113 protein-coding genes and 4 pseudogenes (2 of these 117 only partly in view) are annotated in these 111,304 nt (G+C 63.5%); 68 read left to right on the forward strand and 49 right to left on the reverse strand.

What is annotated here, in order from left to right:
* Positions 1-879: the 5' portion of a DNA repair protein NreA gene (nreA, locus tag BLR35_RS12020; protein ID WP_090382111.1), read on the reverse strand. The gene continues 423 nt to the left of window position 1, outside the view; the window shows 879 of its 1,302 coding nt (coding positions 1-879); the start codon lies at positions 877-879; its stop codon lies off the left edge, out of view.
* 100 nt (positions 880-979) lie between these two features.
* Here nreA and BLR35_RS12025 point away from each other — a divergent pair, with 100 nt between their 5' ends.
* From BLR35_RS12025 to BLR35_RS12040, 4 genes are all read left to right on the forward strand, one after another.
* Positions 980-2,827: a cation:proton antiporter domain-containing protein gene (locus tag BLR35_RS12025; protein ID WP_090382114.1), complete on the forward strand. Its 1,848-nt coding sequence runs from the start codon at positions 980-982 to the stop codon at positions 2,825-2,827.
* 364 nt (positions 2,828-3,191) lie between these two features.
* On the forward strand, positions 3,192-3,758 hold the full coding sequence (locus BLR35_RS12030) for a DoxX family protein (RefSeq protein ID WP_090382116.1): 567 nt from the start codon (positions 3,192-3,194) through the stop codon (positions 3,756-3,758).
* A gap of 144 nt (positions 3,759-3,902) precedes the next feature.
* A complete protein-coding gene (locus BLR35_RS12035; protein WP_090382119.1) occupies positions 3,903-4,082 on the forward strand; it encodes an HVO_2753 family zinc finger protein in 180 nt (59 codons plus the stop codon).
* Positions 4,083-4,090: 8 nt separating this feature from the next.
* The gene (locus BLR35_RS12040) at positions 4,091-4,357 is read left to right on the forward strand and encodes an elongation factor 1-beta (protein WP_090382122.1); all 267 of its coding nucleotides are present in this window, start codon (positions 4,091-4,093) and stop codon (positions 4,355-4,357) included.
* A 138-nt stretch (positions 4,358-4,495) separates the two neighbouring features.
* Here the strand turns inward: BLR35_RS12040 and BLR35_RS12045 are convergent, their stop codons facing one another.
* From BLR35_RS12045 to BLR35_RS12055, 3 genes are all read right to left on the reverse strand, one after another.
* On the reverse strand, positions 4,496-5,944 hold the full coding sequence (locus BLR35_RS12045; RefSeq protein ID WP_449289332.1) for a tripartite tricarboxylate transporter permease: 1,449 nt from the start codon (positions 5,942-5,944) through the stop codon (positions 4,496-4,498).
* 50 nt (positions 5,945-5,994) lie between these two features.
* A complete protein-coding gene (locus BLR35_RS12050) occupies positions 5,995-6,744 on the reverse strand; it encodes a tripartite tricarboxylate transporter TctB family protein (protein WP_090382126.1) in 750 nt (249 codons plus the stop codon).
* A gap of 90 nt (positions 6,745-6,834) precedes the next feature.
* On the reverse strand, positions 6,835-7,866 hold the full coding sequence (locus BLR35_RS12055; protein WP_090382129.1) for a Bug family tripartite tricarboxylate transporter substrate binding protein: 1,032 nt from the start codon (positions 7,864-7,866) through the stop codon (positions 6,835-6,837).
* 273 nt (positions 7,867-8,139) lie between these two features.
* Here BLR35_RS12055 and BLR35_RS12060 point away from each other — a divergent pair, with 273 nt between their 5' ends.
* Positions 8,140-9,417: an MFS transporter gene (locus BLR35_RS12060; RefSeq protein ID WP_090382131.1), complete on the forward strand. Its 1,278-nt coding sequence runs from the start codon at positions 8,140-8,142 to the stop codon at positions 9,415-9,417.
* Between the two features lie 7 nt (positions 9,418-9,424).
* On the opposite strand, the gene BLR35_RS12065 is transcribed toward BLR35_RS12060, so the two are convergent.
* From BLR35_RS12065 to BLR35_RS12080, 4 genes are all read right to left on the reverse strand, one after another.
* The gene (locus BLR35_RS12065; protein ID WP_090382134.1) at positions 9,425-9,868 is read right to left on the reverse strand and encodes a hypothetical protein; all 444 of its coding nucleotides are present in this window, start codon (positions 9,866-9,868) and stop codon (positions 9,425-9,427) included.
* Between the two features lie 51 nt (positions 9,869-9,919).
* The gene (locus BLR35_RS12070; protein WP_090382136.1) at positions 9,920-10,603 is read right to left on the reverse strand and encodes an MBL fold metallo-hydrolase; all 684 of its coding nucleotides are present in this window, start codon (positions 10,601-10,603) and stop codon (positions 9,920-9,922) included.
* A gap of 103 nt (positions 10,604-10,706) precedes the next feature.
* Complete coding sequence (locus BLR35_RS12075) at positions 10,707-11,036, reverse strand: hypothetical protein (RefSeq protein ID WP_090382139.1); 330 nt, start codon at positions 11,034-11,036, stop codon at positions 10,707-10,709.
* Positions 11,037-11,144: 108 nt separating this feature from the next.
* Positions 11,145-12,308, reverse strand: a complete 1,164-nt coding sequence (locus BLR35_RS12080; RefSeq protein ID WP_090382141.1) for a cystathionine gamma-synthase — start codon at positions 12,306-12,308, stop codon at positions 11,145-11,147.
* Positions 12,309-12,439: 131 nt separating this feature from the next.
* On the opposite strand from BLR35_RS12080, the gene BLR35_RS12085 reads away from it, so the two are divergent.
* From BLR35_RS12085 to BLR35_RS12125, 9 genes are all read left to right on the forward strand, one after another.
* Entirely contained in the window at positions 12,440-12,748 is a 309-nt protein-coding gene (locus BLR35_RS12085) for a 50S ribosomal protein L21e (RefSeq protein ID WP_090382143.1), read from the forward strand.
* Positions 12,749-12,760: 12 nt separating this feature from the next.
* The gene (locus BLR35_RS12090; RefSeq protein ID WP_090382146.1) at positions 12,761-13,117 is read left to right on the forward strand and encodes an RNA polymerase Rpb4 family protein; all 357 of its coding nucleotides are present in this window, start codon (positions 12,761-12,763) and stop codon (positions 13,115-13,117) included.
* Between the two features lie 187 nt (positions 13,118-13,304).
* Positions 13,305-13,898 (forward strand): DUF655 domain-containing protein, encoded by a 594-nt coding sequence (locus BLR35_RS12095; protein WP_090382148.1) that lies wholly within the window; start codon positions 13,305-13,307, stop codon positions 13,896-13,898.
* 127 nt (positions 13,899-14,025) lie between these two features.
* On the forward strand, positions 14,026-14,376 hold the full coding sequence (locus BLR35_RS12100; RefSeq protein ID WP_090382151.1) for an ArsR/SmtB family transcription factor: 351 nt from the start codon (positions 14,026-14,028) through the stop codon (positions 14,374-14,376).
* The gene (locus BLR35_RS12105) at positions 14,376-14,672 is read left to right on the forward strand and encodes a DUF7521 family protein (RefSeq protein ID WP_090382153.1); all 297 of its coding nucleotides are present in this window, start codon (positions 14,376-14,378) and stop codon (positions 14,670-14,672) included. Before BLR35_RS12100 ends, BLR35_RS12105 begins: the two co-directional genes overlap by 1 nt.
* A 56-nt stretch (positions 14,673-14,728) precedes the next feature.
* Positions 14,729-15,574 carry a 16S ribosomal RNA methyltransferase A gene (locus BLR35_RS12110; protein WP_090382155.1) on the forward strand — a complete coding sequence of 282 codons (846 nt, stop codon included), beginning with the start codon at positions 14,729-14,731 and terminating at the stop codon, positions 15,572-15,574.
* Positions 15,575-15,640: 66 nt separating this feature from the next.
* A complete protein-coding gene (locus tag BLR35_RS12115) occupies positions 15,641-16,759 on the forward strand; it encodes a mechanosensitive ion channel family protein (RefSeq protein ID WP_090382158.1) in 1,119 nt (372 codons plus the stop codon).
* Entirely contained in the window at positions 16,759-17,331 is a 573-nt protein-coding gene (locus tag BLR35_RS12120) for a HemK2/MTQ2 family protein methyltransferase (RefSeq protein ID WP_090382161.1), read from the forward strand. The genes BLR35_RS12115 and BLR35_RS12120 overlap by 1 nt, the downstream gene beginning before the upstream one ends.
* Before the next feature lie 40 nt (positions 17,332-17,371).
* The gene (locus tag BLR35_RS12125; RefSeq protein ID WP_090382164.1) at positions 17,372-18,580 is read left to right on the forward strand and encodes an outer membrane protein assembly factor BamB family protein; all 1,209 of its coding nucleotides are present in this window, start codon (positions 17,372-17,374) and stop codon (positions 18,578-18,580) included.
* A 21-nt stretch (positions 18,581-18,601) separates the two neighbouring features.
* Here BLR35_RS12125 and BLR35_RS12130 read toward each other — a convergent pair whose 3' ends face one another.
* Positions 18,602-18,808, reverse strand: coding sequence for a hypothetical protein (locus BLR35_RS12130; protein ID WP_090382166.1), 207 nt, complete (start codon positions 18,806-18,808; stop codon positions 18,602-18,604).
* 42 nt (positions 18,809-18,850) lie between these two features.
* Positions 18,851-19,978 carry a M48 family metallopeptidase gene (locus BLR35_RS12135; RefSeq protein WP_090382167.1) on the reverse strand — a complete coding sequence of 376 codons (1,128 nt, stop codon included), beginning with the start codon at positions 19,976-19,978 and terminating at the stop codon, positions 18,851-18,853.
* Between the two features lie 162 nt (positions 19,979-20,140).
* Here BLR35_RS12135 and BLR35_RS12140 point away from each other — a divergent pair, with 162 nt between their 5' ends.
* Genes BLR35_RS12140 through BLR35_RS12155 form a run of 4 tightly spaced genes read left to right on the forward strand, consistent with a single transcriptional unit; the run spans position 20,141 to position 24,308 of the window.
* A complete protein-coding gene (locus tag BLR35_RS12140) occupies positions 20,141-21,142 on the forward strand; it encodes a 5-methyltetrahydropteroyltriglutamate--homocysteine methyltransferase (protein ID WP_090382171.1) in 1,002 nt (333 codons plus the stop codon).
* Positions 21,139-22,209, forward strand: coding sequence for a methionine synthase (locus tag BLR35_RS12145; RefSeq protein WP_090382173.1), 1,071 nt, complete (start codon positions 21,139-21,141; stop codon positions 22,207-22,209). The genes BLR35_RS12140 and BLR35_RS12145 overlap by 4 nt, the downstream gene beginning before the upstream one ends.
* A 55-nt stretch (positions 22,210-22,264) precedes the next feature.
* Positions 22,265-23,299, forward strand: coding sequence for a DUF7972 family membrane protein (locus BLR35_RS12150; protein WP_090382176.1), 1,035 nt, complete (start codon positions 22,265-22,267; stop codon positions 23,297-23,299).
* Between the two features lie 55 nt (positions 23,300-23,354).
* A complete protein-coding gene (locus tag BLR35_RS12155) occupies positions 23,355-24,308 on the forward strand; it encodes a carbohydrate kinase family protein (RefSeq protein ID WP_090382178.1) in 954 nt (317 codons plus the stop codon).
* Here the strand turns inward: BLR35_RS12155 and BLR35_RS12160 are convergent, their stop codons facing one another.
* Entirely contained in the window at positions 24,309-25,127 is an 819-nt protein-coding gene (locus BLR35_RS12160; RefSeq protein WP_090382181.1) for a DUF8054 domain-containing protein, read from the reverse strand.
* Positions 25,128-25,373: 246 nt separating this feature from the next.
* On the opposite strand from BLR35_RS12160, the gene BLR35_RS12165 reads away from it, so the two are divergent.
* From BLR35_RS12165 to BLR35_RS12205, 9 genes are all read left to right on the forward strand, one after another.
* Entirely contained in the window at positions 25,374-26,450 is a 1,077-nt protein-coding gene (locus BLR35_RS12165; protein ID WP_090382183.1) for a TrmB family transcriptional regulator, read from the forward strand.
* 171 nt (positions 26,451-26,621) lie between these two features.
* Positions 26,622-28,088, forward strand: a complete 1,467-nt coding sequence (locus BLR35_RS12170; protein ID WP_090382185.1) for a substrate-binding domain-containing protein — start codon at positions 26,622-26,624, stop codon at positions 28,086-28,088.
* 2 nt (positions 28,089-28,090) lie between these two features.
* Entirely contained in the window at positions 28,091-29,104 is a 1,014-nt protein-coding gene (locus BLR35_RS12175; RefSeq protein ID WP_090382188.1) for a carbohydrate ABC transporter permease, read from the forward strand.
* A 1-nt stretch (position 29,105) separates the two neighbouring features.
* On the forward strand, positions 29,106-30,113 hold the full coding sequence (locus BLR35_RS12180) for a carbohydrate ABC transporter permease (protein ID WP_090382191.1): 1,008 nt from the start codon (positions 29,106-29,108) through the stop codon (positions 30,111-30,113).
* A 2-nt stretch (positions 30,114-30,115) separates the two neighbouring features.
* A complete protein-coding gene (locus BLR35_RS12185; RefSeq protein ID WP_090382194.1) occupies positions 30,116-31,336 on the forward strand; it encodes an ABC transporter ATP-binding protein in 1,221 nt (406 codons plus the stop codon).
* Positions 31,329-31,544 carry a DUF8005 family protein gene (locus BLR35_RS12190; RefSeq protein ID WP_090382196.1) on the forward strand — a complete coding sequence of 72 codons (216 nt, stop codon included), beginning with the start codon at positions 31,329-31,331 and terminating at the stop codon, positions 31,542-31,544. The genes BLR35_RS12185 and BLR35_RS12190 overlap by 8 nt, the downstream gene beginning before the upstream one ends.
* A 138-nt stretch (positions 31,545-31,682) precedes the next feature.
* Positions 31,683-32,777: a Gfo/Idh/MocA family protein gene (locus tag BLR35_RS12195; protein WP_090382198.1), complete on the forward strand. Its 1,095-nt coding sequence runs from the start codon at positions 31,683-31,685 to the stop codon at positions 32,775-32,777.
* A gap of 109 nt (positions 32,778-32,886) precedes the next feature.
* Positions 32,887-33,855 carry a sugar phosphate isomerase/epimerase family protein gene (locus BLR35_RS12200; protein WP_090382201.1) on the forward strand — a complete coding sequence of 323 codons (969 nt, stop codon included), beginning with the start codon at positions 32,887-32,889 and terminating at the stop codon, positions 33,853-33,855.
* Positions 33,856-33,888: 33 nt separating this feature from the next.
* Positions 33,889-35,013 (forward strand): Gfo/Idh/MocA family protein, encoded by a 1,125-nt coding sequence (locus BLR35_RS12205; RefSeq protein ID WP_090382204.1) that lies wholly within the window; start codon positions 33,889-33,891, stop codon positions 35,011-35,013.
* Position 35,014: 1 nt separating this feature from the next.
* Here the strand turns inward: BLR35_RS12205 and BLR35_RS12210 are convergent, their stop codons facing one another.
* Positions 35,015-35,263: a hypothetical protein gene (locus tag BLR35_RS12210; protein ID WP_090382206.1), complete on the reverse strand. Its 249-nt coding sequence runs from the start codon at positions 35,261-35,263 to the stop codon at positions 35,015-35,017.
* A gap of 344 nt (positions 35,264-35,607) precedes the next feature.
* On the opposite strand from BLR35_RS12210, the gene BLR35_RS12215 reads away from it, so the two are divergent.
* Positions 35,608-36,585, forward strand: a complete 978-nt coding sequence (locus tag BLR35_RS12215) for a hypothetical protein (RefSeq protein WP_090382209.1) — start codon at positions 35,608-35,610, stop codon at positions 36,583-36,585.
* 3 nt (positions 36,586-36,588) lie between these two features.
* The gene (locus BLR35_RS12220; RefSeq protein WP_090382212.1) at positions 36,589-37,482 is read left to right on the forward strand and encodes a hypothetical protein; all 894 of its coding nucleotides are present in this window, start codon (positions 36,589-36,591) and stop codon (positions 37,480-37,482) included.
* 1 nt (position 37,483) lies between these two features.
* Here the strand turns inward: BLR35_RS12220 and BLR35_RS12225 are convergent, their stop codons facing one another.
* Positions 37,484-38,176: a DUF1405 domain-containing protein gene (locus tag BLR35_RS12225; RefSeq protein ID WP_090382215.1), complete on the reverse strand. Its 693-nt coding sequence runs from the start codon at positions 38,174-38,176 to the stop codon at positions 37,484-37,486.
* A gap of 158 nt (positions 38,177-38,334) precedes the next feature.
* Here BLR35_RS12225 and pdxS point away from each other — a divergent pair, with 158 nt between their 5' ends.
* Both pdxS and BLR35_RS12235 read left to right on the forward strand, forming a co-directional pair.
* Positions 38,335-39,249 carry a pyridoxal 5'-phosphate synthase lyase subunit PdxS gene (gene pdxS, locus BLR35_RS12230; protein WP_090382218.1) on the forward strand — a complete coding sequence of 305 codons (915 nt, stop codon included), beginning with the start codon at positions 38,335-38,337 and terminating at the stop codon, positions 39,247-39,249.
* Between the two features lie 50 nt (positions 39,250-39,299).
* Entirely contained in the window at positions 39,300-40,064 is a 765-nt protein-coding gene (locus BLR35_RS12235; protein WP_090382220.1) for a hypothetical protein, read from the forward strand.
* Positions 40,065-40,069: 5 nt separating this feature from the next.
* Here BLR35_RS12235 and BLR35_RS12240 read toward each other — a convergent pair whose 3' ends face one another.
* The 4 genes from BLR35_RS12240 to BLR35_RS12255 all read right to left on the reverse strand — a co-directional run bounded on the left by BLR35_RS12240 (position 40,070) and on the right by BLR35_RS12255 (position 44,699).
* On the reverse strand, positions 40,070-40,405 hold the full coding sequence (locus BLR35_RS12240; RefSeq protein WP_090382223.1) for a hypothetical protein: 336 nt from the start codon (positions 40,403-40,405) through the stop codon (positions 40,070-40,072).
* On the reverse strand, positions 40,406-41,287 hold the full coding sequence (locus tag BLR35_RS12245) for a homoserine kinase (protein ID WP_090382225.1): 882 nt from the start codon (positions 41,285-41,287) through the stop codon (positions 40,406-40,408).
* Between the two features lie 103 nt (positions 41,288-41,390).
* A complete protein-coding gene (locus BLR35_RS12250) occupies positions 41,391-43,904 on the reverse strand; it encodes a methyl-accepting chemotaxis protein (RefSeq protein ID WP_090382229.1) in 2,514 nt (837 codons plus the stop codon).
* Between the two features lie 159 nt (positions 43,905-44,063).
* Positions 44,064-44,699 (reverse strand): DUF6149 family protein, encoded by a 636-nt coding sequence (locus tag BLR35_RS12255; protein ID WP_090382230.1) that lies wholly within the window; start codon positions 44,697-44,699, stop codon positions 44,064-44,066.
* 172 nt (positions 44,700-44,871) lie between these two features.
* Between BLR35_RS12255 and BLR35_RS12260 the strand changes: the two genes are divergently transcribed.
* Positions 44,872-46,110: an NAD(P)/FAD-dependent oxidoreductase gene (locus BLR35_RS12260; RefSeq protein ID WP_090382234.1), complete on the forward strand. Its 1,239-nt coding sequence runs from the start codon at positions 44,872-44,874 to the stop codon at positions 46,108-46,110.
* A 111-nt stretch (positions 46,111-46,221) separates the two neighbouring features.
* Here the strand turns inward: BLR35_RS12260 and BLR35_RS12265 are convergent, their stop codons facing one another.
* Positions 46,222-46,638: a universal stress protein gene (locus BLR35_RS12265; RefSeq protein WP_090382236.1), complete on the reverse strand. Its 417-nt coding sequence runs from the start codon at positions 46,636-46,638 to the stop codon at positions 46,222-46,224.
* 127 nt (positions 46,639-46,765) lie between these two features.
* Between BLR35_RS12265 and nrfD the strand changes: the two genes are divergently transcribed.
* The gene (gene nrfD, locus BLR35_RS12270; RefSeq protein WP_090382238.1) at positions 46,766-48,100 is read left to right on the forward strand and encodes an NrfD/PsrC family molybdoenzyme membrane anchor subunit; all 1,335 of its coding nucleotides are present in this window, start codon (positions 46,766-46,768) and stop codon (positions 48,098-48,100) included.
* Positions 48,101-48,272: 172 nt separating this feature from the next.
* Here the strand turns inward: nrfD and BLR35_RS12275 are convergent, their stop codons facing one another.
* The 3 genes from BLR35_RS12275 to BLR35_RS20705 all read right to left on the reverse strand — a co-directional run bounded on the left by BLR35_RS12275 (position 48,273) and on the right by BLR35_RS20705 (position 49,911).
* A complete protein-coding gene (locus tag BLR35_RS12275) occupies positions 48,273-48,815 on the reverse strand; it encodes a putative phosphothreonine lyase domain-containing protein (protein WP_090382240.1) in 543 nt (180 codons plus the stop codon).
* Positions 48,816-49,078: 263 nt separating this feature from the next.
* Positions 49,079-49,756, reverse strand: a complete 678-nt coding sequence (locus BLR35_RS12280; RefSeq protein ID WP_090382242.1) for a triose-phosphate isomerase — start codon at positions 49,754-49,756, stop codon at positions 49,079-49,081.
* Between the two features lie 5 nt (positions 49,757-49,761).
* Positions 49,762-49,911, reverse strand: a complete 150-nt coding sequence (locus tag BLR35_RS20705) for a DUF7557 family protein (protein WP_170831022.1) — start codon at positions 49,909-49,911, stop codon at positions 49,762-49,764.
* A 116-nt stretch (positions 49,912-50,027) separates the two neighbouring features.
* Between BLR35_RS20705 and BLR35_RS12285 the strand changes: the two genes are divergently transcribed.
* Positions 50,028-51,131, forward strand: coding sequence for an aminotransferase class V-fold PLP-dependent enzyme (locus BLR35_RS12285; protein ID WP_090382244.1), 1,104 nt, complete (start codon positions 50,028-50,030; stop codon positions 51,129-51,131).
* Positions 51,132-51,140: 9 nt separating this feature from the next.
* On the opposite strand, the gene BLR35_RS12290 is transcribed toward BLR35_RS12285, so the two are convergent.
* Positions 51,141-51,668, reverse strand: coding sequence for a hypothetical protein (locus tag BLR35_RS12290; protein WP_090382246.1), 528 nt, complete (start codon positions 51,666-51,668; stop codon positions 51,141-51,143).
* A gap of 175 nt (positions 51,669-51,843) precedes the next feature.
* Between BLR35_RS12290 and uvrA the strand changes: the two genes are divergently transcribed.
* The 12 genes from uvrA to BLR35_RS12350 all read left to right on the forward strand — a co-directional run bounded on the left by uvrA (position 51,844) and on the right by BLR35_RS12350 (position 62,901).
* Positions 51,844-54,807 (forward strand): excinuclease ABC subunit UvrA, encoded by a 2,964-nt coding sequence (uvrA, locus tag BLR35_RS12295; protein WP_090382248.1) that lies wholly within the window; start codon positions 51,844-51,846, stop codon positions 54,805-54,807.
* A gap of 64 nt (positions 54,808-54,871) precedes the next feature.
* Complete coding sequence (locus BLR35_RS12300) at positions 54,872-55,282, forward strand: DUF7994 family protein (protein ID WP_090382251.1); 411 nt, start codon at positions 54,872-54,874, stop codon at positions 55,280-55,282.
* 48 nt (positions 55,283-55,330) lie between these two features.
* Positions 55,331-56,332, forward strand: coding sequence for a WD40/YVTN/BNR-like repeat-containing protein (locus tag BLR35_RS12305; protein WP_090382253.1), 1,002 nt, complete (start codon positions 55,331-55,333; stop codon positions 56,330-56,332).
* A gap of 63 nt (positions 56,333-56,395) precedes the next feature.
* Positions 56,396-56,785, forward strand: coding sequence for an ArsR/SmtB family transcription factor (locus BLR35_RS12310; protein WP_090382256.1), 390 nt, complete (start codon positions 56,396-56,398; stop codon positions 56,783-56,785).
* A gap of 101 nt (positions 56,786-56,886) precedes the next feature.
* Positions 56,887-57,342 (forward strand): RidA family protein, encoded by a 456-nt coding sequence (locus BLR35_RS12315; RefSeq protein ID WP_090382258.1) that lies wholly within the window; start codon positions 56,887-56,889, stop codon positions 57,340-57,342.
* Positions 57,343-57,417: 75 nt separating this feature from the next.
* On the forward strand, positions 57,418-58,590 hold the full coding sequence (arsB, locus tag BLR35_RS12320; RefSeq protein WP_090382261.1) for an ACR3 family arsenite efflux transporter: 1,173 nt from the start codon (positions 57,418-57,420) through the stop codon (positions 58,588-58,590).
* 6 nt (positions 58,591-58,596) lie between these two features.
* Positions 58,597-59,499 (forward strand): universal stress protein, encoded by a 903-nt coding sequence (locus BLR35_RS12325; RefSeq protein WP_090382263.1) that lies wholly within the window; start codon positions 58,597-58,599, stop codon positions 59,497-59,499.
* Between the two features lie 106 nt (positions 59,500-59,605).
* Positions 59,606-59,938 (forward strand): 30S ribosomal protein S24e, encoded by a 333-nt coding sequence (locus tag BLR35_RS12330; RefSeq protein ID WP_090382266.1) that lies wholly within the window; start codon positions 59,606-59,608, stop codon positions 59,936-59,938.
* Complete coding sequence (locus BLR35_RS12335) at positions 59,939-60,073, forward strand: 30S ribosomal protein S27ae (protein ID WP_090382270.1); 135 nt, start codon at positions 59,939-59,941, stop codon at positions 60,071-60,073.
* A gap of 116 nt (positions 60,074-60,189) precedes the next feature.
* Complete coding sequence (locus BLR35_RS12340; protein ID WP_090382272.1) at positions 60,190-61,815, forward strand: bifunctional N(6)-L-threonylcarbamoyladenine synthase/serine/threonine protein kinase; 1,626 nt, start codon at positions 60,190-60,192, stop codon at positions 61,813-61,815.
* A 48-nt stretch (positions 61,816-61,863) separates the two neighbouring features.
* Positions 61,864-62,496, forward strand: a complete 633-nt coding sequence (pcp, locus tag BLR35_RS12345; protein ID WP_090382275.1) for a pyroglutamyl-peptidase I — start codon at positions 61,864-61,866, stop codon at positions 62,494-62,496.
* A gap of 120 nt (positions 62,497-62,616) precedes the next feature.
* Complete coding sequence (locus BLR35_RS12350) at positions 62,617-62,901, forward strand: DUF5808 domain-containing protein (protein WP_090382277.1); 285 nt, start codon at positions 62,617-62,619, stop codon at positions 62,899-62,901.
* 5 nt (positions 62,902-62,906) lie between these two features.
* On the opposite strand, the gene BLR35_RS12355 is transcribed toward BLR35_RS12350, so the two are convergent.
* Both BLR35_RS12355 and BLR35_RS12360 read right to left on the reverse strand, forming a co-directional pair.
* Positions 62,907-63,989, reverse strand: a complete 1,083-nt coding sequence (locus BLR35_RS12355; protein ID WP_090382280.1) for a Gfo/Idh/MocA family protein — start codon at positions 63,987-63,989, stop codon at positions 62,907-62,909.
* Positions 63,990-64,052: 63 nt separating this feature from the next.
* Complete coding sequence (locus BLR35_RS12360; protein WP_090382282.1) at positions 64,053-65,714, reverse strand: NADH-quinone oxidoreductase subunit D; 1,662 nt, start codon at positions 65,712-65,714, stop codon at positions 64,053-64,055.
* 86 nt (positions 65,715-65,800) lie between these two features.
* On the opposite strand from BLR35_RS12360, the gene BLR35_RS12365 reads away from it, so the two are divergent.
* The 3 genes from BLR35_RS12365 to rdgB all read left to right on the forward strand — a co-directional run bounded on the left by BLR35_RS12365 (position 65,801) and on the right by rdgB (position 68,318).
* Positions 65,801-66,469, forward strand: coding sequence for a helix-turn-helix domain-containing protein (locus BLR35_RS12365; RefSeq protein WP_090382286.1), 669 nt, complete (start codon positions 65,801-65,803; stop codon positions 66,467-66,469).
* Between the two features lie 79 nt (positions 66,470-66,548).
* The gene (locus tag BLR35_RS12370) at positions 66,549-67,715 is read left to right on the forward strand and encodes a zinc-dependent alcohol dehydrogenase (protein WP_090382974.1); all 1,167 of its coding nucleotides are present in this window, start codon (positions 66,549-66,551) and stop codon (positions 67,713-67,715) included.
* Between the two features lie 54 nt (positions 67,716-67,769).
* A complete protein-coding gene (gene rdgB / locus BLR35_RS12375) occupies positions 67,770-68,318 on the forward strand; it encodes an RdgB/HAM1 family non-canonical purine NTP pyrophosphatase (RefSeq protein WP_090382288.1) in 549 nt (182 codons plus the stop codon).
* 26 nt (positions 68,319-68,344) lie between these two features.
* Here the strand turns inward: rdgB and BLR35_RS12380 are convergent, their stop codons facing one another.
* The 6 genes from BLR35_RS12380 to BLR35_RS12405 form a co-directional block, all read right to left on the reverse strand.
* Positions 68,345-69,055 carry a class I SAM-dependent methyltransferase gene (locus tag BLR35_RS12380; RefSeq protein WP_090382291.1) on the reverse strand — a complete coding sequence of 237 codons (711 nt, stop codon included), beginning with the start codon at positions 69,053-69,055 and terminating at the stop codon, positions 68,345-68,347.
* A gap of 341 nt (positions 69,056-69,396) precedes the next feature.
* A complete protein-coding gene (locus tag BLR35_RS12385) occupies positions 69,397-70,647 on the reverse strand; it encodes an RNA-guided endonuclease InsQ/TnpB family protein (protein ID WP_090382293.1) in 1,251 nt (416 codons plus the stop codon).
* A 38-nt stretch (positions 70,648-70,685) separates the two neighbouring features.
* Positions 70,686-71,375 carry a hypothetical protein gene (locus BLR35_RS12390; protein ID WP_090382295.1) on the reverse strand — a complete coding sequence of 230 codons (690 nt, stop codon included), beginning with the start codon at positions 71,373-71,375 and terminating at the stop codon, positions 70,686-70,688.
* Positions 71,376-71,442: 67 nt separating this feature from the next.
* On the reverse strand, positions 71,443-71,952 hold the full coding sequence (locus BLR35_RS12395) for a DUF7384 family protein (RefSeq protein ID WP_090382298.1): 510 nt from the start codon (positions 71,950-71,952) through the stop codon (positions 71,443-71,445).
* Positions 71,953-72,048: 96 nt separating this feature from the next.
* Positions 72,049-72,360, reverse strand: coding sequence for a bacteriophage holin (locus BLR35_RS12400; protein ID WP_170831023.1), 312 nt, complete (start codon positions 72,358-72,360; stop codon positions 72,049-72,051).
* A 43-nt stretch (positions 72,361-72,403) separates the two neighbouring features.
* Positions 72,404-73,507 carry a putative sulfate/molybdate transporter gene (locus BLR35_RS12405; protein WP_090382300.1) on the reverse strand — a complete coding sequence of 368 codons (1,104 nt, stop codon included), beginning with the start codon at positions 73,505-73,507 and terminating at the stop codon, positions 72,404-72,406.
* 155 nt (positions 73,508-73,662) lie between these two features.
* Between BLR35_RS12405 and BLR35_RS12415 the strand changes: the two genes are divergently transcribed.
* Together BLR35_RS12415 and BLR35_RS12420 are read left to right on the forward strand one after the other, a co-directional pair.
* Positions 73,663-74,682: an AIR synthase family protein gene (locus BLR35_RS12415; protein WP_090382305.1), complete on the forward strand. Its 1,020-nt coding sequence runs from the start codon at positions 73,663-73,665 to the stop codon at positions 74,680-74,682.
* Between the two features lie 169 nt (positions 74,683-74,851).
* Entirely contained in the window at positions 74,852-75,460 is a 609-nt protein-coding gene (locus BLR35_RS12420; RefSeq protein WP_090382308.1) for a nitrous oxide reductase accessory protein NosL, read from the forward strand.
* Here BLR35_RS12420 and BLR35_RS12425 read toward each other — a convergent pair whose 3' ends face one another.
* Together BLR35_RS12425 and BLR35_RS12430 are read right to left on the reverse strand one after the other, a co-directional pair.
* Entirely contained in the window at positions 75,461-76,291 is an 831-nt protein-coding gene (locus BLR35_RS12425) for a sulfite exporter TauE/SafE family protein (protein WP_090382310.1), read from the reverse strand.
* A complete protein-coding gene (locus BLR35_RS12430; RefSeq protein WP_090382312.1) occupies positions 76,291-76,965 on the reverse strand; it encodes an SCO family protein in 675 nt (224 codons plus the stop codon). Before BLR35_RS12430 ends, BLR35_RS12425 begins: the two co-directional genes overlap by 1 nt.
* A gap of 137 nt (positions 76,966-77,102) precedes the next feature.
* On the opposite strand from BLR35_RS12430, the gene BLR35_RS12435 reads away from it, so the two are divergent.
* Positions 77,103-77,693: a nitrous oxide reductase accessory protein NosL gene (locus BLR35_RS12435; RefSeq protein ID WP_090382314.1), complete on the forward strand. Its 591-nt coding sequence runs from the start codon at positions 77,103-77,105 to the stop codon at positions 77,691-77,693.
* On the opposite strand, the gene BLR35_RS21250 is transcribed toward BLR35_RS12435, so the two are convergent.
* Positions 77,690-78,127, reverse strand: coding sequence for a TOBE domain-containing protein (locus BLR35_RS21250; RefSeq protein ID WP_394328365.1), 438 nt, complete (start codon positions 78,125-78,127; stop codon positions 77,690-77,692). The genes BLR35_RS12435 and BLR35_RS21250 overlap by 4 nt on opposite strands.
* A gap of 523 nt (positions 78,128-78,650) precedes the next feature.
* Between BLR35_RS21250 and BLR35_RS20305 the strand changes: the two genes are divergently transcribed.
* Positions 78,651-79,238, forward strand: a complete 588-nt coding sequence (locus tag BLR35_RS20305; RefSeq protein ID WP_139169284.1) for a hypothetical protein — start codon at positions 78,651-78,653, stop codon at positions 79,236-79,238.
* 133 nt (positions 79,239-79,371) lie between these two features.
* Here the strand turns inward: BLR35_RS20305 and BLR35_RS12445 are convergent, their stop codons facing one another.
* From BLR35_RS12445 to BLR35_RS12455, 3 genes are read right to left on the reverse strand one after another with little or no spacing between them, the layout of a single operon-like run.
* Positions 79,372-80,226 carry an ABC transporter permease gene (locus BLR35_RS12445; protein ID WP_090382319.1) on the reverse strand — a complete coding sequence of 285 codons (855 nt, stop codon included), beginning with the start codon at positions 80,224-80,226 and terminating at the stop codon, positions 79,372-79,374.
* Position 80,227: 1 nt separating this feature from the next.
* Entirely contained in the window at positions 80,228-81,004 is a 777-nt protein-coding gene (locus BLR35_RS12450) for an ABC transporter ATP-binding protein (RefSeq protein WP_090382321.1), read from the reverse strand.
* Positions 81,001-82,929 (reverse strand): NosD domain-containing protein, encoded by a 1,929-nt coding sequence (locus BLR35_RS12455; protein WP_090382324.1) that lies wholly within the window; start codon positions 82,927-82,929, stop codon positions 81,001-81,003. The genes BLR35_RS12450 and BLR35_RS12455 overlap by 4 nt, the downstream gene beginning before the upstream one ends.
* Before the next feature lie 148 nt (positions 82,930-83,077).
* On the opposite strand from BLR35_RS12455, the pseudogene thiD reads away from it, so the two are divergent.
* Positions 83,078-83,872, forward strand: a pseudogene (thiD, locus tag BLR35_RS12460) (bifunctional hydroxymethylpyrimidine kinase/phosphomethylpyrimidine kinase); the annotation flags it as partial.
* Between the two features lie 6 nt (positions 83,873-83,878).
* Here the strand turns inward: thiD and BLR35_RS12465 are convergent.
* Complete coding sequence (locus BLR35_RS12465) at positions 83,879-85,069, reverse strand: outer membrane protein assembly factor BamB family protein (protein ID WP_090382328.1); 1,191 nt, start codon at positions 85,067-85,069, stop codon at positions 83,879-83,881.
* Positions 85,070-85,129: 60 nt separating this feature from the next.
* On the opposite strand from BLR35_RS12465, the gene BLR35_RS12470 reads away from it, so the two are divergent.
* From BLR35_RS12470 to BLR35_RS12480, 3 genes are all read left to right on the forward strand, one after another.
* The gene (locus tag BLR35_RS12470) at positions 85,130-85,459 is read left to right on the forward strand and encodes a tRNA-binding protein (protein WP_090382331.1); all 330 of its coding nucleotides are present in this window, start codon (positions 85,130-85,132) and stop codon (positions 85,457-85,459) included.
* Between the two features lie 76 nt (positions 85,460-85,535).
* Complete coding sequence (locus BLR35_RS12475; protein WP_090382332.1) at positions 85,536-86,957, forward strand: APC family permease; 1,422 nt, start codon at positions 85,536-85,538, stop codon at positions 86,955-86,957.
* Entirely contained in the window at positions 86,954-87,670 is a 717-nt protein-coding gene (locus tag BLR35_RS12480; protein WP_090382335.1) for a universal stress protein, read from the forward strand. Before BLR35_RS12475 ends, BLR35_RS12480 begins: the two co-directional genes overlap by 4 nt.
* Positions 87,671-87,700: 30 nt before the next feature.
* Here BLR35_RS12480 and BLR35_RS12485 read toward each other — a convergent pair whose 3' ends face one another.
* The 3 genes and pseudogenes from BLR35_RS12485 to BLR35_RS12495 form a co-directional block, all read right to left on the reverse strand.
* Entirely contained in the window at positions 87,701-88,054 is a 354-nt protein-coding gene (locus BLR35_RS12485; RefSeq protein ID WP_090382337.1) for a DUF7344 domain-containing protein, read from the reverse strand.
* Positions 88,055-88,146: 92 nt separating this feature from the next.
* Positions 88,147-88,815 (reverse strand): annotated as a pseudogene (locus tag BLR35_RS12490) (helix-turn-helix domain-containing protein).
* A 193-nt stretch (positions 88,816-89,008) separates the two neighbouring features.
* Positions 89,009-89,782 (reverse strand): universal stress protein, encoded by a 774-nt coding sequence (locus BLR35_RS12495; protein WP_090382340.1) that lies wholly within the window; start codon positions 89,780-89,782, stop codon positions 89,009-89,011.
* Between the two features lie 108 nt (positions 89,783-89,890).
* Here BLR35_RS12495 and mutS point away from each other — a divergent pair, with 108 nt between their 5' ends.
* Positions 89,891-92,530, forward strand: a complete 2,640-nt coding sequence (mutS, locus tag BLR35_RS12500; RefSeq protein ID WP_090382342.1) for a DNA mismatch repair protein MutS — start codon at positions 89,891-89,893, stop codon at positions 92,528-92,530.
* A 42-nt stretch (positions 92,531-92,572) separates the two neighbouring features.
* On the opposite strand, the pseudogene BLR35_RS12505 reads toward mutS, so the two are convergent.
* A pseudogene (locus BLR35_RS12505) lies at positions 92,573-92,870 on the reverse strand (transposase); the annotation flags it as partial.
* Positions 92,871-92,907: 37 nt separating this feature from the next.
* On the opposite strand from BLR35_RS12505, the gene BLR35_RS20310 reads away from it, so the two are divergent.
* Together BLR35_RS20310 and BLR35_RS12510 are read left to right on the forward strand one after the other, a co-directional pair.
* Positions 92,908-93,294: a hypothetical protein gene (locus BLR35_RS20310; RefSeq protein WP_139169285.1), complete on the forward strand. Its 387-nt coding sequence runs from the start codon at positions 92,908-92,910 to the stop codon at positions 93,292-93,294.
* Positions 93,295-93,690: 396 nt separating this feature from the next.
* Positions 93,691-94,725, forward strand: coding sequence for a PfkB family carbohydrate kinase (locus BLR35_RS12510; protein ID WP_090382344.1), 1,035 nt, complete (start codon positions 93,691-93,693; stop codon positions 94,723-94,725).
* A gap of 28 nt (positions 94,726-94,753) precedes the next feature.
* On the opposite strand, the gene BLR35_RS12515 is transcribed toward BLR35_RS12510, so the two are convergent.
* Positions 94,754-95,203 (reverse strand): OsmC family protein, encoded by a 450-nt coding sequence (locus tag BLR35_RS12515; RefSeq protein WP_090382977.1) that lies wholly within the window; start codon positions 95,201-95,203, stop codon positions 94,754-94,756.
* A 253-nt stretch (positions 95,204-95,456) separates the two neighbouring features.
* Between BLR35_RS12515 and BLR35_RS12520 the strand changes: the two genes are divergently transcribed.
* Positions 95,457-96,254: an SDR family NAD(P)-dependent oxidoreductase gene (locus BLR35_RS12520; RefSeq protein WP_090382347.1), complete on the forward strand. Its 798-nt coding sequence runs from the start codon at positions 95,457-95,459 to the stop codon at positions 96,252-96,254.
* Between the two features lie 6 nt (positions 96,255-96,260).
* Here BLR35_RS12520 and BLR35_RS12525 read toward each other — a convergent pair whose 3' ends face one another.
* On the reverse strand, positions 96,261-98,942 hold the full coding sequence (locus tag BLR35_RS12525; protein WP_090382349.1) for a PAS domain S-box protein: 2,682 nt from the start codon (positions 98,940-98,942) through the stop codon (positions 96,261-96,263).
* 70 nt (positions 98,943-99,012) lie between these two features.
* The gene (locus BLR35_RS12530) at positions 99,013-99,672 is read right to left on the reverse strand and encodes a hypothetical protein (protein ID WP_090382352.1); all 660 of its coding nucleotides are present in this window, start codon (positions 99,670-99,672) and stop codon (positions 99,013-99,015) included.
* Positions 99,673-99,925: 253 nt separating this feature from the next.
* Between BLR35_RS12530 and BLR35_RS12535 the strand changes: the two genes are divergently transcribed.
* The 5 genes from BLR35_RS12535 to BLR35_RS12555 all read left to right on the forward strand — a co-directional run bounded on the left by BLR35_RS12535 (position 99,926) and on the right by BLR35_RS12555 (position 104,285).
* On the forward strand, positions 99,926-100,264 hold the full coding sequence (locus BLR35_RS12535; protein WP_090382354.1) for a DUF8106 domain-containing protein: 339 nt from the start codon (positions 99,926-99,928) through the stop codon (positions 100,262-100,264).
* 89 nt (positions 100,265-100,353) lie between these two features.
* Positions 100,354-102,486, forward strand: a complete 2,133-nt coding sequence (rqcH, locus tag BLR35_RS12540; protein ID WP_090382357.1) for a ribosome rescue protein RqcH — start codon at positions 100,354-100,356, stop codon at positions 102,484-102,486.
* Between the two features lie 92 nt (positions 102,487-102,578).
* Positions 102,579-102,986, forward strand: coding sequence for a hypothetical protein (locus BLR35_RS12545; RefSeq protein ID WP_244510237.1), 408 nt, complete (start codon positions 102,579-102,581; stop codon positions 102,984-102,986).
* 82 nt (positions 102,987-103,068) lie between these two features.
* Positions 103,069-103,569 (forward strand): hypothetical protein, encoded by a 501-nt coding sequence (locus tag BLR35_RS12550; protein WP_090382362.1) that lies wholly within the window; start codon positions 103,069-103,071, stop codon positions 103,567-103,569.
* 107 nt (positions 103,570-103,676) lie between these two features.
* On the forward strand, positions 103,677-104,285 hold the full coding sequence (locus BLR35_RS12555; RefSeq protein ID WP_090382980.1) for a trimeric intracellular cation channel family protein: 609 nt from the start codon (positions 103,677-103,679) through the stop codon (positions 104,283-104,285).
* A 132-nt stretch (positions 104,286-104,417) separates the two neighbouring features.
* On the opposite strand, the pseudogene BLR35_RS20995 reads toward BLR35_RS12555, so the two are convergent.
* A pseudogene (locus BLR35_RS20995) lies at positions 104,418-104,882 on the reverse strand (IS1595 family transposase); the annotation flags it as partial.
* Positions 104,883-105,023: 141 nt separating this feature from the next.
* Between BLR35_RS20995 and BLR35_RS20315 the strand changes: the two are divergent.
* Positions 105,024-105,554: a hypothetical protein gene (locus BLR35_RS20315; RefSeq protein WP_139169286.1), complete on the forward strand. Its 531-nt coding sequence runs from the start codon at positions 105,024-105,026 to the stop codon at positions 105,552-105,554.
* Between the two features lie 44 nt (positions 105,555-105,598).
* Here BLR35_RS20315 and BLR35_RS20320 read toward each other — a convergent pair whose 3' ends face one another.
* The 3 genes from BLR35_RS20320 to BLR35_RS12565 all read right to left on the reverse strand — a co-directional run bounded on the left by BLR35_RS20320 (position 105,599) and on the right by BLR35_RS12565 (position 110,282).
* On the reverse strand, positions 105,599-106,636 hold the full coding sequence (locus tag BLR35_RS20320) for a hypothetical protein (RefSeq protein ID WP_139169287.1): 1,038 nt from the start codon (positions 106,634-106,636) through the stop codon (positions 105,599-105,601).
* Positions 106,637-107,290: 654 nt separating this feature from the next.
* Positions 107,291-108,388: an ABC transporter ATP-binding protein gene (locus BLR35_RS12560; RefSeq protein ID WP_090382365.1), complete on the reverse strand. Its 1,098-nt coding sequence runs from the start codon at positions 108,386-108,388 to the stop codon at positions 107,291-107,293.
* Positions 108,378-110,282 carry an ABC transporter permease gene (locus BLR35_RS12565; protein WP_090382368.1) on the reverse strand — a complete coding sequence of 635 codons (1,905 nt, stop codon included), beginning with the start codon at positions 110,280-110,282 and terminating at the stop codon, positions 108,378-108,380. Before BLR35_RS12565 ends, BLR35_RS12560 begins: the two co-directional genes overlap by 11 nt.
* Before the next feature lie 114 nt (positions 110,283-110,396).
* On the opposite strand from BLR35_RS12565, the gene BLR35_RS12570 reads away from it, so the two are divergent.
* On the forward strand, positions 110,397-110,711 hold the full coding sequence (locus BLR35_RS12570; protein WP_090382982.1) for a thiamine-binding protein: 315 nt from the start codon (positions 110,397-110,399) through the stop codon (positions 110,709-110,711).
* Positions 110,712-110,873: 162 nt separating this feature from the next.
* Here BLR35_RS12570 and BLR35_RS12575 read toward each other — a convergent pair whose 3' ends face one another.
* Positions 110,874-111,304: the 3' end of a thiamine ABC transporter substrate-binding protein gene (locus tag BLR35_RS12575; protein WP_090382372.1), read on the reverse strand. The gene runs 676 nt beyond the window's last position; 431 of the gene's 1,107 nt are visible here — the last part of the coding sequence; its start codon lies off the right edge, out of view — the gene reads right to left on this strand; it ends in the stop codon at positions 110,874-110,876.

The following is a 111,304-nucleotide window of genomic DNA, read 5'->3' on the forward strand; positions in this document are numbered from 1 at the left end:
CTCCCAGCTACCGGGCGCGAGGACGACCCAGTAGCGGTTGCCCATGTATTCGTTGGCCCAGACCTGGACCTCGTCGATACTCGGTTCGTTGCGGATGCTGCCCCGGAGGAACTGGCCGATGGTGTCGTCGACGGCGGTGATCGACCATCGCGTCGGGACGAGTCGGCGCTGTTCGGTCTCGCCCAGCGCGCCCGCCGAGAGGATGGAGTTGATGTCGTAGACGTCGAAACCCCGCCGGTAGAGGTAGGTCATCGCGCCCTGGGCCTGCCAGTCGTCGTCTTCGAGAGTCTTCTTGACCGGCTTCGGGACGTAGGGGTTCTCTCGCAGTTCGGCGTTACGGGCGTTCGCGCGCGGACCGCGAGGCGTCGCGACGTCGGTCCCTGCGTCCAGTCCGAGGTCGGGTGTGTCGTCGAGTCCGATCTCGAGGTCGACTGGCCGATCCGCGATCGCGACCTCGCGCTGGACGCCGACGAACCCGTCCCATGCGTCGTGAACCGACGGCGTGAGCCGGCTCGCGATCGACGGGGAGTCGACGTTCGCACGCTTGTTGGAGTTCAGCAGGCTCGTCCGGCGCTGGAGGACGTCGTCGATCGCGTACCCCTGCTGGTACCAGTTGCCGTCGGTAACGTACTCCTCGGCGTCGTCCTCGTCGCCGACGGGCGAGAGCAGACCGATGGGGATGTCGGGATAGTTCGAGCGCCCGACGAAGATAGAAGGCGAGGTCGAACCGACGAGCGTGTCGCCGGAGAGGGCGTCGTCGAACCGCCGCTCGAACTCCTCTAGATGGTCCGTGATCTCGTAGGACTTCTCCTTGGCGAGGCGGCGGCGCTTTGCCTCCTCGTCGGGCTCCAAGTCCTCGATGTACTCGTCGAGGCGCATTCATCGGATATTGGTTAGGGGCGGGTTTGAATCTTGAGCTTCCGCTGAACCAGACAGGTATGGTGGCCGTTACTTATGATCAGGCCGTTGAAGACGGACTGTGGACGTCCTTCCCGTCGTCATCGGCATCCTCGCGTTAGGGATCGCCGCCCAGGTGCTCGCCAAGCGCCTTCGCATTCCCAGCGTCCTCTTTCTGATCATCATCGGCGTTCTGGTCGGCCCGGAAGGACTGGGGTTCGTGACGATCGAGACGTTCGGCGACGGCCTCTCGACCGTCGTCGGACTCAGCGTCGCGATCATCATCTTCGACGGTGCCTTCCACCTCCGGCGAGAGAAACTCGAGCGAGCGCCACAGGCCGTCCGCAGACTGACCACGATCGGCGCGGCGATCGCGTTCGTCGGCACGGCGATCGCTGCCAGGATCTTCCTCGGGACCGACTGGGGGATCGCCCTGTTGATCGCCTCGCTGTTGATCGCGACCGGCCCGACGGTGATCACGCCGATCCTCGAGGTCGTCACGGTCCGGGATCACGTGGAGGCGGCACTCGAAGCGGAGGGTATCTTCAACGACGTCACCGCGGCGGTGCTCGCGATCGTCATCTTCGAGGCCGTCGTCGTCGGCGACGCACCGGAACTGATTCCGACCGGATTCCTCCAGCGGCTGACCGCCGGTATCGGCATCGGCGTCGTCGTCGCGGCCGCAGTCTGGTACCTGCTGGTCCGGGTGAAGCCGCCGGCCGGCGACGCGCCACAGATGGCACGGCTCATCACGTTGACCGGAGCGCTCGTCTCCTTCGGGCTGGCGGAGTCCGTGTTTCCCGAGACAGGTGTTGCCGCCGCCGCGACGACCGGAATCGTGCTCGGCAACCTCGATCTCCCCCACCGCGAGGAGATCCTCGCGTTCAACCGCGACCTGACGCTGGTCGTGCTCGCGTTCGTGTTCATCTCGCTCGCCGCGCTGATCGACTTCGACTCGCTGTTCGGGCTCGGAACGGGCGGCATCGCCGTCGTCGTGGCCGTCACCCTGTTCGTCCGTCCCGTCCTCGTCGCGCTGTCGGCGACCGACCGCCAGTTCAGTCGCGAAGAACGGCTCTTCCTCTCCTTCGTCGGTCCTCGCGGGATCATCCCCGCGTCCGTCGCGACGCTATTTGCGATCCAGCTCGAGGCCGCAGGCCAGTTCGAGGCCGCGCGGACGCTCGCGGGGACGGTCTTTCTCGTCATCTTCCTCACGGTCGTTCTACAGGCGGGCTTTGCCCGCCAGATTGCGGAGTACTTCGAGGTGATACCCATGCCAGCGATCATCGTCGGCGGCGGTCGGATCGGCCGGGCGCTCGCCACGCGACTGGAGAAACGGGGCGAAAACGTCGTTCTCGTCGACGAAGACGACGAAATGGTCGAACGGCTCCGGCGGGACGGATACACTGCCGTCGCCGGAGACGGGACGAGTCCGGAGACGCTGCGCGAGGCGGACATCGAGCGAGCGCGGATCGTCGTGGCGACGACGGCCGACGACGACGCCAACCTGCTGATCTCGCAACTCGCCCGAACCACGTTCGACGTCGAGACGGTCGTCGCCCGGGTGAACGACCCCGGCAACGTCGACGCCTTCGAGACGCTCGGCGTCCGCGCGATCGACGTCGCGAGCGCGACCGCGTGGTCGATCGACAACGAGATCGAACGGCCCGCACTCGCCCACTGGATGACGGAACTCGGCGAGGGCCACGACGCCCAGGAGATCACAGTCACCGCAACGGACCTCGTCGGATCGACGATCGCACAACTGGACGCGGAGATTCCGGACGGCGTCATCGTCGCAGTCATCGCCCGCGACGGCGAAACGTACGTTCCCGAAGCCGATACGGTGCTCGAAGACGGAGACAAAGTGACGTTTCTCGGGCGTGAGTCGGCAGTCAGGAAGGCAGTACGACGGTTCCATCCCCACGATTGACGAATGAACACGTGGGCGCCGGGAGGGCGTCCACGAGTATCCGGATGTCAGAGGCACGGCCCCACCGACGTTCGGGCACTCCATCGAACTCGGCCGTTGGGCCGCATGGCTTCGTTCCACGCCGGTAATAAAATACGTACAAGTGGATTTTCTCGTTCGGAAAACACACCTTCGCTTCTGAAGCTACTCGAGAAGCGAGGGTCGTTCGGCCAGCGGCCCGAAAACGGGCCGGAGAGCGGTCGGAAGGCGTTCGATCGAGATCGAACTGTCTTTACGGAGAAACCCCGTTTCCCGCCGAACAGGAATCCACGACGGTGTATAAGCCCGTTTCTCGCCTATCTGTAGCTGTAAGAGGTGACATACTATGTCCACCACAACTCGAAACCGGCTCGAGAGCCGCTTCGGTGGGGTTACACTCACTGGCGAACCGCACGCGTTGAGTGCGTGGTTCGTGGTCGCCCTGCGATTCGTCATGGGCGGCATGATGCTGTTCGCGGGACTGGGGAAGTTCGCGTTCGTCAGCGGTGAGGCGTTCGACGCGAGCGGCTTTCTGGTCCACGGCGTCGATCCAGCGAGCCCGGTCAGCGGGCTCTACGCTGCGATGGCGGGCAACGCCGCGTTGCTCGAGGTCATCAACGTGATCGTTCCGGTCACGCAGGTGCTGATCGGCGTCGCGCTGATCGCTGGCGCGTTCGTCCGCCTGGCCGCACTGGGCGGAGCCATGCAGATGGGCCTGTTCTACCTCGGCGGCTGGGAAGGCCAGTGGCTCGCGCTGTTCGACTCGACGCTGATCTACGCCGTCGTGTTCCTCGCGCTGGGCGCGTTCGCCGCGGGCCGCATCGCGGGACTCGACCGCTACATCGAGCAGACCGAGGTCGGCGGGCAGCCGCTACTCGAGCGCTACCCCAAACTCCGGTACCTGCTCGGATAGTACAGCGCCGTCCGCACAGCACCCGTTTTCGTTTTTCGACGCGTCCTCGAGACGTGTCTCGGTTCCGTCCATCGCCGAGCGACGAGCCCAGCGGGAAGCCGGCGAAAGACAACCGTTAAAAACGGCGGGCGGGAAGGGGTGGGTATGAGTACGACGAACGACCGAGGGACTGGATCCTGCGTCTCCTGTGGGATCAACATCGCGGGAACGAACGCCGCGTCGTTCAAGTGTCCCGACTGTGGCCAGCGGATCTTCCGCTGTGCCAAGTGTCGCAAGCAGAGCAACCTCTACGAGTGTCCCGACTGCGGGTTCACCGGCCCCTAATTACCGCCATGGGAAAAGTAGCTGCCAAAATCAAGGTCATGCCGAACAGCCCCGAAATCGACCTCGACGCGCTCCAGGAGCGTCTCGAGAGCGCCCTCCCCGAGGGTGCGAAGATCAACGGCGTCGAGCGCGAGGAAGTCGCGTTCGGCCTCACCGCACTCTACCCGACCGTGATCGTCCCTGACGGCGCGGGCGGCACGGAGACCGTCGAGGAGAACTTCTCGGAAGTCGAGGGCGTCGAGAGCGTCGGCGTCGAGAACGTCGGCCGTATCTGATCGGTCGCGTCACATCACCGTATTTTCACCGTTCGCAAGACGACGAGAGCGGGAGGTCCGTTCTTTCTCGACGTGCCGAGCCATCTCTCGAAGTCGATACCGTTCGATACCGCTGCCGGAAAACAAAGTCGACGACGATCAGGTACGGAGCCACTCGAGTCCGCGCTTGACGAACGGGCCGAACAGGACCGCACAGATCGCGAGCACGAGCAGTGGTGAGAACCAGCCGTACTGGATCGGGTCGACGAATATCGCCCACGAACCGCCGGAGATCTCGAGCGAGGTGTGGAGGTTCCGTTCGGCGATGTTTCCGAGGACGACGCCGAGGACGAACGCAATCACGGAGTAGTTGTACCGGACCATGTAGAACCCGATCACGCCGAAGACGACGATCGTCACCACGTCGATCGCGTTGGCGTCGAGTGCGTACGTTCCGAGGAACGAGAGGACGACGACGATCGGGATGATGTAGTCCGTGTCGAGCCGGGTCAACAGCCCGAGTCTGGTGATCAGTGTGAGACCGACGAGCAGGATCACGACGTTCCCGACGAGCAAGGCGAGCAACATCGCGTAAGTCAGTGCGAGTTCGCCTGCCGGGTCGAACATGCTCTGGCCGGGATTGAGGCCGTGCATGAGTAGACCGCCGATGAGGACGGCCGTCGAGGAACTACCCGGAATCCCGAACGAGATGGCGGGCACGAGCGAGCCAGCGACGGTCCCGTTGTTCGACGCCTCGGAGGCGACGACGCCGGTCTCGTTCCCGGAGCCGAACGAATTGGGATCGTCGGAACTCCGGACGGCCTCCGAGTAGGCGACGAAGTTCGAGACGGTCGCGCCGGCACCGGGGATCGAGCCGACGATCATCCCGATGAATCCGGACTTGACGACCGTAATCGGGCGCTTGACGGTCTCGACGACTCCTTCGACGACGCCACCACCGATTCGGACTGGGCCGTTGGCGATACCTCCCTCCTGACCCGCGAGTTTCATCATCTCGGCGATCGCGAACAGGCCGATGAGGACCGCGACGAAGTTGATCCCGTCGTACAGCAGCATCGAGTCCGTATACCGGTTGTCGAGACTCATCGGCGCGGTACCGATCGTCGTCACGAGCAGGCCCGCCGCACCGGCGAGCAGCCCTTTCGCGATCGAGCCGCGAGTGACGACCGTGATCATCGCCAGTCCGAGGACGGCGATCAGGAACCGCTCGGGGGTTCCAACCGCCAGTACCAGATCGATCAGGAACGGCGAGAACAGCAACAGGGCAGTGATCGTGAACGCGCCCGCGATCGTCGATGCCGTCGCGGAGATCGACAGCGCCGTCGCTGCCCGCCCCTCCTTCGACATCGGGTAGCCGTCGAACATCGTCGCCGCCGACGACGAGACCCCCGGTGTGTTGATGAGGATCGCCGCGATCGATCCACCGTACATCGCGCCGCTGTAGATGCCGACCAGCAGGACGATCCCGTTCGTCTCCCCGAGCGGGAGCGTCAGCGGGAGGACGATCGCCATCCCCAGCGGCGGTCCGAGGCCGGGGAGTGCGCCGACGACGATGCCGATCAGGACGCCCACGATCACCCACACCATCGTCTCGAGAGTAAACAGCGTATCGAAGGCGGCGATCAGCGTTTCGACGGTCACGCACTGATCACCGCGTCAGGGACGGCCGCCAGTGAAATCGGTAGTTCCGGCAGGACGGGCACCGGGAACCGCCACCCAGTGTACCAGCCGACCGCGATTTCGGGGGAAACGACGAGGAAGAACGCGTAGGCGATCCCGAAGCTCACTCCGGCCAGTGCGAGCGTCTCGTACCACCGCATCCGCGCCCACAGCGCGTAGAGCGCGACGAAGATCGGCGTCGCGTACAGCATTCCGATCGTGAACGTGAGCGCGACGTACACCACACAGAGGGCGCTGGTGACGGCCGGCCCTCGTGGATCGTCGATCTCGTAGGTGTAGGTCGCGGACGACGTCTCGGTCGTCGCGTCGCCGCTCGAGTCGGCTGCGTCGTCGATTTCGACGTCGTCCGCTCGCTCTTCGCTCGAGCGGTCGGCGTCGTCCTCGCCGAGCACCTGCATCGGTTCGGCGACGATCGATCGAACCGGAGCCGGGAGGTAGTTGCGCGCGAGCAACAGCGCGGAGAAGACGACCGTCGTGCCCGCAGTCAGTCGCGGGAACGTCGCTGCGTCCGAACTGAACTCGTTCGCGCCGTGGTACATGTACGCGCCCGCGACGAGGAAAAACAGCAACAGGACGTGTTCCATCGTCGGTCGCTCGCGGAAGACGACCTCGCCCGCGTCGCCGAGCGTCCGCGAGAGAGCACGGGCTCCGTCGGCGAGTGCGTCGATGCCGCCCCGGAAGGCGCGTGGAAGGTTCGTGTCTGGCATCGGATGTTTTCGGTCTCGGCCTCGCTTATTGTCTCACGTGAGTACAGAACTGGGGACGAACAGTGTAGTCGTCCCGGCGCTGTAGTGGTGTTATTCGTCCTCTTCCTCGATCTGCTGCTGGAACGCCTCGAAGTCGACGTTGTCCTCGAGGGCGTCGACTGCACCATCGAGGTCGGCTTCGGCCTCGTCGAGGCCGCGGAACTCGACGATGTTGCCGGTCTCGTCCTGCCACTCCTCGGTTTCCTCGTGGGTAGCAGCGTACTCGATGGCGTCCGCGAGTTCCTGGCGGACGTCCTCGGGCGTTCCCGGCGGCGCGATCTGAGTCAGTCGGAACTCGGAGATGTAGGCCAGACTGTCGCCGTAGTCGGTGATCTGGTCGATTTCGGGGAACGCGTCGAACTCGGTGTCGGCGAGGTTCACGACCGCGCTGACGTCGTTACCGTCGACGATGTCGGCCGCGGAGGTGTTCGTCGCGATGCCGGCCGGCACCTCGTCGGAGAGAACCGCCTCGTTGACCTCGCCACCGCCGTCGTAGGAGACCGCGTTCTCCCATTCGAGTCCGTAGTCGTCGCGAAGCAGGTGCGAGATGGCGTGGCTGTCGTGGCCGACGCCCTGGTGAGCGAAGTTCTCGAGGTCGCCGTTCTGGTAGGCGTCACGCAGGTCCGCGTAGTCGTCGATGTCGTGCTCGTCGTTGACGATGATCGTGTAGCCGAAGATCCCGGAGATGGCGATCGGTTCGAAGTCAGTCGGCTCCCAGTCGGTGTCCTCGAGTCGCCACGCGAACTGCCAGCTCGGAGTGTTGGCGGTCCCAAACGTGTAGCCGTCACCGTCCTGGCCGTGGAGCCACTCGACGCCACGGAGACTGGCTGCACCCGGACGGTTGTCGATCTCGATAGACTGGCCGAGTTCCGCTTCCGCGAGCGGGGCGAGCTGGCGTGCGTACGCATCCGTTCCGCCACCTTCCGACCACGGAATCATCCACGTTACCGAGTCGGTCGGGAAGTCGTCGCCAGCGTCACCACCGGCCCCGCCCGTCTCTCCGTCGTCGAGGCAGCCAGCGAGTCCAGCGAGCGAAATTCCAGCCGTTGCACCCATTCCCTTCAGCACGTCTCGTCGATCCATGCTTCCCCGTACCCACTGGACCAGTGATAAGGGTAGCATCCTGTGCAATAGTTACAGGTATCTATTACAGAAATGAAAAATGATGGTGTTTACTGCCAGTATTTTGCGTGATGTTGTGTATCGGGGGAGCCAATTACATGGCTCGAGATGCCTGACCGCGACGGAACCCGTCGAGGACAATACGGCAAACGCGTAACCCAACAAAACCCTTACTGTGACCTGTCGAAAACCCTGTCGCACGTGAATTTGCTTCCGGATACCACGAACCGCCGCGTGAACCTGTTTTCCGATCCCACGAAACGCCGCTGGATCGCGTGGGGAGCACTCGCCACCGTCTTCCTGCTTGTCAACCTGTATCGACTCTCGACGGGTGTGCTCTCGGAGCGGCTGACGGAAGACTTCGGAACGACGGCTGCACAGCTAGGGACGCTTCACGCCGCGTTTTTCTTCATCTACGCGATCGTCCAGATTCCGACCGGCGCACTGGCCGACCGGGTCGGCCCTCGCCACGTCGGGACGGCGGGCGCGCTCGTCCTCAGCATCGGCGCCGTCGGCTTCGCGCTCAGCGAAAGCTATCTCGCGGCGTTTCTCTCTCGAGCGATCATCGGTCTCGGTAGCGGCGTCATCTTCATCTCCATTCTCCGGTTCTGTGCGAACTGGTATCGGACCGACGAGTTCGCGACGATGACCGGGCTCACCGGAAGCGTCGCCGGACTCGGTGCGATCGTCGCGACGACGCCGCTTGCCGTCACCGTCGGTGCGATCGGCTGGCGATCGACGATGATCGGACTGGCCGCCATTGGCTTCCTCGCCGGAGGATCGGTCTACGTCTTCGCTCGTAGTTCACCGGCAGACGCCGGACTCGAGCCCATCGATGGCGTCCCCGAACAGCCGTCGGTGACGCTCGCGGAGACGACGGACTACCTGCGGACGCTCGCGACCGACGTAGAACAGTGGCTGCTCTCGATGGTCTTCTTCGCCGGCAACGGAGCGATGTTGACCCTGCTCGGACTGTGGGGCGTTCCGTATCTCGTCGTCGTGTACGGGCTGGACGTGACGACGGCGTCCTACTACACGTTGCTCGGCTCCGTCGGGATGCTCGTCGGGCCGCCGGCGATCGGGTGGATCTCCGACCGGCTGAATCGACGGCTTCTACCGATGACGGTAGGGCTCGGGCTGTACGCACTCGCTCTCGCCGTCGTTCCGATCTTTGGACAGCCACCGCTTCCCGTCGTCGCCGCGTCGTATCTCTGCTGTGGGATTCTCGTCGGCGCTTCGATGCTGTCGCTCACGACGGTCAAAGACCGGTATCCCGCCGACGCCAGCGGCGTCGCGACGGCAACCGTGAACACGGCTGGGTTCGTCGGCGCGACGATCCTGCCAGCGATCATGGGCGTCGTCCTCGATGCCTACCAGACGGGCGATACCGTCGGCGGCACCGTCGTCTACACCGAGTTCGGATACCGGATCGCGTTCGGTATCCTCGCCGGTGCCGTCGCCATCGCGTTTTGCTGTTCGCTGTGGCTGTTCGTACGGGATCGGACGGTATAGTTGAGAACTAGTAGTCCGGCTGCTTCTCCGGATCCGCACCCAGATTCGCTTCCGAAACGATCTGCGCGCCGGGATCGGAGAGTTCGACGGTGACGTCCTCGGGAACGACCTTGCTGATCTCGTCGACGTTACCGGCCAGTACCGTCAGGATGTCGTCAGGGTTCGCGTACAGCAACATCGTCCCGTCCTGGCCCTCCGCGACGAGTTGCGTGTCGTTCAGGACGACCTGATCGTTCTGGATCGTCGCCGCGACGACCGGCAGCGCCGCCGGCTTCCCCTTCTCGTCGTCCCGAACCTTCCGAATGTGAACCGCCTCGAGGTCGAGGACGTCCTTGTGTTCTTTGACGCGCTCGGCGCAGGCGACCATGTCCTGTAGCAGCGCCGATTTTTGCTCTCCTGCCTCGTGGTCGCCGTCGAGACAGTGCTGGCAGACGCGAAGCTCGAGTCGCATTACTCGCTCGTTATCGACGGAGACCGATGAGCGTTCCGTTTCCGGCACCGGCTACGACTGGCGCTCGTAAATCTCGCGAATCTGCTCGCTCCCACGGTCGACGTAGCCACCGTGGTAACAGACGGTATGTTCGATCTCGAGGTCGGCGAGCCTCCCGACCGACTCGAGGGCGCGATCCATGTCGGGAGTGAACTCGCGTTTCGGACCCGACAGCGGCTCCTCGCCGTCGGCTACGAGCGCGTCGCCGGCGAGCAACAGCCCACTCTCGGGGAAGTACAACGATACGTGCCCGGGCGCGTGGCCGGGCGTCGCGACGATCTCCATCGGCCCCGCGAGCGTCGGGATACGAACGCCATCGGCGAGTTCGAGGTCGACGTCGACGGGCGGATAGCGATCTCCGTCGCCTTTGATCGGATCGCGCTCGCCCGTGATGTACGGTGCTTCCTCGCGGTGGGTGGCGACGACCGCGTCCGTGTGCTCGAGCAACTCCGCCAGCCCGCCCGCGTGATCGCCGTCGTGGTGGGTCAACACGACCAGCCAGATATCCTCGAGTTCGTGCTCGAGGCTCCGGAGGTGCGTGCGAAGGGAGTCGACGACGCCTTCGGGACCGACGTCGATCAGGACGAGTCCGCGGTCGGTCTCGACGACCGCGGGCGTGATCGTCAGTTCGCGACCACCGTACTCGACGGTGATCGGGAGCGCGTGAAGGCCGGGATCGTCGGCGCTGTTCGACATAGCTGGTCGTTCGTCGGGAGCGACGAAAACGCTTCGAGGTGGAATCGCTCGAGTTCCGATTCCACAGTAGGTCGGCGATCGATCGACACGAGCGGGTCCGCGATCAGAACTTCGGTGGCCAGTGTTTGATCAGTACGATCGCGGCGCTTCCGTAGAAAGAGACGAGAGTGACTGCACCGATCGGCGATAATCGAAAGACGGTGTAGGGTCCGACGAGGAGCAAGGCGAGGAGACCGCCCCCGACCTGTAGTACGACACCGAACGCCGTCAACTCCGCTTCGCGTAATTGAAAGATGTTCTCGTATCTGAACGCGAGTTCGGGATCGACGAGGCTCAGGCCGCAGAGTCCACCGATGATCAACCAGACGGGAACGAAGACGAATTCGATGGGATGCCAGGAGATCCAGAGCACAACGACGTTTATCGAGATCATGTGAGAAACACGACAATAAGGACTCAAATAATTTAGGGTAATAGAAGGGCAAAGAGACTGACCGTCCGAGACCACTCCCAGCAATCGAGGTTCGAACCGGAGGACGCCCTACTCGAGCCCCTGCTCGAACGCTTGCTTCAGATCGCCGATCAGGTCGTCGACGTGCTCGATGCCGACCGAGACCCGGATCAAGCTATCCTTCAACCCGGCCTCGAGGCGCTCTTCGCGCGGAATCGCGGCGTGGGTCATCGGTGCGGGCTGTTCGATCAGGCTCTCGACGCCGCCGAGACTCTCCGCGAGGGTGAAGACCTCGGTCGAGGAGACGACCTCGCTTGCCTCCTCGAGGCTGGCATCGAGTTCGAAACTGAGCATGCCACCGAAGTCTCGCATCTGCTCGCTGGCGATTTCGTGACCGGGATGGGACGCGAGGCCGGGGTAGTAGACCCGCTCGACGTCGGGGTTGTCCTCGAGCCACGACGCGATGGCGCTGGCGTTCTTGCAGTGGCGGTCCATCCGGACGGGCAGGGTCTTGGTCCCCCGGAGAACGAGGAAGCTCTCGAAGGGACCGGGCGTCGCGCCCACGGAGTTCTGGTAGAAGCCGAACTCCTCGTCGAGTTCCTCGTCGTTGGTCAGGAGCGCGCCGCCGACCACGTCGGAGTGGCCGCCGAGGTACTTCGTCAGCGAGTGCGAGACGATATCGGCACCGAGATCGAGCGGGTTCTGGAGGTACGGCGTCGCAAACGTGTTGTCGATGGCACAGAGCGCGTCGTGGTCGTGGGCGATCTCCGCCGCGCCCTCGATGTCGACGATCGACATCAGCGGGTTGGTCGGCGTCTCGAGCCACAGCAATTCCGTGTTCTCCTGGAACGCCGACTCGATCGCCTCGAGATCGGTCATATCGACGAAGCTAAACTCGAGGTCGTAGTCCTCGTAGACCTGCGTGAAGATGCGGTGGGTGCCGCCGTAGACGTCGTTGCCGGTGACGACGTGGTCGCCGGACTCCAGCAGGTTGAGCACGGTGTTGATCGAGGCCATCCCCGAGGCGAACGCGCGGCCGTACTCGGCGTTCTCGAGGCTGGCGAGGTTCTCCTCGAGGTCGGTCCGGGTCGGGTTTCCGGTCCGGGAGTACTCATAGCCCCGATGTTCGCCGGGGGCGTCCTGTTCGTACGTCGAGTTGGCGTGGATGGGCGTCATCAGCGCGCCCGTCTCCTCGTCGGGTTCCTGTCCGGCGTGAATCGAGCGGGTTTCGATCCGGAACTGGTCGTCGTCCATGCGTGGGCCGACGGGTCGGAGGTAGGTTACGTTTGTCTTCTGTCCCGCCGGGCGAACTCGCGCGCCACGAACTCCCTCCGTCGCGGAACGTGCGTTTTATAACCGTCACCAAGTAAGAGGGGCGTACGACTATGCCGAACTCTAATGGCCCTCGTCAGGGAACCCGGAACAAACTCTCGAACGATCCCCGAGAACGCGGGGCATCGCCGCCACAGCGTGCGATTCAGGAGTACGAGGAGGGCGAGAAGGTCCACCTCAAGATCGACCCGAGTATCCACAAGGGTCGCTTCCACCCGCGCTTCGACGGTCGAACCGGCGAAGTCGTCGGTAAACAGGGCGACGCGTTCAAGGTACAGATTAACGACGGCGGCAAGGACAAGACGCTGATCGTCGCCGCAGCCCACATGCGCGCCCAGGAACGCGCCGAAGACCGCGTCTAAACAGCTCCCAGCATGACGATCTTCAAAGAGATCGTCGACGAGGAGTTCCTCACGGTCTCGGAAACGAAGGAACTGCTCGCCGACATCGAGGCCGAACGCGCACTGGACGAGGACCGCGAGCTCCCCTACGAACTCGCTCGAGCGATCGAACACGTCAACCGGTTCACCGCCCTCGAGCCCGAGGAAGCCCAGCAGCTCGTCGACGACCTCCAGGAGCTGGAGAAAGTCGACGAGGCGACGGCGTACAAGATCGCCAACCTCCTCCCGCGCAACCGGGACGAGCTTCGATCGGTGTACGCACAGCAACGGTACTCGCTGTCGGGGGACGAACTCGACGATATTCTCAACGTCGTCGCGAAGTACGCCTGATACGGTCTGCTGTCGTCAATTCCCGCCGATCGCCGACCCGGGCTGGCGATCGACGGGAAACAGTTACAGCAGATCGTATGCCGTCGGTTCCTTCGCTTCGATCGTCTGGTACCGCATCGAATGCGTTCGACCGTCCGTAGTCGAGCGGGCCGATTCTTTAAGTACGCCGTCCCCATATCTACAGGCAATGAGCGAAGCCGACAGCGATGGGACGGACGACGACGTTCGACGCGCGGTGGTACTGGACTATCTCGCCCACGGCCTGTCGGACGACGGACGACCACAGTACGAGAAGTCCCCCGCCGGGTACGCCCTCGGTATCGAGGACTTCACGCTGTATCAGGTCGCGTTCGACGAGGACGAACGGCTCACCATCGGGAGCGAGGTCGTCGTCGGACCACGCGACGAACGCGACGTCGTGACCGAGTGCAACGCCGTCGAGTACGAGGACCTCTCCTCGGGGGCGAAGTCCGAACTCGAGTACGTCGTTCAGGACCTGGTCGAGGAGAACGAACAGCGGTTCGTCGACTTCTACAACGACGCCCAGCCGATCACGCTGCGACTCCACCAGTTGAATCTGCTCCCGGGGATCGGCAAGAAACTGCGCAACAGCATCCTCGACGAACGCAAGCGCAAACCCTTCGAGAGCTTCGAAGAGCTCTCGGAACGCGTCTCCGGACTGCACGACCCCGACGAAGTCCTCGTCGAACGCATTCTCGAGGAACTCCAGGAAGACGACCTGAAGTATCAGACGTTCGTCGGCCGCGAACAGGGTCAGTAACGTCATTTTCGACGCCTTCGCCGCGCGAGAACGTCCCACCGACAGTGACTCGTCTCGCCTGCCCGCCATTCCCTGGGCCAGCGAACGCACGTCACGTTTTATTTCCAACCAGTCGGTACGATTGTGCGTGGTCGACGACTGTGATCCCGCTGACGTGTTCGCCCTCCTCGACGACGAGTACGCGCGCTCGATCCTCGCGGCCACGAGTCAAAGAACCATGACAGCGACGGAACTCAGCGACCAGTGTGAGATGTCCCTCTCGACGGTCTACCGTCGAACGGACTCGCTCGAGGAGTGCGGTCTCCTCGAAGCCAGTACCGAGATCGATCCCGAGGGGAACCACACGACGGTCTACAGCGCCCGGTTGCAACGACTGACGATCGAACTCGAGGACGGAACCTACGACGTGCGCCTCGCGGCTGGGTCGGTCACTCGAGAGTACGCCGACGCCTTCACCGACCTCTGGGAGGGACTGTGATGTTCGGAATTCCACCCGAGACCGCGACGAGTCTTACGTCGACGATCGTCCTCCTCCAGATCGCTGTCGGGCTGGTGATCACAGCGCTCGCGGCAGTTGGCTACCGGCGGAACCGGAGCCAGCCGATGTTGTTTCTCGCAGTCGGTATCGCACTGCTCACGTTCGTCTCGGCAGTGTTCACGATCGCGGTCGCCCGGACGGGATCGGTCGCCATGACGCCGCTCGTCGGCCAGCTGACGGAGTTCGTCGGCCTCCTGTTCGTGCTCTACTCGATCGTCCTGGCGCGCAGGCAGTGAGTCGGCGACGGCCTCGAGACGGTGCGTTTACACCCGCCGACCCCCAACCGCCGGCAATGAGAGACCCCGACGCGTTGATCGCCCGGGCTGGCGTCCGCGGCGATCCGGATCGCGACCAGCACTTCCTCGTCGACGACCGCGTTCTCGATCGGCTTCCTACCTACCTCGAGGAAGTGGACGCCGACAGCAGCCACCTGCTCGAGATCGGCGGCGGAACGGGCGCGCTGACGGACCGACTACTCGCGCTCGCGGGCGAGAACGGCGAGGTAACGGTCGTCGAACGCGACCGCGACCTCGCAGCGTTCCTCCGCGAGGAGTTCGCGGACGCGATCGACGCCGGCCGGCTGACCGTGATCGAGGGCGACGCCCTCGAGGTCGACCTGCCCGACTTCACCGCCTCCATCTCGAACCTTCCCTACGGCGTCTCGAGTGAGATTTCCTTCCGGCTGTTGCCCGAGGGGAAGCCGCTCGTGTTGATGTTCCAGCAGGAGTTCGCCGAACGGATGGTGGCAGAGCCTGGCACCTCGGAGTACGGCCGGCTGTCGGTCTCGACCCAGCACTACGCCGACGCGGAACTCGTCGAAACGATCCCGAAGGAGGCGTTCTCGCCGCCGCCGGCCGTCGAGAGCGCGGTCGTTCGACTGCGTCCTCGCGACCCCGAATACGAGGTCGCAAACGAGGAGTTCTTCCTGCGGTTCGTGAAGGCGCTGTTCACCCAGCGCCGAAAGACGATCCGGAACGCCATCCGGAACACGGCCCACATCTCCGGGCTGGCCGAACCCGAGGCAGTCGTCGACGCCGCGGACGAGGAAATTCTCCGCAAACGGGCGGACGCGATGGCACCCGCGGAGTTCGCTGCACTGGCTGAACTGGCACTCGAGGAAAGCGGCCTCGAGGAGTAATCGACGTCGTCGCCGACCAACGAATACTCAAAGCTCGACCGTCGACAGCTTCCAGAGACCGACGTTATGTCAGGAATACTGGCCGGGCTCGACTGGCTCTCGAGTACCGTCGAGACGCCACGACAGCAGGTCGCCGTGACCGTCGCCGCGGTCGGGTTCTTGCTGTCCGTCCTGCTTTCGTACCGGCGGATCCAGCACTGGCTCTCCGAACGGACCAGACCGCTGTACGCCGACGTGCTCTCGTTTACGTTGCTCGCGGGCACCTGTCTGCTCAGCCTGGCCGTCGTCCTCGGTGTGTGGGACCTGACCGGGGACATCCAGCAGCAGTTTTCCGAACTCGGACTCGGTGAGGACGTTGTTGCGCGAGCGATCATCTCCTTTATCCTGATCGTCGCGACGTCCATCGTCGTCCGATTCCTCAAACGGGTACTCGAGGAGGTACTCGGTTCGGCGTCGGCGGTCACCGCCCACCAGCGGGAGGTAACCCACCGGATCGTGCAGGTCATCGTCTGGTCGCTGTCGCTGGTCGTCGTCCTCGGCGTCTGGATCGACGACCTGGGTGGCCTCCTCGTCGGCGCCGGTTTCCTCGGAATCGTCGTCGGTATGGCCGCCAGACAGACCCTCGGGACGGTCCTGGCGGGCTTCGTGTTGATGTTCGCCCGGCCGTTCGAGATCGGCGACTGGATCGTCGTCGAGGACGAGGAAGGGGTCGTCACCGACATCTCGATCGTCAACACGCGACTCCGGTCGTTCGACGGCGAGTACATCATGATCCCCAACGACGTCATCTCCTCGAGCATGATCACCAACCGATCGAAACAGGGTCGCATTCGCGTCGATATCGACGTCGGCGTCGACTACGATGCGGACGTCGAGCGCGTCTCGGCGCTCGTGGAGTCGGTGCTCGAGGACCTCGAGTACGCACTCGAGGCACCGTCGCCACAGGTCGTCTCCAAGGAGTTCGATGACTCGGCGGTCGTCCTCGGTGCCCGGTTCTGGATCGACAACCCGAGTTCGGCACGCCGCTGGGAGGCGCGGACGGCGGCGATAAACGCGATCAAGCGGGAGTTCGACGCGAACGGAATCGACGTTCCGTACCCACAGCGAGAACTGTCGAACCGAGGCGAAACCGACGTACGGATCGGGGACCCAGAGGAACGTATGACACCACCGGAGGAGAAGTAATGGGGCTCCGAGAGCAACGCGACGTCGAAACCGACGTCTACCAGCCGGCAGAGGACTCACAGCTACTGGCCAGCGCCGCCAGCGACCGAATCGCGGGCGACGAACTCGTCCTCGAGGTCGGCACCGGGTCGGGCTACGTCGCCCACACGGTCGCCGAGGAGACCGGTGCCCGCGTGATCGCCTCGGACCTGAACCCCCACGCAGTCCGCCAGGCTCGCGACGAGGGCCTCGAGACGGTTCGTGCGGACCTCGTTTCCCCCTTTGCCGACGGGACGTTCGACGCCGTTCTCTTCAACCCGCCGTACCTGCCGACCGACCCCGACAACGAGTGGGACGACTGGATGGAACGCGCTCTCTCGGGCGGCGAGGACGGCCGGGAAGTGATCGATCCGTTCCTCGAGCGCGTCGGGCGCGTACTCGCTCCCGATGGCGTCGTCTACCTGCTGGTCAGCAGCCTGACGGGGGTCGACGAAGTCGTCGAGCGGGCTGGTGAGGAAGGGTTCAGTGCGGTCGCCGTCGCCGACGAGTCGTTCCCGTTCGAGACGCTGACGGTGCTCGAGTTGTGTCGGTGAACGGAAGATACTTTTTGGAACGTCTAGAACAGATGAAGAGATGCCCTCCACTCGACGGAATCTCCTGGCTAGCGTCGTTGCCGGGAGCGCCGCTATTGCGGGATGTATAACTGGCGAACAGGCACAGTCGCCGACGCCGGACGAACCCCCACCGTCGGGCGTCGACGAACTACCCGATCCCGACGGCCACGTCTTCGGTGCGAACGGCTCGTGGTCGAGTTTCGGCTGTAACGCCAACAACACTCGTGCAGTTTCCGACGGCGAGGCACCGGTCGACGGTGTAACTGAGCAGTGGCGCGTCGAGGTTCCCCAACTCGCGTTCGATCCACCTGTCGTCGCCGACGGGGTCGTCTATTTGCTCGACCCGCCACAAACGCTTCGAGCCCTGGATGCGACCGACGGTGACGAACTGTGGGCTGTCGAAGACGCCAGACAGTTACCGCTGGTCCGGGACGGAGTCGTCTATGTCTCGTCGTACGATACGGTTCGTGCACTCGGGGCCGACACCGGCGATCTCCTGTGGGAACGGGAGTTCGAGCTGCCGGGACGAGTAACGTCGCCGGCGACCTACGCAGGAGATCAACTGGTCTGTGGCGTTGGCGAGACTGTCGTCGCGCTCGAGGCCGACACCGGCGAAGAGGCGTGGCGACGCGACGTCTACGGACAGATCCTCGACCATCTCGCGTTCTTCATGGGCTACGGCATCGTCGTCGCCACCGAAGCGGGGATGGTCTACGTGCTCGGGGAGGACGGAGTCGGGATGCGACGGTGGCAACTCCCGGCACCGGTGAGACTGCCGCCGACTGCGGATAGAGACACGATTTACGTCAACTGTCGCGACGGGAATACGTATGCGCTGACCGGCGAGACTCGCATCGAGGTGTCCTGGACGGCGGGAACTGGTGGGGCAAATCACGGTATCGGCGTCGTCGACGACCTCGTCTTCGTCAGGGGGTACGACGACCTCTACGCACTCGATACCGACGACGGGACCCACCGGTGGGAGTACGACGTCGGCGACTGGTCACAGACCGCGCCGGCGTACGGCCGCGAGACGGTGTTCGTCGGCGGCGACGCCCTGTACGCGCTGGATCCGACGCCCGGCGGCAATCCCGACGATGGCCCCGCAGTCCGATTCCGACAGGAGTTCGCAGGACGGGTCGGACCCGGTCCGATCCTCGACGACGGCGTGCTCTACGTCGTCGCCGAAGTCGACGAGGAAGAGTACGCGTTGCTCGCCCTCGAGTAAACCACAGTTCGGCGCGCGAGCCTATCGATCCCGCTCGCTTCGGTCTCGAGCGTCACTGGATTCCTTTTTTGAGTCGTCTACGATGTACTCGTCGTGGTTCGGCGTCGTCCAGTCGCTGAGCCAGGTATCGGCGAACCGACCGCCATCGTGGTGCCACAGGGCGAGCCTCGTTCCAGCATAGGACGCCACGACGAAGAAGAGAAACCCGGCTACGAGTTCGACTACCATATCGTTCGTGTCAGACGTGACACTGAAATAGTATTCGAAGCACTATCCGGTTTCGACGGTCCTGACTCGCTCACGGCTCATGTTCCGCAACCGCTCGATTCGCTTCTCGACCGGCGGATGCGTCGCGGGTCGCCACTCGAGTGCCCGACCGATGCGCCCGAACAGTCTCGAGAGCACGGCCACGAATTCGGCGCGGTCGAGTTCGCTGTCCGCGTCGGGAATCCACCGGGAGAGCGACGACTCCTCGAGGAGGTCGGCATCAGTTCGTTCCCCCAGCGCGTAGGGAACGATGCCGAGCGTCGCGCTCGCGTGAGACCGCCGGCGGGCGTCTTCGTTGGGTGGTCCAGCGCCGTCGAGCGTCTGGAGTGCGGATGCGAGCGCAGCGGGATCGCCGACCAGTTCCGCGCCGGCTCTGTCAGCGGCGTACTCTCGAGCGCGGGCGTGAAAGCCGACGGAGATGGCGTTGATCGCGAGCACCGTACGCGCGAGAACGCTAACTAGCAGGTAGAACGCAGAGAGGACGACGATCGGAATCGCAACGAGTGCCAGCACGATCGTGACCGAGCCGATCGTGAGCAGAAATCGGATCCACTCGCCGAGCCGTCGCTCGCGGGCGAACAGCCCTTCCGAGATCGACCCGATCGTCGCGGCGACGGTCGCGACGGTCGCGTCCCGGTTCGCGAGGTGGGCTACCTCGTGGGCGAGGACGGCCTCGAGTTCGTCGGCCGAGAGCGTCTCGAGTGCGCCGGTCGTGACGACGACCGTCGCGTCGGTGCCGTTGCTGACGGTGAAAGTGGTCGGTTCGTCGGTGTCGGCGACCGCGACCGACGGCTCTTCGACGCCGGCGGCGAGTGCGAACCGACGGACGCGCTCGCGAAGGCCGTGGGGGTCGCCGTCTTCGACGGGTCGGGCGTCGACCGACTCGAGCGTTCGGCGATAGCCGTACCGACCGTGAACGAGGAGGAGCAGGCACGCCGCCAGTACGACCGTCCCGCCCGCGAGCGGAAGCGGCGTTCCCGCCTCGGCGGACGAACCGGTGAGGCCGAGTGCGGACGCGACGGCGAACAGCGCCCAGGCGACGACGGCGAGGACGCCCGTTGCGACGAGGACGAGTATCGTGAGTGTCCCCACCAGGCGAAGTCGAAGGGACCAGCGGGACCGACCGGACATACGGAGGCGTTCGTCCCATCAGTAGAAAAACATCCGTTGCTGGTCGCGCTGGGTTGCAGCAGGCTGTCTTCCGCCGTGGCGCTCGAACCGGACCCGAATTACTGTAGGGCATTAATATGGATGGAAAATATTAAGCGTCGGTATAGCCTACCCCGCCGTACGATGACTGAGTACGTTTCGACCACACCGGGGCTCTTTCCGCTCCCGGACTGGGCGAAAGACGACCTCTCGGACCTGAAAGGCCACCAGAAACACGACCTCGTCAGCGGCGACGAAGGCGAGGAGATCACCGCGGCCTACGAGGAGGCCCGCGAAGAGGTGATCGACGTTCAGGAGGACGCGAACCTCGATCGCATCGCCGAGGGCCAGCTTCGCTGGGACGACATGCTCGCACACCCACTGGCCGTCCACGACGCCGTCGACACCCAGGGGATCGTCCGCTACTACGACAACAACAACTTCTACCGCGACCCCGTCGTCCAGGGCGATCTCGACTTCTCCGGCGACGTCGCGAACGAACTCGAGGCCGCAGCCGAACTGACCGACGGCGACCTGCAGGCCGTCCTCCCCGGCCCCTACTCGCTCGCGGACCTCGCGACCGACGAACACTACGGCGACGAGGCCGACTTCCTCGCGGCCATCGCCGACTTCCTCGCGGGCGAGGCCGAGGCGTTCCCCGAGGTAGAGACGCTGTTCCTGCTCGAGCCGTCGCTCGTCGAGTCGGCACCCGAGGACGGCCAGGACGAACGCGCGAGTGAAGCGATCGATCAGGTTGCAAGCGCCACGGACGCCGACGTCGTCGTCCAGCCCTACTGGGGCGCACTCGAGGAGAAAGTCTACGCACACCTGCTCGACGCCGATATCGACGCGGTCGGCTTCGACTTCGTCGCCAACCAGGAGGACAACCTCTACAACGTCCAGGAGTACGGTGCGACCGACGATATCTCGCTCGGACTCGTCGACGGCCAGAACACGCTCGTCGAGGACCCCGAAGCGGTACGCGACCGCGTCGACTGGGTGTACGACCAGATTCCCGTCTCCGAGTTCGAGACCGTCTACCTGACGACGAACACGGAGACGTTCTACCTGCCATACGCCAAGTTCGAGGAGAAACTCGCCGTCCTTGCCGAAGCCGCGGACCTCGCGGAGGTGAAAGCAGCATGAGCCGAAACAAAGATCAGTTCCGACCGGACGACCACGAGAACGACCACTTCCTGCTGTCGACCGTCGTCGGCAGCTACCCCAAACCCAAGTGGCTCAACCGCGCGAAAGAGCTCTACCAGGACCCAGACCACGGGTTCGACGAGGACGACTGGCAGGAGGCTAAAGACGACGCTTCCCGCCTCATCACGAACGAACACGAACGCGCTGGCCTGGACGTCGTCGTCGACGGCGAGATGCGGCGCAACGAGATGGTCGAGTTCTTCGCCCACCGCATCGAGGGCTACGAGTTCAACGGACCCGTCAAGGTGTGGGGACACAACTACTTCGACAAACCGAGCGTCGTGAGCGAGGTCGAGTACACCGACTCCTGGCTCGTCGACGAGTACGAGTTCACCGCGAGCGCGACCGACCGCCCGGTCAAGGTCCCCATCACGGGCCCGTACACACTCGCGAACTGGTCGTTCAACGAGGCCTACGACGACGACGAGGCACTCGCCTACGACCTCGCCGACCTCGTCAACGAGGAAATTGAGAAACTCGTCGAAGCCGGCGCTCGCTACATCCAGATCGACGAACCCGCGCTCGCAACCACGCCCGACGACCACGCCATCGTCGGCGAGGCACTCGAGCGCATCGTCGCCGACATCCCCGAAGAGGTCCGGATCGGCCTCCACGTCTGTTACGGCGATTACTCCCGTATCTACCCCGAGATCCTCGAGTTCCCCGTCGACGAGTTCGACCTCGAACTGGCAAACGGCGACTACGACCAGCTCGAGGTCTTCAAGGACCCCGAGTTCACGGCCGACCTCGCACTGGGCGTCACGGACGTCCACGTCGCCGAAGTCGAGTCCGTCGAACAGATCGAAGAGAACATCAAGAAAGGGCTCGAGGTCGTCCCGCCGGAGCAGCTCGTCGTCTCGCCCGACTGTGGCGTGAAACTTCTCCCGCGAGAGGTCGCCTACGGCAAGATGGCGAACATGGTCGAGGCAGCCCGCAACGTCGAGCAGGACCTGGACGACGGCAATATCGACGTCGAACGCGGCACCGCGGCACCGGCCGACGACTGACGGTCCCTCTCGTTTCAGGCTCAACGGCTTTTCGTCCGCCAGTCGAACGTAGGGTATGAAGAACCCGCTCTCGAGCGACACGCTCAGGGGACGGACCGGCGAGAGCCGGATCGCCCACTGGGTCTTGCTCGACGCGAACCGGTGGCTACTCGCGGGCGTGCTGTCCGTCCTGACGTTCGTCACGTTCGTCGCGCTCGGAGCGGTTGCCCTGCCGCTTCGGGAGGTGATGGAGCACGGTTCCCCCGTCGAAACGGCGTTCCAGGCGCTGATCGCGGCACTACTGACCGGTGTGACGCTCGTCGTCGCGATCAACCAGCTCGTGCTTTCCCAGGAACTCGGGCGGCTGGGCGACCAGCACGGCTGGATGAGCGAGGCGATGGAGTACCGACGGAAGGTAGAAGAGCTGTTCGGATCGGTCGGCCCGCCCGATCCCGCCCAGTTTCTGCAGGCGCTCGTCACGACGAGCAGCGACCGGGCCGAGCGACTGCAGGAGGCCGTCGCCGACAGCGCCGACGATGCGCTCCGGAGCCGTACCGACCGACTGGTCGAGAACGTTTGTCGGAACTCCGAGGAGATCTACGCGCAACTCGAGACCTCCGACTTCGGCGAGTTCGGCGTCCTTCGGTCGGGGTTGAACTACAACTACTCCTGGAAGATCTACGCCGTTCGACGGCTGCGAGACGAACACGAGGAGAGTCTCGACGACGAGGAACTCGAGGCGTTCGACGACCTGATCGATTCGCTGACGCTGTTTGGCCCTGCGCTCGAGCACTTCAAGTCGCTGTACTTCCAGTGGGAGCTGGTTCATCTCACGCGGTCGATCCTGTACGCCGGACTGCCGGGCGTGGTCGTCGCGACGGCGACGGTGCTGTACCTCGACCCGGGGCTGGTCCCGGGATCAACGCTCGGCGTGGACAACCTCGTGTGGCTCGTCAGCGCATGTACGACTATCGCGCTCGTGCCGTTCTTCCTGCTTGCGGCCTACGTCTTTCGGATCGCGACGATCTCGAAGCGGACCGGCTCGCTCGGTCCCTTCATCCTCCGACACGCCGAGAGGACGGCCGCGATCGACTGGGACGACGAGGAGTGACGTCCCTCGAGCGCGATCCGTAACGTCTTGTGGACGGCAGGTCGAAAAGCGAGCCATGAGCCACGAGATACTGGTCGCCGGCGAGACGCTGATCGACTTCCTCCCCGAGGAACCCGGTCCGATCTCGAGCGTCGAGGGATTCGATCGGCGACCCGGTGGCGCGCCAGCGAACGTCGCCGTGGCACTCTCGCGACTCGAGCGGACGCCGCTGTTCTGGACGCGCGTGGGCGAGGACCCCTTCGGGCAGTACCTCCTGGAGACGCTCGAGGAGCAGGGTCTCCCGGATCGCTTCTTCGAGACCGATCCGGCGGCGAAGACGAGTCTGGCGTTCGTCACCCACGACGAGACCGGCGACCGGGAGTTCTCGTTCTACCGCGACGGGACGGCCGATACCCGACTCGAGCCTGGTCGGATCGACGACGAGACGCTGGCAGAGTGCGAGTGGGTCCACGCTGGCGGCGTGACGCTCTCGAACGGTCGCTCGCGGGAGGCGACGCTGGATCTGCTCGAGCGGGCCGCCGAGCGGGGGTGTACGGTCTCGTTCGATCCGAACGAGCGACCGGAACTGTGGCCGGATGTGGAGACCTATCGGTCGGTCGTCCGCGAGGCGCTGGCGAACGTCGACGTGCTGAAAGCCACCGTGGGTGAACTCGAGCGGCTGGGTTTTGCCGGCGACTCACCCGAAGCGATCGCACGGGACGCGATGGAAGCGGGTCCAGCGGCCGTATTCGTCACCCGTGGCGACGCAGGTGCGATCGCCGTCGCCGACGGCGGAGGTGAGTGGGAGGGAGTCGCGAGCCATCGCGGATTCGATCCGGACGTCGTCGATACGACCGGTGCGGGAGATGCGTTCGTCGCCGGTACGATCGCAGGACTGTCCGATGGGCGAGGCCTCGAGGAGACGCTCGCGTTCGCGAACGCGGTCGGGGCCGAGGCGACGACGGCAGCCGGTGCGATGGCGGCGCTACCGGATCGTGCGGGCGTGACGTCGCTTACGGACGGGCGATAGTCAGGCCGCCGACTCGTCGAAGACGAAAAAGCGTTCGTTACACGCGGGACAGAGCAGTTTTTCGGAGGGTGTCTTCCCGACCGGCGTCGCCTCGCCACAGCAACTCGCCTGGCTGACGGTCAACTCCCCGTCACAGAGCGGACACTCGGCCAGCAGCGACCGGAGCGGTCGACCGGCAGCGCGGCGGACCGCCGCGTCGTCGACGCGGGACTCGAGTGCGCACACGGCGGCGAGTTCGGCGACGGCGACTCCCCGACGGAGCGTCACCGGGGGCCCGGCGTCGCTCTCGAGGACGAGTTGCGAGCGGTCCCAGACGCGACTCGTCTTCGCCTCGATAGACGATGGAGTCAGGTCGTCGGCGACGCCCGCGAGCGTCTCGAGGTCGACGTCGCGCAACGACGTCATCTCCTCGCGCCAGTCGTCCCGGAACTCGGACTCGAGGCGGAGTTGCTCGCCTTCCGGGAGGACGACGCCGGACTCTACGAGTTCGGCGAGGACCGTCTCGCCGCTCGGTCCGGTTTCGTCGACCGATCCCGACAGCGAACCGGGATCGGAGCCACCGTCGTGGTCGAACGCCTCGACCGGGAGCGCCGCGGCGAGCCGAGGGGCAAACCGGGGTGTGTACGGGACGACGTACCCCCGAAGGAGGATACCAGCAGTGCCGACGACGCCGATGGCTGCCGCGAGAAGCCACTGCCCGAGAACTGCAACGACGGCGACGGGAACGGTGAGCAGGAGACCGTTCGTGACCGTACACGGCCAGCAGCGGTTCTCGCCGGTGTACTCCGGCCGGCGAACCCGCTCGAGCGAATCGATCATACGGCGTGAATTTCAAACGAACCGCCTTGAGTGTAGCGCCAGCGATACTCTTTTTTACGGCAGGTGTTATTTCCTGTCACGAATGATCGAGACGGAGACATACGGACGACGACTGCGTGACGCGTCGTCGCGAGCGGGCCCTGGTTCCCGGCTCTTCCGTCGAACTCCCGCCCCGAATCGCCACTTCTCCGGTCGTCTCGGCTGGCGTGGTCGAACACTCTCGCCGTCCTCGAGGCGGTGATCACCATGGACAGAACGGAACTCACCGAGACGCTCGAGGATGCGGGACTCTCACCCTACCAGGCCGACGCGTTCGTGACGTTACTGGAACTCGGCTCCGCGTCGGCGACCGACGTCGCCCAGGCCAGTTCGGTCCCCGACCCACGGATCTACGACGTGTTGCGCGGCCTCGAGGAGGAAGGCTACGTCGAGACCTACGAGCAGGACAGTCTGCACGCGCGGGCCCACGATCCGGCAGACGTGCTCGCGGATCTGCGAACGCGGGCCAACCGGTTCGAGACCGCGGCCGACGAAATCGAAGACCGCTGGAGTCGACCGGACCTCGAGGAGCACAAGGTCAGCATCGTCAAACGGCTCGATACTGTGCTGACGCGGGCCGACGAGTTGATCCGTTCGGCCACGAACCAGGTCCAGATCGGGCTGACGCCACACCAGTTCGCCGACCTCGAGGACGCACTCGAGGAAGCGACCGAGAACGGTGTCGACGTCAAGGTCTGTCTGTTCCCGTCGCTGGGGAGCGATCCGTCGCTTCCGGGCGACGACGTACTTGCCCGGACGTGTACGGAGGCGCGCCATCGTGCCATCCCGTCCCCGTTCGTCGCGCTAATCGACCGGTCCTGGACGTGTTTCTCGCCCCACGGGGGGTCAACCAACGAGTACGGCGTCATCGTCAACGACCGAACCCACGCGTACGTCTTCAACTGGTACTTCCAGACCTGTCTCTGGGAGGTCCACGAGACGATCTACTCCTCTCGCAGCGACGAACCGCCGATCACCTACGTCGACCTCCGGCACTGTCTCCGCGACGTCGTCCCGCTGCTCGAGGGGGGACACGAGATCGAGGCGACGATTCGGGGCTTCGAGACGGGCACCGGCCACGGGGTGACTCAGCGTGGACGGATCGTCGACGTCACCTACGCCGGCATTTCGGCGAGCGACGATCGGGGAGCGCCGCTTTCGCAACTGGCGGGCGAGGCGTCACTGACGCTGGCCACCGACGACGAAACGTACACCGTCGGCGGCTGGGGAGCGATGATCGAGGACTTCGAGGCGACCCGGATCACGATCGAATCGATCGACTAACTGCCGCGACCGTTTTCGGACGCAGTGCTGGACGTATCGGCTGTTGCTTTCCCTCGAGTAGCGGTCGCTCTACCGTCGTCTCGCCGCCCTACCGCAAAACCCACCGTATTAACTACACCTGTTGTACTTGATCATTAAGTATAAATATGAAAGACTCTCAAACTACCTGTTATGAGTGAGAAACACTCACAGGGGAATGGACAGCGGAAATCGAGCGTTTCACGCCGAACGTTCGTCAAGGCAGCCGGTGTGAGCGGTGCAACGGTGAGCCTCGCCGGATGTATCTACGGCGACGGCGCCGAGGCCTCGGCCGACGCCGTGACGCTCGGCCTGGATCCGAACATGGTTTCGGAGGTCGGTGACGAGTTCGTCGACCTGCTCCACGAGAACGGAGCGGACGGCATCGAGATCGAACTCCAGTCGGGTGCCGAAGACACCGGTGAACGACGGGACACCTACACGCAACTGCTCCAGGCGGAAGAGACCGAACCGGACCTGCTCCTGATGGACAACGGCTGGGTGAACGTCTTCATCCAGCGCGGCGACATCGAGAACCTCAGCGACCACCTCGACGACGACGCGCTCTCGAGAGTGGAGGACGACTACTTCGAGGCGTTTACCGCGACGGCACGGGAGCCCGAGACCGACGACCTGTACGGGATTCCGATCTTCCCGGACTACCCGACGATGCAGTACCGCAAGGACTACGCTCGGGAAGCAGGCTACGACGAAGACGATTTCGAGGAGTGGGCCACCGAGCCGATGACCTGGCAAGAGTGGGCCGAGGTTACGGAGGAGATCGTCGAGGCCTCCGACGCCGACTACGGCCTCGCCACCCAGTGGGACATCTACGAGGGAACTGCCTGCTGTACGTGGAACGAGGTCATGTCCTCGTTCGGCGGCGCCTACTTCGGCGGCTTCGACAACCTCTTCGGACCGGTCGGCGACCGGCCCGTGACCGTCGACGAACCCGAGTTCGTCGAGGGCCTCGAGATGATGCGGACGTTCGTCGCGGACGAACACGACGACTACACGAACGACGACTACCCGCTCGGACTCGCGACCTCGGATATCACGTCCTGGATGGAAGAAGACGCCCGCGAAGCGATCCTCAACGGCAGCGCGGTGATGCAGCGCAACTGGCCGTACGCCATCAACCAGAACGTCGGCGACGACGAGGACCTGCTCGACGTCGACGACTACGGGGCGATGCCGATTCCCTACGGCGTCAGCGAAGACGAGGCCGCCCAACCCGGTACCGGCGGAACGACCGCCGCGCTCGGTGGCTGGCACATGACGCTGAACCCACACTCCGAGCGCAAGGAAGAGGCAACCCAGGTCCTGCAGGCAATGATGGAAGATAGCTTCAACCTCGACATGTTCGAACTCTGGGGGTGGGTTCCGCCGAAGCCGGACCTCTTCGACGCCGAAGAAGCGGAAGCAATCGATCCGATGGGCGAGTACATGGACACACTGCGCGTGGCCGGTGAGAACGCGATGCCACGCCCCGTAACGACGGTCTGGCCCGATCAGGCGACGCTCATCGCCGAGGAAGTCAACAACGCAGTCGCCGGGGACAAAGCGCCCGACGAAGCGGCTGCTGACCTCCAGGGCGGCCTCGAGGACATCGAAGGGTAAGGATGGGGACCGAAGAACGGACGGCCGGCCCGGTTCGCGAGACGAACCGGTCGGGCCCACTCGTCGCGTTCACTCGCTGGATGGAGAACCTCGGCGAGACGGGGTTTGCCTACCTGCTGTTGACGCCGGTGTTTCTCCTCCTGACGGCGATCGCGCTGTATCCGCTGTTGCGGACGTTCGAGCTGTCGCTGTACCAGAACGTGCTGTCGGATCCGGAGTTCGTCGGCTTCCAGAACTACGTCGCGCTGTTTACCGGCGAGGCCGACGCCCGGATGCCCGGAACGACGACGTTCCTGCCCGACGTGAGCACCAGCGGGAGTTTTCCGTTCGTCCACGTCGACGGCTGGCTCCGAAGCGCACTCGCCGTGACGCTGCTCTTCACCATCGTCAGCGTCTTCTTCGAGACGATCATCGGCTTCGGACAGGCACTGGTTCTGGATCAGGACTTTCGCGGCCGTCGCTGGGTCCGCGCCGCGATCATCATCCCGTGGGCGATCCCGATCGTCATCCAGGGGATGATCTTCTACCTGATGTTCCACCCCAGCACCGGATTCATGACGGAGTATCTGGCTAACTGGGGGCTGGTCGCGGAGAACAACACGCTCAACGATCCGGCGAGTTCGCTGTTGATCGTCATCGTCGCCGACATCTGGAAAACGACGGCGTTCATGGCGTTGCTCATCCTCGCCGGCCTCCAGAGCATCGACCGGAGCCTCTACGACGTCGCGAAGGTCGCTGGCGCGAGCAAGTGGCAGCAGTTCAAGCTGATCACGTTCCCGCTGGTGCTGCCAGCACTGGGAATCGCCGTGCTGTTCCGGATGCTCGACGCGATGCGAGTCTACGGGCTCATCGACTCCGTCTCGAACTGTACCACCGTGCCGTCGCTGTCGTGTATGGTCGTCGAATCGTTCAACACGAACCGCGGACTCGCGTCCGCGATCGCGTTCGTGACGGCTCTCATCATCGGTATCACCGCCATGGGCGTCGTCTACCAGCAGTACAAGGAGGGGTTCTGAGATGGCGACGAGCCAACCACAGTCGCGGTCGACCGACGACGAAGAGAATCTCGGGCCGCTCGAGCGTTGGACTCGAGACGTCGTCACCGATCCCGACAAACGCGGCCGACTGTACAGGGCGCTATTTTACGTCGTGACGCTGTTTTTCCTCGTTACGACCCTGTTCCCGTTCTACTGGCTGCTGGTGCTCGCGTTGACGCCGAACAACGAGATTCTCGAGGGAGACTGGTCGCTGCCATTCGTCGGCGTCGAATTCCCTCACGTCCATCCGAACGACGTCAACCCCACCGCGTTCGTCGAGGTGTTCCAGCAGGTGCCGTTCCACCTCTACGTGTTCAACAGCTTCGTGCTCGCGACGGTGACGACGATCATCGTCCTGATCCTCGCGAGTCTCGCAGGGTACGTCTTCGGCCGGCTCGAGTTCCCGGGTCGCGGGCTGATGATGCTCGCGATCCTGGCGATCTCGTACTTCCCGCCGGCGGCGTTCCTGGTGCCGCTGTTCGACGCGTTCCTCGGGAACGCGGTCGTCGTTCCGTTCCTGGGGATCGAGCTATTCGAGTCGCCGCGGCTGGTCAACACGCCGGGCTCGATGATCATGCCCTTCAGCGCGCTGTTCCTGCCGCTGTCGATCTTCATCCTCACCACGTTCTACTCGCAGATTCCGGACGGACTCGAGGATGCGGCACGCGTGGAGGGGACGACGCGGCTGGGCGCGCTGTTTCGCGTGATCATGCCGCTGTCGGCACCCGGCGTCGCGACTGCGGCCGTCCTGACGTTCATCGCCGTCTACAACGAGTACTTCTTCAGCTCGATCATGGCGTTGCAGAACGAGCCCGAGCAGTGGTCGCCACTCGTAGGCGGAATTCTCAGCTACCAGACCCAGTACACGACGGACTTCAACCTGATGGCGGCGGCCAGCATCGTCGGCGTCCTGCCGATGCTGATCCTCGTCGTGGTCGCACAGGAACGAATCGTGAGCGGATTGACCGAAGGAGCACTCAAAGAGTAACTATGGCACGCGTAACACTCGAAAACGTCACGAAACGCTACGACGACATCGTCGCCGTCGACGACATGAACCTCGAGATCGAGGACGGCGAGTTCGTCTGTCTCGTCGGTCCCTCCGGCTGTGGGAAGTCGACGACGATGGAGACCATCGCCGGCCTGACGAAACCGACCGAAGGGGCGATCCGGATCGGAGACACGGACGTCACGAAACTCCCGCCGAAGGACCGTGGGGTCGCGATGGTGTTCCAGAACATCGCGCTGTTTCCCCACATGGACGTCTACGACAACGTCTCGTTCGGTCTCCGGCTACGGAACTTCTCCAAGGACGAGATCGATCAGCGGGTCGAAGACGCCGCCGAAATCGTCCAGTTAGAGGGGATGTTAGACCGGGAGCCCAACGAACTCTCGGGCGGGCAACAACAGCGCGTTGCGATCGCACGCGCGATCGTCCGCGAACCCGCCGTCTTCCTGATGGACGAACCGCTGGCGAACCTGGACGCGAAGCTCCGGGTTCACATGCGGACGGAACTCCAGCGACTGCACAAGCAGCTGGATACGACGATCATCTACGTCACCCACGACCAGGCCGAGGCGATGACCATGTCCGATCGGATCGCGGTCATCAACGACGGCGAACTCCAGCAGATCGCCCCGCCGCTTACCTGCTACAACGAGCCGTCGAACCTCTTCGTCGCCGGCTTCATCGGGTCGCCGTCGATGAACTTCCTCGACGGTAAACTGACGGAAAGCGGACTGTCGACCGAGCACGTCGACCTCGAGTTCGACGTCGACGGTCTCGATCTGTCGACCGGCGCGCCCGTTACGATGGGGATTCGGCCGGAGGACATCTATCCCGCCGAGACAGCCGAGTCGCTCTCGAGCGCCTCGACGACCATCGAGGCGACGACCGACGTGTTAGAGCCGATGGGCGACGAGATCTTCGTCTACCTGGCACTCGACGGCTCGAGTGCGGGAACGATGACGAGCGACGAGGCCTCGAGAGCCTCGAACCAGTTGCTGATGAGCGTCGATCCTGACTCGACGATCGCGGAGGGAGACACCGTCCGCGTCGTCCTCGATCGGTCCAAAGTCCACCTGTTCGATACGGAGACGGGTGAGGCGATCACCCACGGCATCGAGGAACTCCCTCGGACGCCGGCGGAGAGCATCGCGACGGAAACTGAGGGAAGTTCGAGCGCCGCGTCGGGTGGTCAGCATGAGTGAGATCGTTCCGATCGTCTACTACGGCGGCCTGTTCGTCCTCTTCTTCTTCTGGATCTACGGGATCGTCTCGTTCGCGCTCGATCTGAAGAACAAGATCGTTCCCGGAATCGTACAGTATCGTCGCAACCGCAAGCGACGCAACACGTCACGAGATAGCGATTACGACACCGAAAATGAACACACGGACCCCGAAGAGCAGTTGTACTGATACTGTCGGACAGAAGTCAATGAAGAGAATTCGCCGGACAGGAGCGGTGAATTCTCACAATAGTTCTGTCCGACAGTATGACCAGAGCCGTCGCACCGAACTCACACCCACCGTCGAGGCAGGACGGACGGTGATGCGATGACGGCGGTGAACGACCCAATCCGAATCGGCATCGTCGGCCTCGGGAACATCGGCCACCACCACGCCGACCGCCTCATCGAACAGGGCGACGGCGTGGCGCTGGCCGGCGGGATGGACATCGCTCCCGAGGCCCGCGAGTCGTTCGCCGACGCCTACGGCGTCCCGGTCTACGACGACCACCGCGACCTCTACGAGACGGTCGACGCCGTCGTCATCACCACGCCAAACCGGTTCCACGAGGAGTACGCCGTCACCGCACTCGAGGCGGACCTGCACGTCCTCCTCGAGAAGCCGCTGGCTCACTCCCTCGAGAGCGCCCGACGGATCGAGGCTGCGGCCGAAGATGCCGACGGCTTCTGTATGATCGGACTCGACAAGCGGTTCCTGAACGCCGTTCGCCTCGTCAAGAACCGGATCGATCGCGGCGAGTTCGGCGAGGTGACCCACGTCGAGGCGAACTACGTCCGACGGCGCGGCGTCCCCGGTCGTGGTTCCTGGTTCACTCGTCGCGAGGTCTCGGGCGGCGGCGCACTGATCGACCTCGGCGTCCACGCCATCGACCTCTCGATGTACCTGCTCGGCTACCCCGAGCCACGGGAAGTGTCGGGCGTTACGCGCTCGGAGTTCGGCTCTCGGGAAGACTACGCCTACCTCGAGATGTGGGGTGACGACCAGGGTGCCGACGCGTTCGACGTCGACGACTCCGCGAGCGCGTTCGTTCGCTGTGACGGCGACCGGACGATCTCGCTCGAGGTCGCCTGGGCGACGAATCGGCCGTCGACCCACGAGTTCGTCGTCCGCGGCACTGAGGCGGCCGCTCGCTTCGATCTGCTGACGAACGAACTCACGATTCACTCGGCGAGTTCGGACGGGCCGAACCACATGATCGATACGGACGTCGAGACCGAACAGAACGACTCACACGCCGACGAACAGGCGGCGTTCGTCGAGGCCATCGCAACCGGTACCGCGGCCGGCTGTGACGTCGACGAAGCCATGACCGTCCAGCGGATCGTCGACGGGATCTACCGCTCGAGTGAGACCGGGACGACCGTCAGCCTCGAGGAGCCGACACTCGAGCCCGAGGCCTGACGGTCGTGCCAGTCAGCGGGCGATCCTAGGATTTCCAGTAACTACTTTATTCCAACTATTTACTCGAGGTACAGTAAATAACTTACCAGTGGGGGTACTACCACCTGGCATGGACATCGGCGTACACACACCACCGCTGGCTGACGAGTCGCTCGAGGGTGCACTCGACTACCTCTCGGAGATCGGCGTCGACGCGATCGAACCCGGCGTCGGCGGCTATCCCGGCCAGGACCACCTTCCGCGAGAGGAGTATCTCGACGACGAGGACGCCCAGGCTGACCTCGACGACCTGCTCGAGGAGTACGGGATGCGTATCAGCGCGCTCGCGACCCACAACAATCCGCTGCATCCCGACGACGAGCAAGCGGCGGACGCCGATACGGAACTCCGGGAGGCGATCCGGCTGGCCGATCAGATCGACGTCGGCGTCGTCACCTGTTTCTCCGGCCTGCCCGCGGGCGGCCCCGAGGACGAGGTCCCCAACTGGATCACGGCACCCTGGCCGACCGAACACGCCGAGGCCCACGAGTACCAGTGGGACGTTGCCGTCGACTACTGGTCCGATCTGGCCGCGTTCGCCGACGACCACGGCGTCGACCTCGCCATCGAGATGCACCCCAACATGCTCGTCTACGAGCCCCACGGGATGGCGAAACTCCGCGAGGAGACCAACGACCGCGTCGGCGCGAACTTTGACCCCTCACACCTCTACTGGCAGGGGATCTCGATCACCGACGCAATCCGCTTCCTCGGTGAGCGCGACGCGATCCATCACTTCCACGCCAAGGACACGAAGGTCTACGAGGAACAGGCCCGTGAGAAGGGCGTCCTCGACACGACCGCCTACGACGACGAGCCGAATCGCTCGTGGCTGTTCCGCTCGGTCGGCTACGGCCACGACGAATCCCACTGGAAGGACCTCGTCTCGACGCTCCGGATGGTCGGCTACGACGGCACTCTCAGCATCGAACACGAGGACTCGCTGACCAGCAGTCGAGAGGGCCTCGAGAAGGCCGTCGAGCTGCTCGAGCGCGCCGTCTTCCGAACGCAACCGGGCGAGGCGTACTGGGCGGAGTAACGCACACGACGAAGAAAACTGTAAACTGATACTATGACTGAACCACTCGAAGTCGGTGTACTCGGCTATCGGTTCATGGGTAAAGCACACGCGAACGCGATGGCGCGGCTGCCGATGTTCTTCCCGGACGCGCCCGAGATCGAACGCTCGGTACTGGTCGGTCGGGACGAGGAGGCACTCGAGGATGCCGCCGACCGACTCGGTTTCGACTCGATTTCGACCGATTGGGAAGCGGTCGTCGACGACGTCGACGCCTTCTACAACCTCGGTCCGAACCACGTCCACCCCGGGCCGTCGATCGCGGCACTCGAGGCGGGCACCCCTGTCTTCTGCGAGAAACCGCTCGCGCCCACGCTCGAGGACGCAGAACGGATGGCGCAAGCGGCGGACGACGCCGGCGTCCCCGCAGGAACCGCGTTCAACTACCGGTTCGTCCCCGCGATCCAGTACGCCAAGGGGCTGCTCGAGGCTGGCGAACTCGGCGAGATCCGTCACGTCCGTGGTCGCTATCTGCAGGACTGGCTGGTCGACCCCGAAGCGCCGTGGTCGTGGCGACTCGACGAGGAGATGGCGGGCTCCGGCGTGCTCGGTGACCTCGGAGCGCACACGGTCGATCTGGTGCGGTTCCTCGTCGGCGACGACGATCTCGCGGGCGACATCGAACGGCTCAGCGGCCACCTACAGACGTTCGTCGACGAGCGGCCCGTAGAAGGTGAGGAAGAAACGCGCCCCGTCACCGTCGACGACGCCTACTCCGCACAGCTCGAGTTCGAAAACGGCGCGGTCGGCACGCTCGAGGCCTCGCGGTACGCCACCGGTCACAAGAACGACCACACGATCGAGATCCACGGCTCGAACGGCAGCCTGCGGTTCTCGCTCGAGCGGCTGAACGAACTCGAGGTCCACCGCGAGGGTGACCGCGGCTACGAGACGATCCTGGTGACCGACGCGGACGACCCCTACGTCGACCACTGGTGGCCGCCAGGTCACGTGCTCGGCTGGGAGCACACGTTCGTCCACGAGAACTACGAGTTCCTCTCGTCTGTGGAAGCGGGCAGCGAGTTCGAACCCAGCTTCGCCGACGGCCTCGCCGCACAGCGCGTCCTCGAGACGATCGTCGAGAGCGACGAACGCGGTGAGTGGCTCGCGCTCGAGTAGGTTACTCCGACTCGAGCTTGACGACCGTGTGTATCTCGTCGTACCTGGGGCTGCCCTCGGTCGGCGGGTTGCCGTCTAACTCGAGGTAGCCAGGTCCGATAGACGTCACCTTGCCGGTCGTCGCCACGTCGTCGCTGCCGGTCCGGTCGGACTCGCGGACCTCGACAGTGTCACCGACTTCGATGTGGTCGCGGACGAGTTTCGCGGCCTCCTGATCGTCGACCTCCGGTGGGATCGTCAGTTGGGTCATCGTCGGAACGACGACCGCCGAGCGGGTAAACGACCCCGCGTCAGGTGACGGGCACTTTTGTACCTCTCGTGCGACCGCTGGACGTCATTTCCGGGGCGGCTGCAGACGGTCCGGAAATCGTACACCGCTCTGGGTCACTCCTCCCAGTAGATCGAGACGTACAGCAACGCGATCAGACAAAGGATCACGACGACGAACAGCGCGATCGTCATGAGCTGTGGAACGGACAGGGACATATCGGAACTTCGAAACGGATTGTAAAAGCCCTACCGCAATCGACGCTCGGCTCAAATCGTCGTTTCACCTACCACGACCTTCTTTTCGACGCCGGGCGAAGATCGGCCATGGAACTCGAGCGTCGGCATCTGCTCGCGCTGGTGGGAACGAGCGGTGTGCTTGCGGGCTGTCTGGAGGAGTTCGAGCTCGATCCGTCTCCGGGAGGCGGGGGTGGAGGAGCTACCTCCGTCTCGAGCGGCGGTGAAGACTTGCCGGACTGTCCAGCCTACGGCGATAGAGTCGATCGAGTCGTCTGTTACGGTAGCGGAGACGACGACCACGTCTTCCTCGAGCCCTCCGAACGGAAGGCGGCGATCGGCGACGACTCGATCGAGTTCACCCTCCGAAACGAGAGCGATCGACGACTGGCGACGAACTTCTACAACTGGCGGGTCGACAAACGCGTCGACGGCGACTGGTACCGCGTCGCGCCGCTCGGATACAACCAGCCGCTGATGTACGTCGATCCGGGCGAAAGCCACACCTGGACGTTCACGCCGACCGACGAAGCGATCGACGGCGAGGACGGCCGCCCACGTGGTTCGGGCGGGACCGAGGACCTCGAGGTTCCGGCGCTCGGCTCCGGCGACTACGCGTTCCGGGCCCGTGGCTGGTTCGAGGACGAACGCGACGAGGAGATCCTCGCGTTCGCCGCGACGTTCGAACTCGAGGGTGAACCACTCGAGGTGACGCCGTCGGACGTCATCGAATCGATCGACGAGAAAGATGGAACGCTCGTCGCCCGCTCGAGTCGGGGTGATCCCGACGGCGAACACCACCGGCTGGGCGCGTACGAACTCGAGGTCCTCGAGTCGGCTCCCGACGACCGCGAGGACGAGCCACGGTCGCTGATCGCCGAACAGTTGCTCCGCCAGCCACGGCTCCGAGACGTACTCGCCCTCGCACGCGAGCACGACGTCTCGAGCGTTCGACTCGAGGAGTACGACGCGTCGTACCCGATCTTCGGGTCCCGTAGCGACGGCGTCTACGAGTACCAGGGAACCTACTACGAGGTAACGACGCGCGAACTCGAGAGCGAGGACTGACGTATGCGGCCGCTGTCACGCCGAAAACTGCTCGCACTCGCCACGGGAGGTGCAATCGGTGGCGGCGTCGTTGCCTCGGCGACCGACGGACCCGACCGGCCGGACGCTCTCGAGGTCGACTGTCCCGACTACGGCGAGGACGTGACGACGACCGCGTGTAACGACCACCAGCGGATCGGCGTGACCCTCGAGCCGTCTACGACGACGCTATCCGCGCCGGGAACGCTCACGTTCACGCTCCGGAACCGAACCCATCGTCAGTTCAAGACGAACTGGTACGGGTGGAAACTCCACAAACTGGTGGACGGCGACTGGTTTTACCTCGGCCCGCGGGTCGTGCAACTGCCGTTACACCCGGTTCTTCCCGGCGGTACGATGGATTGGACGCTTTCAGTCCAGCCGAACAGCGACGGGAGCGACGACCACGACAGCGACGAAATTCTCCGGCAGTATCTCGGCTCTGGCACGTACGCCTTCGGCATCGACGGCTGGCCCAGCGACGGGAGTTCCGACGCGAAAACTGCCCTGATCGAAACGTTCGAACTCGAGGCACCCGACCTGTCGCTCGATCCCCCACGGGCAGTCGAGACCGTCGAGTGGGACGAATCGAAGGACGGAGAGGTACTCGTCGCCCGGACCGACCGGGCGATCGAGGGAGACCGACCGATGGCGTACGAACTCGAGGTCGTCGACTCGGCCGAGTCAACCGAGCGCGTGATCCTCGAGCAGGTCCTTCGCGACGACCAGTTCCGGACCGTCGTCTCACTGGCCGACGAATACGATGCTGACCGCGTTCGCCTCGAGGACGACACGGCCGGATCGGAGCCAGCGAGTCGGTTCCCGGGCGTCTACGAGTACGACGGGACGGCGTATCGGCTCGAGATGGGGGAGCTGTAGGTCAGCCAGTCCGTCCACGAGCTAGCTCGCACTTCTTGACTCGAGTCGCGAGCGCGAGGAACAGCGCCAGCAGCGTGAACGTCACCTCGCCGGCGGCGATGACGCCGAGCGCATCGGCCCCGAGGAACATCGGCTCGTCGCGAGCGACAGGGATGAACGTGTGGTGAGGTTCGCCGACGATCGGAATAAAGTAGTCGACGATCAGGTTGCTTGCGTACCAGACGAGCGCGACGGCGACGCCCCAGACGGGGAAATCGGTGATCCGGTGGAGAACGTACGCCTGGACGACCATCGCGAGGTGGCTCCAGAAGAGGAACTGGTACATCAGCGGGTGGAGATAGCCGTAGGCGTCGTAGAACGCGAGCAGGGTAAACGGCGTCCACAGGCCCAGAATGACGTTCCCGAAGAACGCAAGCGACGTGAGCCAGGGCTGTTCGTAGCCGAGTTTCCAGGCGGCGATCGCCAGCGCGATAAACAGCGTCGCTAGCGGGCTGTCCGGCACCCAGGGCCACATGACGACCGCGGTGTCGGCCAGCTGACTGGAGTAGTACCAGAAGCCGAAGGCCGTCCCCGCGAGGTTGATCGCGACGATCAACCATGCGAAACGCAGTCCCAGGTCTTCGATCACTCGAGGCACCGGCGCGAGATACGTCGGTAACGGGTCGCGCTCCGGCAGGTCTGGCGACGGAAACATCGTCCTGTCGGGCGAGACGAACGACAGTTGCAAAACAGTAGCGGTCCGTGCGTGGCTCTCGGCCGGCGCCCCCGTCGAGCAGGAGGCCCCAATCCGAGACGGCAGCAACCCCGGCTGGAACGGACACGTGTAAGTGTAACGGCTCCTAACCGCGACGTATGGCCGACAACGCCGATACCGATCTCGAGGAACTCCGACGCGGGACCGACCTCGTCAAGCGAGGATTCGCACAGATGCAGAAAGGCGGCGTCATCATGGACGTCGTCGACCCCGAACAGGCTCGCATCGCGGAAGAGGCCGGCGCGGTTGCGGTGATGGCTCTGGAAGCCGTCCCCGCGGACATCCGCAAACGTGGCGGGGTCGCACGGATGGCCGACCCCGCAGACGTCGAGGAGATCGTCGACTCCGTCTCGATTCCCGTGATGGGGAAGGCCCGGATCGGCCACACGAAGGAAGCCCAGATCTTAGAGGCCGTCGGCGTCGACATGATCGACGAGTCCGAGGTGCTTACGCCCGCGGACGACGCCTACCACATCGACAAGCGTGACTTCACCGCGCCGTTCGTCTGTGGCGCGCGCAACTTAGGCGAGGCCCTGCGCCGGATCGACGAGGGCGCGGCAATGATCCGCACCAAGGGTGAGGCTGGCACTGGCGACGTCAACCAGGCCGTCCACCACCAGCGGACGATAAAGGGCGAGATCCGAAAGATCGAGGGCATGACTCACGAGGAACGCGAGGCCTACGCCCGCGAGATCGAGGCCCCTGCGGAACTGGTCCACGAGACTGCGGAGATGGGCCGGCTTCCGGTCGTCAACTTCGCCGCCGGCGGCATCGCGACGCCCGCCGACGCCGCGCTCATGATGCACCACGAGTGTGACGGCATCTTCGTCGGCAGCGGCATCTTCGGCGCGGAGAACCCGCCCGAGATGGCCGAAGCGATCGTCGAAGCCGTCAACAACTGGGACGACTCCGAAGAACTCGCCGACATCGCGAAGAACCTCGGCAAAGGGATGAAAGGCGACGCGAACGTCGACCTCCCCGAAGAAGAGCAGATGCAGGGACGAGGCGTCTGATCGACGCCGGCAAGCAGCCCCGTTTTCTCCGTGCGTGACCTCCCTCTCTCATGAGTCACACCGCCTCTCAGTCGACCGTCGACCACCTGTCCGACCGGATCGAAGCCGGAACCGAGCGACTGTTTCGGGACGCGGATTCGACGGAGACGCTGTCGACGACGGCGGCGGAGCTGTGGGACGTCGTAGAGGAACTCGAGGACCTCCTCGAGACGGTCGACCTCGAGAAACTCCCGAACGTTATCGAGGTGTCCGCGCTGGCGGATCTGGTCGCCGTAGAAGAGGTACCGGCCGCGCTCCGGGACTCGGATCCGGATCGAGCGCTCGACCTCCGCGGTATCCGACACGCGATCAGGCTCCACGACCTCTGGAATACCGTCGATCTCGTCGACTTCCAGCGAGAGCTACGGCACCTCAAAGACGAACTCGAGGACGTCGTGGGAGCAGACGCCCTCGACTCCTCCGGCGATTCGAACGCTGGTGTCGAAATCGGTCGGTACCTCGACGAGGTGAAACCGGAAGCCAAGAACGCGGCGCTCCAGAAACAGGTGAAGAAGGGCGTCGAACCCGCTCGCAAGGCGGTCGTCGACGGCCACTCGAAATTCGAGACGCTGTACGAATCGACCCAGCGTGGCTCCGGGTACGCCGGCCGCAAACCCGTATCGAAGAATCCAACGGCGGTTTCGATGGTTCCCTACGGACCGCTGCCCGCGAGCATCTCGACGCGGGTGTCGACCGTCCCGACTGGCGTTCGTGGGGCGAGAGTCGCCCCGTCACCGCGGGTGTACGCCCGCCGGTGGCAGCGTAGAGCGAAGTGAATCGGTCACCGTGACCGTCGAACGGCCCCAACGAGGGCAAGAAAGACGAGGTACGCAACCGTCGCACCGATACACAGCGACAACACCGCTGTCGGTGCGACTCGAGCGCCGATCGCAGCCACGCCGACCGCAATCGCAAGCGAGACGAACTGAACGAGCGGACGCTCCCAGTAGTACCGGACGAGTTCCGGATCTCGAGCGGCCAGCAGTTCGAACGCGAGCGTGCCGACTGCTCCGAGGGCGAGGTAAACAAGAGAGAGCGAGGCGTCGACCAGCAAAACGAGCGCGACGAACGCACCGAGCGCGACGACTGCGAGCGCGGCGTCGGTTCGAGCGCCCATCTACTCCCGGTACAGCCGTGCGCCGTCGCCGACGGTGGTCTGGTAGGCTCGAGCCTCGACGCCGACCGCGTCGAAGGCGTCGACCATCGCCGAAGCGATCGCCTGCCGGTCCCCGCGGTAACAGGCTGCCAGCATCCCCGGTCCCGCGCCGCTTACCGTGACGCCGGTCGCACCGGCCTCGAGTGCAGCATCACGAACGCGGTCGTAGCCGTCGATGAGTTTGCTTCGCTCGGGCGTGACGATTTCGTCTTCCATTCCGCGACCGACGAGGTCGGGATCGTTTCGGGCCATGCCGACGGTGAGCGTAGCGGCGTTGCCGACGGTGTCGACGACGTCGTTCATGTGGGCGTACTCGGGGACGACGTTGCGGGCGTCCCGGGTCGAGATGACGGCTTCGGGCAGGCAGGCGACGAGCGGGATCGACGCGTCGACCTGCGTAACGCCGTCGGCGGTGGCGACGGTGAACCCGCCCAGAATAGACGGCGCGACGTTGTCCGCGTGAGCCTCGCCGGAGACGATCGCTTCACCTTCGGCGGCGATCGGAACGAGTTCCTTCCGCGTGAATCCACGGTCGTAGAGTTCGTTGAGCGCGACGGCGGCGGCGGCGGCGCTGGCGGCCGAGGAGCCGAGGCCCGACGAGGGACGCACGCCCTTGTCGATACGGATGCGTGCCGGCGCGTCGAGTGCGTCGACGACCGCGCCGACGGTGTTCTTGTCCGGATCCTCCGGGATGTACTGACTGCCGGTTCCGGTTACCGTGATCGTGGTCTCCGGAGCTCGTTCGACCCGGACCACGTCGGCGGGCGTCCCGAGCGCAACACCGAAGACGTCGAAACCACTGCCGAGGTTCGCACTCGTCGCCGGGGCCCGCACGGTGAGCATGCCGATTTCTTGCCAGACTGCGGGCAAAAAGGTAGCGAACGACGACGAGAACTCAACCGGGCCGGCGTCGAGCAGGCCGAACGCAAGCAGACGCGGCGGTCAGCTACTCACCGTCGTCGGAATCGAACGTGAACACGTCGTCATCGCCGTCGGGCTGCTCGTCAGAGAGCGACTCGGCGTCGTCGGGGCTCTCGTCCGAGAACAGTCCGGCGTCCCCGGAATGCTCGTCCGGAGACGTCCCGGTGTGTCCGGTATCGGCTGCGGAGTCGGTCCCGTCTCCGACCGTCTCGACCACCTCGACGGCGTCGGAGTCGAAAACGCTGTCCTCGAGGTCGTCCGGATCGGTCTCGAACCGATCGAGGGCTTCGGACAGCCGCGACGCCTGTCCGGAGAGTTGCGATGCCGACTCCGTAACCTCTGTTAGCGCCGACGTCTGCTCTTCGGCGGCTGCGGTGACGGTCTCGGCTTCGGCGGACGTCGAGTCCGAAATCGTCGCCGCTTCGTCGACCATCGCGACGACCTCCTGGGTAGAGGCCGCCTGCTCTTCGGTCGCCGCCGAAATCTCCTGAACGCCGACGTTCGTCTGCCGGGCGAGTTCCGCGATCTCCTCGAGCGCATCGACGGCGTCCGACACTTTCCGGCTCGCGTCGTCGATGTTCGTGCTCGTGCTCTCGACTTCGTCGACGGAACGGTCGGTGCGTTCACGGATCGCCTCCAGGCGGTTCTCGGCCTCGTCCGCTGCGTCGGCGACGTCCTCCGAGAGGGTCTTGACCTCCTGTGCGACCGCGGCGAACCCTTCGCCGTCCCCGGCGTTTGCGGATCGGGAGGCCTCGATATTCGCGTTCAATGCCAGCATGTTCGTCTGGTGAGCGATCTCCGAGATCGAGACGATCAGTTCGTCGATCTGCTGGACCTCGCTCTCGAGACGCCGGATCTCCTCGATCGTATCCTCGGCGTCGGCCTCGATCTCGCCCATGGCGGCGATCGCCTCCTGTGCGGCCTCCTGACCGTGACGGCCCGTTTCGACGGTTCGTTCGGCGATATCGGCGACCTCGTTCGAGGAGGCGGCGATCTCCTCGGTCGTCGTCGAGAGCGCGGTCATCTCTCCGTTGACCGACTGCAGGGATTCGTTCTGGCGGTCCGCGCCATCCGAAATCTGCTGGATTGACTCGGTTACCTGCTGGGAAGCAGAACGGACCTCCTCGCTCGAGGCCGTCACCTCCTCGGAAGCGGTCGCGACCTCGGTCGCGAACCGGTTCAGGTCGGCGACAGTGGCTTCGATCTCCGCGAGCATCTCGTTGAAGTCCTCGGCGATTTCGGTCATCGCCTCGTTCTCGCCGTCGCCGTCCATCCGTGCCGTGAGATCGCCAGCGGCGGCTTCCTCCATCACCTCGCTGTACTCGTCGGCCTTGTGCTCGAGGTGGGCGTTGATCTCCTCGACGCGTTCTCGCTCCTGTTCGGCCTCCTCGCGGGCGGCCTCGGCTTCCTCGATCTGTTCGCGCAAGGCGTCCCGCATCGAGTCGAATCCCTTGTAGAGTCGTCCGATGTTGTCGATGCGTTTCGTCTCCAGTTCGACCGCGAGGTCGCCTCCCTCCATCCGTTCGGCCTTCCGGGTCAGTTTGTCGATCGATCGGGAGGTGTTCCGGCCCAGGACGGCCCCGATCAGGCCGATCGTGAGCACGCTGACGGCGGTCGCGATCATCCCCCACTCGTTGACCGAGTGGACGAACCCGTAGGCCTCCTCGGTCGGTTCGTGGTAGACGATCGACCAGTCGGTACCGCTGACCGACGTGATGCTGACGATGTACTCGTCCGAGTCGAAGCCGTACGCGTCGTGGCCGAGTACGCCGGACGGCGCTCCCTCGATCACGTCGGTGTCGGCCTCGTCAGTGTCGGCCATCGCGAGCGTCGCCTCGTCGTCGTACTCGAGGCCGAACGTCTCGTACTCGTCGCCGAGGTACTCGCTGTCGGCCATCACGGTGCCGTCCCCGTCGAGTGCCATCATGGTGACGTGGTCGTCGACGTGGACGCTGTGCATGTAGGAGACGAGTTCCGCGGAGTAGACGATCGCGCGGTCGTCGTCGGAGGCGACGACGTAGGAGACGACCGGCGTCTCGTCGCCGCCGTGGTCGTCGACGAGGGTGGGATCGGAGACCCACTCGCCGTCCTCCTCGAGCGCATCAATGGCGTCGTCGTCGACGCTCTCGAGGGCGTCGATCGATTCGCCGCGGAACCGGTCTGCGGTGCTCGCGAGGACTTCCTCCTCGTCGGTGTCGACGTAGGATATTTCGAACACTTCGGTGCGGTGTTCCAGCCGCCAGTCGGAGAGGCTGTTTTCGATCGCCGCAGCGTCGTCGCGAGCGACGACGTCCGAGGTTGCGATCAGTGACGCCGTTCGTTCGTTCTGATCGTGCCACATCTGTAGGCTCTGTGCCTCCTGCTGGACGGCCGTACTGTGGTCGTCCTGGACGCGTTCTTCTACTTCGTCGGTGATCGTCGCCGTCGCGACGAATCCGATCATCCCGACAGTCACGCCGAGAACGAGCAACGCGATCGCGAACTTGACCGCGTATCTCCGACGAATAACTGCGGGAATTAACTGTCGAACGAGGCTCATAATAGTAACGGCTAACTTCAGCATCACATAAATTATGGTACGCAGTTATCGAAACTGATAGCGGAACCAGCCGCCGGGACCGAAGCAGGGCACAGATTCGACGGCGACCGACCGCCGGTCTACAGAAAGCAGAAAACCGCCGATGGGGAGTCCCAGTCGTCAGTTTTCGGTCTCGTCCTCGAGGCCGACCGCGTCCGAGACGTCGACGTCCTCGGGTTCCTCGCGGCCGCCGACGACGAGTTCGCCGTCGTCGTCGACGGCTTCGCCGTCTGCTCGTTGCGTCTCCGACGCAACGCTGGTCTCGACGTAGACGTCGTCAGCGAACCCACCCTCGGCGTGAGGGTGTTCGGGGTCCTCGAGTTTTTCGGGCGTCGACGGTGCGTCCGGCAGTCCCTCCGGCGGCGCGAACTGGCCGAGCGGGTCGTCGATGGTGATGTCCCAGGTCTCGAAGAACTGCTCGTAGCGCTCGTAGTGGGTCTCGACTTCGTCGACGGGGATTTCCATCATCTCGGTCCAGCCGTGATTGTAGAAGTCGAAGTTGGCCTGAACGTGGGTGATCTCGCGGGCCTCAGCCTCGGAGTAGCCGTCCTGCAGGGCACGCAGATAGCTGTCGACCGTTGCGTCGAAGAGGGCGTCGAGGCGGTCTTTACGCTCGTCGGCGTGGTCCGGGTCGGCCTTCCCGAGGAAGACTCTCGTGTGGAGTGTGACGAGTCCGCTCCTGGCGGCCGATCGAACGACCGGCGTCTCGAGGGCTTTCCGGGACGCGAAGTGACGTGCGTTCTGGCGGAGCTTCATACCCCTTCCTATGGCGGGAACGCTCAAGAACAGTTCGGGACAGAGCCAACAAGAGGTATGAACGTGGGAAGATATTCGGCCGAGATTCGACAATCGTCGGGACGGTTCACTGCTACAGGCAAAATGAACGAGATAGCAACCCACTTTAACCCGCATTACGAACGGTCGGGATATGACAGAGTACGTCATCATCGGTGACGGGATCTCGGGCAGCTCGGCTGCCGAGACCCTCCGGGAAGAAGACCCGGATTCGGAGATTACCGTCATCACCGATGAGGGGGAGCCACTGTATAATCGAATTCTGATCAAAGAACACGCCAAAGGGAAACTCCCCGAAGCACCGATCTCGATCCACGAAGAGGACTGGTACGAGGAGCGTGACATCGAACTCTCGCTCGACACGCACGTCACCTCGGTCGACACCGACGCACACGTCGTTCACACCCACAGCGGCGAGGAGATCAGCTACGACAAGCTGCTCGTCGCGACCGGCGGAACGCCGACCCAGCTTCCGGTCGATGGCAGCGACGCCGACGGCATCCACCACTTCTGGACGTTCCAGGACGCTCGAGCGATCAAGGAAAGCGCCGAGGCCGCCGACACGGGCGTCGTCGTCGGCGCGGGCCTGCTCGGAATCGACTTCGCTGCGGTCTGTGGATCACAGGGCGTCGAGGGCAAGTACCTGATGCGTGGCGACCGCTGGTGGCGCTACGCGCTCACGGCAGACGGCGCGGATATCATCCACGACGGCCTGCGCGAGAAGGGCGTCGAGCCGGTCTTCGACAGCGGCGTCGACCACTTCGAGACGGACGAAGACGGTCACGTGAACGCGGCCGTCGATCCGAACGGCGAACGCTACGAGTGTGACTTCGCCGGCGTCGCCATCGGTCTCACGTTCAACACCGAGTTCCTCCGTGGAAGCGGTATCGAGCAAGACAACGGCATCGTCGTCGACGAGTACATGCAGACCAACGTCGACGACATCTACGCGGCCGGCGACATCACCCAGTTCTACGACGTCTTGCTCGGCGAGCAGGCCCAGAACGGCTCCTGGGGCTCGGCCAAGGAACAGGGTCGAATCGCCGCAGTCAACATGGCAGCGGACGACGAGGCAGAGGAGTTCGAGTGGGTCTCCTCGTACTCGATCACGCACTTCGACTTCCCGTTCCTTTCCTTCGGTCATCCGACGCTGGGCGACGAACACGCCGAACGCCGCTACAGCGACACCGAGTGGCGACGTATCGCGTTCAAGGACGGCAAGATCGTCGGCGGCGTCCTCATCGGCGACCTCTCCCCACAGAGCAAGTTCAAACAGCTCATGCGCGAACAGCGCGAGGTCGCAGACCAGGCCGAAGTACTCTTAGAACAGTCCGTCGACCTGGACAATCTCGCCCCGACCCAGGAAAAGTAGCGTAGACGACCCGGAACCGACGTTCGTTCTTTCGAGACGATTCGACGATCCGGTTTCCCCTTCGATTCCCAGTCGTGACTCTGTATCGGCTGACTTCCCTATCCGAACGGGTCAGCGGACGATCGTCACCGGAACCGGCGCACGGCGAACGACCCTCTCGGCCACGCTCCCCAGCAGCACCCGCGAGACGCCCGTCCGCCCGTGGCTGCCGACGACGATTCGATCGACGGCGTTTGCCGTCGCGTACTCGACGACTGCGTCGGCGGGCCGTCCCTCGAGTAGCTCCGTTTCGATCGATACGTCGTGTGCTGTAGCGCGGTCGCGAGCGGCCTCGAACAGTTCCGTCGCTTCCTCGCGGCGGCGGTCACGCATCGCGTCGGTACCGAGATGTGCGAACTCGCCGTAGCTGCTCTCGGTGAGATCCATCACGTGAACGACGGTGATCTCGGCCTCGGGGTGTTCCGAGAGCGCGTGCTCGATCGCCGCCCACCCAGGTTCGGAGTCGTCGAGCGCGACGAGCAGGTGCATACCTGTGGGTACGGAGAGCAGTCACTTGAGTGTGAGCAACGCTGCCAGACCGCATCCGTGTATAGGGCTTGCACAGACAACCTGCGGAACGAAATGAGTCGGCGGGATAGACTTGCGGAAGCGTCTCATGAGCACGAAAGAGCCGCGGGAGGCCGACATTCTTCGGCCGATCAAGACAACGTCGTCGAAGTATTACGCGGCGGTCGGTATCGCTGGACTGGCATTCCTGATCTTCCTCGTGGGCTGGGCCTACCAGCTCTGGGAAGGACTGGTCGTGACAGGCCTGTCGGACTGGGGGACCGGTGGCGGCGTCACCTGGGGGGTGTACATCGGCGCGTTCATCTGGTGGGTCGGGATCGCCCACGGTGGGATCATCCTCTCGGCAGCGGTTCGCCTGCTCGGAATGGACCGGTACATGCCGGTCGCTCGACTCGCCGAAATGCTCACGCTCGCCGGCCTCTCAGCGGCTGGCTTCTACATTATCGTCCACATGGGCCGTCCGGATCGAATGGTCACGAGCGTCATCGGCCACTACCACATCACGGTCCACAACTCGCCGCTGGTGTGGGACGTGACTGTCATTACGGCCTACTTCGTGCTGACCGCGACCTATCTCGGCCTGACGTTGCGGTACGACATCTCGCGGCTGCGCGGCCAGTTACCGGACCACTTCGGACCGATCTATAGCCTCATCACGATCGGCTACAGCGAGCGAGAAGACCGAGTCGTCCAGCGAATGGTCTGGTGGCTCGCGCTGGCGATCATCATCATGGCACCCCTCTTGCTGCACGGCGGCGTCATTCCGTGGCTGTTCGCGGTGTTACCGACGTATCCGCGCTGGTTCGGTGGCGTCCAGGGGCCGCAGTTCCTCACCATCGCGCTCACGTCGGCCATCAGCGGCGTCATCATCCTCTCCTATGCCTTCCGTCGTGCCTACGACTGGGAACACATCATCACCGACGACATCTTCCGCGGCCTGACGCTGTGGCTCGGCTTCTTCTCGCTGCTGTTCCTCTGGCTACAGCTTCAGCAGGTTACCGCCGGCACGTTCTTCCCACCAGTCGACCTCGAGGTCGCGTGGGCTGCGACGGTCGAGCACCCGATCTACATCTTCTCGATGAGCCTCGTCCTCGCCGTCCTCGCGTTCATCTTCGCCCAGACGCTCCGCCCCTCGCTTTTCTCCAAGGAACGGGCCATCGTCTGTGCGGTCGCGATCCTCTCCGCAACGCTGCTCGAGAAGGTGCTGTTCGTCGTCGAAGGCTTCCTCCACCCGTCGTTCGAGATCTACTACGCGACGCCGGGGACGTACGTGCCGAGTCTGATCGAAATCGCCTCGATCACCGGGACTATCGGCATGGTGGCGCTTTTCTTCCTCTCGATCGCGAAGGTCGTTCCCGTCGTCGAGTTACACGCGATCGAGCACCTGCGCGAGGACCACGGCGAGGAGGGGAGTCACGACTAACCGTTAGCGCGAGAGTGTCATAGAACGGTTCTCGTGGTGTCTCTTTGGGCTGAACTATCCGTTCACTATACTTGCGAACTGAACGGTGGTTTTGCATCAAATATAAACTATGTTCGTCGAGTCGTGCTGAATACACAGCGCGAATCGGTCAATAGGGGCTCGCTGGTGAGCCCTACTCGATGTGCCGGGCAGGGGTGGAAACGCCAAATTCGTCGGCTGTGTCCGCAACAATTCCCTTCGCGGTATAAATATCCGGCTTGTAGTACAGTTCGTGGGTAACGTCGTGTGCTTCGCGGAGGTGTTCCCTGACGCGGAAAACATCTTGGCGGTCAAAATAATTCGGCGTATAGACCGTGAGGAGATAGTCGTCGTACATAGGAAGGTTCTCGTAGCCGAATGTCGTCATCGCCTTGACTGCCCAAATAGTTCCTGCTTCCGCGTCAGCGACGAGGTCAGGCCACAATTCGTCGATCCGCTCTGCTGACCCCGTGATTTGCCACTTCCCGATTGTCTTCTGCTCCTCGAGTGCGTCGCGGTCGATCTTCCGAACGGCTTCGCTGTCTGCTGCTGGCAAATCGTCGGACTGTACGTTCTTCGGCCGTGTAACGTCGTGTTCTGAAAAGTAGTCGTCACCTCCAATAGTCGGAGATTCACTTACGTCTCTACTTCGTAGCCAATACTGCTCTGTCTCGGTGATTTCGAGCGGTGATTGCATGGTTACTGCCAACTCAAATCGGGTTTTGATGGAATACCAATGTTCGCCATCCGATGTGAAAGTGAAATTATATCCACAAGTTGGCCAGGTTGTCCATACGAATAGAGTCCGATAGATTTGCTGCAGCCACACTCTCTATTCAGCACGCTATTCTCAACAGCTATCGGATGGATTGATCGCTACTCCGTTACCCACTCGACCAGTACTTACCGTTCGGCGAGCAATCGGTGGGTGGGTATGCGAACTGTTCTATGACACCCTCGTTAGCGCGGAAGCGCGACCGCGATCGATCGCAACCACGCCTCCCTGTCCTCGGCTTCGACCGCCGCGGATGCCGCGCCGGTGGCGTCGACGCCGCAGTCGAACGCTCGCTCGACGTCCTCACTCGTCCTGATTCCGCCGCCGACGAAGACCTTCGTCTCGGGTGACTCGTCGGCGACCAGCTCGACGAACGACTCGAGTCGCTCGGGATGTGTCCTGACCATCCCCTCCTCGGACGCGATATCGCCCGGCTGCTCGAAGAGCAGACAGTCCGGATCGAACGTGAGGGCTGCACGCCCTGTCTCGAGGCTGTCGACGCAGACGATCGACTCGAGTCCCAGTTCCGTACACCGATCGACGAGCGGGCCGACGTCGCCGAACGCGGCCTCGTTCTCGGGGTGGTTGACGAAGACGGCGTCGGCACCCGCTGCGGCGACGGCCTCGCACGTGACCGCGCCCATCCCGCCGTCTTCGCGGCGGACCGCGGTCTGGGCGACGACGGGGAGGTCGACGTGCTCGGCGACCAGCCGCAGGTCGGGCGACTGGGGTGCGACGGCGAACCGACGGCCGGTGTCGTCCGCGACGCGTTCGACGGCCTCTGCAAAGGCGAGGCCGTCCGCCCCGGCCGTCCCCTCGTAGGTCTTGACGTTGACCAGAAAGTACGGGTACGACAGTCCCATTCCCGCTACTCGGAGTACCCTTCCTGGAGGAAGGTACCTTCGGTCTCGTACATCGCGACGAGTTCCGCGACGAACTCCTCGGGTGACTGTCCCTCGTCGCGGTGGCTTTCGATGCGGTCCTTGAGGTCGTCGTCGATCTCGAGCGTGTGCGTCATGTGTCGACCCTCGGCGGTACTGTCGCTACCCGGCTTCATATACCCCAGGTGCGCGTTTGCACCGGTCGGGACGCGACGGCACCAGAACGAACATCGTCCACGTGGAAGCGCCACCGATGGATCCGATCGACGTTCGTGAGACCATACCTGCCCTCGAGTCGACCACCTACTGCAATTGGGGTGCAGGTGGTCCCAGCCCCCGACGAGTCGTCGACGCGGCGGCGTCGGCACTCGAGGACCACGAGTTTCGAGCACCCACGGCCGAGGGGATGTATCCGGCAGCGTTCGACGCCTACGACGAGTCCAGACGCCGCGTCGCCGACCTGCTCGAGGCCGACGAGAGCGAGATCGCACTCACCGAGAGCACGAGCGACGGCATCAACCGTATCGCGACGGCGTTCGACTGGAGCGACGACGACGTCGTCGTCCGAACGGACCTCGAGCATCCCGCCGGCGTACTGCCGTGGCAACGCCTCGAGCGCGAGTACGGCGTGGACGTGCGCGTGCTCGAGACCGAGTGCGGCCGCATCGACCTCGAGGACGTGAAAGCCCTCGCACCCGAAGCGACCCTGTTCTGTGTGAGTTCACTCACCTGGACTCACGGCACCCGGCTTCCGGTCGCCGACCTCGTCGATATCGCACACGACGGCGGCGCGTCCGTGCTGGTCGACGCCGTCCAGTCACCCGGTCAGGTCCCCGTCGACGTTCACGAGTGGGGTGCCGACTTCGTCGTCGGTGCCGGCCACAAGTGGCTCGTCGCACCCTTCGGCTCCGGCTTCCTCTACGTCCGCGAGGGGGCCGAACGGGATCTCGTTCCGGCCGCGATCGGCTACCGCAGCGTAGCCGACCCGGAGGCAGGCGAGTACCAGTACGAGACGGGCGCACGACGGTTCGAGGTCGGTACCGCGAGCCCGGTCGCCCACGCCGGACTGGTCGAGGCGATCGACCTGCTCGAGGCGGTCGGCCTCGAGACCGTCCAGTCACGGATCGAGTCACTCACCGATCGGCTCAAGGAAGGGGTTCCGAACGAGCAACTCTCGAGTCCACGGGAGTACGAGTCCGGACTCGTTACGATCGCAGTCGACGATCCCGACCGAACCGTCGACCGACTCGCCGACGAGGGCGTGATCGTGCGGTCGATTCCCGACGGTGGCCTCAGAGTCTCGCTTCACGCGTACAACACTCGAGAAGACGTCGATCGGGTGCTCGAGGCGCTGTAGTCGGTTCTGTTATGACTCCTCGTCCTCGTCGTCGCCCGCTCCCGCAGCGACCTCGAGCAGCGTCTTTCGTTCGTCGAAGTACGCCGGCGCGTCGGTGTCGGACTCGAACTCGACGACTCGAGCGATGGCCACCCGGTCCGTATCGACGTCGGTCTCGAGTTCCGCGGCGAGTTCGGTGTAGCCCGCGGCCAGTTCCTGGAACGCTTCCATTCGGCCGTGTTTTGCCTCGACGAGCAGCTGTTTCTCCTCGAGTTCGTCCTGGAGTTCTTCGATGGCCGCCAGGTCGACGTCGGATCCCGCGGGTGCGGTGACCGACGTCGGCGTCTCCGCCGCCTCGACGTCCCCGGGGAGCCCTTCGAGACGTGAGCGGATTTCGGCGGTTCGTTCGTCGATCTCGTCGAGCAGTTCGTCGGCTTCCGAGACCATCGTGTCGACGTGGCCCGAGAGCAGTCCGGCCTGGGTATGACAGTAATCGACGAGATCGTCGACCGCAAGAGTCGCGTCCGTGGGGTCGCGATCCCCGTCAGCGTCGTCCATGCGACCCCGTTCGTGCTGCCAGCCGAAGACACTTTGGACCGTCCCAGGACGCTTGTTTTGCTAGCACACGCCACGGTGTTCTCCTTTCAGACTCGTTAAGTCGCTTCGACCACTGACTACGTACAATGAATCGAGTATCGCGTCCGAGTACGTCCGCCGTATTCGTCGCCGAAACATGAGCAAGGAGTACATCGAGGTACGAGGTGCAGAGGAGCACAACCTCAAGGATCTCGACGTACAGATCCCCCGGGAAGAGCTGACCGTCGTCACCGGGCTCTCGGGGTCGGGCAAGTCCTCGCTCGCGTTCGAAACCGTCTACGCCGAGGGACAGCGCCGCTACATCGAAAGTCTCTCCGCTTACGCCCGGAACTTCCTGGGCCAGATGGACAAGCCGCAGGTCGAGACCGTCGAGGGGCTCTCTCCAGCGATCTCGATCGATCAGAAGAACGCCGCGAACAACCCGCGATCGACCGTCGGGACCGTCACGGAACTGCACGACTACCTGCGGCTGCTGTACGCCCGCGTCGGAACCCCACACTGTCCCGACTGTGGCCGCGAGGTCGGCGAACAGTCCGCCCAGAACATGGTCGAGCGCATCCTCGAGCTTCCGGAGGGGACGAAGGCGAAACTCGCTGCCCCCGTCGTCCGCGACCAGAAGGGTGCCTTCGAGGACCTGTTCGAGGAACTCGTCTCGGAGGGGTACGCCCGCGTCGAGGTCGACGGCGAGGAGTACGACCTGACGACCGACGACCCCGACCTGGACGAGAACTTCGACCACACGATCGACGTGATCGTCGACCGCGTGAAGGTCTCGACGGAGGCCCGCCCGCGGATCATCGACAGCGTCGAGACCGCACTCGACGAGGCCGAGGGCGTCCTGAAACTCATCCTGCCCGATCCGCCCGAAGACGCCGCCGAAGACCTCGGCGAGGAGGCCCGCCGGACGGGTGCGCTCGGTGAGGAGAGCGAGGAGGACGACCGCTTCGTCGTCGAGTTCTCGAAGGACCTCGCCTGCACCCACTGCGGGATCGACGTCCCCGAGATCGAGACCCGCTCCTTTTCGTTCAACTCGCCCCACGGCGCCTGTCCCGAGTGTGAGGGACTCGGCGAGACCAAGGAAGTCGACGAGAACCTCGTGATCCAGGACGAGTCCAAGCCGCTGAAGGAGGTCTTCGAACCATGGAGCTACAACCGGTCGTACTACCAGACGCGACTGGACGCGGTCTCCGATCACTTCGACGTCTCGCTGTCGACGCCGTTCGAGGACGTCGACGAGGAGATTCAGGACGCGTTCCTCTACGGCACGAAAGACGAGGTGCTGTTCATGCGAAACACCAAGAACGGCACCCGTCGCAAGAAAAAACGCTTCGAGGGAGTCATTCCGAACCTCGAGCGCCGGTACCTCGAGACCGACTCCGACTCCACCCGAGAACACATCGAGGACTACATGTCCGTGACGGAGTGTCCGGCCTGTGACGGCACCCGACTCAAGCCCGCCTCGCGTGCCGTGCTGGTCGACGACACCTCGATCACGGCGATCAACGCGATGAGCATCGGCGACGCCTTAGAGCACTTCGAGTCGATGGAAGCCGACCTCACCGAACGCGAGAAGGTGATCGCCGAGGAGATTCTCAAGGAGATTCGCGCCCGCCTCGGCTTCATGTGCGAGGTCGGCCTCGAGTATCTCACGCTCGACCGCGAGGCCTCGACGCTGTCTGGCGGCGAGAGCCAGCGTATTCGGCTCGCGACCCAGATCGGCTCCGGCCTCGTCGGGGTGTTGTACGTGCTGGACGAGCCCTCGATCGGCCTCCACCAGCGGGACAACGATCGCCTGCTGGATACGCTCCAGGAACTCAGAGATCTGGGCAACACCCTCCTCGTGGTCGAACACGACGAGGAGACGATGCGCCGCGCGGACAACGTCATCGACATGGGGCCCGGCCCCGGCAAGCGCGGCGGCGAGGTCGTCGTCAACGGCCCCGTCGAGGAAGTCAAAGAGTGCGAGGAGTCACTCACCGGCGACTACCTCTCTGGCCGCCGACAGATTCCAGTTCCCGAAGAGCGACGGGATCCGGAAGATGCGCTGACGATCCTCGGTGCCCGCCAGCACAACCTCAAGGACCTCGACGTGGATATCCCGCTGGGCTGCTTTACGGCCATCACGGGCGTTTCGGGCTCCGGAAAGTCCACCCTGATGCACGACGTACTGTACAAGGGCCTCGCTCGCGAGATGAACGACAACACGAGCGTCATCCCGGGCGACCACGACGGACTCGAGGGCCTGGATCAGATCGAGACCGTACGCCTGATCGACCAGTCGCCGATCGGCCGGACGCCCCGCTCGAACCCGGCGACCTACACCGGCGTCTTCGACTACATCCGCGAACTGTTCGCCCAGACCAAACTCTCCAAACAGCGCGGCTACGAGAAGGGACGGTTCTCGTTCAACGTCAAGGGCGGCCGCTGTGAGGAGTGTGGCGGCCAGGGTACGGTGAAGATCGAGATGAACTTCCTCTCGGACGTGTACGTTCCCTGTGAGGAGTGTGACGGCGCTCGCTACAACGACGCCACGCTCGACGTCACCTACAAGGGCAAGACCATCGCGGACGTGCTCGACATGGAAGTCGAGGAGGCCTACGAGTTCTTCGAGTCGAACTCCCAGATCCGCCGCCGGCTGAAATTGCTGAAAGACGTCGGCCTCGGCTACATGACGCTGGGCCAGCCCTCGACGACACTGTCGGGCGGAGAGGCTCAGCGGATCAAACTCGCCGAAGAACTCGGGAAGAAAGACTCCGGCGAAACGCTGTACCTGCTCGACGAGCCGACGACGGGACTCCACCACGAGGACGAACGCAAACTGATCGACGTCCTCCACCGACTCACCGACAACGGCAACACCGTCGTCGTCATCGAACACGAACTCGACCTCGTGAAGAACGCCGACCACATCGTCGACCTCGGTCCCGAGGGCGGCGAGAACGGCGGTCAGGTCGTTGCCACTGGGACGCCCGAAGAGGTCGCCCGACTCGAGGACTCCCACACCGGCCGGTACCTGCGGGACCTGCTGCCGAAAGTCGATCTCGAGGGGCCACGCGGCGAGCGCGTCGATCCGGTGACGGCGCCGATGGACGACGACTGACGGCGAACTCTTTTCTCCGATCGAAACCCGAACCGTTACCGACGCGGACTCGAAACGAGACTCCATGAGCGACAAGGAGGAGGTCCGTAGCAGGCTCGTCGGCGGTGGGGTCGTTACGCTGGTGATAGTCGGACTGCTGGCGGTCCTGATCGGTGTCCCGACTCGCGGCGCCGAACTGCTCCCGCTTGCGTGGCTCGGCGGCGGCGGCCTCGCGTTACTCCTCGCGGGTCGCTACGAGCGTCTCCCGCTGGGAGTCGTGACCGTTGGCTGGCCGCGCGTCGCCGCCGTCGGACTCGGGATTCTCGCGGTCGGCTCGAGCACGTTCGGTTTCCTGCAACTGCTCGCGAACCCGTCGATGCTGGGACTGCTCCAGGTCGGACTGGCGCTGTTCGTCGCCCTCTTGCTGGCGTTCGGCGCGCTCGAGTGCTGGCTTGGCGGCGTCGGACTGGACGAGGAGACGTTTGTCGTGGAGTGATCCTCGACAGGGGCAGGAGCATTTGTGCCAGAAGCGCGTAGTTAGCGTATGACGACAGCGTACGCCGCACTCCGGGATCGGCTCCTCGTCGGACGCAAGCGAGAATCGGAGGAGTGGACGACGACCGTCCGTCTCGAGGACCACACCCTCGAGTGCGTTACAGCTACCGAGGACCCCGACCGGATCTTGGTCGGCACATTTGGAGATGGACTCTTCCGGAGCACCGACGGTGGCGATTCTTTCCAGCGGCTCGAGATCGACTTCGTCAGCGACGCGGTGATGTCGCTCGCGGTGAGCCCGCACGACCCCGATGTCGTCTACGCCGGCACCGAACCGAGCCGCGTCTACCGGAGTACGGACGGCGGCGACTCCTGGACGCACCTCGGGGGACTCACGGACCTCCCGTCGGCCGACGAGTGGTACTTCCCGCCCCGCCCCGACACCCACCACGTTCGCTGGCTCGAGGTCGACCCCTTCGATCCCGACCGACTCTACGTTGGGATCGAGGCCGGCGCGTTCGTCTACAGCACCGACGGCGGGGAGACGTGGCACGAGCGGCCCGAGGGATCGCGCCGGGACAACCACACCCTGGCGACTCACCCGGACCGCGAGGGACGCGTCTACACCGCAGCAGGCGACGGCTACGCGGAGAGCGACGACGGCGGCGAGAGCTGGCGACGGCCACAGGCGGGCCTCGAACACACCTACTGCTGGGGGCTCGCTCGCGACCCCGGCGATCCGGACGCGGTGCTCGTCTCGAGTGCGAGCGGGGCCCGGACTGCACACACTCCTGACACGGCAGAGTCGTACGTCTACCGACGACGTGGCGGGAGCGAGTGGGAGCGACTCGAGAACGGACTGCCGACCGGCGACGGCGTCGTTCGCACCGTCCTCGAGACGCCCGGCGAACCCGGCGTCGTCTACGCGCTGAACAATCGAGGGCTGTACCGCTCGAGCGACTTCGGCGACTCGTGGACGGCCGTTCCGCTCGAGTGGCACGAGGCGTACGAGAGCCAATCGCCGCGGGGACTGGTCGTCGTCGATCGGTGACGCCAACGCCGGATCGCGGCTGGCAGCGGAACCCTTATTTGAAGAAACATACAATTTTATCTCATGTCAGAAACCGCGGACCGGCTCGAGCGGTACCTCGAGGACGAACTCGGCGAGTGTCGCAACGAGGACCTGCAGGCACGACTCGAGGAACTCGACGAACTCGAGTCGCTGCTGGACGAGGACGTCGTCTCGCGCGACGTCGAGGCGCTATCGGCGCTGGGAAACGAGACTCGGTATCGGCTCGTTCGGTTACTGGTCGAGGCGGACGAGGAACTCTGTGTCTGCGAAATCACGCCGCTGGTCGACGTCAGCGACAGCGCGGTCAGCCACGCGTTCTCGACGCTTTCCGAGGCTGGCCTCGTGGCAAAGCGCAAGGACGGTCGGTGGCGGAAGTATCGGGCGACTCCACGTGCGAGCGCACTGCTGACCGTTCTCGACGGTTCTCGGTAAGTCGGCAGTCTCACATACCTCTTGGGCCTGTTTTCGATGCTCTCCCCCGCACACCCGGAGAAAGGGACGAGTTTATGTATGATCACACGTTCAATTGAACTATGGTTCAATCAAGAGCAGATAGTGACGGCCGACCGGCGAACGCCGACGACCCCGGTTCGGACTCACTGCCGCGTGCCAGCACCGCGAGCAAGCGCCAGCGGGAGAGGTCGGGAAACGTCGGTGCGTTCGGCACCCGGACGGGCAGTTCGGACCTCGTCTTTCTCGAGGGAATCCTCCCCGAATCCGACGATGGAATACTGAGCGGTCGTTCAATCGAGGAACAAACGAGGGTGTGTCTCGAGCGACTCGAGGGAGTCCTCGCGGCGCGAGGACTGACGCTCGAGGACGTGATGAAAGTCGAGATTCAGCTAACCGATATCGACGACAGAGAGGTTGTCGACGACGTCTACAGGGATCGCTTCGGCGGCACGTATCCGCCGCGAACGACCGTCGGCGTCTGTGCGCTCCCCGGAGATGCCGGTGTACAGCTAGACGTCACTGCCGCTGACGAATAAGTATGAACACGACCACATTCGAACTCTGGCGGTTCGAACAGGCGAACGAGGGGCGTCGTTCGCCGGTGATCTCGGATGAGTGACCTCGATCACGACCACGGTCCCGACTGTGGCTGTCCGGACTGTGGCGATCCGCGGTCGATGGACTTTCTCGACAAGTACCTGACCGTCTGGATCTTCCTCGCGATGGGGCTCGGCGTCGGACTCGGCTACGTCGCACCCGGCGTCGTCGATCCGATTCAGGAGTACCACCTCGTGGAGATCGGACTGATCGCGATGATGTACCCGCCGCTGGCAAAGGTAAACTACGGCCAGCTCCCGCGGGTGTTCAGCAAGTGGCGCGTGCTCAGTCTGAGCCTGATCCAGAACTGGCTGATCGGCCCGACGCTGATGTTCGTCCTCGCGGTGATCTTCTTCAGCGGCCTGGTGCCACCGTTCCCGGCCCACCCCGAGTACTTCCTCGGACTGATCTTCATCGGGATGGCCCGCTGTATCGCGATGGTGCTCGTCTGGAACGACCTCGCGGACGGCTCGAGCGAGTACGCCGCCGGCCTGGTCGCGTTCAACAGCGTCTTCCAGATCATCACCTACGGTGTGTACATCGCCTTCTTCGCGCTGTACCTCCCGCAATTGCTGGGAATGGACGCGCTTGTCGCTGGCATCGACGCGTTCGACATCACTATCGGCCAGGTGTTCTGGGCGATCGCGATCTTCCTCGGAATTCCGTTCGCGGGCGGCATCCTCACCCGGTTCGGCGGCGTTCGAGCCCGCGGAGAGGAGTGGTACGAAGAGAAGTTCGTCCCGACGATCAGCCCCGTCACACTGATCGCGCTCCTGTTTACCGTGATCGTGATGTTCGCCACGCAGGGCGACAACATCCTCGCACGGCCGCTCGACGTCGTCTGGATCGCCATCCCGCTGACGATCTACTTCGTCGTGATGTTCCTCGTGAGCTTCGGGATGGGGCGGGGCATCGGCGCGGACTACTCGACGACGACCGCGATCGGCTTCACCGCCGCCTCGAACAACTTCGAACTCGCGATCGCCGTCGCCGTCGCCATCTTCGGCGTCGCCCACCCGACCGCGTTCGCGACCGTCGTCGGCCCGCTAATCGAGGTCCCCGTCCTGCTCGCGCTGGTCTACGTCGCGATCTACTTCCAGGAACGGTTCGACTGGGCCGGCTACGAGACCGGGCAACTCGAGAGCACGAAACCAGCAGACGACGTGACACCGTCGACGGACGACTGATAACCCATGACATTCGACACACTCCTGATCCCGACCGACGGCAGCGACCCGGCCGAAAACGCAGCCCGCCGAGGGTTCGACCTCGCCGACAGGCTCGGGGCGAGCGTGCACGTCCTCTCGGTGGCAGATAGCAGCGTCGCGACGGGAGTCGGCTACTCCGGCGACTCGGCGTCGATCCGCGAACGACTCCGCGAGACTGCACAGACGCGAGCCACTGCCCTCCGGGACGAGGCCGTCGAACGCGGACTCGAGGCGACCGCTGCAGTCCGCGAGGGGATCCCGGCGAACGAGATCACCGAGTACGCCGACGACCACGGTATCGACGCGATCGTCATCGGAACCGCCGGTCGTAGTGGGGTCGCGCGTGCGATCGTCGGCAGCGTCGCGGACAAGGTCGTTCGAACGGCACCCGTTCCGGTCGTGACGACCACGCCGGACGCGGCGAACGACGAAACGACCGACTCGGTGATCGACTCGATTCTCGTCCCGACCGACGGCAGCGAGAAAGCCGACGCCGGGAGCCGGCCGGGGCTCGAACTCGCAGCACAACTCGAGGCGACAGCTCACGTCCTCTCGGCGATCGATGCCGAACTCGAGGACGCGATCGAAACCGTCGTCGGGGACGACGTCGACCTCTCGAACGAACTCGAGGCGCGGGCGAACGACCACCTCGAGGACCTCGCAGCCGACGCACGGGACCGCGACCTCGAGGTCGTGGCGACGATAACCGAGGGGACGCCGGCCGAAACGATCGTCGAGTACGCCGAGTCGGAAGGTATCGACCTGATCGCGATGGGGACGGCCGGTCGTGGCGGCTTCGAACGGGCGCTCGTCGGTAGCGTCACCGACGAGGTCGTCAGGACGGCGACGGTGCCCGTACTGACGAATCGACCGGACGTCGAGCAGTAGCGAGACGGCAGATCCTGGGACGACAATTACGACACCACCGATCGGGTTGACGGTTCGAAATCCTTTTAGGCGCTACACGGGGATAGTAGGGTAACTGAGTGATATCATGGACGTCGACATCGTTTCCGAAGCGGAGAACCCAATGTTGCATCGCACGGACGTTACCTTCGAACTGACCCACGACGAGGCCACGCCCGAGCGCCTGCAGGTGCGTGACAGCCTCGCCGCGAAGCTCAACAAGGACGCCGACGAAGTCGTCGTCCGCAAACTCGACACCAAGTTCGGGATGCGAAAGACCGTCGGCGAAGCCAAGGTCTACGAGACGGCCGACGACGCCCGCGACGTCGAGCAGGAACACATGCTCGAGCGCAACAAGATCGGCGTCGACGAAGAAGCCGAGGCCGAAGCCGAAGCCGAAGCAGAGGCGGAGGAAGCATAGATGGCGCGATACGACCACTACGGTGACGACGGAAGCACCGAAGGCGAGCAGTGTCCCCGCTGTGGCGACGTCTTCCTCGCCGACCACGGTGACCGCCAGCACTGCGGGAAGTGCGGGTACACCGAGTGGGAATAGCGAGGGAGCGAGCGTAGCGAGATCCCTCGAGAAATGCGAGCGGTGAACGAAGTGAACCGCGAGCAAATACGGACAGGCCTCGTTACGTTCGACGACCACTACAATCGTTCTTATCCGTGACAGAATCAGTACGAGTACTCGGGATCGAAGGTACCGCATGGGCGGCCAGTGCAGCCGTGTTCGATTCCGAGACCGACGACGTTTTTATCGAAACCGACGCCTACCAGCCCGAGAGCGGCGGCATTCATCCACGTGAAGCCGCCGAGCACATGCACGACGCCATCCCGGCGGTCGTCGAGCAGGCACTCGAGTACGCCCACGAAACGAACGACGGACCAGCCGACGAGCCACCGATCGATGCAGTGGCCTTCTCTCGCGGACCCGGCCTCGGTCCCTGTCTGCGAACCGTCGGGACGGCCGCTCGAGCGTTGAGCCAGTCCCTCGACGTGCCGCTGGTGGGTGTCAACCACATGGTCGCCCACCTCGAGATCGGCCGTCACACGTCGGGCTTCGACTCGCCGGTCTGTCTCAACGCCAGCGGTGCGAACGCCCACCTGCTGGCCTACCGGAACGGCCGCTACCGTGTGCTCGGCGAGACGATGGACACCGGCGTCGGCAACGCGATCGACAAGTTCACCCGTCACGTCGGCTGGTCCCACCCCGGCGGGCCGAAAGTCGAGGAGGCGGCGAGAGACGGCGAGTACGTGGACCTTCCGTACGTCGTCAAGGGGATGGACTTCTCGTTTTCCGGGATCATGAGCGCTGCAAAGCAGCGTTACGACGATGGAACGCCCGTCGAAGACGTCTGTTACTCCCTGCAAGAGAACGTCTTCGGCATGCTGACCGAAGTGTCGGAGCGTGCGCTCTCATTGACCGGCAGCGACGAACTCGTGCTCGGCGGCGGCGTCGGGCAAAACGGTCGCCTCCGTGAGATGCTCGAGGAGATGTGCGACCAGCGCGGGGCCGACTTCCACGCCCCCGAGCCGCGCTTCCTGCGGGACAACGCGGGGATGATCGCCGTGCTCGGCGCGAAGATGTACGAAGTGGGCGATACGCTGGCGCTCGAGAGCTCGAGAGTCGACCCCGATTTCCGGCCGGATCAGGTACCGGTTTCCTGGCGAACGGACGAACCCAACCTCGAACTGGGCAGAGACGCCAACGGGACCGTCCAGGGTGCCGAAGCCACCGTCGACCTCGAATCCGACGCGGGTCGCGTGACGAAGCACCGAGAGACCAAGAGCTACCGCCACCCCGAACTCGACGAGCGACTCCGGACCGAACGGACGCGACTCGAGGCGCGCCTGACGAACCTCGCCCGGCGCGAGGGGGTTCCCACGCCGGTGCTCTCGGACGTCGATCCCCACGAGGCGCGGCTGGAACTCGAGTACGTCGGCGAAAGCGACCTGCGGGTAGCACTGACTCCCGAACGGGTTCGCGACGTCGGGCGGCACCTCGCACGGCTCCACGAGGCCGGGTTCGTGCATGGCGATCCGACGACGCGAAACGTCAGAGTGAACGCAGAGCGAACGTACCTCATCGACTTCGGTCTCGGCTACCACACCGACCACGTCGAGGACTACGCGATGGACCTGCACGTCTTCGACCAGAGCCTCGTCGGAACCGCCGACGACCCCGAACCGCTTCGCGAAGCGGTCCGCAAAGGGTATCGGGAGGTCGGCGACGAGGGCGTTCTAGAGCGCCTGCGAGACGTGGAAGGCCGTGGCCGGTACGTGAGCGAGTAACCAGTTGGAATCGGGAACGTTCTTCCCGACTCACGCCGACGCTCCCCCATGAGCGACGTCACCGTTCTCGTCACCGGCTACGAACCGTTCGGAGAGTTCGAAACCAATCCGACCTGCCGGATAGCACGGCGACTGGATGGGGAGACGATCGGCGACGCAGCCACCGTCGTCGGCCGCGAACTCCCCGTCGTCTTCGACGAGATGGAAGCCGAACTCGAGGAGTATCTCGCGGAACACGACCCCGACGTCGTCTGCGGCCTCGGCCTCGCCGCCGGCCGGAACGCGCTATCGCTCGAGCGGGTCGGGATCAACCTCCGGGATACGGCAGGGATTCCGGACAACGACGACCGCGAGGTCACGGACGAAGCCGTCGACGCCGAGGGGCCGGTCGCCTACTTCGCGACGCTACCGCTCCGGGAGATGAAGTCGGCGATGCGGGATGCGGGCGTCCCGACGACGCTGTCGACGGACGCCGGCACGCACCTCTGTAACGACTTCCTCTACGCCGCCCGTCACCGCGCCGAGACGGACGACCGCGAGTTCCGCGTCGGGTTCGTTCACACGCCCTTCTCCCACGAGGATGCCGCCAGACGCGACGAGGGCGAACCGAGCATGGCGCTCGAGACGATGACTCGAGGGATTCAGGAGGGACTGGCGGTTTCGGTGAATGCACTCGAGTAGAGTGCGAGCGCGACTGCGACGCCACGGCTCCAGACGTCTCTAGTGACGGTCGAAGCGCCCACTCTCGAGTCCCGAGAGAAGCACGCAATACTCTTGTCCCGGGAGAACGTATCACCTCGCATGGCAGATAAACCGACCTCCGGTGAGATCCTCGGAGTACCGTACAACTTCGAACGGCCGAGCATCAGCCGCATGCTCTCGGCTCACTGGGAACCCGGCGAGGGAATGCTCGTCGAGAAGCCGTTCGGTATCGGCTACACGCTGAACCTTGCCAACTGGCGTTCCTGGATCGTTCTCGCGGTGGCCGGCGTCCTGCTCTGGCAGCAAGAACAGAGTGCCGCGAGCGCCGACGAGACGAGCGAGGACGAACCCGTCGAGGTCATCGTCGACGAAGACGACGACTGAGAGAGCTAGTTTTCGACCGGAACTGAACTTCCCTGGCGAGCAGAGCGATATATCGCGTCGATCACGCGCTGGACCGCCAACGCCTGTTCGACGGTGTTCAGTTCCGGTGTCTGCTCGTCGAGCACGGCATCGAGGAAGCGTTTGTCGCTGCCCGACCAGCCGGTGTGATCGATCGATCCCTCGGTGAGCGTAACGTCGAGCGTGTGGTCGGTACCCTGCTTGCCGCTCTGGAACATCGTCAGGTCCTCGCCGCCGAGTTCGAGGGCTGCGCCGGCCTCGGTGCCGCGAGCGACGAACTCCTGGGTTTCGGCCTGGTTTGCGGCCCAGGTTACCTCGAGCGAGATCGTCCGGTCGCCCTCACAGCGGATCATCGCCGTCGCCGAGTCCTCGACGTCGAAGACGGCCTCGTCGGTCTCGTCGTACCAGTCGCCGGGGTCGACGTAGTCGTCGCGGTCGCCGAACTCGGTTCGCGTGACGGCGAAGACGTCCTCGACCGCCGGATAGTCCATGAGGTAGAGCGCGAAGTCGATCGCGTGGACGCCGATGTCGACGACTGCGCCGCCGCCGGAGAGCTCTTCGTTGGTGAACCACGAACCGACGCCGGGAATGCCCCGTCGCCGGACGTAGTTCGCGTCGACGTGAGTGATCTCGCCGAAGTGGCCCTCGCGCTGGTACTCCTTGAACACCTCCGTGGCCGTCGAGACGCGGTTGTGGAAGTTGACCATGCAGAAGCCGTCGGAGTCGGCCGCAGCCGCGGCGATCCGCTCGGCACTCTCGAGGTCGTCCGCGAGCGGTTTCTCACAGAGCACGTCGTAATCGCGCTCGAGTGCGCCGACGACGGCCGATTCGTGGAACGCGTTGGGCGTCGAGACGGCGATCGCGTCGAGATCCTCGGCGTCGTACATCACCCCGAACTCCTCGTAGGTCGTTGCGTCGTAGGCCGTCGCGAACTCCTCGCGCGTCTCGGGGACGATGTCTGCGCCCGCGACGACCTCGTGGCCGTGCTCTTCGGCGTTCGTCGCGTGGGTCTGCCCCATGAATCCGAGCCCGACGACGCCGAGTCGAACTGTAGTATCGGAATTACTCATCAATCGAGTAAATTACTTCACCACGGAAATGGTTAGGCGTCGCGGCGAAGAGGACTTGCGAAATTAACGATCGACCTCACCCATAATACAGTCGAGGCTCCCGATCGACGCGATCAGGTCGGGAACGTACTCGCCGCGGGTAATCACGGGTAACACCGAGAGGTTCGAAAACGAGGGGCTGCGGATCTTGAACCGAGCCGGCGTCTCGGAGCCGTCCGACCGGATGTAGATCCCGAGTTCACCCTTCGCTCCCTCGACTGCACGATAGATCTCCGCGTCGGCGTCGGGTTTCAGCGTCCGCGGGACGTTCGCCTGGACCTCGCGTTCGTCCTCGGGCCACTCCTCGAGCAGGTCGAGACATTGCTCGACGATCTTGGCCGACTCCTCGAGTTCACCCATTCGGACGAGTGCCCGCGAGTAGTTGTCGCCGTCGGACTGGGTGACGACGTCCCACTCGAGGTGTGGATAGTAGCCGTACGGATCGTCGCGCCGGAGGTCGTAGTCGATTCCCGAGCCACGGGCGACGGGGCCCGTACAGCCGTACTGTCTGGCGACTTCGGGCTCGAGGACGCCCGTATCGACGCAGCGAGCCTGGAAGATTTCGTTCGTAACGAGCAGATCGTGGTACTCGTCGATCTTGGCGGGGAGCGAGTCGAGGACGTCCCGCGTCTGCTCGAAAAACTCGTCGCGGGGCTCGGGTAGGTCCCAGGCGACACCGCCGAGTCGGAAGTAGTTGAACATCATCCGTTGACCCGTCAGGTCCTCCAGAATATCGAGGACGAGCTCGCGGTCTCGCATTGCATACTGGAAGGTCGCGGTGAACTCGCCGTAGACGTCGAGCGCGTAGGTTCCCAGCGAGATCAGGTGGGCAGCCATCCGCGAAAGTTCGGCACCCATCGTCCGAATCAGCCGGGCGTACTCGGGCACCTCGAGGCCTGCCAATTCTTCGGCAGTACGGGCGTAAGCCCACTCGTTGAGCAAGCCGGCGGAGACCCAGTCCCACCGGTCGGGATAGGGCATGATCTGGTGGCGATAAGTTCCCTGCTGGCACATCTGCTCCTCACAGCGGTGCATGTAACCGATATCGGGTTCGGCGTCGACGACAGTCTCGCCGTCCAGAACGGCCTTGACGTGCATGACGCCGTGGGTTGCGGGGTGATGCGGGCCGAGGTTCAGAAAGAGCGTCTCCGATTCGGGGTCGGCGTCGTCACCCGCGATCGGGTTCTCGTGCTCGGAGAGCGTGACGATCTGGGGTTTCTCCTGGTCGTACTCGAGGCCGAGCGGGTGGCCCTGCCACGTCTCCGGAAGCAGGATTCGACGGAGATCAGGGTGATCCTCGTACTCGATACCGACGAGGTCGTAGGCCTCGCGTTCGTGCCAGTTTGCCGTCTCGTAGATCGGCGCCGCCGACTGGCTCGTCGGGTCGCCGGTCGGCGTCGGGACGACGACGCTTACCTCCCGAGTTGGGTCGTCGTAGGACCGCAGGTGATAGATCGTCTCGAACCGGTCTTCGTACTGCTGTGCCGTGACGCAGGCGCAGTGGTCGAGGCCGGCCTCCTCGCGGAGGATAGCGAGTACGTCCTGGACCTCGTCGGGCCGGATCACGAACGCCGGCGCGTTCAAGTGATCGTCGCGGTCGAGAGCGTACGGCTCGAGCAACGTCTCGAGTGCCGACGCGAAGTCGTCGTGGGCAGGGGCCTCCTCGACTGTCGACTGTACGGGCATCGGTATTCGATTCTCGGGACGCAGGTGAGGAGTCGGTTCTGCGTCACTCGCTAGGCTCTTTATGTTGGACGGTCGAACGGTAACCGATGAAGTCCGTCCGGTTGACGCTCCAGCACGGCCCCGAAACCGTCCACCCGATGCACCGGTTCGTCGCCGAACACGACGCCTTCAGCCGATATCGGATGGTCAACTGGAACCACGCGAACGACCACAACGCGCTCATCTTTCACGTGGTCGGCGACCGCGAGGCCTACGAGCGGCAACTGGCGGAACTCGACGATCCAATCACGGCTGACGTAACCGCCGGTGAGGCGGACACCGCTCGAGAGGAGGGCGAACCGTTCTACGTCTACGTCCGCGAAGAGCCGGGCGAACTGGGCGAACAACTGGTCGCGGCCTTCTCCCGGGGGAGCCTGGTCCCGATTCCGCCGCTCGAGTATCGAATGGACTGGTCCGTGCGGTTCGGACTCGTCGGCGAACCAGCCGACATTCGGGCTGCACTCGAGACGGTGCCTGCCGAGATAGAGACGACGGTCGAACGCGTCGGCGACTACCGCGGCGGTGGGTCCGCGCTCGAGCGCCTGACCGAGCGCCAGCGAAAGGCGCTACGAACTGCGCGAACGCTCGGCTACTTCGCGGTGCCCCGGGAGGCGTCTATCGAAGACGTCGCCGACGAACTGGGCTGTGCACCGGGGACCGCGAGCGAACACCTGCGGAAAGCCCAGCGGAACGTGATGGAACGGCTCGAGCTCTGAACGGTGTGTTGCAACCGCAGGTAAGAGGTTTAATCATCGCTCGAGTGACGATTCTGCGAGACCACCGATGACCGATACGATGGAAGCACTCACCTGGCAGGGCGAACAGGACGTCCGGGTCAACGAGGTTCCACGGCCCGAGATCGTCGAACCGACGGACGCCATACTCGAGATCACGGCGACCGCTATCTGTGGCTCCGATCTCCACCTCTACAACGGCTACATGCCCGCAATGGAGGAGGGAGACGTCATCGGCCACGAACCGATGGGCGAGGTGATCGAGGTGGGAAGCGAGGTCGAGCGACTCGAGGTCGGCGACCGCGTCGTCGTTCCGTTCACGATTAGCTGTGGGTCGTGCTGGTTCTGCGAGGAAGACATGTACTCACTCTGTGACGAGTCGAATCCGAACGCGGAGATGGCCCGGGAGGAGATGGGCCACTCCCCCGCCGGACTGTTCGGCTTCTCGCACATGCTGGGCGGGTTCGACGGCGGCCAGGCGGAGTACCTTCGGGTTCCCTACGCCGACGTTGGGCCGGTCAAGATCGACTCCGGGCTCTCGGACGAAGAGGTGCTCTTTCTCTCCGACATCTTCCCGACGGGGTACATGGCCGCCGAGAACGCGGATATCGAAGACGGCGATACGGTCGCCGTCTGGGGCTGTGGTCCCGTCGGCCAGTTCGCCATCCAGAGCGCCTGGATGCTCGGCGCCGACCGGGTGATCGCGATCGACCGTATCCCGGAGCGACTGGACATGGCCAGCTACCACGGCGATGCAGACATCGTCAACTACGAGAACGACGACGTCTACGATCGGCTGATGGATATGACCCGCGGCCGCGGTCCTGACCGCTGTATCGACGCCGTCGGAACGGAAGCACACGGCACGGGACTCACCGGCGTCACGGACCGCGTCAAACAGGGCGCGAAACTGCAGGACGACCGGCCGTACGTCCTCCGGGAGGCGATCCAGTGCTGTCGGAAAGGTGGGACGCTGTCGGTCCCCGGCGTCTACCTCGGCCGTGCGAACGTCCCGTTCGGCGCACTGATGAACAAAGCCATCACCGTCAAAACCGGCCAGACTCACGTCCAGCGCTACCTCGATCCCCTGCTCGAGAAGATCGAAGACGGCGAGATCGACCCCTCGTTCGTCGTCACCCACGAGGGATCGCTCTCGGACGCACCCGACCTGTACGAGAAGTTCAACGAGAAGGAAGATGGCTGTATCAAGGCCGTACTGACCCCCTGATCGGCGTCGACCGACGGCTATATTCGGGCAGAGAACCCGCTCTCGCACACGCACATGCTCGTTCGGTTCGTCACTGGAAACGAAGGCAAAGCCCGCGAAGCCCAGGAGTACCTGGACGGCATCACCGCCGTCAACCGGGTCGAGTACGACTACACCGAGATTCAAAGCGACTCGCTGACCGAAATCGCGACTCGAGGCGCACGCGAGTCTTTCGAGGAACTCTCCGGCACCGAACCGGTGCTCGTAGGTGATACGGGGCTGTTCGTCGACGCGCTCGGTGGCTTTCCCGGCCCGTACTCGGCGTACGTCGAGGACACCGTCGGCGTCGAACGGCTCTGGCGACTCGCGAGCGAGGAGGACGACCACAGGGCGCGCTTCCGGACCGTGCTCGGCTACGCGGACGCCGACAGGACCGAGACCTTCGAGGGGGAACTCGTCGGCACGCTCGTCCCACCACGCGGCGATGGCGGGTTCGGCTACGATCCGATCTTCGAGTACAACGGCCAGACGCTGGCCGAGATGGACGTCGAGGAGAAAAACGCGATTTCGCATCGCGGCCGTGCGCTGGCGAAGTTCGCGGACTGGTACGCGGACTGCGAATAGCGCCGCTCTGTAACCGCTGTTCGAGCCTACTTCGGAACGTAAACGAGCGGCTCGTACCGATGTGCGGGGTACGGTTCAGCGTCGTCAGCCACTGAGAAAAGGCTCTGTGGCCAGGTCCCCAATACATCGTGGATGCGCTCGTACGACAGCAGGTTCTCGCCCTCGACGACGAGTTCGAAGCGGTCGGCGAACGTTTCGGGGTTCCACGCCGAATCCTCGTCGAGATACTCGTCGGGTGACTCCGCGATAGAACTGTAGTGAGCCTGCGCGAAGCGATTATAGTAGTGGACGATCAGGTAGCCGCCGGGTTTCACCGCCTCGTAAAGGGTCTCGAGAGCGCGCTCGATGTCCGCGACGTAGCCGAGCGTGAACAGACAGGAGACGATGTCGAACTGGCGGTCGGGATCGAACTCCGGGAGGACCGCCTGCTCGAAGGTGACGTCCGAATCGACCTCACGTGCACGTTCGCGGTTTTCTTCGAGGACGGCCACGGCAGAGTCGTATCCGACGACGGTCGCGTCGGGGTAGTGGGTGGAAACCTCGAACGCGAGGTCGCCAGGACCACAGCCGACGTCAGCGTACGCGTCCGGTCCGTCTGGCAACATCGTCTCGATGAATTCGACGCACGGCTCCAGTGCAAGAATCGCGCTCGGGCCCGTGTCCTCGCGTACCTCCTCGTCGGCCCCGTCCCAGTACTCGTCCCAGTCGATCGTGTCGCTGTATTTTTCTTCTGACATCGTTCCGAGTGTTCAGTTGGTCGACCAGCGATGCTAGCGGACCGAATCAGTACTGTGGCGCTCCTAATGGGCGTAGAGAAAGGTGGTGCTACCATAAAAATACTACCATAAAAATTAACTTTTCTCTTACCTTACTATTTCGTAGGGAAGAGATTTAAAACTTTGGCCGATAGCAATTTCCATCGAGTATTCTGGTCCAGCGGACCGTCCGACGCCAGCGTTACCGCAAAAGTGACATCCTCCTCGCCGTAAACGGAGAGGGATCGAAGATCCCTCAGGCAGTCGGGCGGAGCCCGACGACGGCGAGGCTTCCCGTACCGCAGGTTGGGATGTTTGCTGGTCTACGATACGGCCTGTTCTCTCGTGTTGAACGTCCCGCTCTCGCGGTCGAACAGGTGTACCGATGGCTGTGCCACACAGCCGTTACTCCTATCCTCACCGTGAGGACTCGGGGTTATCTTCTGTCGCATGTTCTCCGCCCCGTTACAATCCGCGTTGGCTACCAACTCACACGACGAGCAGACGTACAGACCGCGTTCGACACGGTTTGACTTCGTATCGTCACCACACGCCGAACACGTTTTCGACGTGTCCCACTCGTTCTCTTTCAACACCTCGACACCACGTATCTCGCCTTTGTATTCGAGATACTGGTAGATGCGGTCGAACGCCCACGTGTGGAGTTTCTTGTTGCCTGTCTTGCCCCAGTCGGTCTCTCGCACGTCTTCGGGCCAGCTCACTGCGAGCGTTCCAACACCGCGCTCGACGCACTCGGTGATAATTGTGTCCGTGAGTGTGTGGTAGAAGTGGGTTTCACGCTCTGTGAGTTTCCTGCGTGCCCACATCGACTTCTCTGACGGGCCGTTCTCACCCTCGGTGTCGTACTCTGCTCGCGTGAAGTAGTGCTTGTCCTGCTTGAGCGAGTTACCGGGGTACAGGACGTATTCGTCGGGGAATGCGACCGTGGCGATGTTTGTGATCCCAAGGTCGATTCCAGCAACACAGTCGCCTGCGGAGTCGTTGGTTTCGAGTTCGACTTTGCAGACGAAGTGTAGTTCCCACTTTTCGCCGTTCCAGACAGCGCGAACGTTTTGTACCTTGTTGACTTCTGTGAGGTCAACGTCCGGGCGTGTCTGGTACTCGCAGAGGATGAAGTCTGACCAGTACTCCTTGAGGTTCGACCCTTTGCTGAGTCGGACGCGGTTGTTCTCTGGATCGTGTTTGAACCCGTCTGCCTTGAACGTGACCGTACTCTTGGGTCGTGTGTCGCTGTGTTTGCGGTAGCCAGGTGGATTCGCCTCGTCAAACTTGTGTCGCAGGTCGAACCACGACTGGAAAGCGTCAGAAAGTTCTTCAATGACTTTCTGACTGGATTGTGCGTTCAAGTCTTTCCAGCACGACTGGTTCTTCATGTACGATTTCAGCACACCCTCGTCTGGGATTTCACCGGTCTCATCCCAGATGCGGTCGGCTGTCCATCGTGCGACATTCCAGATCTTCGAGGCGGAGTCTCCGAGCGAGCCAAGGCCATCGCAGACCTGCCGGTGGTTCTGGATGGAACCAACGTAGGTGCGCGTGACCTCAATCGCCATACATAGCCCATGTAGATGAATCAACTTAATGGTGTGGATTAGCGTGGAATATCCAGCCTGCTATCGAGCGGTGGTTCGCGTAGTTGAGTGACGCGATTCACGCCCGCCGTGAACGGCGGGATTCTCTCGCTGTAAGAAGATAGCTCGTGGGGCGACTGCTCGACGGACTCGTCGTCGACGACGGTTGCCGATTCTCGGCTTCGAACGGCGTCTCGAGTGACCTCGATGACGAACTCGTCGGCTGCATCGATAGCCGTCGACCGAACCGGTGTAGTGATCGTCCGGAGCTGTTTGCCGTTCTCGAGCGAGACAGTTACCGTATACTCCGCGTCCGGCCTGTACGCGTCCGGATAGACGGCACACGCGCCGGCGGGGAGGTCGTACTCGTGGCGGACACGTTGTTTGTCGCGTTCGGTATCGCGGATCTCGAGTTCGAAACGGAGGGTTTCGTCGTCCCCGTTGAGAATGTGCATCTTGCGTCGTTCGCCTCCGGGCATCTTCGCGAAGCCCGACAGTGCGGCGATCGCGATGCCGACGAGGACCGTCCCAATCCCGAGGGTAAACATCCGATCGACGATGAAAATGAGACCTGCTGCAATGGTGAGGAGAGCGACTGTCAGCCCCGCTTCGCGGAGTTCGGCCGAAAGGTGGCTGGGCTTGTACGTGATCGTACGAATATTGTACCCGCTGGCCCGCTCCCGCCGCTCGTCGGAGCCCTTCTCGGCCATGGCGTGAATTACGGTGAAGTCAGTGATAAATACCTTGACGAGTCGATCGGATCGAGGGCGACGGCCGTCACTCGATTTTGTCTCCGGTCCGTCGCGCTCGAGGGTCCAGATCCGGTCCCGGGTACTCGCCACCCTCGACTGCAGCGTAGAGGCTCTCGGGGTCGAAGAGGGTCGCGAACGCGTCCGGCGGCCGGACGCTGACCGAGACGTGCTGTTGCATCGAGAGCCCGGCTTTCGCTGACCCCAGTTGCTCGTCGTAGGAGAGCAGGTGAGCCGCGTTCCCGCGGTAGGCCGAGGCCAGCGCCGGGTGGTCGTCCTCGGGGTGGTCGACCGCGACGCGTTCGGCCTCGAGTCGCTCGCGATGATCCGCCGCGAGGTCCTCGTCGGCGAGGTCCGCGACGATACGTTCGGTTCGCTCGAGGAGGTGGTCGCTCGCGACGAGGTCGACCCAGGTGTGGCGGCGGACGTGGTCGAGCGCCTCGCGGGCGTCGCCGCCGATCAGGACGTCTGCGGTGAGGACGTCGGCGTCGGCGACGACACGAGCGGGGTTCGGCCGGTCGGGGTCGCGGTCAGTCATCGTCGCCCTCGTCGAGGTCCGCGATGGTCGACCGAATCCTCTCGAGAGAGACGTCGTACGTTGCGCCGCGTTCGAAGAGGTCTTCCCAGCTTTCTGTCATCGGTAGAGGTTGGTAACGCGCTCTGAAAAGACTCGTCCCTCCTCTTGCCTCGTGGCGTCGGGGTTGCGCGCCAGCCGATTGTACAGCCACCCGAAGAGGTATCCGAACGCGAACGCATCCGCGAACCCCAGTACCGTCCCCCAGACGAGGTCGCCGGGAGAGCGGCTGTAGCCGGGGTAGATGTCCTCGAGCAGTAGTCGCCACCGTTCTCCGTACTTCGTTCCCGCGAACAACTCGAGCAGTGCGACCGCGGCCGCCCAGAGGATGCCGGCCGAGAGGCCGAGCGCGCGTTTGTCGACGGTCGACATGAGTCGCGTTCGTGTACGACGACCATCACGTAAACGTTGGAGGTCAGTCCGCTCGAGCGAGCAGCCAGAACGCGACCGTGCCGACGACGAACGCGACGCCGACGTTGACCGCCAGTCCGAGGACGCCGACTCCGACGACGACTGCGAGTGCCCGCCAGTCGCTGATGGGTTCGAACGCTGCACGTCCGAGTTCGATGGCGACGACGACGAGCAAGACCCCGAGCAGAGCCAGGGGGAACGCGGCCAGCAGAGCACCGGCGGCGACCAGCGCGAGCGCGAGGTAGCCGACCCCCAGCAGGACGTTCGCGCCGGCAGTTCGCGCACCGAAGGCGTACTTTCCGGCGAGGCCACCGCTGCCGTGACACATCGGAACGCCGCCGATAGGGACCGCCGCGAGACAGGTTACACCCATGCTCTTCGACAGCGAGTCCGCCGAGACGTCTCGGTCGTAGAGATCGCCACACAGCAGGGCCGTCGCGATGGCTGCGTTTCCGATCGTCATCCCGAGTTGCGCGACAGTTCCCTCGAGCGCGTCTATCGTGAACGCTGGCGTTCCCGCGGGGAACGCGGCGAGTTCGGGGACAGTGGGTGTAGGGATGCCTGCCGTCGCGACGGCAGCGATTCCACCGAGCGCGAGGACGACCAAGACGCTCGACTGGCGGTAACCGACCAGCGCGAACGCGGCGACGACGGCGACCCCACCGACGGCGACCAGTGGTGCGTCGACGGAGAGTCCGACTGCCGCCTCGAGCAACAGCAGGGCAACGGCGAACTGGACGCCGCGAACGACGGGTTCGCCGACGATCCGCTGGAGGCGGCCCACGAGTCCGAACTGACCGACCGCCAGCAAGACGCCGCCGGCGAGCAAGCCGGCTGCGGCCAGCTCGGGATACGAGAGGGAGCCGACGATGGCCAGTCCGACCAGCGCCTTCATCGGCTCGACCGAGAGCGGCATCCCGTAGTAGAGTCCCCAGACGATCTGGAAAACGCCGAAGCCGACCAGTACGTGGGGCAACGAGACGCTCGTCGTCGCTGCAAGCGCCACCAGCAACGGGAGAACTGTAACTGAATCTCCTAGCGCACCCGTAAGTTCGTCGGTAGAGAACTCGAGTTCGGACTCTCCCTTAGTACGGAACGAGTGCGCCATCTACCTGCGATTTGCCTTCGAGTCGTTTCACTGTTGTGAGTAACCACACCTCGTTTCGGAGCGGTAAAACGAAAACGCGGCCGGTTACGCCTTCCGTCGCGGCGAGCGCGACGCCGACCAGCAACCCTAAGAGCGATCGCCCGGAGCGTTCGACCGTGAGCGAACTCGGCAAAATCGATCGGACGTTCTTCGATCGGCACGTCGCACCCAACCTGGGTGCAAAACGCGACGACGTCCCCGTCGGCCCCCAGCACGGCGTCGACTTCGGCGTGATCGACGTCGACGGCTCCGCACTGGTTACCGCGACCGATCCGATCTCGATCCTCCCGCCGCTGGGGTTCGAGCGAGCAGCACGCTTCGCGCTCGATCTGATCCTCGCGGACGTCGCGGTCAGCGGCATCGCACCCACGCACCTCTCGGTCTGCTTTACCCTGCCAGAGGAAATGACTGACGAGGCGTTCGCGACCGTCTGGGAGACGATCCACGAAGAGTGTGCGGACCTCGGCGTCGCCGTCGCAACCGGACACACCGCCCGCTACTCCGATCCCTCCTACCCCTGGGTCGGCGCGGCGACCGCGATGGGCGTCGGTAACCACGACGAGATCGTCCGTCCGGACGGTGCGAACGTCGGCGACCGGCTCCTGTTGACAACCGGCCCCGCCGTCGAATCCGTCGGCCTGCTCAGCACGCTCTACGGCGACCACCTCGAGCTTCCCGACGACGTCGTCGCCGACGCCCAACAGCGCCTCGATGAGGTCCACTGCGTCCGGGACGCGCTGACGGCCGCGGCCGCAGGCCCCGTGACGGCGATGCACGACGTGACCGAAGGCGGACTCGCCGGCGCGCTGAACGAGATGGCCGACGGCGCGGACGTCCGGTTCGAAATCGACCGCGAAGCGGTTCCGCTGCGTCCCGGCGTCGAAGCAGTCTGTGAGACACTCGAGATGGATCCCTGGGCCTCGACGAGCTGTGGCTCGCTGGTGATCGCCGTCGACCCAGACGGCGTCGACGACGTACGGAGCGCACTCGAGGACCGCGACACCGTCGTCGCGGAGATCGGACGCGTCGAATCCGGGGACGGTGTCGTCGTCGATGGGGAGCGACTCGAGCATCCGAACGTGGATCCGTCGTGGGCAGCCTACGCGGAACTCGCGTCTCGAGCGTCCACGGAGTGACCGGAGCACCGGGAACCAGCTATAGTAGTCACTGCAAGTCAATGCACACCTGATCGCACGACAACTGTGCGATCAGTGTGTAAATAGTTGCAGTTGTTACTATAGTACGACTATCGAACCGGCCGAACCGATCGCATTCGTTTTACCGAACGCACTCTAGGAGCCAGTAATGACAGACTCAGGCCCGCATTCGTGGCGCCGACGCCGATTACTCGCCGCAGTCGGTGCCGGAACGGTCACCGGACTCGCCGGTTGTTCCGGCGACGACGGCGAGAACGACGGAGACGTCTCGGATTCCGACGACGGCGACGAGGAGTCCCCGTTTCTCGTCGATCATCCCGGTGACGAACCCAAGGACTTCGAGAACCAGCACATGTGTGGCGTCTGTACGATGGGTGTGGTGGACTACGACGACCGAAACGCCCAGCTCGCCCACGAGAACGGCGACGGGATGATGTTCTGTAGCTCGGGCTGTCTGTTCGCCTACTACGTCGCACCCGAACACTTCGACGGGCCGGATAGCGAGATCGCCGGCGTCTGGGTAACCGATTTCGATACTGGCGAACTGATCGACGGCTTCGATGCCCACTACGCACTCGAGCACGACGAAAGGCGGGCAGACGATCCGATGGGCGTCGATCCACGCGTCTACGAGGACGAGGAGATGGCATTCGAGTACGTCGACGAGTACGACGACCTGGACGAGGACGACGTTATCACGTTCTCGGAAGTCGACGAGGAAGTCGCGAGGATCTACCGGAGCACGCGAATCCCGTAACTACAACGGCTGGTAGTACGGAATCGGTGGGTGTGGTAGTGGAACGCCGACGGTCGCGAGTCCGTGTTGCAGCGGAATGTAGCCGAGCACGACGAATCCGACGCCGAGAACGCGATGTAGTTTGACCCTGGTCTCGAGGCTGAGCGACTGGAACAGCGTTCCGTACACGAAAAGCGACGGAACGGTGCCGAGTCCGAGCGCCGCCAGTCCGAGGAAGCCACCGGTCGGCGAGCCCTGCACGAACGCATACAGGAACGCCGGATAGAGCAACGGACAGGGCAAGAGTCCGTGTACTGCACCGAGGCCCGCAATCCGGCTGTCGCCGACCCAGACGTCGACGTTCGCGAGCAGGCGTCCGTGGACGCGCTCGAGGAGCGACCCGACGAACGGGAGACTGACCGACCCGCCGACGAGTCCGCGACCGACCAGGTAGTGGACGCCCATCGCGACGATCACGATTCCGACGACGATACCGGCGATGGCGTGGACGTCGGTCGCGACCGCTGTCACCGCTCGAGAGGAGACGAAGACGGTCGCGCCCGCGAGTCCGAACAGCCCTCCGAGGATCGCGTAACTCGCCGTCCGTCCGAGGTTGAACAGCGCGTGCTGTTTGACCATCCCGACGGTTAGCTCGTTTCTCGCCGCCCGGCCGTCGCTCTGGGCCCGGAGTCGGTCGGAGTAAGTTGTCACGAGCGGCCCACACATCCCGAGACAGTGTGCGCCACCGAGCAACCCGATCAGCGCGAAGACGGCGAGCCCGACCGGTTCGACCGTCGTCGGATCGAGAGCGGGATCGTGACACGTCTCGAGGACGATTCGCGGGGCCGTCATCACCAGTCGTCGAGTACCTGCTCGAGGTCGTCCGTTATCTGGTTGGAATCGGGGTTTTCGCCCCGGTAGCTTCGTTCGACGTATCCGTCCGGGTTGACGAGGAAGGTGACGGTGATGTGTCTGAAGTCGTAGTCGTCACCGAGATCCTCACGCTCGAACGGGATTCCCAGTTCGTCGTGGACGACCGACTGTGCTTCCTCCTGGTCTTCCGGACGGAGATAGTGCCAGTTGCCCGCCTCGAGGTCGACGCCCATTATGTCGGCGTGGTTGGAGAGTTCCTCTGCCGTGTCGCGTTCGGGGTCGAACGTGATCGCGAGAAACCGCGCCCGGTCGTCGATTCCCCGCTCGAAGGTGTTCGCCTGGACCGTCGAGAGCGAGTTGATGAGCGGAATACACTCGGCGGGGCAACTGGCGAAAAACGCCGTACAGACGAGACAGTCGTCGTCGATGGCGGCGACGTCGACCGACGTTTCCTCGATCGGGTCGGCGAGTTCGAACTCCGGAAACGGATCACCGTAGGTCGGATAGATCGGCTCTCCCCGTTCCCCGAGGTCCTCCGGCGGACCGAGTACGGCGTCGTCGCTTGCGTCGTCGTCGAACGCTCCAGTCAGACAGCCGGCGACGGCGGACAGACCGGCCGCCGCTCCTGCACCCAGAACAGCGCGTCGGTTCATGACGAGAGTGTAGCCACCGGCGGGAGAAGTACCATCTGGTGTAATCGTCGAATGTACGTGGTAGAGACGCAGTACTCGGTATTTACGTTCGGTAATCGAACCAAATTCGACTTATCGTCGCGGTCCCAACGGTCAGTATGGAGTTGACGTCAGCAGGAAAACGAAATGGTGTAACACGCCGAACGGTGCTCGCCGGCGTCGGGGGAGCCGGTATCGTGGCACTCGCCGGCTGTTCCAGCGCGGACGACGACGTTCCGGACCCGATCTCGATCGACGAGGAACAGACCTGTGACAACTGTACGATGGGGATCGGTCAACATCCCGGCCCGGTCGGACAGACTCACTACGAGGACCCCGAAGCCGTCGTCGACGAGGACAGGCCGGCCCAGTTCTGCAGTTCGCTCTGTACGTACAGCCACACGTTCGAACAGGAGGAGGCTGACAACGCCCCAGAAGTCGTCTACCTGACCGATTACTCGAGCGTCGAGTACGACATCGAGACGGACGACGGTACCGAGGAGATCAGCAGCCATCTCGAGGCGGAGACGTTCGCGGTCGCTGGCGATCTCCTGCTGGTCGTCGACAGCGACGTCCACGGTTCGATGGGCCGGTCGTTGATCGGCTTTTCGGACGGAGACGAGGCCGAGGCCTTCCAGGACGAGTACGGTGGCGACCTGTACGACCACGAGGACGTGACCGGCGACCTCGTCATGTCGCTTATGAACTAGTACGCCGGACCGACATCGACGCGCTTGCGGTGATCGGTCTCGAAAAGCGTCAGTTTCTCAGCAGGGAAATCGATTCCGACGACGTCATCGGCCGCAGGCGGGTTCGTCGCCCGCTCGACGAGGAGTTCTTGTCCAGACTCGAGTCGCACGGTCACGTCGTACCGGCGACCGAGATCCGCGACGCGGGCGACTTCTCCCGTTAGCGACGAGTCCTTCGGGTTCGACGGGTCGACCGCGAGATCAGACGGCCGAACGTGACACGTGACGACGTCACCGACAGATACGTCCGCACTCGAGTCGGCCAGGGAAATGTTCTCGTGAGCGCCGTCGCCCTCTTCGGTCTCGAGAGCGAGTTCGTACCACGGCTCGCCGTTCTCGAGTTCCCGTCCGAACTCGGTGTCGGCGTTGTAGCCGATTCCGACGCTGTTGGCCACGAACTCGACGTCCCAGTCGGTGAACCCGCCGTAGAGTCGATCCCGGGGGAGCGTCGCGTCGGCGCTGACGACGATGTCGGGTGTTTGGTCCGGTCTTCGACCATCCGCAGCACCGCGTTCGCACCGTAGTACTCGCCGCGGAATTCGATCCTCGTCTCCTCCCGGTACGCTGGCCCGACGTGGTCTTCGAACGTGTGTTCGAGACTCCCCGGCCGACAGCACGCTCACCGTGGACGCTCCTCTGAGACAGCCCGAAACGGTGAGACCTGTGGCTCTTCCGACAGTTTCGAATGAGACTGTAGGCCTCGGGGTGGTTTTCCCGTTTTGTGGCTCTCTTCTTGTGGCGGTCGATCGGATCCCCGGTGTTTGCGCTACGATTACGGCCGTCTTACAGTTCCTTGAGGATTCTAACTGGGCTGGATGTATTCGAGACCGTCATTCATCATACTTGATTTATATTCTTTACATCAGATAATATCTCTGTGTAGGAATTTTTATCTCTCAAGTTTCTTTAATCTGAGTTATGGGATTGCAACGGAGGACATTCCTTATGACTAGTGGTGTAATGGTGTCCGGAAGCTTAGGTGGATGTGTCGCTGGCCTTTCCGAGCCGGACTTAACAATTGTTGATCTTACTGCAACCGAAGTTAGGGTAGTCTCAGGTAGCGAGGAGGACGATTCGTTTTCTGTTACAGCCCAGAATACCGGAGTCGCTGGAGATATTGAAATTACTCTCTATTGGCAAATGACGGAAAACGCGGATCCGGAGGACATAGGGTCCGTTCAATCAATTGGTTGGCAACGTGAACAACAAAAAGTACTTTATTTCGATGCAGACGAACGTCGAGAAGTCGAATTTACTGCAACCCCTCCGGCGGCTGCAGTGGGGTACTATTTCGAGTTGCATAGTCGGACAGCCGGGGCCAAAATACGAAACGATGGAGGTGCAGGTGAGGCCCGTGTAGCGATGGAATATGAGCATCCTGCCGGACTACCAGATCGTGAAGAAACCACTGTTTTCTTTCAGGAAGATGAGGTAAAAGAGGTGACGTTTGATGTGAGAATGGCTGAAGATAGTGAATACGAAGTTATTGCTGAACCAGCCGAGTGATCGACGTTAGGTAATTCTCAACCCACAACCGAGATCTGAAGATAACGACTCTCAATTTGTAATATGATTCTTCTGAAATCCTAATCACTCGAACACAGACCGTCTGGAATCGACAGCAGTTCACAACGGTCGTCTACCGACCGACGCCCCAGATCGCGACAGCGAGCGAACCGACGATCCAGACGGCGAAGCCGGCCACACTCGCGAGCGGTGAGGCGACCTGTGGCCCCGTCCCCGAGGCGACGATCACGGTCGTCTCGAGCACGAGCCCCCGGTACGCGCTCAGTGGGCTGATCGCCAGCGAGTACAGCAGGTCTGCGTCGCCGATCACGCCTTCCGCGAGCCCGTAGATGAGCGCCAGATCGAACCCGATCAGCAAGGCGACGAGCGCGACGATCGACAGGCCGAGCGCACTGCGGGTGCCGCTGACCAGCGACGAGATAGCGACGGCAATCGCGAGTACGACCAGCCCGAACAGAACCGTCAGCACGAGAAATCGGGCGAAAAGAACTGGCGAGTCGGCGCCGGTGTGAGTCGCGTAGATCGCGACGGTGTCGGCGTCGGTGATCGCAATCGCGGCCGCAACCATGGCGAGCGGGACGGCGATCGTCGCCGCCAGCCCGATCGCACGGCCGGTATAGACCCCAAGGACGATCTCGCGCGGCGAGACCGGATACGTCTCGAGGACGTCCAGTTCACCCCGCTGCTCGTCGGCGAGAATGGCCCGATAGCCGAAGGCGACGGCGACGATCGGAACGAGCAACTCGAGCGGCGTCAGCAGGTCGACGACCGTCGGCAGGTAGCCAGCCGTGTAGCCGTCGCCGATCCAGGTGATCCCGAGGACGACGGCAGCGAGTGCGGCCGCGAGCAGGTAAAACGTCCGGGTGCGGACCACCGTCTGGAGTTCTCGGCGGACGATCGTGGCGAGGAGGTGCCCAGTGGCGGGCGCAGGACTCCGTTCGCGTTCTCCCTTCGTCTCCGTACTCATATCAGGAACTCACCCCCTGGACGCGGACGGTTCCCGCGTCGGCGGCGACCGACGCCTCGTAGACCGCACGGAGCGAGTCGACCCCGAGTTCGGACGTGATCGCGGCGGGCGCACCCTGACGGACGATCCGACCGTCGTCTAGCACGACGACCTCGTCGGCGCTACGTTCGACGAGTTCGAGGTCGTGGGAACTCGACAGGACGGCCGTCCCCTCGGCCGCGAGCTCCGTCGCGACCTCGAAAACGTGTTTGCTCATCCCGGGATCGAGCCCGCTTGCTGGCTCGTCGAGGACCACGACGGGCGGGTCGCCGATCGTCGCCTGGGCGACGCCGACCAGCCGGGTCATCCCGCCCGAAAGCGCCTCGACGGGTCGTTCGGCCGCGTCCTCGAGGCCGACCGCCTCGAGTCGCTCCATCGCGTCGGACTCGTCGACCCCGACAAGCGACGAGTAAAACTGGAGGGTCTCGAGGACGGTAAAGCCGGGCCGGAACGCTGGCTGCTGTGGGAGGTAGCCGATCCGACGGGTCGCCGCGCCGCCGTGGTAGGTGATCGAGCCGTCGGTCGGCTCGAGCAGTCCTGCAAGCACCCGAAGCAGGGTCGTCTTCCCGGAGCCGTTCGGACCGATCAGTGCGGTCACGACGCCGCCGTCGACGGTGGTCGAGACGTCTTCCAGCACGGAGACCTCGCCGTAGTCGTGATCGACGGCCGTCGCTTCCAGTATCGGCGTTCGCGTCGCGTTCGATGCAGTCGTCGCCGTCGTCGCTGTCTCCTCTGTCATGGTGTCGTCGTTCGGTCACAGGACCACGCTCGATCAGCCCAGCCACTTCGCTCGAGCAGGTCCGGGTTGTTCGGTTCACAGGTCGGTTCCAGGTCGACGATGCTGCCGGTCCGCATGCCGGGGACGCTCCCCTGCAGGCCGGCCATCGCGTCGAGTGCGGGAGAGCGGGCGAGCGTCGGGGTGCCGTCGACGCTGTGGAGTCGCTGGTCGACGGGGGCTGTCGGCGAGTAGGTCCGATCCGTACGTTCGCCGCGCTCGAGGCTGGTCGCGCCCTGCCAGTAGTTGCCCGCGCCGTCTTCCGTCCAGATGCGAAGCGGCCCAGTGCCGGCGGCGCCGTGAACGTCGTTGTCGACGAAGTCGTTCGCGTACACCCGATTCGTCGGCAACAGTGCCCGTTCTTTGGCGCCGATCTCGTTGCCGGCGACGACGTTGTCCTCGTAGATCGTCCCCGCTGAGTCGATGCGGAGTCCGACGCGACTGTCCACGAGGACGTTCCCCGCGACGTAGGAGTCGCTGCCGCTCATGAAAATCGCGTACTCGCCGCCCCGGACGTCGTTGTCGACCAGGGCGTTGCGCTCGGGGCCGGTCATGACGTAGATGCCGGTGTTGAACTGGTCGTGGATCTCGTTTTCCGTGACGAGTGCGTCCGAGGTGTGCATCAGGTGGACGCCAAGTCTGTTCCCGTCGAAGGTACTGTCGCGGACGACCAGTCCCTCGGATCGGTGTGCGTAGAGGCCGTCGCGACCGTCGGACACCGACGACTCCTCGACGACGATCGGCGAGTGCAACGCGAGGATGCCGGCGTGACCGTCGGTCCACTCCTCGGGGCTGTAGACGGTCGCGTTTCGGACGACCGACTCGCCGCCTCGCCGGAGGATGATCCCGCTAGCCGAGGAGTGGACCGTCACGTCCTCGACGAGCGAGTCGCTCGCGGTGTGCATGGCGATACCGGCGTCACCGCCCGCGTAGTTCTGCTCGAAGGTCGCATCCCACTCCTCGTCTTCCGGTTCGTCGCCGGGCAACTCGCCTGTTCCCGTTCGCTCCGAGCCCGATCCCGTGATCTCGAGGCCGATCAGCCCCGTCCGGTCCGCGGTCGCGGTGACGACCGAGCCGTTGCCGTCGCCACTGATCGTCACGTCGCCGTCACCGGCGAGCGTGATCGGGTGATCGATCTCGAGGGTCTCGTCGTACTCGCCTTCGGGAACGACGACCGTCGTGTTCGCCGGCGCGTCGTCGATCGCTTCCTGAATCGTCTCGGCGTCCTCGCCGACGACGATCGAGACCGGACGGTCACGGAGTTCGGTCGTCGCCTCGACTCGCCGGTCGGCGTCCGCGTGCTGGTCGTCGACGCGGTCGCGAACGACCGTCGCCTCGTCGCGGTCGAACTCCGTCTCGAGGAGCCCCTCCCACGAACGGACCGTCCCGTCGTGGGCGTCGGCGAACGCCGTCGCGTCCTCCCGGCTGGAGAACGGAACGACCGTCTCGCCGTTAGGCGTGCTCGCCTCGCTGTCGGTGACGTACCACGCGTCCTCGGCGTCGGTCCAGGCTGGCTGGCCGTCGGTGACGGGATACCCTTCGTCGGTCAGGTCGACGTCGACGCTCGAGTAGTCGCTGACGTAGACGGCGAGCGGATAGCCGAACCGCTGCGTGTGGCTCTCGCTGTCTTGCGTTTCGGCGAACGTTTCGACGCCGTAGTAGCCGACGACGTACTCGTACTGGGAGTAGTACGCCTGCGCTTTCGGGAGTTCGACGTCCGCTCCGAGTCCGTACTCGTCGGCGAGCGAGAGGCCGACGGAGACGGTATCGTCGAAGGGCGCAGGTCCGGGGTCAGACGAGTCGACGTCGATCACGAAGAGCCCGACCGCAACCACGGCGACGACGAGGACGACGCTCAACGCGACGGTACGTCGGAGGCGACTGGACACAGTCGAAGTTGGCACGGTGAGTACGTATACCGTTTGGTTCGGGTCTCGAACGGCCCAATATGGGCGTTTAGAGCTGTCGTGGAGTCACCCCTCTCGAGCGATCGCCACCATCATCAGCGATTAGTATAACCAGCGAATACATACTGGTATGCGAACGCCCACACCCGAGAGCCGACCCGTCGGCCTGACGATCGCGGGCAGCGACTCAGGCGGCGGTGCCGGAATCCAGGCAGACCTCTCGACGATGGCCACCCACGGCGTCTACGGGACGTCGGCGATCACGGCTGTCACGGCCCAGCACACCCGCGGCGTCGAGTCGTCGCACGTGCTCCCACGCTCCGAAATCGCCGCCCAGATAGACGCCGTCGTCGACGACTTCGACGTCGGTGCGGCGAAGACGGGAATGCTCGCGACGACCGACGTCGTCGAACTCGTGACCGACCGCGCCCGGGAGTTCTCGTTTCCGCTCGTCGTCGACCCCGTGATGGTCGCCACCTCCGGCGACCGACTCCTCGACGAGAACGCCGAGCGAGCCTACGAGAACCTGATCGCGGAGGCGACGGTCGTCACGCCGAACGCCGACGAAGCCGAGGTGCTGACCGGAACCACCGTCGAGGACGATGCGAGCGCACGCGAGGCCGGCGAAAGGCTGCTCGAGTTCGGTACCGATGCCGCGCTCGTCAAGGGCGGTCACGTCCCCGGCGAGACCGTCCGGGACCACCTCGTGACGCCCGAGGGAACGACGACGTTCGAACACGAGCGCGTCGACACCGACGCCACCCACGGCTCCGGCTGTACGCTCGCGGCCGCGATCACGGCGCGGCTGGCTCGAAGCGAGGACCTCGAGTCCGCTGTGGAGGGAGCGACGGATTTCCTCGCTCGAGCGATCGAACACCACTACGACGTCGGACAGGGGCCGGGCGCGGTGAATCACTCGGTGGATCGGTAGTCAGTTCTCGAGCAGATAGACGTCCCCGCTCCCGAACGGTCCGACGGACGGGACCGCGTACAGGCGCTCGCCGACGGCGGATATCGGCACACTGAGGCGCAGGTCCTCGTCGTGCCAGCGAATCGTGCCATCGGGTTCGACCGCGAACGTCCCCTCGTTCGGCGTCCCGAAGTAGACCCCGTCGGCGACGGCCGTCGGCTGGCTCAGGTAGAGGGAAGTCCGGATCGTCCACAGTTCGTCGCCCGACTCGAGGTCGAGACACCGCGTCCAGTCGCTGTTTCCGGGGGGCAAGTAGACCTGGCCGTGAGCGACGGCTGGCGTCGTGCTCGCCGTCGCGTAGTGGGGGCGCTCGTACACCCAGACCGTCTCTCCGGTGTCGCGATCGAGCGCGTAGAGTTCTCCCGGTTTGGTGCAGGCGAGGACGACGTCGTCGGCGACCGCCGGCGGTGCGTAGAACTCCCCGACGTCGGACCGACTCCACAGCTCTTCTCCATCCTCGAACGCGGCGATTTCTCCACCCTCGATGCTTCCGACCGCGTAGAGGATCCCATCGGCTACCGCGTACGCTCCTCTGGCCCACGTCTCGGCCGACCAGTCGAGTTCGCCCGTCTCGAGATCCAGGGCACCACCGTCACGGCCGCTGAGCGCGTAGAGTCGGCCGTCCGCGACGACCGACGAGCCCCACCGAATCCCGGCGTCACTGGTCCACAGTTCGTCGCCGTCCTCGGCGTCGAGCGCGTAGCTCCCGTTCTCCGAAGAGACGTAGACGACGTCGCGGGTGACCGTGGGAGCCGTCCGAACGCCGGCACCCGGATCTGCCTCGTAGCTCCAGCGCCGTTTCCCGTCGACGCCATAACATACCACGTTGCCCCCGCCAGTTCCGAAGTAGACTCGATCCTCGACGACGGCGACGCCACTGCCGCCTAGATCCGTGCGGATACCCGAACCGTCGGTCGTGATCTTCGTCGACTCGAGATCCGACTCGAGCAACTCGGCGTCGGGGTTGTATCCCGTGTTTGCGGCGTCGAACCCCTCTTCGGGCCAGGCGACGGTGCCGTCGTCGTAGCCACTGTAGTCGCGGTCCTCGATCGATCCAGGTTCGTCGTCGGCCCTCGAGAGACAGCCAGCGGTCGTCGCAAGCGTGGCAACAGAGAGGGCTCCAGCGGCGCGGAGGAACGGGCGGCGGCGCATATCGAACGAATCTGCGGGACCACAGGTAAACGTTTTGACGGTTCGCGTCGCGGGTTCGGTATGGTCGAGAACCCCTTCGACGTCGAAATTCGCGTCGGCGAAGTGCTCGAGGCAGAGGCCTTCCCGGAGGCGCGGAAGCCGAAGATGACGAAGCTGTGGATCGATCTTGGCGGCGAACACGGCGAGATCCAGTCGGCCGCACAGCTGGATCATCACTACGACCCGGAGGACCTCGAGGGACGACAGGTGCTCTGTGCGACGAATCTCGGTTCGGTCAGGATTGCGGGCTTCGAATCCGAGGCCCTGACGGTTGGCGTCCCCGGAGAGGAGGAGTACCCGGTCCTGGTCGAACCCGACAAAGAGGTACCGCTGGGTGGGCTGTTGTTCTGACTGACGCCGCGATTCCGTTTTCTCACAGTCGAACGCGGGAGTAGAGCTATACGTTCGGCTGGAATCACGACCGACTATGGACGAGGCGTCTCCGTCGGCCGAGGGGACCAACGTCGAGGGCGAATCACCCGTAGTCGAACGGACGGTCGAGACCGACGAAGCAACCTACACCGACGACGCGGAACTCGAGCGGACGCTGGGACTGACGGGTGGGCTCGCGATCGGGATCGGGACGATGATCGGCGCGGGCATCTTCGTCTTTCCCGGACTGGCGGCCGAGCAAGCTGGCCCCGCGGCGTCGGCGTCGTTCGCCATCGGTGCCGTCGTCGCCCTGCTGGTCGCGTTGCCGGCCTCGGAACTCGCGACGGCGATGCCGAAGAGTGGCGGCGGCTACTACTTCATCTCGCGCGGGCTGGGGACGCTCGCGGGGACCGTCGTCGGCCTTTCGTTGTGGTTCGGGCTGGTGTTCGCGACGGCGTTTTACCTCGTCGGCTTCGGTTACTACGCGGTCGACACGCTCGCGGAACTCGGGATCACGGTCGGTGAGGGACTGGTCATCCCGATCGCCCTGCTTTTCGGCGCGGGCTTTACAGTTCTCAACGTCACAGGAACCGAGAACGCGGCGAAGCTCCAGAACGGGATCGTCGCGCTGTTGCTCTCGATCCTGGTCGTCTTCCTCGCGTACGGCGGGCTCGACGCGGCCGGCGTCGTGGGCGAACCGAGCGTGCCGGAGCAGTTCGCACCCGCTGGGATATTCCCCGTGTTCACGACCGCCGCGCTCGTGTTCACCTCGTATCTCGGCTTCGCACAGGTCGCGACCGTCGCCGGCGAGATGAAAGATCCCGGACGGAACCTGCCGCTGGCGATGGTCGGCTCGGTGCTGATCGTCGGCGTGCTCTACGTGGTGACGATCTTCGTCGCGACGAGCGGGCTCGGGAGCGACAGGCTCGGCGACCTCGGCGAGACGGCGATGGTCGAGGTCGGTCGCCACTACCTCGGCCCCGTCGGAGCGTTCGCGATCGTCTTCGGCGGCCTGCTGGCGACGATGTCCAGCGCTAACGCCTCCGTTCTAAGTACGTCCCGCTCGATTTACGCCGTCTCGAGGGACGCCCTGTTACCCAGGAAAGCGAGCCGGATCAACCTCCGGTACGGTACGCCACACGTCGCGCTGGGGATGGCCGGCGGCCCGATCCTCGTGTTGACCGCAACCGGGGAGGTCGAACTGCTCGCGGAGGTCGCCTCCTTCCTCCATCTCATCATGTACGGGCTGATCTGCGTCGCGCTGATCGCCCTGCGTCGCGACGAACCCGAGTGGTACGATCCCGATTTCCGGGTGCCGGGCTACCCCGTCGTCCCGATACTGGGTGCGATCTGTAGTTTCGTGCTGATCCTGTTCATGCAACTGGCCTCACAGCTCATCGGTGTCGGGATCATGCTCCTGACCGCCGTCTGGTATTTCTACTACGCCCGCGACGTTCAGTTGAGAGGTGCACTATGACACACATACTCGTTCCACTCCAGGTTCTCGAGGGAGAATCGATCTCGGCCGGACTCGCGGCCCTGCTCGAGCCGACGTACGTGACCCTCCTGGGGTACCACGTCCTGCCCGAACAGACGCCACCCGACCAGGCGCGCCAGCAGTACGAAGCGCGCGCGACCGCCGCGCTCGAGGAGGTCGCGGCCGAACTCGGAGCCGACGAGGGGACCGCCGACTATCGGCTCGTGTTCACCCACGACGCCGAGCAGACGTTCGACCGCGTCGCCGCGGAGACGCGCTCGGACGTCTACGCCATCCCTGGCGCGACCGGCCCGGTCGACCGGCTGCTCGTCGCGCTGACCGGTGACGTCGCCGTCGACCGGATACAGTCGTTCGTCGCGGAGCTGATCGGCGACCGCGATATCGGCGTCACGCTCTTTCTCGCGACCGACGACGAGCGTTCGGGGCGGCAACTGCTCGAGACAACCGCCAGGAGCCTCGCGGACCGGGGAGTCGACGTCCGAACCGAACTCTCGGTCGACGAACCGCCGCTCGAGGCACTCGCCGACGCAGCGATCGATCACGGTGCCGTCGTCGTGGGCGAGCGAGCGCCGTCGCTGCGGACGCTCGTCTTCGGCGAGGAAGCCGAACGAATCGCCGCCGAGTCGGTCGGCCCCGTGCTCGTGGTCCGACATCTCGAGGACGCCGACGAGACAGCACGAAGCGATCGCTGATCGTCTGCTACTCTCGCGGCTACGACGTCGTCAGAGCATGACGGCTCGGTTATACCGGATATATGCTCGAAGCTGCTCGAGCTGTACGGCGGGTTCTTCCAGTGTGACCTGGCTCTGTTCGCGATCGTACCGGACGTATCCTTCCTCCACTAACTTCGGAACGTGGACGTGGTGTAACGAGATACCGACCCGGTCCAGTCTCTCGGCAGAAATCTCTGCAAGCGACGTCTCGTATTCACGGACGGCGACCTCGTCAGCCAGTTCCGAGATCGGAATCGGATTCTCGAACTCGTGGAGACATTGAAGGACGTACCGACGACGGTGATGTGCGAGGACGTCGAAGGTCGCGTTAGCGGCGTCGTGTTCGCATTGTGGCCCAACCATACGAGTAGGAGGGACTCCTTTCGGAAGAGACGGAGGGTTGTATAGACCACCTCGAGCGAAAGTCAGCGGCGATCGGACTCCGAGGGCGAGACTTACTCCTCTTCCTCCTCCGGATGGCTGATCGTCAGCGTGCTCGTGATGAGATTTTCGTACGCGCCTCGAAACCGTTTCGAGAGTGCTTGCTGGGAAACGTCCATCTGGTCGGCCAGTTCGCTCATCGTCACCTCCCGGGGAGCCTCGTAATAGCCCGCCTCGAGCGCAGTTACCAGCGTTTCGCGTTGTTTCGGCGTGAGATCGTACTGGGCGCTCGCCATGGGCTGTTCCTGTTCCTTGATGCGATTGAGTTCGTACGAAATTCCGTTGTCGTCGCAATACGTCTGGAACTACGAGAGCGCGTCCCGATCGTCGAATCGCATCCGCAGTTCCCAGTTTTCGGCTTTCCCGATCGCCTGCAGAAGCGTCGCACCGAGTTCGACGTACGCGTAGACGATGGTCTCGACGTTCTGGGTCCACTCGCCGCGGTACAGTTTGGCACTGTCGACTTCGTCAACAGTGGCGATGTTTTTCACGGACTGGTCGTCGTGAAACGCGGCTTCGAGCTCCGCGTGGTTCCCACCGCTGACCCAGAAATACGGCATAATGCGGTCTTCCATCGTCGCCACGACCTGTTCAATCTCGACGACCATCGTCGGAGCCGTCGTGAGTGCGTGATTCAGGGCGAAATCCTCGGATTTGATGGAAAACTCGGCGATGATGCTCATACCGCCAGTTCGGACTCGATACGGATAAGTCGAAGTCGTACGGCACAAAACCCCACGATATCGAGAGTCAGCAACTACGACCGTTCTCCCACAGACGATGCCTCGCTTCTCGAGTGACCGCACGAAGAACCGTCGACGGTGGCCGCGTCTCCTCTATCGCACAGCCGTCGTGCGATCGGGTGCGCACTGACTTTCAGTGGCTACTATAGCCGCCGTCTTCTTCGGTCGATTCCTCGTCTTCCTCGAGGTACTCACCGCGAATCACGAGCACGGGATCGACCGTCCCTCTCGCCAGCGTCTTCGCCCGATCGCGGAAGATGAACCGGCGTACCGACGGCCGACTCTCGCCGACGACGAGCATGTCGTGATCGTCCGCAGCGGCGACGATCTCCGCCGTCGGCGACCCGTCGACGACGATCGACGTGTCGATCCGGTCGCGGTCGACGCCCGTATCTGCGAGTTCGTCGACTGCCGTCTCGAGGAGTTCGTATCCTCGATCGCGATCGTCCTCGTCGGAGACGACCCGGAAGAACGTCACCTCGAGGTCGGTGCCAGCCACGAGCGTCCCGAGGAAACTGGCGATGTACTCGAGGTTGACGTCACCTCGGACGGCGACCAGCACCGACTCGAGTTTCGGCGCAGGGTTGAGCATCAGGACAGCGGTACAGGATTCCGCGAGTGCGACGCGCTCGAACGTCTTCAGCCGGTCGTGTGTGAACACGAGCCGCGTCGAGACGTCGACGCAGCCGGCGTCCTCGAAGACCGCCTGAAGCTCCTCGAGTTCGGCGCGTGCCCGGTCGCCGAACTGGTCGCGGGCCTGATCGGTGCCGATCTGGTCGGGGATCTCGCGGTAGGCAAGCAGCGTGATCGGCACCGACGCGAACGCGTCGACGACCGTCTGTGGAATCCCTTCGCCGCCGAGGACGTCGACGGGCACGAGCACGCGGTGGTCTCGGGGAGCAGGCATCGTCTTCTGCCGAGATACGACGCCCGGCGTAATAGTACCCCGACCGGAACCGACCACTTTCGCCGCGGATCCCGCAGGGTTTTTGCGGTGGAACGCCAGGCATCGGGTATGACAGAGGCGACGGGGATCGTCGGGGAGTTTCTCTCCTTGAAGGAGGGGACCGACGCGGATCTGCTGGCGATGCAGTGTGGGGACTTCTACGAGTTTTTCGCCGACGACGCCGAGACCGTCGCGGACGAACTCGACCTGAAAGTCTCGAAGAAGTCCTCCCATGGCTCGTCGTACCCGATGGCCGGCGTCCCGGTCGACGACCTCACGCCGTATCTGAAGGCGCTGGTCGAGCGCGGCTACCGGGTCGCCGTCGCCGACCAGTACGAGACCGACTCGGGTCACGCCCGCGAAATCGTCCGCGTGGTGACTCCCGGGACCTTGCTCGAGACGACCGACGCCGACGCCCAGTACCTCGCGGCGGTGGTCGACGGCGCGGCGACGGGCGACGACGGCTACGGCCTCGCGTTCGCCGACGTAACGACTGGCCGCTTCCTCGTCGCGGAAGCCGACGACGGCGACGAGGCACTGACGGAACTCTACCGGTTCGGCCCCGTCGAGGTCCTACCAGGCCCGGAAGCGCGGACCGACGACGATCTGCTCTCGACTGTGCGCGAGCGGTTCGACGCCACGCTCACGCTCCACGAGACGGAGGCGTTCGCGCCGAAACGCGCCAGTCACGAGGTCGGCGACCAGTTCGGCCGGGAGACGATCGACCGGCTCTCGGTCGGCACCCCCGCGATTGCAGCGGCCGGTGCCGTCCTCGACTACGTCGCCGAGACCGGTGCAGGGGTGCTGGCCTCGATGACTCGCATCCAGGCCCACCACGGCGACGATCACGTGACGCTGGACGCGACGACCCAGCGAAACCTCGAGTTGACCGAAACCATGCAAGGGGACAGCGACGGCTCGCTGTTCGAGACGATCGACCACATAGAGACGAGCGCGGGCCGGCGGCTGCTGAAGGAGTGGCTCTGCCGTCCCCGCCGCTCGCTCGAGGTCCTCGAGCGTCGCCAGGAGTCGGTCGCCGCGCTGTCGTCGGCCGCGCTCGCTCGAGACGAACTGCAGGATCGACTGGGCGAGGCCTACGACCTGGCGCGGCTGGCATCGAAGGCAACCCACGGCAGCGCGGACGCCCGCGACCTGCTGTCGGTTCGGGACACGCTCGCCGTTCTGCCCGCACTGGTCGAGTCGATCGAGTCGAATCCCGAACTGGCCGACTCGCCGCTCGCCGAGATCGTACGCCGGCCAGACCGCGAGGCTGCTGCCGACCTCGAGCAGACCGTCGCGGCGGCGCTCGCCGAAGATCCACCATCGACGGTCACTCAGGGCGGACTCTTCCAGCAGGGGTACGACGAGGAACTCGACGAGGTGATCGAACGCCACGAGGCGATCAAGGAGTGGCTCGACACCCTCGCCGACCGCGAGAAGTCCGCACACGGCCTCTCGCACGTCACCGTCGATCGCAACAAGACCGACGGCTACTACATCCAGGTCGGCAAGTCCGCTGCCGACGGCGTCCCCGACCACTACGAGGAGATCAAGACGCTCAAGAATTCGAAGCGGTTCACGACCGATGAACTCGAGGAGAAAGAACGCGAAATTCTGCGCCTCGAGGAACGTCGTGGCGACCTCGAGTACGAACTCTTCGAGCAACTGCGTGAGGAGGTCGCCGAGTGCGCCGAACTCTTACAGGACGTCGGCCGGACGCTCGCGACCGTCGACGCGCTGGCGAGTCTGGCGACCCACGCGGCCGAGAACCGCTGGATTCAGCCGGAACTGCACCGCGGCGACCGCCTCGAGATCGATCAGGGCCGACATCCGGTCGTCGAGCAGACGACGGAGTTCGTCCCGAACGACGTCGCGATGGACGAGAATAGGGGCTTCCTGGTCGTGACGGGGCCAAACATGTCCGGGAAGTCGACGTACATGCGCCAGGTGGCCTGTATCGTCCTGCTAGCCCAGATCGGTAGCTTCGTCCCGGCGAGAGACGCCGAGATCGGACTCGTCGACGGGATCTTCACCCGCGTCGGTGCGCTGGACGAACTGGCACAGGGTCGCTCGACGTTCATGGTCGAGATGAGCGAACTCTCGAACATTCTCCACACCGCCACGGATGACTCGCTGGTCATCCTCGACGAGGTCGGCCGCGGCACCGCCACCTATGACGGTATCTCGATCGCCTGGGCCGCGACGGAGTACCTGCACAACGAAGTACAGGCCAAGACGCTCTTTGCGACCCACTACCACGAACTGACTGGTCTCGCCGAGAACCTCCCGCGAGTCGCGAACGTCCACGTCGCCGCGGACGAACAGGACGGCGACGTCACCTTCCTCCGAACGGTACGGGACGGCCCCACGGATCGCTCCTACGGCATCCACGTCGCCGACCTCGCGGGAGTTCCGAACCCGGTCGTCGACCGCGCGCGAGACGTCCTCGAGCGCCTGCGCGAGGAGAAGGCAATCGAGGCCAAGGGTGGCGGCTCGAGCGACCCCGTCCAGACCGTCTTCGACCTCTCCCAGGGAGAGTTCCGCGGGCCGGCAAACGCGGACGGTGGCGAGCCAGCCGCCGAGGGTGAGACCGTCGACCCCGAGGCGAAAGCCGTCCTCGAGGACCTCGAGGAACTGGACGTGAACTCGACACCGCCGATCGAACTGGTGTCGGAGGTCCAGGAGTTGAAGGAACGACTCGAGGACTGATACGAATCGTTGGCCTGGTGAATCGTCAGAGAGCGTTGGGTTTCACTGTGTAACGGCAGGCTCGATGTTATAGGCGACACACATCAGGACGATTTTACAGAATTCACGATACCAGCTTCGCGCACGCACGGCATCGCCGAACGTGCGCTTGATCACCGAGAAGACGGCCTCAGACAGCTCTCTCTGGCCGTAGAGAGCTCCAGCGATCCACGCGTTATCGCGTATCGATGGGACGGACCTCTCGATAGTTGATCAGCAGCCTTCCGTCCTCTCCCTGGAGTTTATCACGTAATCGTTGCCAGTCATCACCTTTGTCAGCGGCGAGGCTGTGCAACTCGCCCCAGAAGATATTTCCACAGAGCCACTCATGTTATTCTATGAACAGGAGATCGTATCTCGCTGTCTCAGGCCTCGCCATTTCAACGCTCTCTGCGGGATGTCTTTCCCGGTCCGATACCGAGACGGAATACGCCTTTAACTTGTACAACGCTGCGCAAGAAGAGCATTCGATTACTGTTCGGATTGGGTCAGAGTGGGATACGTACTTCTACCGAGAAACGTTTGAAATGGAACCAAATACGGGTAACGAGGATATTTCAATTGACGATACACCTGCTCGTATTGGCATTCGAATTGATGATTCCGACGAGTTCGAATTCGGGTGGCCAGCCTCGATTTCTAATGAAGGAGAGATAGCTTCGATGGCTAGCCTTCATTATGACCCAAACGATCACCAACAATTGATGGTTTTGGCTGATAATTGAGATTCAGAGCCGGTTCTACTAGCAATAACGATATTTAGGTGTCATATGTTGATGTGGGCTCCCCTAATATCTAATCTTTGCCATTATCTGGTGAATCGGCATGCAGCGTCGGGTTCTAGTGTTCAATGGAGCCGTGGGAGCGTCAATCCGCTTCGTCAATGCTGGAACCGTCGACGCCACAGGCAAATTCCTTCCAGCGTGACGCCTCGAGTGACGGGATTCTACGTAGTAAGTCGACGCGGTCTAGTGATTCACCAGCGCCGAATCGTTGTACCTATTTCCCGCTGATTGCCAGATACGGGGCCGGGGATCGGTGAGAATCGAATACAACGATCGTATGAATAAGCGTTCGATTTCATCGAGGTCGTTTTTCCCTGCGGACGTTGCGAACCCGGTATGGGCTACAACGCACTTGCGGAGCGACTGGCGAGCGAGGCAGATCCGCGACGGGTGACGGCGTTTCCCGACGGCAGCGTCGACGAGTACTACGTCGCCTACGACGGGGAAGAGAACCGCATTACGGAACGCAAATCTTTCGGAGACGCCATCGCTCGCAGCGAGTACGACTCGTTCCCGGTCGAACGCGAGTCCAGGGAAGCCGCCGGACAGGCACCCAACGTGGCCCGACAGGCCCACGCGTTGGGTGCAGAGACGACGCTCTACGGCTACCTCGAGGATCCCGTCTTCGCGGACCTGCCGTTCGAGACTGTCTCGATGGGCGAACCGGCACGGATCGACGTGTTCGCGTTCGAAGACGACGACCTCCTGCTCTCGGAGCGATCGGAGACGGTCGGGAACTGGACGCTCGAGGACCTCACGGAAGCGACGGGCGAGAAGCCACGCGACGCGCTGGCGGCCGACGCGCTCTGCTGTGGCAACTGGGCGTCGATCGAGGGGCTGACCGACGCGCTGGCGACGCTCGCGGACGGTCCGCTCGAGGCCGATACCTTCGTCCTCGATCCAGGGCCAGTGAGCGTCAGATCGAGCGACGACGTCTCGCGGCTGCTCGAGGTGCTCGGGGACCTCGAGTCGCGGACCGACGTCGTCTACAGCGTCAACCGGGCGGAACTCGAGGCGACGGTCACTGCGATCTCGAGCGGAGAGGCAGGAGAGGACGATGAGAACCTCCGAACGGTACGCGAGACCGCCGAAATCACGGCTGCCGTGCTCCACGAGTCCGAGGTGGCGTCCGCGGCGACGCGGGAAGGTGTGATCGCCCTCAAGAACCTCTCGGTCGACGAGCCGCGGCGACGGACCGGGGCTGGGGATCGGTTCAGCGCCGGAGTCGCTGTCGGGCTGGCACGCGACTGGGAGTGGGAGACGGTCCTCGCGCTCGGCAACTGCTGTGCGGCCTACTACGTCGAGACGGCGAGGACGGGGGACCGGGACGATCTGCGTGCGTTTCTGGCGGAAGAGCGTAGACGGGGGTGATCCCGGTCGGGAAGAACGAAAGGGGGCTTCAGTGCTCCAGCGTTAGCGTCGTTGGCGTCTCGTTCTCGATGTTGTCGCCGACGGGACAGCGTCGTTCGACCTCGGCGAGCCACTCCTCGAGTACCTCGTTCTCGGCGTCGGCCTCGACCTCGAGCGTGACGTCGATCTCCTGATAGCCGGGGCGTGGCTCGTCGCTCTTGCCGAGGAATCTGGCGGGATCTAGCTCGCCCTCGAGGTGTATTTCGACGGACTCGAGGTCGAACCCGTACTCGTCGGCGACGAGGTGGGCGACGACGTTGAGACAGCCGGCCCAGGAGCCGAGCAGGTACTCGACGGGGGTCGGTCCGTCGTCGGTGCCACCGCTCGCTGGCGGTTCGTCGATCACGAACTCGAAGTCTCGAGCCGTGACCGTCGTCTTCGTGTGGCTCTCGCCGGTCGCCGAGACGTCGAATCGTTGCGTCCGTGCTGAATTGCTCATCACCCCGACCATGCCAGGGGACGGTCTTCAAGCGTGTGACGGGGGAAAACACCGGCGCTATCGATGACGAAGCGAACACGGAAAACAGCCATCGTGTGGCGTCAGGCACCTCGGCGACTGCCCACCGTGGCTGCCGTCCGTCTCGTGGCTCCCGGCAACTTCTTCCAGAAGGAAGACCATAACGTGTTCGCCACCGACGGCAATTTGGTTTACATCGGTAACAATATGGCGTAGCCCGACACCATACAGCACGATGCGCGAACCAACGTACGACGTGGCAGAAGAAACTGCCATCGTCACCGGTGCGAGCCAGGGAATCGGCAAAGCGATCGCGGAAACGCTCGCAGCCAGCGGCGCGAACGTCGCCATCTGTTCGCGGTCGATGGACCGGATCGGCCCCGTCGCAGATGCGATCAACGACGCCGAGGACGCCGGCGACGCGCTGGCCGTCGAATGTAACGTCCGCGAGCGCGAGCAGGTCCAGAATCTGGTCGACGAGACGGTCGAGGAGTTCGGCGACGTCGACGTTCTCGTGAACAACGCAGGCGGCGAGTTCGTCGCCAACTTCGAGGACATCTCCGCGAACGGCTGGGAGACGATCATGGATCTCAACCTCACGAGCATGGTCCACTGCACGCAACTCGCCGGCGAGGTCATGCGCGAGGGCGACGGCGGATCGATCGTCAACCTCTCGAGCGTCAACGGCCAGCACGCCGCACCCGGCGAGAGCCACTACAGCGCGGCGAAAGCAGCAATCATCCGTCTGACGGAGACGCTGGCCGTCGAGTGGGCCGACGACGAAATTCGCGTCAACTGCGTCGCGCCCGGCCTGGTCCAGACGCCCGGCGTCGCCGAAACCCTCGGCATCCAGAGCGAAGACATGCCACCGCGTGAAAAGACCGATCGCCGGATCGGTCACAGCGAAGAAATCGCCGACGTCGTCCAGTTCCTCGCGAGTCCTGCCGCCTCGTTCATCACCGGCGAGACGCTGACCGCGAAAGGCGTCCCGAAAGCCGGTAACTCGATGAGTCAGGACCTCGGCCTCGAGTAAGACGAGTTACGCGTCGTTCTCGACCGCCGGCAAGGTCACCGAAAACGTCGATCCCTCGCCGGGTTCGGAGTCGACCTCGATCTCACCGCCGTGGCGTTCGACGATGCGTTCACAGAGTGCGAGCCCGATCCCGGTGCCGTCGTGTTCGTCGCGTCCGTGCAGCCGATGGAACACCTCGAAGATACGGTCCCGTTCGTCGGGGTCGATCCCGATCCCCTCGTCGCGAACCGAGATGATCCACTCGTCGTCGTGACGCTCCGCCGAGACGTGAACGCGTGGCGTCCCGTCGCTGTACTCGAGTGCGTTTTCGAGCAGGTTCTGAAACACCTGCCGTAACTGGCTGGCGTCGCCCTCGACCCGTGGAAGGGATTCCACCGTGATCTCGGCATCGGTTTCGGCGATCCGTAACTCGAGATCCGAGCGGACGTCCTCGAGGACGGCCGCCAGATCGACCGGTTCGAGCGGTTGGCCTTGCGTCTCGACTCGCGAGTACGTGAGCAGGCCGTCGATCATCGACCGCATGCGCTCTGCACCGTCGACGGCGAACTCGAGGAATTCGCGGCCGTCTTCGTCGAAATCCTCACCGTAGCGTCGCTCGAGCAACTGGAGGTAGCTCGAAATCATCCGCAACGGCTCCTGAAGGTCGTGGCTGGCAGCGTAGGCGAACTGCTCGAGGCGTTCCGTCTCCGCCTGTAACTCCTCGATGTACTCCCGGCGTTCGAAGTGAAACTTCAACAGCGTCGCGAGCGTCTCTATCAGTTCGCGTTCCTCCTCGAGGAACGGCTCTGTGGTCTGGCCGGTCGGCGATTCGAGCAGGACGGCGTCGATCGTGATCCGCGTCCCGCTGTCGGTCGTGGCAACCGTGGTGACTCGTTCCTCGTACGACTCGAACGCCTCGGAAACGACCTCGTGTTCGCCGACCGAGACGCGTGCAGCCGTCTGTTCCGGATACCGGAACGATCCCGGAAGCTCGTCGACGAACGCCTCGAGTAGCTCCATGACCGGTCTATCGCCCGTCTCGATCAGGTTCGTCGCAAGCTGGACGATCGCGAGTTCCTTCTCGCGTTCCTCGAGTTCTCGTTTGCGACGCTGGGCCAGTTCCTTGAGGTCGGTGATATCCGTCGCCGTCACCACGACCTGTTCGGGCGGCCCGTCCCCATCGGTGATCGGCGTCGCGTTTATCGACACCCAGATCCGGTCGCTGGCCTCCGTCGACAGCAGTATTTCGCGATCGTAGACGGGATCGCCGGTCTCGAAAACACGGTTTGCGGGACGGTCCTCGATCGGGATAGGGGATCCCTCGGCGTCGTACATGGTTTGCTGTCCCGCCGCGTACTCCGATGCGTTCTCGGGCGACAGGTCGAGCAATTCCGCCATCCGTTCGTTCGCCCGATCGGTCGAGCCGTCGAGGTTTACGACCGCGATACCGACGGGACTCGTCTCGAGGATACGCTCGATCAGGTCGCGTTCCCGCTGGAGTTTCTGTTCCCGTTCCCGTCGATCGGTCATGTCCCGCGTAACCTTCGCATACCCCTGTAGTTCGCCGTTCTCGCGGATCGGCGTGATCGTCACGTTCGCCCAGAACCGCGAGCCGTCCGCACGGACGCGCCACCCTTCGTCCTCGACAGCTCCCGATTCCCTGGCTACCTCGAGGTTGCGTTCCGGAACGCCCGCCTCGCGGTCGGATTGCGTGTAGAACTTCGAGAAGTGATCGCCGAGAATGTCGGTTTCGTCGTAGCCTTTGATCTCCGCGGCGCCATCGTTCCAGCTGACGATACGGCCGTCGGTGTCGAGCATGAAAATGGCGTACTCTTCGACCGCGTCGACGAGCGAGCGAAACCGCTGCTCGCTCTCTCGAAGGGCACGTTCTGACTCTTTTCGCTCGGTGACGTCGTAGTAGAGTTCGATCCGACCACCTGCGTAACGACCGGACTCGATCGGCTTGCTCCGATGCTCGAGCCAGCGTTCCTCGCGGTCGTCGCCGCCTGTGATCCGACACTCGAACTGTTCGACGTACGTGTTGTCGTCGTAGGTCGCCAGGACCGTGTCGGCGAACTCGTCGGAGTCGACGAACCGCTCGCTGATCGACTCCTCGATGAGCGTTCGCTTGTCCCGCCCGACGACCTCGGTTCGGTCGACGCCGAAGTAGCGTTCTATCGTCTCGTTGATCCAGACCACGTCGAACGTCTCGTCCAGGACGAAGACGCCGACGTCGGCCTCGTCGATGACCGACGCGATCGACTCGTAGGTTCGCCACAGCGATTCGAGGTTCGTTTCCGCCCGTCCCGAGCCGTCGACGGCCTCGTCGACGACGCCGACCGTCCCCTGGAATTCGTCCTCATCAGCAAGGAGACTGAACCGGAGTTCGCAGGGAACGCGACCGCCGCTCGCAGTCTCGATCGCGAGCCCGAACGTGAACGAGGCGTCCCGCTCACCGCTCTCGAAGCGACTCTCGATCTCTTCTTCGAGTCGATCGACGTCGCGGTCGTCGACGACGATCGAGACGTGCTCGCCAAGCAGATCCTCACGGTCGTACCCCGTCAGTTCGAGGACGTCGTCGTCGACCGCGGTAAATCGCCCGTCGGAATCGAGTCGGTAGACGCCACCGACCGCATCGGCCAGCGCTCGATACTGCTCGAGCCCGCTGAACGCGTCCGGATCCTGTGCGGTCGGCGGTCTATCACTCATACAGGTGCAAGATCACTGAATCGCATAAGTCCACTGTCGATAGGTCGACCCGTCGCGGCGCCTGACCGATTCAATCGGCCGTTAACTCGAACTCGAGCAGGCCGAGATACGACGGCGCGTTGCCGCCGCTGGTCCGGAACTCGGTCGGTGTCGAGTCGACGTACTGGTAGAACTGGGACTGGGTCGAGGCGAACATCGTCGAGCCGTCGTCGCTTCGCAGGTACGCCGGTGCGGTGGTCTCCGCCAGTCGGTCGGCCCGCTCCTGCCAGGCGTTCTCGTCGTAGAGGAAGACACCGAAGGAGAATCGACCGCCTGCGAGAGCGTCTTCCTTCGAGTCGAACATGTCAGCTTCGTCGATGCGGTACTCTTCGTCGCTCATCCAGGCCAGCGCCGCGAGCCCCTCGGTCCGGAGCAGGTAGACGTCCCAGGAGACCGTCCTGTCGAAAATCGCCCAGGCGTTTCGCGGTCCGACCGTATCGACCTCGACGCTGAACGCAGGACGGCCACGCGACCCCGTCGGTTCGTGGACGAACGTGACGTCGTAGCCGGGGACCCGGATCCCGCGGTCGTGGTAGACGACGCCGCCGGTCGGTACCTCGACGTCGCTGTCGGCGGTCAGTTGTTCGACCAGGTCGAGGGCCGGCACGCCGCCTTCCTCCTCGAGTTGCTCGAGGAAGGATGGAATCCGGACTACGTCGGTCCAGGCGCGTTGGCCTTCGGGTGCGCTCATGGCTGTCGACGACCTCCGATTCGACTCCGAAGACGGAGATGGTTCGACCGCGCTCGAACGGGAACGGCGACGGTGTCCATGTTCGTTCGAAACGGGTCGGCCCGGATTAGGCTTTCCGAAGTGAGCGACTCGACTCGAGCCGGAGAGTCAGTATCGGACGTTCGTCCAGAAACAGAACGTCATCGGAGACCTTTGATTGACCAAGGGGATAGGTAGACAGGACTTAACTAGCCGCTTCGGGTCTTCGCAGGAGATGGTCCCGACCCTCCTGTACTACGATAGCGGTGACGATCCGACCCGTCGGAAATCGACGCTGTTCTGCTGGGAATGTGACTACACGAGCCCGCACGAAAACGGGTGGGACGTCCGAACGAACGGACGGTACGTCCAGCGTGTCTGTCCCCGCTGTGACACCGTTCTGACGGAGCAGCCACGAACGGAAACCGTCCCCGCGCTTCGCAGACGCCCGGCCGAGCACGCCGCGAGCGCGTGGCGACACCTGTTCCGAACTTCCGCCGAACTGTGGCGCATGCCGTTTACCGTCGGCGCGGCCGGGACGACTGCAGCTGTCGACTACTTCGACCGCAACTGACACCGACACTGGATAGTTCACGAACGTCGTCGGGGATCGAACGGACACGGAGCGACACGTCTTTTTGACCGGACCGGGCAGGTTGTGGTATGGATGCAAAGCGAGAGCTTACGAGCGTCGACCTCGCTGCCCTCGTCGGGGAGTTCGGAACCTACGAGGGAGCGAAGGTCGACAAGGCCTACCTCTACGGCGACGACCTCGTCCGGCTGAAGATGCGGGACTTCGACCGTGGCCGGGTCGAACTTATGCTCGAGGTCGGCGAGGTCAAGCGCGCCCACACGGTCGCGCCCGAACGCGTCCCCGACGCGCCGGGACGACCGCCGCAGTTCGCGATGATGCTTCGCAACCGGCTCTCGGGTGCGGACTTCGTCGGGGTCGAACAGTACGAGTTCGACCGCATTCTCGAGTTCACCTTCGAGCGCGACGACGGAACGACGCGGATCATCGTCGAACTGTTCGGGCAGGGCAACGTCGCCGTCACCGACGGCGAGTACGAGGTGATCGACTGCCTCGAGACCGTCCGGCTGAAATCGCGAACGGTCGTCCCCGGCTCGCGCTACGAGTTTCCGGACACCCGGACGAACCCGCTTACAGTCTCCCGTGAAGCGTTCTACCACGAGATGGACGACTCCGATACGGACGTCGTTCGCACACTCGCGACCCAGTTGAACTTCGGTGGCCTCTACGCCGAAGAGATCTGTACCCGCGCTGGCGTCGAGAAGGCGATGGACATCGACGACGCCGACGAAGGAGTGTACGACCGGCTCTACGAGGCGGTCGAGCGACTCGCGATCGACATCCGTAACGGGAACTTCGATTCGCGGCTGTACGTGGAGAGCGAAGACGGTGAGGACGAGGAAAGTCCCGACAGCGTCGTCGACGTCACCCCGTTCCCGCTCGAGGAACACGAGGCCGAAGGACTCGCAGCCGAAGCCTACGACTCGTTCCTGGCCGCGCTCGACGACTACTTCTTCCGGCTCGAACTCGAGGAAGAAGACGAACCGGACCCGACCGAGCAACGGCCGGACTTCGAGGAGGAGATCGCCAAACACGAACGGATCATCGAGCAACAGGAGGGGGCGATCGAGGGATTCGAACAGCAGGCCGAAGAACTCCGCGAGAAAGCCGAGTTGCTGTACGCCGAGTACGGGCTGGTCGACGACGTGCTCTCGACGATCCGGGAGGCCCGTGCCCAGGATCGTCCGTGGGACGAGATCGAAGAACGGTTCGAGGAAGGCAAAGAGCGCGGCATCGAGGCCGCCGAAGCGGTCGTCTCTCTCGATGGCAGCGAGGGCACCGTGACGGTCGAGATCGACGGCGAGCAGGTCGACCTGATCGTCCGCGACGGCGTCGAGCAGAACGCCGACCGTCTCTACAAGGAAGCGAAGGACGTCGAGGGGAAAAAAGAGGGCGCGCTGGCGGCCATCGAGGACACCCGCGAGGATCTCGAGGAGGCCAAACGCCGCCGCGACCAGTGGGAGGCCGACGACGATGACGAGGACGACGAAGACGACGAGAGCGAGGACCGAGACTGGCTCTCGATGCCCTCGGTCCCCATCCGCGAGAACGAACCCTGGTACGACCGGTTCCGCTGGTTCCACACGAGCGACGGCTACCTCGTGATCGGCGGCCGCAACGCCGACCAGAACGAGGAACTCGTCAAGAAGTACTTAGAGCCCGGCGACAAGGTCCTGCACACGCAGGCCCACGGCGGCCCCGTCACCGTCCTGAAGGCGACCGACCCCAGCGAGGCGTCCTCACACGACATCGAACTCCCCGACTCGAGCATCGAGGAGGCCGCACAGTTCGCCGTCTCCTACTCGTCGGTCTGGAAGGACGGCCGCTACGCAGGCGACGTCTACGCCGTCGACTCCGACCAGGTGACGAAAACTCCCGAGAGCGGCGAGTACCTCGAGAAAGGCGGGTTCGCGATCCGCGGCGACCGCACCTACTACGACGATACGGCGGTCGGCGTCGCCGTCGGCATCCAGTGTGAGCCCTACACCCGCGTGATCGGCGGCCCGCCGTCGGCCATCGAGGGACAGGCCGAAACGCTGATCGAACTCGAGCCAGGCCGGTACGCCCAGGCCGACGCCGCAAAGCGGATGTACCGACAGTTCCGCGAACGGTTCGAGGACGAGGCGTTCGTCCGCAAGATCGCGAGTCCGGACCGCATCCAGCACTTCATGCCGCCGGGCGGAAGCCGGATCGCGGAGGAGTAAGTCCTCGGGAATTCCTTGCGGAAGAAAGCAAAGAACCATGCTATTCGTCGGGGTCAGAACCTTGAATGACGGGTTTTCTCCGTCGACGAGTGATGCAACTCGTCGGCACCGGCGTTGCACTCGCACTGACCGGCCGAACCGCCGCGGACGACGAGCCCGGGGACGCGGACGACGAGTACACCGTCGCCCTCTCGGTGGGCGTCGACAGAGACGAGTTTACCGAACTGCAAACGGATATCGTAGAACGGGTCGAAGAGGAAGAAATCGACGAGGACGAAGCACAGGAGGAACTTGAAGAAGGCCAGCTCGAGCTCGTCGAAGCAGCGATCGAAGAGGTCGAAATCCATCTGGAGGAGACCGACGACATAACCGTCGTCGACACCGCGCCCGAACTCAGCCTCGTCCTCGTCGACGGTGAACCGGCTGCGTTGATCGAGGCGCTCGAAATCGAAGAGGTGGTGGCGCTCGTCCCCGAAGAGCAGTTCGACGGAGGGTCCTGAACGACTCTCGGACGATCGGTCAGCTCGAGTCGGAAACTGTAGAGTCAGAACACTAATCACTGGTCTGTTACTTTTGTATCGTATGCCCGGCATCCCCGAACCGGTCCTCGGAAGCGAGCCTCTGACCTGGATCGTCGCAGCCACTCTGAGCGTTCTCGTCGTCTCCCTCTTCGCATACGCCGCCTCGAGGTGGGAGTTCTCTGCCGTCGTACTGATAGTCGCCGGAGCAGCGGGGTACGGTCTCTTCGCTGCCGGACTGTGGGCCAGCGTTCGGCTGGCGTTTCATCACCTGGCGCTGGATCCGGTCGCCGAACCGGTAACGTTCGCGTGGCTTCTCGTCGTTGCCGGGGGATTGCTGGCGGTACAGGCAGCGATTCCGTTCTTCCTGTTCGCCCGGTTCGGCTACGTCGTCCCGATGATCGGGTTCACGGCTATCAGCACGCTCTTGCTCTTCGTCTTCCTGCGCGTCGGCGGCGAAACGGATCCGCTCGCCCTGTTCGGCTTCGGATTCGCGCCCTTCTTCGTCGGCAGCCTCCTCGTCCTCGCCGTCCTCGAGGCCGTACTCAGATATCTCCTCGGCTGACGTAAACCGCTCCCACGGAAGCGTAGCGTTCATTACACCGACTCCCCTGGCCGACAGTAGTGATTCCGGAGGTTCTCGAGACGCTGTTCGGCGATCCGTTCGCCGTCATGAACACGATCGGCCTGGTCGCGTTCGCGCTGGTCGGTGCAGCCAAGGCGATCCGCGAACGGTTCGACCTGTTCGGGATAACCGTCGTCGGACTCGCGACGGCGTTTGCCGGCGGGATGACACGGGACCTGATGGTCAACCGCGTCCCGCTGGCGCTCCGGGCGCTGGACGAGATCGCACTCGGACTGGTCGGCGTCGCGCTGGCCATCGGGATAACCGCCGTCCTCGAGTCGCCGGACGAACACCCGATCACGCAGATTTCGGACGCCGTCGGGCTCGCCGCGTTCGCGACGACCGGTGCGATCGTCGCGACCGAGGCCGGCCTCTCGAGTTTCGGCGTCGTCGCGGTCGCGACGATCAACGCGGCCGGCGGCGGAGCCGTCGCGGACATCCTGCTCGACCGTTCTCCGTTCATCCTGTTCGACGACTTCTACGCGAGCTGTGCGGTGCTCGGCAGGACCAGCTACTGGCTGGCAACGGTCGCTGGAGTCGAGGCCGTCGCGCCGGCAGCGTGTGCGATCGTGACGGTCGGAACGCGACTTGCGGCGGTTACCTATGGCTGGTCGCTACCGTCGGTCCAGATGCTCGGGCTGGTACGTGAGCAATGAAATAGATAAATTCTATGTTCGCTCTTGTGGCGTAGATTGTTAGTGAATCGTGCAATTTCGAGGGTGGCTTTCAGTGTTTCTTTGTCTGGTTTTCGATAGATGTGGCAGCAGAACTGGAACGCTCGGAGAGACGGCAAGTCGGAGTCGAATTGTCGATTCGTCGGTGGCTTTCGCTGGCAGTACGTAGTGCTCGCCGGTGCCGCGATCAGCCAGAATAAACACGAGTGTCTTATCCCGACATCTGTTCCTCGCCCGCGCGTCAGACCACGCGAGCGCGACCGACCGTCGCGCTTGCGGCCTTTTCCCGGCTTTCACGTACAGTTCGTTGATCTCGGCCGGCACTTTCGAGTTGTGACCGAGGCGTGTCCCGTGTCCAGTGACCACAGGAAACATTGGATGCGCCGATAGACTTTCTTGTAAGGGACGGTATTTCAACGTCTAACTGTCAATGACTGGTGTTGAAACGGATATAGATGTAGACGGTGAAGTCCATTTCTCGAGTTTGACTAAAGAGTATTCAAAGATGGTTCCGTCTAATAATGTCCGATCGCAATTCTTACAGCGGTATCGCTAGAACACTTGATAGCTGCCGTGCCGATATTGATTGGGAACATCGTTCGTCGGACAGCACGTCCACGCCACCGTGCCTGCTGCGACTTCCAGCGACTGTTTCTGCCCACCAACAATCCTCTACCCAAGAGCGAATATATTAAATAATTGTCTGATTTATAGGTGAATATGAAACGGCGAACCTATCTTAGTTTTATTTCACTAACCGGATGTGTTTCACTAACGGGTTGTTTCAGTTCTGCTAGCCCAGTAGCATCACTTGCACTGGTAGAAATTGAAAATAGAACAGGTGAAGTGGTTAATATTAAGGTTAATGCTCAGAAGAACGGAACTATAGTTCACGAAGACCGTTATACTATTGATGGAGTGAAATCAGGAGAAGAAACTGATCACGGGTATCCATCGATAGACGGGGTTCAAATTGCTGAGGATTGGATGGCAGATAATGCAGAATTCAAATTCCAATTTATTATTCCAGAGTTTGAGTTAGAAGATTCGTTTAGCACTTCTGACCCGATTGGAGATTATAGAGACGCCTATCAAAGCGAACTAGAGGGAGAATGTTATTTTATTCGTGTGACAATTGGAGATGGTAGCGGTAATGCAGCACTTGATGCAGTTCCAAAAAGAATTGCTACACAGGCAGTAGTGTACGATCACGAGATTTTCGATCGGGCACACGCCGGAGATTGTACTTAATCCCTTACCAATATATTATTAATAATGGTGGTGGAGAGGATAGCCTAGTTGACTAGTTGAATACTATCTTTGTGTGTGGTTTTCGTGTGAATTATGTCGTCGTCGTCCAATTCAGGTCGGTACTCTTCTTTTCTTTCTCGGTGGTCGCCTACTCGATGTCTTTCAATATTACGCCGTTGGAGTTCCGACTCAGTCGCAGCTCCCAATGAGGTTGGATCATCACTGGGGGCTTCAACGGAAATAGAAATGTCTGTTTCAACGTTCCAAGAGCCATGTGTCTCATTGATATCAATTGTAACCTGTTGTTCAGGATCCATCTCATCAAGACGGAACCGTACCCAAGGAGAAAAAGTAGCAGCTGAGTCTACGTCATATTCTAGTTCAATAGTTTGATCTTCCTCTGGGTCATGAGTAAGCATATTATGCATTGTACTCACGTAATCATGCACATCATTTAGGGTACTAAGCGTATCACCAATTATCGGTAGTCTTTCAACGTAGAAATTCATCGCAAACATGGCAGTCTCTTTGACATAGTCTCCTATATCATAGTCTTGATATTCATCTAAGTCAGCGGTTGCACCGACCCAATCACTGGGGTCATGAATATTTTTATATGTATGAAGATAAGCTGGTTGTGAGCCAACTGAGATAGTAGTTTTAAAGTCATCAATGACATAGGCAGGATCACCATAGGAATCCCGGTCCTCATCAGAGATCATCATATCGTATCCTGTATGTAGTGCGAAATCTGTAGACCATTTACCACTTGCAGTTTCTTCCCACTGGCCACCAGGTACACTTCCTAAATTCGTCAGGATTGTCTGTAAGTTTCCTTCTAAGTATATTCCAGCGGGACCTAGAGCTTCTCGACTATCGTCATCGGTAGTATAAAAGTATGGTTCAAAACAACACTCTCTGCTATATTGGTTTCCGCCGCTACAGTTGTATTCTGTCCAACATTCATCATCATCTGATTGAACTATTTGATTTGTATTACTACTATCTTTTACTTCACCCCTGTCTCCCTCAGACTGAATACATCCTGGCCCATCATACTGCCAGTCAGAACAGTCTATCACATCATATCCACTGACCGATGATATTTTCTCATCTTCAATTGCACCAACTGTTGGTACACCAGCTACGGAAAGACTACCAATTGTTGATGCAGCGAGTATATCCCGGCGTTTCCAATTCTTCTTCTCATTCCGCCTGTCTTTATTTTTCTTATTTATTTTCAGACTGCAAATAGCCCTACAGTGAATATCTATAAGTAATTTTTGGTGGTATTCTATATTTATGAAGGACCAATGTTTTAATATTCGAGGGTGTAGAACCTGGTCTGTCTTGTTAGGTTATATGGTAATACTTCCAGGTGTATTAGTCATGGATCAAACCAATTTGAGCAAACAATTAATAACATTTCCACATCATCGAAGTTGGTTAGAAGCTTGTTATTAGGATGGCTTCCTTGCGACCACATTGATTAATGCAAATTTACGATTCACTCGGTCGTTCTTAGCGATGGAATCGTCCCCGCCTACCATCTGCCCTCGGTGTGGAAAGCGTGAGGCGTACTCGCCCAGTAAACGACGCCGGGCTGGCGGATACAGTTCTACGAATGCGATCACTGTGGCCGACGATACGATCCATACCTCGACGACGAATACGGCGTCGAGTGATGACACATTCGAACGAATAGTTACCGAACCGCCCGATTTCTGCTGGTGACGCTATCGAACGTCGACCACGTGAGCGTCTTCGGGCTCGAACCCCACGGCCACCTCGCCCGATAGCGGATCCCGCGTCCGCACGAGCAGTTCCCGGCCGTGCCACTCGAGGTGCACTCGAGTCGTCTGGCCGAGAAACTCCGCGCTTTCGACGGTTGCGGTCGTCGCGTTTGCGTCGGTATCGACCTGCAGGTTCTCCGGGCGAACGCAGAAGGCGACCTCGTCGCCGACGGCGACGTCGGTCTCGGGAGTGACCGTCATCGTCTCGGGGCCGACCTCGAGCGTGACCTGTTCGTCGACTGCCGTCACGGTCCCCGAGAGGACGTTGTTGTCGCCGATGAACTCCGCGACGAACTGGGTTTCGGGCCGGCGGTAGATTTCTCGCGGCGGCGCGATCTGTTCGGGCGTTCCCTCGGACATCACGGCGACGCGATCCGAGATGGCGAGTGCCTCCTCCTGGTCGTGGGTGACGTAGATCGTCGTGATGCCGAGTTCGCGCTGGATCGCTTTGACCTGCACCCGGAGTCGCTCCCGCAGTTGCGCGTCCAGCGCGCTCATCGGTTCGTCGAGCAAGAGGACGTCCGGACCGGGCGCGAGCGCGCGAGCGATGGCAACCCGCTGTTGCTGGCCGCCCGAGAGCTGGTCGGGATCGCGGTCCTCCATCCCCGCGAGGTCGACGAGTTCGAGCAGTTCCGCGACCCGCTGCTCGTCGGAGACGTCGCCCGGCGGATCGGCGAACTCGAGCCCGTAGGCGACGTTCTCGCCGACGCTCATGTGGGGGAACAGCGCGTAGTTCTGGAAGACGATGCCGACGTCGCGGTCCTCTGGCGGGACGGACGTGACGTCCTCGCCACCGAACCGGACCTGCCCCTCGGTCGGACGTTCGAAGCCGGCGAGCAGTCGGAGCGTGGTCGTTTTTCCACAGCCCGACGGACCGACGAGCGTGAAGAACTCGCCCTCGCGGATCGACAGCGAGACGTCGTCGACGGCCGTCGTCTCGGCGTACCGTTTCGTGACGTGCTCGAGCGAGACGGCGACCGGTGCGTCCGGCCCCGGCCGGTCTGTTCGCTCGTTCTCGAGTATAGGTCGATCAGATGCCAAAGCTCTCACCTCCGAGTCGGTCGATCACGACGAAACTGACGCTCGTGACGACCAGCAGGACGACGCCCATTGCAGTCGCAGGTCCGAGCCGACGGCCCCTGAACCGTTCGATCGCGACCGGCATCGTGAACTGGTCGGTGCCGGTCGCCAGGATCACCGTCGAGGAGAACTCGCCCATCGAGATGGCGAAGGCGAAGGCCGCGCCAGCGACGACGCCTGGCCAGATCAGCGGCAGTTCGACGTCGACCAGCGCCCGCGCTCGCGACGCGCCAAGCGCCCGCGCGGACTCGATCAACGACCGGTCGATCGATTCGAGGCCGGGCGCGACGGTGCGGACGACGAAGGGGTAACACGAGACGGCGTGAGCGGCGACGATCGCGATTGCACCGGCGACCGAGATCCGCCAGCCGCCGATCTCGAACCCGAAGACTGGCCCCCGAAGCAGACCGATGCCGACGATGATTCCGGAGACAGCCAGCGGTGCCATCAGGAGGGCGTCGACGATCTTTCGACCGCGGTACCGGCGGGTCGTCAGCACCGAGACGACGACGCCCATCGGCAGGGCGACCGCGAGCGCGCCGGCGGCGAAGATAAGCGAGTTCCGAACGGCGTCCCAGGGTCGGATCTGGAACGCCGCCGCTGTCTCCTGGCGCTCGAGCAGGAACCGGTAGTGCTCGAGGGTGAGCCCGCCCGATCCGGTGAGGCTCGCGTAGATCATGCTCAGGACGGGCGAGACGAAGACGAAGACGGCGACGACGCCGTAGACGGCCAGTCCGAACCGCGGCGCGAGTTCCCGAACCGAGAGCGACGGTGGGGACAGCGATCGGCGCGGCAGTGGGCGGATACCCCGTGATCGGACGACGTGGTTCGCCTCGTACCGCAGGTAGCCGTAGAGGACGGTCAGCGAAATGACCAGTTCGACGATTGCGAGCGCAGCAGCTTCGGCGTAATTCAGGTCCTGAATCTGGCGGTAGACGAACACCTCGACGGTCGCAAGCTGGAACCCGCCGAGCGCGAGGACGATTGGGAAGGTGCCGAACGTGAAGACGAACGTGAGCGCAGCGCCCATCAGGACTGCAGGGTACAGTTGCGGAGCGACCACGTCCCGGAACGCCCGGAACGGACTCGCGCCGAGACTGCGGGCGGTCTCGATCGCGCTCGCGTCGACCGACTCCCAGGCCGCGGTCGTCACGCGCGCGACGAGTGGCGCGTTGTAGAAGGCGTGGGCCAGCAGGATCACCTCGAGCGAGGGAACCAGCGAGACGGGACCGAGCCCCAGCGCTCCAAGAACCGCGTTGAACGTCCCGTTCTGGCCGAACGTCGCGACGAAGCCGATCGCAACCATGATCGACGGCAGGACGAACGGGAGGATCGTCAGCGCGCGCAGCGTCCGCCGGCCGCGGAACTCGTAGCGAGCGAGCAGGTAAGCCGCGGGCAGACCGAGCACGACGCTCATCAGCGTCGACAGCGCGGCCTGATAGGCCGTGAAACCGAAGACGCTGGACGGGTGATCACCCGAGAGGTAGTCGCCGGCGACGGTGAGCGGCGACTCCCCGCTCAGGATTCGGGCGAGACCGCCGAAGTAGAACGGATCACGCAGTATCTCGAGAAAGACCGAGAGCGTGACGGCACCCTGGACGTAGATCGACTCGAGGAAGACCGTCGCGACGGGGTAGTAGAACAGGGCGAGCAATACGAACGCCGTTACGACGGCGAGGCCGGCGATCGCACGGCGTTCGACCCGGTTCTGGACGCGTCGGGTAACGCCATCGGTCGTGGACTCCGGATCGGCGTTCGGGCGTCTCGAGTCGTCTCTTCCGTCGACGCCAGTCAACGGTTCGGTCGGGTTGGCGGGTGAGCGTTCGTGTCTGGAGTCGTCCGTTTCGTTCGTCATGGATTTCGGGTCGTCGATTCAGTCCGCCGGTTCGGTTCGGCCTCGAGAAGCCGACACTGTGAGGGCGTGTCGACGATCCCAACGTCTATGAACCGCTCGAGACAACTCGGTGGTATGACCGTGTTTGCACTGCTTCGCGTGACGCCAGTGACCGACGACGACATCACCGAGGACGTCGCCGCCGCCATCGACGCCCTCGAAGAACACGACGTCGAGTACGAGACGACGCCCATGGCGACGATTCTCGAGGCCGAAGACGTCCACGAACTGTTCGCGGCGTGTGCATCGGCCCACGAAGCCGTCGGGACCGGCGAGATCCAGACGCTGGTGCAGGTCGAGGAGAAACGCGAGGTCGAGATGGCCGCCGAGGACAAAATCGACGCCGTCGAGTCGGAACTCGGCCGCGAGGCTCGAAGCGAACGGGAGTGAACACGAGTCCTGGTCGCGTTCGAGCGACCGCGGTTCTCTTTCTCGAGTGCGTAACCGGGACGTGAGCGATGCCGGTAGCGCCTGCTCGTCGACCGGGTTACGGCTGGGTGTGTAGCTATACGAGACACGGAAGTAGTTGTAACAGCCCGAACGGAGCCGTCGTCAGTTCCCTCCCCAGACTTCGCGTTCCCACTCGTCGAGCCACCCGGTGAGGTTGTCCTGGAGTTCGTCGTAGCCGAAGAAGACAGTCTCGTCGGGCTGGATGGCGTACTCGGCGTACGCTTCGGGGAGTTCGGTCGTCTCGTTGACGGGACCGGTGACGTTGCGCTCGGCGATCACGGCCTGGACCTCGGGTTCGAGGATGAAGTCCATGAACTGGTGGGCCAGTTCGTCGTCGGTGCCGTCGGCGAACCGGGCCATGCCTGCCATGTTGGCGTATCCCTGATTGTGGAGGGTCGAGACCTGGTGTTTGTCGAGGTCGTTGCCGAACCGACTCGCGTAGACGCGGTCGTTCGTGTAGGAGACGACGACTGGGACGTCTTCCGATTCGAACTGCGTGTAGACGTCGTCCCACGAGTTGAGGACTCGGACGT

The sequence above is a fragment of the Natronobacterium texcoconense genome, from assembly GCF_900104065.1.
GTDB classification, from domain to species: Archaea; Halobacteriota; Halobacteria; order Halobacteriales; family Natrialbaceae; genus Natronobacterium; species Natronobacterium texcoconense.

Excerpts from the sequence above, each read along its gene's own strand:
- BLR35_RS12535 (WP_090382354.1), top strand. The coding sequence starts at position 99,926 with ATGGTCCCGACCCTCCTGTACTACGATAGCGGTGACGATCCGACCCGT.
- BLR35_RS12420 (WP_090382308.1), top strand. The coding sequence starts at position 74,852 with ATGACAGACTCAGGCCCGCATTCGTGGCGCCGACGCCGATTACTCGCC.
- BLR35_RS12515 (WP_090382977.1), bottom strand. The coding sequence starts at position 95,203 with ATGAGCAATTCAGCACGGACGCAACGATTCGACGTCTCGGCGACCGGC.
- BLR35_RS12125 (WP_090382164.1), top strand. The coding sequence starts at position 17,372 with ATGCCCTCCACTCGACGGAATCTCCTGGCTAGCGTCGTTGCCGGGAGC.
- BLR35_RS12170 (WP_090382185.1), top strand. The coding sequence starts at position 26,622 with ATGAGTGAGAAACACTCACAGGGGAATGGACAGCGGAAATCGAGCGTT.
- BLR35_RS12405 (WP_090382300.1), bottom strand. The coding sequence starts at position 73,507 with ATGGCGCACTCGTTCCGTACTAAGGGAGAGTCCGAACTCGAGTTCTCT.
- BLR35_RS12165 (WP_090382183.1), top strand. The coding sequence starts at position 25,374 with ATGGACAGAACGGAACTCACCGAGACGCTCGAGGATGCGGGACTCTCA.
- BLR35_RS12285 (WP_090382244.1), top strand. The coding sequence starts at position 50,028 with ATGGATCCGATCGACGTTCGTGAGACCATACCTGCCCTCGAGTCGACC.
- BLR35_RS12495 (WP_090382340.1), bottom strand. The coding sequence starts at position 89,782 with ATGCCTGCTCCCCGAGACCACCGCGTGCTCGTGCCCGTCGACGTCCTC.
- BLR35_RS12385 (WP_090382293.1), bottom strand. The coding sequence starts at position 70,647 with ATGGCGATTGAGGTCACGCGCACCTACGTTGGTTCCATCCAGAACCAC.
- BLR35_RS12075 (WP_090382139.1), bottom strand. The coding sequence starts at position 11,036 with ATGATCTCGATAAACGTCGTTGTGCTCTGGATCTCCTGGCATCCCATC.
- BLR35_RS12040 (WP_090382122.1), top strand. The coding sequence starts at position 4,091 with ATGGGAAAAGTAGCTGCCAAAATCAAGGTCATGCCGAACAGCCCCGAA.
- BLR35_RS12085 (WP_090382143.1), top strand. The coding sequence starts at position 12,440 with ATGCCGAACTCTAATGGCCCTCGTCAGGGAACCCGGAACAAACTCTCG.
- BLR35_RS12145 (WP_090382173.1), top strand. The coding sequence starts at position 21,139 with ATGAGCCGAAACAAAGATCAGTTCCGACCGGACGACCACGAGAACGAC.
- BLR35_RS12470 (WP_090382331.1), top strand. The coding sequence starts at position 85,130 with ATGGTCGAGAACCCCTTCGACGTCGAAATTCGCGTCGGCGAAGTGCTC.
- BLR35_RS12330 (WP_090382266.1), top strand. The coding sequence starts at position 59,606 with ATGGACGTCGACATCGTTTCCGAAGCGGAGAACCCAATGTTGCATCGC.
- BLR35_RS12150 (WP_090382176.1), top strand. The coding sequence starts at position 22,265 with ATGAAGAACCCGCTCTCGAGCGACACGCTCAGGGGACGGACCGGCGAG.
- BLR35_RS12525 (WP_090382349.1), bottom strand. The coding sequence starts at position 98,942 with ATGAGTGATAGACCGCCGACCGCACAGGATCCGGACGCGTTCAGCGGG.
- BLR35_RS12105 (WP_090382153.1), top strand. The coding sequence starts at position 14,376 with ATGTTCGGAATTCCACCCGAGACCGCGACGAGTCTTACGTCGACGATC.
- BLR35_RS12090 (WP_090382146.1), top strand. The coding sequence starts at position 12,761 with ATGACGATCTTCAAAGAGATCGTCGACGAGGAGTTCCTCACGGTCTCG.
- BLR35_RS12200 (WP_090382201.1), top strand. The coding sequence starts at position 32,887 with ATGGACATCGGCGTACACACACCACCGCTGGCTGACGAGTCGCTCGAG.
- BLR35_RS12245 (WP_090382225.1), bottom strand. The coding sequence starts at position 41,287 with ATGCTCACCGTGCGGGCCCCGGCGACGAGTGCGAACCTCGGCAGTGGT.
- BLR35_RS12550 (WP_090382362.1), top strand. The coding sequence starts at position 103,069 with ATGCCCGGCATCCCCGAACCGGTCCTCGGAAGCGAGCCTCTGACCTGG.
- BLR35_RS12135 (WP_090382167.1), bottom strand. The coding sequence starts at position 19,978 with ATGTCCGGTCGGTCCCGCTGGTCCCTTCGACTTCGCCTGGTGGGGACA.
- BLR35_RS12215 (WP_090382209.1), top strand. The coding sequence starts at position 35,608 with ATGGAACTCGAGCGTCGGCATCTGCTCGCGCTGGTGGGAACGAGCGGT.
- BLR35_RS12155 (WP_090382178.1), top strand. The coding sequence starts at position 23,355 with ATGAGCCACGAGATACTGGTCGCCGGCGAGACGCTGATCGACTTCCTC.
- BLR35_RS12220 (WP_090382212.1), top strand. The coding sequence starts at position 36,589 with ATGCGGCCGCTGTCACGCCGAAAACTGCTCGCACTCGCCACGGGAGGT.
- BLR35_RS12210 (WP_090382206.1), bottom strand. The coding sequence starts at position 35,263 with ATGACCCAACTGACGATCCCACCGGAGGTCGACGATCAGGAGGCCGCG.
- BLR35_RS12140 (WP_090382171.1), top strand. The coding sequence starts at position 20,141 with ATGACTGAGTACGTTTCGACCACACCGGGGCTCTTTCCGCTCCCGGAC.
- BLR35_RS12195 (WP_090382198.1), top strand. The coding sequence starts at position 31,683 with ATGACGGCGGTGAACGACCCAATCCGAATCGGCATCGTCGGCCTCGGG.
- BLR35_RS12555 (WP_090382980.1), top strand. The coding sequence starts at position 103,677 with ATGAACACGATCGGCCTGGTCGCGTTCGCGCTGGTCGGTGCAGCCAAG.
- BLR35_RS12235 (WP_090382220.1), top strand. The coding sequence starts at position 39,300 with ATGAGTCACACCGCCTCTCAGTCGACCGTCGACCACCTGTCCGACCGG.
- BLR35_RS12255 (WP_090382230.1), bottom strand. The coding sequence starts at position 44,699 with ATGAAGCTCCGCCAGAACGCACGTCACTTCGCGTCCCGGAAAGCCCTC.
- uvrA (WP_090382248.1), top strand. The coding sequence starts at position 51,844 with ATGAGCAAGGAGTACATCGAGGTACGAGGTGCAGAGGAGCACAACCTC.
- BLR35_RS12240 (WP_090382223.1), bottom strand. The coding sequence starts at position 40,405 with ATGGGCGCTCGAACCGACGCCGCGCTCGCAGTCGTCGCGCTCGGTGCG.
- BLR35_RS12300 (WP_090382251.1), top strand. The coding sequence starts at position 54,872 with ATGAGCGACAAGGAGGAGGTCCGTAGCAGGCTCGTCGGCGGTGGGGTC.
- BLR35_RS12065 (WP_090382134.1), bottom strand. The coding sequence starts at position 9,868 with ATGCGACTCGAGCTTCGCGTCTGCCAGCACTGTCTCGACGGCGACCAC.
- BLR35_RS12305 (WP_090382253.1), top strand. The coding sequence starts at position 55,331 with ATGACGACAGCGTACGCCGCACTCCGGGATCGGCTCCTCGTCGGACGC.
- BLR35_RS12130 (WP_090382166.1), bottom strand. The coding sequence starts at position 18,808 with ATGGTAGTCGAACTCGTAGCCGGGTTTCTCTTCTTCGTCGTGGCGTCC.
- BLR35_RS12435 (WP_090382314.1), top strand. The coding sequence starts at position 77,103 with ATGGAGTTGACGTCAGCAGGAAAACGAAATGGTGTAACACGCCGAACG.
- BLR35_RS12315 (WP_090382258.1), top strand. The coding sequence starts at position 56,887 with ATGGTTCAATCAAGAGCAGATAGTGACGGCCGACCGGCGAACGCCGAC.
- BLR35_RS12400 (WP_170831023.1), bottom strand. The coding sequence starts at position 72,360 with ATGTCGACCGTCGACAAACGCGCGCTCGGCCTCTCGGCCGGCATCCTC.
- BLR35_RS12115 (WP_090382158.1), top strand. The coding sequence starts at position 15,641 with ATGTCAGGAATACTGGCCGGGCTCGACTGGCTCTCGAGTACCGTCGAG.
- BLR35_RS12120 (WP_090382161.1), top strand. The coding sequence starts at position 16,759 with ATGGGGCTCCGAGAGCAACGCGACGTCGAAACCGACGTCTACCAGCCG.
- BLR35_RS12290 (WP_090382246.1), bottom strand. The coding sequence starts at position 51,668 with ATGGACGACGCTGACGGGGATCGCGACCCCACGGACGCGACTCTTGCG.
- BLR35_RS12570 (WP_090382982.1), top strand. The coding sequence starts at position 110,397 with ATGACCGTGTTTGCACTGCTTCGCGTGACGCCAGTGACCGACGACGAC.
- BLR35_RS12080 (WP_090382141.1), bottom strand. The coding sequence starts at position 12,308 with ATGGACGACGACCAGTTCCGGATCGAAACCCGCTCGATTCACGCCGGA.
- pcp (WP_090382275.1), top strand. The coding sequence starts at position 61,864 with ATGAGCGACGTCACCGTTCTCGTCACCGGCTACGAACCGTTCGGAGAG.
- BLR35_RS12180 (WP_090382191.1), top strand. The coding sequence starts at position 29,106 with ATGGCGACGAGCCAACCACAGTCGCGGTCGACCGACGACGAAGAGAAT.
- BLR35_RS12395 (WP_090382298.1), bottom strand. The coding sequence starts at position 71,952 with ATGACTGACCGCGACCCCGACCGGCCGAACCCCGCTCGTGTCGTCGCC.
- BLR35_RS20310 (WP_139169285.1), top strand. The coding sequence starts at position 92,908 with ATGAACAGGAGATCGTATCTCGCTGTCTCAGGCCTCGCCATTTCAACG.
- BLR35_RS12520 (WP_090382347.1), top strand. The coding sequence starts at position 95,457 with ATGCGCGAACCAACGTACGACGTGGCAGAAGAAACTGCCATCGTCACC.
- BLR35_RS12185 (WP_090382194.1), top strand. The coding sequence starts at position 30,116 with ATGGCACGCGTAACACTCGAAAACGTCACGAAACGCTACGACGACATC.
- BLR35_RS12310 (WP_090382256.1), top strand. The coding sequence starts at position 56,396 with ATGTCAGAAACCGCGGACCGGCTCGAGCGGTACCTCGAGGACGAACTC.
- BLR35_RS12355 (WP_090382280.1), bottom strand. The coding sequence starts at position 63,989 with ATGAGTAATTCCGATACTACAGTTCGACTCGGCGTCGTCGGGCTCGGA.
- BLR35_RS12335 (WP_090382270.1), top strand. The coding sequence starts at position 59,939 with ATGGCGCGATACGACCACTACGGTGACGACGGAAGCACCGAAGGCGAG.
- BLR35_RS12445 (WP_090382319.1), bottom strand. The coding sequence starts at position 80,226 with ATGAGTACGGAGACGAAGGGAGAACGCGAACGGAGTCCTGCGCCCGCC.
- BLR35_RS12485 (WP_090382337.1), bottom strand. The coding sequence starts at position 88,054 with ATGGTTGGGCCACAATGCGAACACGACGCCGCTAACGCGACCTTCGAC.
- BLR35_RS12225 (WP_090382215.1), bottom strand. The coding sequence starts at position 38,176 with ATGTTTCCGTCGCCAGACCTGCCGGAGCGCGACCCGTTACCGACGTAT.
- BLR35_RS12390 (WP_090382295.1), bottom strand. The coding sequence starts at position 71,375 with ATGGCCGAGAAGGGCTCCGACGAGCGGCGGGAGCGGGCCAGCGGGTAC.
- BLR35_RS12205 (WP_090382204.1), top strand. The coding sequence starts at position 33,889 with ATGACTGAACCACTCGAAGTCGGTGTACTCGGCTATCGGTTCATGGGT.
- BLR35_RS12175 (WP_090382188.1), top strand. The coding sequence starts at position 28,091 with ATGGGGACCGAAGAACGGACGGCCGGCCCGGTTCGCGAGACGAACCGG.
- BLR35_RS12030 (WP_090382116.1), top strand. The coding sequence starts at position 3,192 with ATGTCCACCACAACTCGAAACCGGCTCGAGAGCCGCTTCGGTGGGGTT.
- BLR35_RS12510 (WP_090382344.1), top strand. The coding sequence starts at position 93,691 with ATGGGCTACAACGCACTTGCGGAGCGACTGGCGAGCGAGGCAGATCCG.
- BLR35_RS12350 (WP_090382277.1), top strand. The coding sequence starts at position 62,617 with ATGGCAGATAAACCGACCTCCGGTGAGATCCTCGGAGTACCGTACAAC.
- BLR35_RS12035 (WP_090382119.1), top strand. The coding sequence starts at position 3,903 with ATGAGTACGACGAACGACCGAGGGACTGGATCCTGCGTCTCCTGTGGG.
- BLR35_RS12480 (WP_090382335.1), top strand. The coding sequence starts at position 86,954 with ATGACACACATACTCGTTCCACTCCAGGTTCTCGAGGGAGAATCGATC.
- BLR35_RS12260 (WP_090382234.1), top strand. The coding sequence starts at position 44,872 with ATGACAGAGTACGTCATCATCGGTGACGGGATCTCGGGCAGCTCGGCT.
- rdgB (WP_090382288.1), top strand. The coding sequence starts at position 67,770 with ATGCTCGTTCGGTTCGTCACTGGAAACGAAGGCAAAGCCCGCGAAGCC.
- BLR35_RS12045 (WP_449289332.1), bottom strand. The coding sequence starts at position 5,944 with ATGGTGTGGGTGATCGTGGGCGTCCTGATCGGCATCGTCGTCGGCGCA.
- BLR35_RS12565 (WP_090382368.1), bottom strand. The coding sequence starts at position 110,282 with ATGACGAACGAAACGGACGACTCCAGACACGAACGCTCACCCGCCAAC.
- BLR35_RS12095 (WP_090382148.1), top strand. The coding sequence starts at position 13,305 with ATGAGCGAAGCCGACAGCGATGGGACGGACGACGACGTTCGACGCGCG.
- BLR35_RS12380 (WP_090382291.1), bottom strand. The coding sequence starts at position 69,055 with ATGTCAGAAGAAAAATACAGCGACACGATCGACTGGGACGAGTACTGG.
- BLR35_RS12450 (WP_090382321.1), bottom strand. The coding sequence starts at position 81,004 with ATGACAGAGGAGACAGCGACGACGGCGACGACTGCATCGAACGCGACG.
- BLR35_RS12360 (WP_090382282.1), bottom strand. The coding sequence starts at position 65,714 with ATGCCCGTACAGTCGACAGTCGAGGAGGCCCCTGCCCACGACGACTTC.
- BLR35_RS12275 (WP_090382240.1), bottom strand. The coding sequence starts at position 48,815 with ATGCAATCACCGCTCGAAATCACCGAGACAGAGCAGTATTGGCTACGA.
- BLR35_RS12370 (WP_090382974.1), top strand. The coding sequence starts at position 66,549 with ATGGAAGCACTCACCTGGCAGGGCGAACAGGACGTCCGGGTCAACGAG.
- BLR35_RS12050 (WP_090382126.1), bottom strand. The coding sequence starts at position 6,744 with ATGCCAGACACGAACCTTCCACGCGCCTTCCGGGGCGGCATCGACGCA.
- BLR35_RS12530 (WP_090382352.1), bottom strand. The coding sequence starts at position 99,672 with ATGAGCGCACCCGAAGGCCAACGCGCCTGGACCGACGTAGTCCGGATT.
- BLR35_RS12250 (WP_090382229.1), bottom strand. The coding sequence starts at position 43,904 with ATGAGCCTCGTTCGACAGTTAATTCCCGCAGTTATTCGTCGGAGATAC.
- BLR35_RS12190 (WP_090382196.1), top strand. The coding sequence starts at position 31,329 with ATGAGTGAGATCGTTCCGATCGTCTACTACGGCGGCCTGTTCGTCCTC.
- BLR35_RS20305 (WP_139169284.1), top strand. The coding sequence starts at position 78,651 with ATGGGATTGCAACGGAGGACATTCCTTATGACTAGTGGTGTAATGGTG.
- BLR35_RS12160 (WP_090382181.1), bottom strand. The coding sequence starts at position 25,127 with ATGATCGATTCGCTCGAGCGGGTTCGCCGGCCGGAGTACACCGGCGAG.
- BLR35_RS12325 (WP_090382263.1), top strand. The coding sequence starts at position 58,597 with ATGACATTCGACACACTCCTGATCCCGACCGACGGCAGCGACCCGGCC.
- BLR35_RS12110 (WP_090382155.1), top strand. The coding sequence starts at position 14,729 with ATGAGAGACCCCGACGCGTTGATCGCCCGGGCTGGCGTCCGCGGCGAT.
- BLR35_RS12430 (WP_090382312.1), bottom strand. The coding sequence starts at position 76,965 with ATGAACCGACGCGCTGTTCTGGGTGCAGGAGCGGCGGCCGGTCTGTCC.
- nrfD (WP_090382238.1), top strand. The coding sequence starts at position 46,766 with ATGAGCACGAAAGAGCCGCGGGAGGCCGACATTCTTCGGCCGATCAAG.
- BLR35_RS12365 (WP_090382286.1), top strand. The coding sequence starts at position 65,801 with ATGAAGTCCGTCCGGTTGACGCTCCAGCACGGCCCCGAAACCGTCCAC.
- BLR35_RS20705 (WP_170831022.1), bottom strand. The coding sequence starts at position 49,911 with ATGACGCACACGCTCGAGATCGACGACGACCTCAAGGACCGCATCGAA.
- BLR35_RS12545 (WP_244510237.1), top strand. The coding sequence starts at position 102,579 with ATGCAACTCGTCGGCACCGGCGTTGCACTCGCACTGACCGGCCGAACC.
- BLR35_RS12265 (WP_090382236.1), bottom strand. The coding sequence starts at position 46,638 with ATGCACCTGCTCGTCGCGCTCGACGACTCCGAACCTGGGTGGGCGGCG.
- BLR35_RS12055 (WP_090382129.1), bottom strand. The coding sequence starts at position 7,866 with ATGGATCGACGAGACGTGCTGAAGGGAATGGGTGCAACGGCTGGAATT.
- rqcH (WP_090382357.1), top strand. The coding sequence starts at position 100,354 with ATGGATGCAAAGCGAGAGCTTACGAGCGTCGACCTCGCTGCCCTCGTC.
- BLR35_RS12475 (WP_090382332.1), top strand. The coding sequence starts at position 85,536 with ATGGACGAGGCGTCTCCGTCGGCCGAGGGGACCAACGTCGAGGGCGAA.
- BLR35_RS20315 (WP_139169286.1), top strand. The coding sequence starts at position 105,024 with ATGAAACGGCGAACCTATCTTAGTTTTATTTCACTAACCGGATGTGTT.
- BLR35_RS12070 (WP_090382136.1), bottom strand. The coding sequence starts at position 10,603 with ATGTCGAACAGCGCCGACGATCCCGGCCTTCACGCGCTCCCGATCACC.
- BLR35_RS12465 (WP_090382328.1), bottom strand. The coding sequence starts at position 85,069 with ATGCGCCGCCGCCCGTTCCTCCGCGCCGCTGGAGCCCTCTCTGTTGCC.
- pdxS (WP_090382218.1), top strand. The coding sequence starts at position 38,335 with ATGGCCGACAACGCCGATACCGATCTCGAGGAACTCCGACGCGGGACC.
- arsB (WP_090382261.1), top strand. The coding sequence starts at position 57,418 with ATGAGTGACCTCGATCACGACCACGGTCCCGACTGTGGCTGTCCGGAC.
- BLR35_RS12280 (WP_090382242.1), bottom strand. The coding sequence starts at position 49,756 with ATGGGACTGTCGTACCCGTACTTTCTGGTCAACGTCAAGACCTACGAG.
- mutS (WP_090382342.1), top strand. The coding sequence starts at position 89,891 with ATGACAGAGGCGACGGGGATCGTCGGGGAGTTTCTCTCCTTGAAGGAG.
- BLR35_RS12425 (WP_090382310.1), bottom strand. The coding sequence starts at position 76,291 with ATGACGGCCCCGCGAATCGTCCTCGAGACGTGTCACGATCCCGCTCTC.